Source organism: Lachnoclostridium sp. An14 (assembly GCF_002160755.1).
Lineage (GTDB): Bacteria > Bacillota > Clostridia > Lachnospirales > Lachnospiraceae > Lachnoclostridium_A.
In genome coordinates this window covers 228,804-344,146 of record NZ_NFLE01000001.1, presented here as the reverse complement: position 1 = coordinate 344,146, position 115,343 = coordinate 228,804, and the positions used below count along the sequence as shown (strand labels likewise).

Sequence of the window (115,343 nt, the reverse complement as noted above, 5' to 3'; positions counted from 1 at the left end):
AACCGATCGTTGCCATTGTGGGCCGCCCCAATGTGGGAAAGTCCACCCTGTTCAACGTGCTGGCGGGAGAGACCATTTCCATCGTGAAGGACACGCCGGGCGTTACCAGGGACCGGATCTACGCGGACTGCACCTGGCTGAATATGAATTTTACCCTGGTGGACACCGGCGGAATTGAGCCGGACAGCCGGGATGTGATCCTGTCCCAGATGCGGGAGCAGGCGGAGATCGCCATCGCCACGGCGGATGTGATCGTATTTATCGTGGACGTGCGCCAGGGGCTGGTGGACGCCGACAGCAAGGTGGCGGATATGCTGCGCCGCTCCAGAAAGCCGGTGGTGCTGGCGGTAAACAAGGTGGACAGTTTCGCCAAGTTTGGAAATGACGTATACGAGTTCTACAACCTGGGTATCGGAGAGCCCATCCCCATCTCCGCCGCCTCCAGGCTGGGCTTAGGCGAGCTGCTGGACGCCGTGTCCGCCCATTTTGACTCCAGCCAGCTGGAGGAGGAGGACGACGACCGCCCCAGAATCGCCATCGTGGGAAAGCCCAACGTGGGCAAGTCCTCCATTATCAATAAGCTCACCGGCGAAAACCGGGTGATCGTGTCCGACATCGCCGGAACCACCAGGGACGCCGTGGACACCACCATCGTCCATAACGGCACGGAGTACGTGTTCATCGACACCGCCGGCCTGCGCAGAAAGAGCCGGATCAAGGAGGAGCTGGAGCGCTACAGCATCATCCGCACCGTGGCCGCCGTGGAGCGGGCGGACATCGTGGTGCTGGTAATCGACGCCGTGGAGGGCGTGACGGAGCAGGACGCCAAGATCGCCGGCATCGCCCACGACCGGGGCAAAGGCATGATCATCGCCGTGAACAAGTGGGACGCCGTGGAGAAAAACGACAAGACCATCTACGAGTTCACGAGAAAGATCAAGGACACCTTATCCTATATGCCCTACGCGGAGATGCTGTTCATTTCCGCCAAGACGGGGCAGAGGCTGGGGAAACTCTACGATATGATCGACGCCGTGCGGGAGAACCAGAACCTGCGGGTGGCCACCGGCGTGTTAAACGAGATTATGACGGAGGCCGTGGCCCTTCAGCAGCCCCCCTCCGACAAGGGAAAACGCTTAAAGCTTTACTACATCACCCAGGTGGCCGTAAAGCCCCCCACCTTCGTGATCTTTGTCAACGACAAGGAGCTGATGCACTTCTCTTACACCAGATATATTGAAAATAAGATCAGGGAAGCCTTTGGTTTCCGCGGTACCTCCCTTCGGTTCATCATCCGGGAGCGGGCAGGAAAGGAGAAATAAATATGGAGAGGATTCTCTGCCTTGTGATGGGATACGTGTTCGGCCTGTTTCAGACCGGTTATTTCTACGGAAAGCTGCACTCCATTGACCTGCATCAGCACGGCAGCGGAAACGTAGGCACCACCAACGCCCTGCGGGTCCTGGGCTGGAAAGCCGGCCTGATCGTGTTTGTGGGGGACTTTTTAAAGACGGTGATCCCCTGTATGCTGGTGCGGTTCGCGCTGTTCCAGGATCATCCGGAGATGACTTACGTGCTGATGCTCTACACGGCCCTGGGGGTTATCCTGGGCCATAACTATCCTTTTTACATGGGCTTTCGGGGCGGAAAGGGGATCGCGGCCACGGCCGGCCTCATTTTCTCTCTGGACTGGCGGGTGACCCTGATCTGCCTGGTGGTCTTTGTGGGATCCGTGGCCATCACCCGGTTTGTGTCCCTGGGATCCATTCTGGTGGTGACGGTCCTGGCGGCCTGCTGCGTGTATTTCGGCAGCCACGGGTATTTTGGCCTGGGGGAGGCGTATCGGACGGAGTTTTACGCCCAGGCGGCAGTGATTGCCCTCCTTGCCATCTGGCGCCACCGGGCGAACATCGGAAGGCTGATCCACGGCACGGAGAGCAAGCTGGGAGAAAAGAAAAAATAAAGAAGGGTGAGGTGATCACATGGCAACTATAGGGATGATCGGAGCCGGCAGCTGGGGCATCGCCCTTTCTGTCCTGCTCTGCAACAACGGACATCAGGTGACGGTGTGGTCCGCGCTCCCGGAGGAGATCGCGGAGTTAAAGGAGAAACGGGAGCACCGCACCCTTCCCGGCGTGCTGATGCCGGAAGGGATGGAGTTTACCACGGAGCTTGAGGAGGCCATGAGGGAGAAGGATCTGCTGGTGACGGCAGTGCCTTCTGTCTTTGTACGGCAGACAGCCGCCAAGATGAAACCCTTCCTGCGGCCGGGGCAGATCGTGGTGAACGTGGCCAAGGGAATTGAGGAGAGCACCTTAAAAACCCTGTCGGGAGTGCTGGAGGAGGAGCTGCCCGCCGCGGATGTGGCCGTGCTTTCTGGCCCCAGCCACGCGGAGGAGGTGAGCCGCGGCCTTCCCACCACCTGTGTGGCAGGCGCCCGTACCAGACGGACAGCCGAGTATGTCCAGAGCCTGTTTATGAGCGAGGTGTTCCGGGTGTACACCAGCCCTGACGTGCTGGGAATCGAGCTGGGCGCCGCCTTAAAGAACGTGATCGCCCTGGCGGCGGGTATCGCCGACGGCTTAGGCTACGGGGACAACACGAAGGCAGCCCTGATCACCAGAGGAATCGCGGAGATCGCCCGCCTGGGAATGGCCATGGGAGGGAAGTTTGAGACCTTCTGCGGCCTTTCCGGCATCGGCGATCTGATCGTAACCTGCGCCAGTATGCACAGCCGCAACCGCCGGGCCGGCATCCTCATCGGAAAAGGCTACACCATGGAGGAGGCCATGAAGGAGGTCCAGATGGTGGTGGAGGGCGTGTACTCCGCCAAGGCAGCCCTGGCCCTGGCGAAGAAATACTATATGTCCATGCCCATCATCGAGCAGGTAAACGCCGTCCTCTTTGACGGAAAGCCCGCTTCCGAGGCGGTGCGGGACTTAATGCTCCGGGATCCCCGGGATGAGGACTCCGGTCTTTCATGGTAGTTCGCTAAAGTTTTAAAGACTAAATTGGTACAAAAGTATTGACAATGGAAAACGAAGTCTTTATAATTGGGAAAAATCTTTTTTTGAGGAGGAAACAATTATGAAGAAAGTAGTTAGCGTTGGTTTAGCTGCTGTTATGGCAGTTTCCATGGCTGCCTGCGCAGGCTCTGATACGTCTGACACCACGGCTGCCGCAGACACCACCGCAGCAGCGGAGGAGTCCGGAGAGCAGGCTGCAGACGCAGCCGATACGGAAGGCATGGAGGAGTTCCTTATCGGAAGCACCGGCCCCTTAACGGGAGCGGCTGCATCCTACGGCACCAGCGTAAAGCAGGGCGAGGAGATCGCCATCCAGGAGATCAATGAGGCCGGCGGCGTGCAGGTTGGAGACACCACCTACAAGCTGGTTTTAAACTTCCAGGATGACGAGGCGAAAGAGGACAAGGCCGTTACCGCGTTCAACACCCTGGTAGATGCCGGCATGAACGCCTACGTAGGAGCGGTTACCACCGGTGCCTGCCTGGCTCAGACCGATTTAAGCTACGAGGCAAATATTCTTCAGATCACCCCCTCCGCATCCGCAGAGGCAGTGACCGCGAACCCGAACGTATTCCGTATGTGCTTTACCGACCCGCTGCAGGGCGAGATGATCGCACAGTACGTGGTTGACAATGGATACGAGAGCGTTGCCGTTCTCTGGAACAACTCTGACGAGTACAGTGCAGGAATCCATGACGCCTTCGTTGAGACTCTGGAGGCGGCGGATGCCAGCCTTCTGGTGGCAGACGAGTCCTTCGCTACCGGCGACGTGGATTTCAACACCCAGCTGACCGTGATCAAGAACAGCGGAGCGAAGCTGCTCTTTGTACCGGCTTACTACGGCGATGTAGCTTACATTGTACAGCAGGCAAAGGATGCTGGCATGGAGTGTGACTTCGTAGGAAGTGACGGCTGGGACGGCGTGTTAGGCCAGGTGACCGATCCGGCTATGGTAGAGGGCGCTGTGTTCTTAAGCCCGTTCTTAGCGACGGAGGATGCCGCTGCTGATTTCGTGAGCAAGTATGAGGCTGCTTACGGCGCTACCCCGGACCAGTTCGCGGCAGACGGCTATGACTGCGTATACGCCATCAAGGCAGCTATGGAGCAGGCTGGTTCCATCGAGACCGAGGCCCTGATCCAGGCGATGACGGAGATCACTGTGGACGGCCTGACCGGACAGGTGACCTTTGAGGAGAGCGGCGAGCCCGCCAAGACTGCGAAATACGTTCAGATCGTAAACGGCGAATATACGGCAATGTAATCCGGCAGAGGCTGCCCGGATACTGGAAATAGGACGGACAGACGTGGAGAGAGGGGATTGCCTGCCAGCAGGCCAATCCCCATCTTTTCTATGTGTCATAGGAGACGGCGTTCCCTATGGCATAAAACCCTCCGGGGGACGCGCGCCGGCGCGGAAAAAAGGCTGCCCAGGCAGCCGCGCCGCCGGGCGCAGACTGAGATACTCCTGAAGATGTAAAAGAGGTGGAACAATGTTGACAAGTATAATGGAACAGTTGATTAATGGTTTGAGAACGGGAAGCATATATGCTCTGATCGCTCTGGGATATACCATGGTTTACGGGATTGCAAAGATGATTAACTTTGCTCACGGCGACATCATTATGGTAGGCGCCTACACCCTATACATTGGCATAGCTCTGTTACATCTTCCTGTGCTGCCGGCTATGCTCCTGACCGCAGTGGTATGCTCGGTCCTGGGTATGCTGATTGAAAAAATTGCTTATAAACCCCTGAGAAAAGCCCCGCCCCTGGCAGTGCTCATTACGGCAATCGGTATGAGCTATTTCCTGCAGAGCGTCGCTCTGCTTATTTTTTCGTCTACCCCCATTCCCTTTAAATCGGTGATCGAGGTGGAAGGAATCCAGGTGGGAACGGTGAACATCTCCGGCATCACCATCGTGACCCTGGCGGTGACCACGGTGATCATGGTGGGCCTGACCCTGTTTATTAACCGGACGAAGGCGGGCAGCGCCATGCGTGCCGTTTCCGAGGACCGGGGAGCGGCGGAGCTTATGGGAATCAATGTAAACCGGACCATCTCCATGACCTTTGCCATCGGCTCTGCCCTGGCTGCGGTGGCCGGCATTCTGTACATATGCCAGTACCAGTCCCTCCGTCCCACCCTGGGCGCCCTGCCCGGCATCAAGGCCTTCGTGGCGGCCGTTCTGGGCGGCATCGGCAGCGTGCCGGGAGCCATGCTGGGCGGGATTATGCTGGGGCTGATTGAGAGCTTGTCCAAGGCGTATATTTCCACGGAGCTGGCGGACGCCATCGTGTTCGGCGTGCTGGTGGTGGTGCTCCTGGTGAGGCCCTCCGGTCTGTTAGGCAAAAAGAAATTGGTGAAAGTGTAGGTGGGATCCATGAAAAAGACTTCAAACAGGCAGGTATGGTTCAACATCGCCGTGATCGCTGCGGCTTACGTCCTTGTGACCATCCTGCTGAAAGGCAATTTACTGAACCGGCAGTACACCTCCCTGCTGGTGCCCATCGCCGTGAACATTATGCTGGCGGTGTCCTTAAACCTGGTGACCGGGTTCTTAGGAGAGCTGACCTTAGGCCATGCCGGCTTTATGTCCATCGGAGCGTATACGGGAGCGCTGATCTCCCTAAATCTGGGAAAGACGGAGGTGCTCCCCGCGCCGGCGGCCTTCGCCCTGGCTCTGCTCTGCGGCGGCCTGATGGCGGCGGTGTTCGGCTTTCTCATCGGCGTGCCGGTGCTGCGGCTGCGTGGGGACTATCTGGCCATCGTGACTCTGGCCTTCGGTGAGATCATCAAGTCGGTGATCAACTCCATGGAGATCACCAATGGAGCCAGAGGCTTAAGCAAGATCCCCCTGTATTCCAACTATACCAACTACACCGTAGTATTTTTCCTCATGGTGCTGACGGTGCTCGCCGTCACAAACCTGATGAAATCCAGGGACGGCCGGGCCATCATGGCCATCCGGGACAATGACATCGCGGCGGAGTCCATCGGCATCAAGATCAGCCACTTCAAGGTCAAGGCCTTCGTGATCGCCGCCTTCTTTGCCGGGGTGGCCGGGGTGATCTACGCCCACAACGTGGGACTGTTAAAGCCGGGCACCTTCGATTACAACAAGTCCATTGAGATCCTGGTAATCGTGGTGTTAGGCGGCATGGGCAGCATCCGCGGCTCCATCATCGCGGCCATTATCCTGACGGTGCTTCCGGAGCTCCTTCGCGGCACGGACAATCTGCGAATGCTCTTATACGCCATCGTGCTCATCGCCATGATGATTTTCAATAATTCCAAGATCAAGGAAGGCCTGATGATGAACCGCACCTTCCGGAAACTGGGAAGGAAGGAGGCGTAGGCTATGGCATTGCTGGAAGTAAAAAATCTGGGAATTTCCTTCGGCGGCTTAAAGGCCGTTGACGAGTTTAATATCACCATCGAGGAGGGACAGCTCTACGGCCTCATTGGGCCCAACGGAGCGGGAAAGACCACGGTGTTTAACCTGCTCACCGGCGTGTACCGTCCCACTCTCGGCACCATCACCCTGGACGGCAAAAACCTGGTGGGAAAAGGCCCGGCGGAGATCTGCAAGTGCGGCGTGGCCAGGACGTTCCAGAACATCCGCCTGTTTGGGAAGATGACGGTTCTGGACAACGTAAAGACGGCCCTTCACAACCAGGTGAAGTATTCGGAGGCGGTCTGTTTTTTCCACGGACCGGTGTATAAGAAAAAGGAGCAGGAGATGACGGATATGGCCATGGACGTCTTAAAGGTGTTCGGCCTGGATGGCTACGGGGAGACCCTGGCGTCCAACCTGCCCTACGGCCAGCAGCGGAAACTGGAGATCGCCCGCGCCCTGGCTACCAATCCGAAACTCCTTCTTTTAGACGAGCCGGCAGCCGGCATGAACCCCAACGAGACGGCGGAGCTTATGGATACCATCCGCCTGATCCGGGAGAAGTACCATATCACCATCCTGCTCATTGAGCACGATATGAAACTGGTGGCAGGCATCTGCGAGTATCTGACGGTGTTAAACTTCGGAACGGAGCTGGCCAGCGGCACGCCGGCGGAAGTGCTCAATGACCCGAAGGTCATCACCGCATATTTGGGCGAGTAGGAGGAAATTCATATGTCGATATTGAAAGTGACGGATATGACCGTCAATTACGGAGTGATACAGGCAGTGAAGGGAATTTCCTTTGAGGTGGAGCAGGGCGAGATCGTGGCCCTGATCGGCGCCAACGGGGCGGGAAAGACCACCACCCTTCACACCGTTACGGGAATGATCCCGGCAAAGAGCGGCTCCATCCAGTTTTACGGGACGGACATCACCAAGGTGCCGGCCCACCGGATCGTGTCCATGGGCCTGGCCCATGTGCCGGAGGGACGCCGGGTGTTCGCCCAGCTCACCGTACTGGAAAATTTAAAAATGGGCGCTTACACCAGAAAGGACAAGGACGGCATCGAGAAATCCCTGGAGGAGATCTACAAGCGGTTCCCCCGCCTGGAGGAGAGAAAGAGCCAGCTGGCGGGCACCTTATCCGGCGGCGAGCAGCAGATGCTGGCCATGGGCCGCGCCCTGATGTCCAAGCCGAAGATGATCGTTATGGACGAGCCGTCCATGGGACTGTCTCCCCTGTACGTGAGCGAGATCTTCAAGATCATCCAGGACATCAACGAGTCCGGCACCACCGTTCTTTTGGTGGAGCAGAACGCGAAAAAGGCCCTTTCCATCGCCAATAAGGCCTACGTGCTGGAGACGGGCAACATCGTGCTCTCCGGCGACGCAAAAGAGCTGATGAACGACGACTCCGTGAAGAAGGCGTACTTAAGTGAATAAGCCATGGTGCTAAACCATTTCCCCCTTGAATATACTGGTATCAGCATAGCAAGGGGGTATTTTTATGGACAATTTTAATGTATACAAGGACATCGAGGCCAGGACGGGCGGGGAGATTTACATCGGCGTAGTGGGGCCGGTGCGCACGGGAAAATCCACATTTATCAAGCGCTTTATGGAGACGCTGGTGCTGCCGGAGCTCACCGACGAGCACCAGCGGGCCAGAACCAGGGATGAGCTCCCCCAGAGCGCGGCCGGCCGCACCATTATGACCACGGAGCCAAAGTTCATCCCCAAGGAGGCGGCCTTAGTGCAGCTGGGAGACGGCATCCAGGCCAAGGTGCGGCTCATCGACTGCGTGGGCTTTATGGTGGACGGGGCCAGCGGCCACATTGAAAACGACGAGGAGCGGCTGGTGCGGACCCCCTGGTTTGAGTACGAGATCCCCTTTACCAGGGCGGCGGAGATCGGCACCCGCAAGGTGATCAATGACCACTCCACTATCGGCGTGGTGGTGACGGCGGACGGCTCCTTCGGGGAGCTAAAGCGAAGCAGCTACGTGCCGGCGGAGGAGCAGACGGTAAATGAGTTAAAAAGCCTGGGAAAGCCGTTTATCCTCATCTTAAACTCCATGTATCCCTATTCTGAGGAGGCGGGAAACCTGGCCCGGGAGCTGGAGGCCAAGTATGGGGTCACCGTCCTCCCGGTCAACTGCGAGCAGCTGAAAAAAGAGGACATCAGCCGGATTCTGGAGAAGGTGTTAAAGGAATTTCCCGTGACGGAGATGGACTTTTTCATCCCCAAATGGCTGGAGCTCCTTCCCGCCACCCACTGGCTGAAAAGCCAGGTGATCCAGGCGGCCAGGGATCTGCTGAAAAAGGTGTCCCACATGAAGGATGTGGCCGGGGAAATGCCAGCGGCTGCCTCCGATGCCATCCGGGGCATGAAGATCCGGGGAATGGAGATGTCCGACGGCAGCGTGGCCATGGACGTGGAGGTGGATGACAGCTATTATTACCAGATTTTAAGCGATTATGTGGGCATTCCCATCGAGGGGGAGTACCAGCTGATGCGCACTTTAAGCGATCTGGCGAAAATGCGCACCGAGTATGAAAAGGTGCAGAACGCCATGAGCCAGGTGCGGTTAAAGGGCTACGGCGTGGTCACCCCGGAGCGGTCAGAGATCATGCTTGACGAGCCCCAGGTCATCCGCCACGGAAACAAGTACGGCGTCAAAATGAAGGCGGAGGCCCCTTCCATCAACCTGATCAAGGCTCATATCGAGACGGAGATCGCCCCCATCGTGGGCAGCGAGCAGCAGGCGGAGGATCTGATCGCTTACATAAAGGAAAATGCCAGGGAGAGCGAGGACGGGATCTGGAGCACCAATATTTTCGGAAAGTCCATCGAGCAGATCGTGGAGGACGGCATCCAGGCGAAAATCTCCCAGATGACGGAGGACTGCCAGATGAAACTCCAGGACACCCTGCAAAAGATTATCAACGACAGCAACGGGGGAATGATCTGCATTATCATCTGAATGGGATGGGAGGGGCTGTTTTGCCGGCGGGCAGCTCCTCCCGATATATGTTCCCGGTCTGTCCGCCGGCCGGTGAAAACTTGAAATCCCGTTTCCAATCATCGGGGAATCATGGTATAATGTATGATATAATAAAAGAAAAACGAAACATCATGGCCACGGGCGTTCCCTGTGGCCGAGGAAACCAAAGGATCTCCGCAAGGGGAGACAGACCGATGGAAAACGGACAGGAGGGATTCCATGAAACTTACATTCATAGGCGCGGACCATGAAGTGACAGGGAGCTGCCACTACGTGGAAGCGGGGACGACGAAATTTTTAGTGGACTGCGGCATGGAGCAGGGGGTGAACGTGTATGAGAACGCCGAGCTCCCGGTGCCCTATTCCGACCTGGACTTTGTGCTGCTGACCCACGCCCACATCGACCACGCCGGAATGCTGCCCTACATTTACGCCAGAGGATTCCGGGGAAAGGTGGTCACCACCGTGGCCACGGCAGATTTGTGCAACATCATGCTTCGTGACAGCGCCCACATCCAGGAGATGGAGGCGGAGTGGAAAAACCGCAAGGCCCGCCGGGCCGGAAAAACCGAAGTCGAGCCGCTCTACACCGTAAACGACGCCGACCAGGTACTCCGCTACTTCCTGCCCCTTCCCTACGGGGCCACGGCGGAGTTAAGCGACCACGTCACCGTGAAATTTACGGACGTGGGCCATCTGCTTGGCTCCGCCTCCATCGAGGTATGGCTGACAGAGGGGGACATAAAACGGAAAATCGTATTTTCCGGCGACATTGGAAATAAGAACAAGCCCATTATCCGGGATCCCCACTACTTAGAGAGCGCGGATTACGTGGTGATGGAGTGCACCTACGGCGACCGTCTCCACCGGAACAAGGACCACGACCACGAGGCGGAGCTGGCAAAGATCATCCAGGAGACCTTAGACCGGGGCGGAAACGTGGTGATCCCCGCCTTTGCCGTGGGCCGCACCCAGGAGCTTCTGTACTTCATCCGCCACATCAAGCAGCATAACATGGTTACAGGCCACGGCGATTTCCCCGTGTACGTGGACAGCCCTCTGGCGGTGGAGGCCACCAGCGTGTTTACGAAAAACCTGCTGGACTGCTACGACGAGGAGACGGAGGCCCTGGTCAGGCAGGGCATCAACCCCATTTCCTTTAAGGGGCTGAAACTTTCCATCACCAGCGACGAGTCGAAAAACATCAATTTTGACGAGGTGCCCAAGGTGATCATTTCCGCCGCTGGAATGTGTGACGCCGGCCGGATCCGCCACCACTTAAAGCACAACCTGTGGCGGCCGGAGTGCACCGTGGTCTTTGCCGGCTATCAGGCGGTGGGAACCCTGGGACGGAACTTAATCGACGGGGACCACACCGTCCGGCTTTTTGGCGAGGAGATCGAAGTAAAGGCCCACATTGAACAGATCGAGGGCATCAGCGGCCACGCCGACTTAGACGGATTAATCGAGTGGGTGTGCGCCTTTAAGCGGAAACCTCAGAAGGTATTTCTGGTTCACGGGGACGACAAGGTCTGCGACATCTTCGCGGACAACCTGAGGCAGAATTACCACTTTAACGCCGAGGCCCCCTTCTCCGGCTCCGAGTTTGACCTGGCGGAGGGGACGTGGATCAAGGTGACCGAGGGCGTACTCATCGAGAAGGAGAAGAAACCGACGGCGAAAAAATCAGAGGGCGTTTACGGCAGGCTGCTGGCCGCCGGAGAACGGCTTCTCACCGTCATCCGCCACAACGAGGGCGGGGCCAACAAAGACCTGGCAAAATTTGCCGATCAGATCCAGTCCCTCTGTGATAAATGGGACCGGTAGGAACAGACAGACAGGAGACAGAACCGACTATGACAAACGTACAGATTTACACCGACGGGGCGGCCCGGGGAAATCCCGACGGCCCCGGCGGCTACGGCACCATTCTGCATTTTACGGATTCCAAGGGCGTGCTGCATAAAAAGGAGCTCTCCGGCGGGTTCGTGCGCACCACCAACAACCGCATGGAGCTTTTGGCGGCCATTGTGGGGCTGGAGGCCTTAAACCGCCCCTGCCGGGTGGAGCTCTACTCCGATTCCAAGTATCTGACAGACGCCTTCAACCAGCACTGGATCGACAACTGGGTGAAGAACGGCTGGAAACGTGGAAAGAGCGGCCCGGTGAAAAACATCGACCTGTGGGAGCGGCTTTTAAAGGCCAAGGCCCCCCATCAGGTCACCTTTATCTGGGTAAAGGGCCACGCCGGCCACCCGGAAAACGAGCGCTGCGACCAGTTAGCCACTACGGCGGCGGACGGAGACGATTTGATGACAGACGAAGGGTTAGAAGGGTAGGAGAACAGCTCCTGCCCTTTCTGTGCGTTTATAAGGCCTGTTCCAGCTGATCTCTCCGCAGCCAGTAATAGAGAATCCCCACTGCGTCCGCCAAAAACCAGCCGATGGGCACAGACCACCAGATCCCGTACACTCCAAAGGCGGGAATGGCAGAGAGAAGGTAGGCCAGGGCCACCCGGGTCCCCAGGGAGATTACCGTGAGCACCACGGACATCCCCGGTTTGCGCACCGCCCGGTAGAATCCGTAGAGGAGGAACAGGCAGCCGATGCCGCAGTAAAAGGCCCCCTCCACCCGCAGGTAACCCACGCCGATGGAGATGATTTCCGCCTCCTCCGCCTTCACAAAGATCGTCATGAGAGGCTGGGCGAAGACAAATACCAGGGCGGATACCGCCAGGCTGAACCCGATGGCGGCAGCCCCCGCCGTCCGGATGCCCCGGCGGATCCGATCCTTCTTTCCCGCCCCGTAGTTCTGGGCTATGAAGGTGGAAAAGGCGTTTCCAAAGTCCTGAACCGGCATATAGGCGAAGGAGTCCACCTTTACAGCGGCGGCAAAGGCGGCCATCACGGCGGTGCCGAAACTGTTCACCAGCCCCTGGACCATGAGGATGCCGAAATTCATCACCGACTGCTGGATGCAGGTGAGGACGGAAAACTGGGAGATTTCCCCCAGCACCTCCCTGGAAATCCGGCAGTGGCGCCGCTCCGGCCGCAGGTGGGGAAACCGCGCCAGGGTATAGGCGCAGAGACCTAAGCCGGACACGTACTGGGCGATGACGGTGGCCGCCGCGGCCCCCTTTACGCCCCAGCGGAACACCAGCACAAAGGCCAGGTCCAGGCCGATGTTTAACAGGGCGGATACCGCCAGAAACAGCAGAGGCGCCACGGAATTTCCCAGGGCCCGCAGCAGGGACGCGAAATAGTTATAGAGGAAGGTGGCGCAGATCCCCGTGAAAATCACCCACAGATAGTCCCGCATCAGCCCGTAGACCGTTTCCGGCACCTGCAGAAAGGCCAGGATGGGGTCGATGAGCAGAAATACCGCCCCGTTTAACACCGCCGTCAGCCCGGCAATGAGGACAAAGGAGACGAAAATGCTGGATTTCAGCCGTTCCGTGTCCCCGGCTCCGTAGCGGATGGAAAACACGGCCCCGCTGCCCATGCAGAGGCCGAGAAAGATGGAGGTGAGAAAGGTCATCAGCGTGTAGGCGGAGCCCACCGCCGCCAGGGCGTCCGCTCCCAGAAACCGCCCCACAATGAGGGTGTCGGCCACGTTGTAGAGCTGCTGGAGCAGGTTTCCCAGTATCATGGGAAGGGCGAAGAAAAGCAGGGTCCTCACAATGGGGCCCTTGGTGAGATCTTGGTTCATGATGGCTGCCTCCGTGTTCATAGAATACAAAATAAAATACAAAAAGAAAGTTTTGTATTCCGTTTTGCAATTATCATACGTCGAATACAAACTAATGTCAATGAAATATCTGCGTTTTGTTGACTTCCTCTGGAAAATCAGGTATCATGTGAACACTTGGCGAGGTTTTTCACGAGCCTAGTGAGAACATATGCCTGTGCATTTTAATGAGGTCTTTCACGAATTTAGTGCACAAGGCATCATGAGGGGCAGTACAGAGAGGAAAGAGAGGAACGGAAATGTTTTTAAACGGCTTGGACAGTCTGGATCAGAAAATTGTGGAGCTGCTGATCCAAAATGCCCGGATGTCCTACTCAGACATCGGGGAACAGGTGGGGATTTCCCGGGTGGCGGTGAAAAGCCGCATTCAGGCCCTGGAGGAGAAGGGGGTCATAGAAGGGTACACCACCATTGTGAATCCTCAGAAATTGGGAGGATCATTTTCCTGCTATTTTGACATCGAGACGGAGCCGGCGGCCCTCTCCGCGGTGACATCGGCCCTGGCGGAGTGCCCCATGGTGACTCAGATCTACCGGGTGACGGGAAAGAGCCGCATCCACGTCCACGCAGTAGCCTCCGGCGAGGAGGAGATGGAGGGCTTTATCCGGGATGTGGTGGATCCCTTAGAGGGGGTAGTGTCGGCGGAGTGCAGCATCATCCTTTCCCGGATCAAGGACGTGAAAGGCCTGCGGCTGTGAGGTTTCGCAAGGAAAGCTTACATATCTCTTACGAAATATTACAGCTTTCATTTTGCTATTTCCTTTCTTTCCCGTTTGTGGTATGGTAAGGCTATCATAGAATGAAGGAATGCGAGCATGAGCAGAAATAAAGGCATAGCGGCAGTGATTCTGGGGATCCTGGTCTGCGGCATCCTGATCACCAGCTACACCACCCGCTTGGTGGAGCGGCAGGCGGAGAGCATGGCCCAGAGCCAGGAGCTTACCTACAGCGATGGCAGTCCTGGGCGGCTGCGGTATGGCCGTTCCGGCGCGGAGACGGCCCAGGCGGCGGACGGGGGACAGCCAGAGGATAAAGCCCCGGAGATGGAGGACGTTTTGGCAGCGGCAGAGATCCAGAAAGCGGCCGGGAGCGTGGAGACAGAAGTAGAGATGGAGGCCGCAGAGGCGGCAGACTTCGCGGGAGAGTCCGTGGCCGGAGAGACGGCGGCGGCCCCCGCAGGTGACGCCCCGGCTCTGGCATCAGCCCTGGAGGAGACTACGGCAGGCGTGGCGCCTGGAGGCGTGGCGGTCCATTCCGGCAGGTCCGCGGCGGAGCAGGCTGAGCAGGCGTCCATAGCGGCGGACGAGGGAGCCGGTCCCGGACTGGCCCTGGAGGAGAGCGCCGGAGGGACGGCTGTCCCGGAAAAGAAAAAGACGGCGGAGGATTACCGCACCCGGCTGGAGGAGATCGACAGCCAGATCGCCGACCAGCGTTCCAGAAACGACGGGACGACCACCTACGATATGTGGGCCATGGCGGAGAACGAGAGAAAGCTGTGGGACAGCGAGTTAAACAGCATTTACAGCGTCATCAAATCCCACATCCCGGAAGGGGAGCTGGAGGCTCTGGTCAAGGATGAGAGGGCCTGGATCGTATCCAGGGACGCGAAGGCGTCAGAGGACGCGGGAAAGTACGCGGGAGGCACTTTGGAGAGCGTGGAGTATTCCGCGTCCTTGGCGGCCTCCACCAGGGACCGGGCGTATTACCTTGTGGAGACGTACGGGGAATATCTCTGGTAAAATGGAAGAAAAGAGGATAAAACAGGCGCCGGCGGAGAGGGCAGAGCTTTTCGCCGGTGCCTGTATTTTAGTTTGGGAAAGCGTGGATTCCCATGGCAGGAAAGCCTTTGGCAAGAGTCAGTTTCGCGCATAGAAAATGCGTTTTCCAGTACAAATTTCCCCATCACTCCCGGCAAAGGGCTTGATAAATGGGAGTTCCTATGGTAGGATAAGGAAGATATTGAGGTATTTTGGGGCAAGGAGGACTAACATATGGGTGCGATTGTACAGCAGTTTTTGCAGTCATCAATCTTATTCGTGGGATTTTTAGCGGTTTGCGTGGCCGGCGTTCTCTGCGGCAAGAAGTTTCGGGATAAAAAGGACGCGAAAAAGGCAAAAGAGTGATAGAGTTGGAGGATGATGAGACGTGCAGAAGTATGGTGTGAACGAACTGAGGAGAATGTTCCTGGAGTTTTTTGAGAGCAAGGGCCATCTGGCCTTAAAGAGCTTTTCCCTGGTTCCGCATAATGACAACAGCTTATTGCTGATCAATTCGGGAATGGCTCCGTTAAAGCCATATTTTACAGGACAGGAGATTCCGCCCAGAAAACGCGTGACCACCTGCCAGAAATGTATCCGTACGGGAGACATTGAAAACATCGGAAAGACGGCCCGCCACGGCACCTTTTTTGAGATGCTGGGAAACTTTTCCTTTGGAGATTATTTTAAGGACGAGGCCATCCACTGGTCCTGGGAGTTCCTCACAGAGGTGGTGGGACTGGATCCGGAGCGTTTGTACCCGTCCGTATACCTGGACGACGACGAGGCCTTCGACATCTGGAACAAGGAGATCGGCATTCCCAAGGAGAAGATCTTCCGTTTCGGCAAGGAGGACAACTTCTGGGAGCACGGCGCCGGCCCCTGCGGCCCCTGTTCCGAGATCTATTACGACAGAGGCGAGAAGTACGGTTGCGGAAAGCCCACCTGCACCGTGGGCTGCGACTGTGACCGCTACATTGAGGTGTGGAACAACGTGTTCACTCAGTTTGAGAATGACGGACACGGCAACTACACCGAGCTGAAACAGAAGAATATCGACACCGGCATGGGACTGGAGCGCCTGGCGGTGGTGGTTCAGGATGTGGACTCCCTGTTCACCGTGGACACCAACAAGGCCCTTTTGGACGCCGTCTGCGCCCTGGCCCACACCGAGTACCAGAAGGACGAGAAGAAGGACGTGTCCCTGCGCATCATCGCCGACCACGTGAAATCCTGTACCTTCATGATTTCCGACGGCATCATGCCCTCCAATGAGGGACGGGGCTACGTGCTGCGCCGCCTGCTGCGCCGCGCCGCCCGCCACGGAAGAATCCTGGGCATCGAGGGCCGTTTCATGGCCGGCCTGGCAAAAGAGGTGATCGAGCTCTCCAAGGACGGCTATCCGGAGCTGGAGGAGAAACAGGCCATGATCTTAAAAGTCCTCACCGAGGAGGAGGAGAAGTTTAACAAGACCATCGACCAGGGTCTTGCCATCCTCGCCGGCATGGAGGCGGAGATGAAGGAGAAGGGCGAGACCGTCCTCTCCGGCGAGAACGCCTTTAAGCTCTACGATACCTACGGGTTTCCCATTGATCTGACGAAGGAGATCCTGGAGGAGAAGAATTTCTCCGTGGACGAGGACGGTTTCAAGGCGTCCATGGACGAGCAGAAGAAGAAGGCCAGAGCCGCCAGAAAGACGACGAACTACATGGGAGCTGACGTGACCGTGTACCAGTCCATCGACCCGGCTATCACCACGAAGTTTGTGGGCTATGACCGCCTGAGCCACCAGTCAAAAATCACGGTGTTGACCACGGAGACGGAGCTGGTGGAGGCCCTTACTGACGGTCAGACCGGCACGGTGATCGTGGAGGAGACCCCGTTTTACGCCACCATGGGCGGCCAGCAGGCCGACACCGGCGTGATTGTGACGGACAAGGGAGAGTTCCAGGTGGAGGACACCATCGCCCTTCAGGGCGGCAAGGTGGGCCATGTGGGCCGTGTGGTGAAGGGAATGTTCCAGGTGGGCGAGACGGTCACCTTACAGGTGTGCGCCGCCCGCAGAACGGCTACAGCCATCAACCACTCCGCCACCCATCTGCTCCAGAAGGCGCTGCGCACCGTGTTAGGCGACCACGTGGAGCAGGCCGGTTCCTATGTGGATCAGGACCGTCTGCGCTTTGACTTTACCCATTTCTCCGCCATGACCGCGGAGGAGATCCGTAAGGTGGAGGAGCTGGTAAATCAGGAGATCCAGGCAGCCCTTCCCGTAAAGACGGAGCTGATGACCCTGGATGAGGCCAAAAAGACGGGAGCCATGGCCCTGTTTGGCGAGAAATACGGAGAGACAGTCCGCGTGGTGCGGATGGGAGATTTCTCCACAGAGCTGTGCGGAGGAACTCACGTGGCCAATACCAGCGCCATTTCCTCCTTTAAGATCATCTCCGAGTCCGGCATCGCCGCCGGCGTGAGAAGGATCGAGGCCCTGACGGCTACCGGTCTGATGAAACACTACGAGGAAGTGGAGAAGGAACTCCACCTGGCAGCGGAGGCGGCGAAGACCACTCCAGCGGACTTGAGAAAGAAGATCCAGGCCATGCAGGAGGAGTTAAAGGCCCTTCACTCTGAGAATGAGAAGTTAAAGAGCAAGCTGGCAAACGATTCCTTAGGGGACGTGATGAACCAGGTGAAAGAAGTAAACGGCGTGAAACTGCTGGCTGCCAAGGTGGCGGACGTGGATATGAACGGCCTGCGGGGCTTAGGCGACCAGTTAAAGGACAAGCTGGGCGAGGGCGTGATCGTGCTGGCCAGTGTGACCGACGGCAGGGTGAACCTGATGGCCACAGCCACAGACGGAGCCCAGAAACAGGGCGCCCACGCAGGAAACCTCATCAAGGCCATTGCCGGCCTGGTGGGCGGAGGCGGCGGCGGCCGTCCGGGAATGGCCCAGGCGGGCGGAAAGAACCCGGCGGGAGTGGACGCGGCTTTGGAGAAATGCGCGGAAGTTGTGGCAGAACAGATAAAATAGCCGTTATTTCCAACAAAATTGTAAAATCCTGTTGACGAAACAGGATTTTATGATATAATTACTGCAGTGCTATAAAATACCCAAACAGTTGTTTTTTGCACTCATTACACAACTGGAGGGAGGTCAGGTGTGAGCTATGTCTAACGTAATCGTAAAAGATAACGAGAGTCTGGACAGCGCGCTGCGCAGATTCAAGAGAAACTGTGCAAAGGCAGGTATCCAGCAGGAGATCCGTAAGAGAGAGCATTACGAGAAGCCGAGCGTAAGACGTAAGAAAAAGTCCGAAGCGGCTAGAAAACGTAAATTCAACTAATTGAGATCAGTTGCAGTTAATCCCCGATAGAGTCTATCGGGGATTTTTTCGTCGTGTCATAGGAAACGGCGTCCTCTATGACACAAAAGCCTCCGGCCGGCCGTTTCCCCTCCCCTTCCCAGGTATGGAACGGCCTTCTCCCGCATACAGTGGTAGAAAGGCGCAAAAAGGGGCCCTGCCAATGGGACGTCGGGTGAGGATGGCCGCCGTGGATGCCCTGGGACTGCCCAGGGACGTGGTTCTGGGGGAGACGGTGATTTCCATGGAGGGAGGGCGGACCATGGTGATTGAAAACTACAGGAGCATTCTCTTTTACGGGGACGGCTGCCTGAAACTTCTGACAAAGAACGGGAAGATCTCCGTGGAAGGAAACGGGCTGATGATCGACTATTACGATGAGGAAAGCATGAGGGTAACGGGAGTGATCCGCCGGATCGAGTTTGAGGAAATGTAGGAGGGATGCCATGAGGGCAGGACTGTCCCGCTGGCTGGGCGGGTATCTGTTGGTGCGGCTTACCGGCCGGGCGCCGGAGCGGTTTTTCAACCTCTGCCGGAGCCGGGGGATCGAGCTGTGGGGGCTTAGGGCCACCCCGGAGGGCTGCGAGGGCTATATGACGGTGGCCGGGCTGCGCCAGTCCAGGGAACCCATCCGAAAGGCGCAGGTAAAGCTCCGGATCCGGAGACGGTACGGCCTGCCCTTTTTTTTATACCGGAACCGGAAACGGAAACTGTTCTTCGCCGGGGTGGCGGCCTGTTTTGCCATGCTCTACGGCCTGTCCTTCTTTATCTGGGACATCCAGGTGGAGGGCAACCGGATGTACACGGAGGACACGCTGGTACGGTATTTTGGCGGCTTGGACATCCGCTGCGGGATGCCAAAAAGCCTGGTGGACTGTCAGGATCTGGAGGACAGCCTGCGCACGGATTTTCCGGAGATCACCTGGGTATCGGCGCGGGTATCGGGAACCCGCCTCCTGGTTAAGATAAAGGAGAATGAGGTTCTCTCCTCCGTTCCGGAGCTGGAGACGGGCCCCTGTGACATTGTGGCGGAAAAGGACGGGATCATCACGGAGATGATTGTCCGCAGCGGCACGCCTCAGGTGGCTGTGGGGGATACGGTGGCCGCCGGGGATGTGCTGATCAGCGGCGTGGTGCCCATCACTGACGACGGGGGAACGGTGGTGGCGGAACACTACGTCCGAGCAGACGGGGATGTGACCGCCAGGACGTCGGCCTCCTACCGTCAGGATTACAGCGGCTGGAGAACCGTGGAGACGATGACGGGCTGGGAGCGCCGGGGGGTGTTTCTGACTGTGGGCGGCTGGAGCCTTCGCCTGATGCCGCCGGAGCAGGGGGAAAGCCAGTGGAAAACGGCCACGGAGGAGCACCAGCTGGCTCTGACGGAAAATTTCTGCCTGCCGGTGTGGTGGGGAAGAATCCTGGCTAAGGAGTACAGCTCCTACGAGCGGATGTGCACGCCGGAGGAGAAGGAGGAGGCAAAAGAGCAGGCATTGACGGAATTTTCGGAAAAATTGACAGAAAAAGGGGTGCAGATTGAGGAAAATAATGCTAGAATAGTAGAAACCGGTTCTGGCTTTTCCGTGGAGGGCAGCGCCGTTCTTCGGGAGCCCATAGGAGAAAGCCGGGAGCTTACGTCCAGCAAAATATCAGCAGTAGAGGAGAATGACAGGACAGAATGAGTGTGATTGAAACCATGATCGACATCCCCGCGGAGCACGAGCAGAACGTCTGCGGGCAGTTTGACAGCTACATCAAGAAAATCGAGAGGACCCTGCGGGTGACCATGATCGCCAGGGACGGCATGATCAAGGTCATCGGGCCGGAGGAGATGGTAAAAAAGGCCAAGAGCGTATTTTCCAACCTGATTGAGCTTTCCAAGCGGGGAAACGCCATTACGGAGCAGAACGTGGACTACGCCATTTCCCTCTCCTTCACGGAGAGTGACGGGCAGATCCTGGAAATCGACAAGGACATCATCTGCCGCACCATAAACGGAAAGCCGGTAAAGCCAAAGACGGTAGGGCAGAAGCAGTACGTGGACCTGATCCGCAAGAAGATGATTGTCTTCGGCATCGGCCCCGCGGGAACGGGAAAGACTTATCTGGCCATGGCCATGGCCATCCAGGCCTTTAAAAACGGGGAGGTGAACCGGATCATCCTCACCCGTCCGGCCATCGAGGCAGGGGAAAAGCTGGGCTTTCTGCCGGGAGATTTGCAGAGCAAGATCGACCCCTACCTGCGGCCTCTCTACGACGCCCTCTACCAGATCATGGGGGCGGAGAGCTACCTGCACAACTCGGAGAAGGGGCTGATTGAGGTGGCGCCTCTGGCCTACATGAGAGGGCGGACCTTAGACAGCGCCTTCATTATCCTGGACGAGGCCCAGAACACTACGCCGGCCCAGATGAAGATGTTTCTCACCAGGATCGGCTTTGGCTCCAAGGTGATCGTCACCGGAGACCAGACCCAGAAGGACCTGGCGCCGGGTACGGTGTCCGGACTGGATATGGCTTTAAAGGTCCTGGGAAAGATCGACGACATCGGATTCTGCCGTCTGACCAACCAGGACGTGGTGCGCCATCCCCTGGTGCAGAAGATCGTACAGGCCTATGACGACTACGAGAGCAAGTTAAAGGACAAGGGAGAAAAGCCCAAGGGCATGAGGAGAAGGAAAAATGACCGTAGAGATTGAATACGAGGCGAAACGGCGGCTGGAGCTGCCCTATGAAACCATTATAAACGACGTGATTGAGGAGGCCATGGACTACGAGGACTGCCCCTACGAGGCGGAGGTGAGCGTCACCCTGACGGACAACGAGGCCATTCGGGAGATCAACCGGGAGCACCGGGGCATTGACAGCCCCACGGACGTGCTGTCCTTTCCCATGGTGGACTATGAGCGGCCGGCGGATTTTGACGGGCTGGAGGACCGGGCCGAGGACTATTTTAACCCGGAGACGGGGGAGCTGATGCTGGGGGATATTGTGGTTTCCGTGGATAAGGTGGAGGAGCAGGCGGAAAAGTACGGCCACTCCAGGGAGCGGGAACTGGCCTTTTTAGTGGCCCACAGTATGCTCCATTTATTCGGATACGACCACATGGAGGAGGAGGAGCGCCTTCTCATGGAGAAAAAACAGGAGGAAATCCTGGAGAGGAGAGGGTACCGCAGATGAGAAAGATGGGGGGATTTGCGCTGTGCCTGGGACTGGCTCTGAGCCTGCTTTTGCCCGGGTGCGGAAATAAATACGCGGAGGCGGTGAACGGACTGCCGGAGGAGACGGGGCAGACGCAGGCGGAAAAGCCGGTGGAGGTGACGGCCGCCCAGGAGGAGACAAAGGCGGAAACGGAGTACATTCCCCAGGAGCGGATTGCCGTGGACGGGAAGATCCAGAGCTACCTCACCGGGGAAATGCGGGCGGTGGAGCAGGCCGACCGCCGGCCCCTGGCGGTGATGATCAGCAACGACAAGGAGTCCTGGCCCCACTACGGCATGGGCCGTGCCGGGGTCATCTACGAGGTGCCTGTGGAAGGGGAAATGAACCGGTATATGGCCCTTCTGGAGGACTACGACGGTCTGGAGCGGATTGGTTCTGTGCGCAGCTGCCGCAACTGCTACATTGATTTCGCCAAGGAATTTGACGCCATTTACGCCCACTACGGGCAGAGCACCTTCGCGAAACCTTATCTGGACAGCATTGACAATATCAACGGGATCGAGGGAAAGGGCGCTCAGGCGTTTTTCCGGTCGAAGGACAAAAAGTCCCCTCACAACGCCTACACCAGCTTTCAGGGGATTCAGAAGGTGATCCAGGCTCTGGGCTACAGCCAGGAGTACGGGGACGGCTATGAGGGGCACTACCAGTTTGCCAGGCCGGACGAGCCGGTGACCCTGGACTTTGATACGGCGGTGGAGGCTGGCCGGATTGAGCCGGGCTACACCATGTATCACCCCTATTTTCAGTACGAGGAGGGAGACGGGCTGTACCACCGGTATCAGTCCGGAGCGCCGGAACAGAGCGACGAAGGCCCTCTGGCGGTGAAAAACGTGATTATCCAGTACTGCCAGTCCGGCTACTACGCCAACACGCAGTATCAGAATTTCAACGTGGAGACCTCAGAGTGGGGCTACTACGCCACCAACGGGAAGGCGGTGCCGGTGAGCTGGAAGAAGGAAAAGGGCGTCACCCGCTACTACGGCCCGGATGGGGAGGAAATCCGGCTGAATCCGGGAAAGACCTGGGTGTGCATCCTCTCTACCAAATATGTGGACAGGACGGAGTTTTATGGGAACTAACAGAACAGAGAGGGCAGACGGCAGAACCGGAGGGGCCGTACTGCTTTTAGGACCGGCTCTGGCGGCGGTGTGCGCCGCTCTGGGGCCGGCGCTCCGGTTTCCGGCTCTGAGCCGGATCGGGCAGGAGGGGAGCGTCTGGCAGGCGGCTCCCTATTTTGCCTATCTCACCCTTTGGGGGCTGTCGGCCTTTGCCATTCCCTGGGCGGTGGCGAGGCGGACGGCCTCCCTGGTGCGGAAGGGAAAACGGCGGAGTGCCAGACGGCTGTTTTATCAGGCCTTTGTCCTGGCCGCGGCGGCTGGGGCCCTTCTTGGGGGCGGTCTGTTCCTCGGAGGGGAGAAACTGGCGGCCTTTTTCGGACGGCCCATGGAGAGGTACTCCTGGGAAAGCCTGGCGCTGGCGGCGGCAGTTCTGCCGGCCCTGGGTGCGGCCAGAGGGCGGATGTCCGGCCTCGGCGCGGGGAGAACGGCGATTGGCCTTCTGTTTTTGGAGCAGGCGGCTGGAGGAGCGGCTGCCATAGCTCTGGCCGCCTCCGGCAGTCTGGATGGGAGAAAGTCGGAGCTGGTGTACGGCACAGCCGGATATTCCGGCGCCTTCGGCGCCTCCGGAAGCCTCCTTGGGTTAGGCGTGGGAGCCGGGATCGCCCTGGCAGCCTGTCTGGCGCTTTTGGGCCTGTTTGGAAAGGGTTGGGAGAGGCGGACGCGGAATGAGGGGCGGGAGACGGCCTCCGGCGGGGCCGGTTCTTCCGGATTTTCGGCGCTGCCGGCCTTCGGCGGCCTGTATTCCGGGCTTTTGTGGCTGGCCTTTGGAGGAAGTTTTCTGCTGGATAGCGCGCTGTACCGGCAGCCGGCGGCCGGGGACGGGAGCCTGATCGCCGGGGAAACCGGCTGGGGGCTGTTGTTTCGCTGTCTGCTGCCGGCTCTCTGCCTGGCGGCCTTGTTCGCCGCTCCCGGCCTGGCCCTCGTGTCCGGCATCACCGGGAGGAAAAACGGCAGGAGACAGGCCAGGGAGCGTCTGGGGAAGGCGGTACGGCTGTCCGCTGGCGCCGGGTGTCTGGGTGCGGTGGTATTGGCACTTCTTGGGGCCTTTGGGAGTGGCCTTTTATACCCTGGCATGGAGAGCGGAATGACCCTGGGGCTTTCTGCTTTCTGCGGGGCGGCGATCCCCTTTCTGGCGGTGGAAGCCGTGTGCGGGGCGGCCCTGATCCGGCTGGGGAAGGGGACGGTTGCTGTCCTGGCGGCAGTGGTTTCCCTGGCGGTCCACGGGGCGGCGGCCGCTTTGCTCCTGTCGCCTGGGGGCTTTGGAGTTTACGGGCTGGCGGCGGCTCACGGAGTGTCGGCCGCGCTGTTTTGCCTGGGCTGCCGGGGGCTTTTGCGGCTGCTTCTTGTTTCATAGGAAATGGGCCGCCGCGCTCCGGCGGGAGGCGCACTTCGCGCAGAGGAATATGGCTGCTGGCGCAGCCGAGCTCCGGCGCGGGTGTGCGCCAAGCGCACACTTTTTAGAAAGCCGGCAAAACGGATACGGGAGGAATTTTCATGATTTATACAGTCACCTTTAATCCGTCCCTGGACTATGTGGTGTCCCTGGACGGCTTTGCCCTTGGACGGACGAACCGTACGGTGGAGGAGCGCTTATTTCCTGGAGGCAAGGGGATCAACGTGTCTCTGGTGCTGCGGGAGCTGGGGCTGGAGAGCACGGCCCTGGGCTTTACGGCCGGGTTTGTGGGCCAGGAGATCGAGAGGCGGCTGGAGGAGCTGGGGCTGCACTGTGACTTTATCCCCCTTTCCTCCGGCTGCTCCCGGATTAACGTCAAGCTGAAGGACTTTGACGGGACGGAGATCAACGGCATGGGGCCGGAGATCGGGACAAAGGAGTGGGAGCGGCTGTCAGGGCGGCTGGAGGCCCTGGGCCAGGGGGATGTGCTGGTGCTGGCCGGTTCCATCCCCCGCTCTCTGCCGCCCAACGTTTACGGGGACATTTTAGGCCGGCTTTCCGGCCGCGGAGTTTTGACGGCGGTGGATGCGGACGGCAGCCTTTTGACGGAGGCATTGGCCCATCAGCCGTTTCTGGTAAAGCCCAACCACCACGAGCTGGGCGGGATTTTCGGCGTGGAAATCCGCAGCCGGGAGGAGGCCATCTCCTACGCCAAGCGCCTTCAGACCATGGGGGCGAAGAATGTGCTGGTGTCCATGGCGGGAGAGGGGGCGGTGCTGGCGGACCAGAATGGGGAGAGACATCAGCTCCCGGCCCCGGAAGGCCGCCTGGTAAACGCCGTGGGAGCCGGGGATTCCATGGTGGCCGGGTTTCTGGCCGGCTGGCTGAGAACCGGAGACTTTGGCTGCGCCCTCCGCATGGGACTTTCCGCCGGGAGCGCCACTGCCTTTTCCGAGGGGCTGGCCGCCGGGGACCGCATCCAGGCCGTATACGAATCTTTCGGGAAAATTTTGGGAACTGTATAGAAACCGTAAGGAAATCGAAAAGACGTTCCGCCTCCCTCCATGCTATACTGAGAGCAGGATGAGGGAGGATGGCTGGAAGGAGGCGGAATATGGACGGAAACAGGATCAAAATTTTGGCGGGGCTGCTGCTGGTGACGGCACAGACTGCCATTGGGGGACGGGAATTTCTCACCCTTCCCGGCTACGTCCTGTTTGTGATGGGGATCGCGGGGCTGGAGCGGGAGGAGGGACGGACCTCTCCCTGGGCCCACGGGGCCATGGCGGGCCTGGTGATTTTAGCGGGGCTGCACGGGATACTGGAGGAGCGGATGACCACGGCGGTGGGGGCAGTGCTTTTGCTGCTTGAGATCGTCTGCCTGCGCTACGCCCTGGTGCTTCTGCAAAAACGCCATATGTCCCAGGAATTTGAGACCGCCTACCTTTTAATCATGTGCGCGGCGGCTTTGGGGATGGGCCTTTCCTCCGCCTTTGGCGCGGAAATGTTTTCCCTGTCGGAGACAGCCGCCTGCTTTGCCGGCCGCGGGCTGGCGGTGTGGGCGCTGTGCAGCTGGCGGGAGAGAGGCTAGAGGGCAAAAGAGGCTGGCGGAGCCTGTTTTGGCGGAAAGGACAGGAATTTTTCCGCGGATGCCGGCGGCCTGTCCGCGCCCACTTGACAAACGGACAAAAATGGCGGAAAATAGACGGCAGGCATACCCATGTGGGTATACGAGGAGGCGATCACATGAGACAATGTATGGATTCAGACAATCTGCACAGGCGGTTGAAAAAAATCATAGGCCAGGTACAGGCGATTGACCGCATGATTGACGAGGACGTTCCCTGTGAGGACATCCTCTCCCAGATCAACGCCGCCAAGTCCGCCCTTCACAAAGCGGGACAGGTGGTGCTGGAAGGTCATATCAAGCACTGCGTGCGGGACGGCATTGAGCACGGGGATGCGGATAAAACCATCGCGAATTTCACGAAAGCGGTGGAGCGATTTGCCAATATGCACTGAACCAGAGGCAGGATACAGGGACCAGTCCTTTTGAGGGCTGGTTTTTTTGTGTTATAGTAGGAAACTGCGCCCCCTATGACGCAAACGCCTCCGGCGGGAGACGCATTCCGCGCAGAGGAAACTGGCTGCCGGCACAGCCGCGCTCCGGCGCGAGTGTGTGCTGCTGCGCCCACTTTTTATAAAAAACGGTGTTTCCCATTGAAACGCCTTCAGCGGAGAGGGACTCCCACAGAGGAAGACAGCTGCCGGCGCAGACAGCCCCACAGTTTCCGTTTCCGTGAATGCGCTGCAAACCTTCAGTTTCTCTTGACAACTTATACCCCTATAGGTATAGTATACTTATACCTATATAGGTATAAAGGAAAAGGAGGAACAAAATATGAAATGGTTGGAGCGCATTTTGGAGTGGGGAGGAAGGAAACGGGATGTGGTCTTTCTGGCGGTTTCCGGAGCAGCCCTGGCAGCCAGTATGGCCCATTTCCGTTTTTTTGGCCTGGATCCCGCCTGGGCCGCCATCCTGCTTTGCGGTCTGCCCATCCTGTTGGAGGCGGTGATCGGGCTGGTGACGGCCTTCGACATCAAGGCGGATGTGCTGGTGTCCATCGCACTGGTGGCCTCTGTTTTGATCGGGGAGGACTTTGCCGCCGGGGAGGTAGCCTTTATCATGCAGTTAGGAGCCCTTTTGGAGGATGTGACGGTGGCCAGAGCCAGGGCCGGGATTGAACGGCTGGTACACCTGACTCCCAGGACAGCCAGACGGCTGAAGGGGGAAACGGAAACGGTCATTCCCGCGGAACAGGTGAACGCGGGGGATGTGCTGCGGGTGCTGCCGGGGGAGACGATCCCTGTGGACGGCGTGATCCTTGCGGGGCAGACGTCGGTGGATCAGTCGGTAATGACAGGAGAGTCTCTGCCGGTGGATAAGGGGGCGGGGGACGAGGTCTCCAGCGGAACGGTAAATCAGTTTGGCGCCTTTGACATGAAAGCGGTGAAGGTGGGAGAGGACAGCTCCATCCAGCGGATGATCCGCCTGGTGCAGTCCGCAGACGCCGGAAAGGCGAAAATCGTGGGGATCGCTGACCGTTGGGCCACCTGGATTGTGGTGACGGCGTTGACGGCGGCAGTTCTCACCTGGCTGGTGAGCGGACAGTTCATCCGGGCAGTGACCATTCTGGTGGTGTTTTGCCCCTGCGCCCTGGTGCTGGCAACGCCCACGGCGATCATGGCCGCCATCGGGAACGCCTCCAGGCATGGCTGTCTGGTGCGGGAGGGGGACGCTCTGGAGCGGCTTGCCTCCGTGTCCGTAGTCACCTTTGACAAGACGGGAACCCTGACCCATGGAACCCTGGAGGTAACGGCAGTGGAGAGCCTGGAGGCAGAATGGACGAGGGAGGAGCTGTTTGCCCTCCTGGCTGGGGCGGAGTCCCGCTCGGAACATCCTGTGGGGCGGGCGGTGGTCCGGGGCTGGGAGCGGGAACGCATCGCCGGTGAACGGGAAGGCCAGAATGGGAACGAGGAGAGCCGGGCGTCCGTTTTCCGGCCGGAGGCCTTTCAAATGGTTCCAGGCCGGGGAGTGTCGGCCTGCATCCGGGGTCGTGAAATCCTGGCGGGAAACGCGGCCCTGATGGAGGAACGGCAAATTCTGTTTCCGGAGGAGGGGAAACGGAGGGCAGAGACGTACCGAAAACAGGGCTGCACTGTGATTTATATAGCAGTGGACGGGAAAGGGACCGGTCTGGCCGCTTTATCGGATACCTTGCGGGCGGATGCCCCGGAAACGGTTTATGAGATCCGGGAGGCGGGGGCGGAGCCGGTTCTCCTGACCGGAGACCACGAAAGCGCTGCCAGCCATATCGCCGGAAAGCTGGGACTTACCAAAGTGTATGCCGGCTGTCTGCCGGAGGATAAACTGAACTATATTGAGACCAGCCAGCAGGCGGGAAATCCTGTGTGCATGGTGGGAGACGGGATCAACGATGCCCCCGCCCTGCGGAAGGCGCACGTGGGAATTGCCATGGGCGGGATCGGAAGCGATATTGCCGTGGACGCTGCCGACATCGCCCTCATAAACGACAACATCAGGGAGCTGCCCCACCTCCTTCTGCTGGCCAGACGGATGATGGTCACCATCAAATGCAACATGGCTTTCTCCATGACGCTCAACGGGATTGCCATTGTGCTTGCCGCTACTGGCGTTTTAAATCCGGTGGTGGGCGCCCTGGTACACAACGCCGGTTCCGTGCTGGTGATCCTAAATTCTGCCCGCCTTTTGAGCTGGAGCGGGAAAGAACCGTGGAAAAAGGCAGAAAACAACGGTTGACAGAAAAAGCCAAGTGTGCTAAATTAAGGTCTAGCGCAAATACTGTGACAGGGAGTAGTAGCCATCTACAGCGCATCAGAGAGCCGCCGGCCGGTGAAAGGCGGTTGCGTGAACGTGGTGAACTGGCCCTTGAGTAGCCTTCCCAACGGATCAGGGGATCCCAGTAGGAACGGCCGGCTGCCCGCCGTTACCGGGACGACGAGGAGCACACGGACAGGCGTGTGAAATAGAGTGGTACCGCGTGAGAAGAATGGTCTTGCGTCTCTATACAGAAATGATAGAGGCGCAGGGCTTTTTTATGTCATAGGAAACTGCGTTTCCTATGACATAAAAGCCTCCGGCGGGAGGCGCACTTCGCGCAGAGGAAGATGGCGGGAACGCCGTAGGCGTGGAGCCATCTGGCTTTCATAATTCGTGATGACCGCGTTAGCGGTCATGTCCGTTTTGTGAAATAAAAGCCAGAACATCTGTCCTGCCGCCGTCTGTCAGAGCACCAAGAAACCACCAAAAAGGAGGAACTGTCATGGCACAGTACAATCACACGGCCATTGAGAAAAAATGGCGTGAGAACTGGGCAAAGCACCCGATCAATGTAAACGACGGCAAAAAGGAGAAATATTACTGCCTGGATATGTTTCCCTATCCGTCCGGCAGCGGACTGCACGTAGGACACTGGAGAGGCTACGTGATCTCCGACGCCTGGAGCCGTTATCAGCTTTTAAAAGGAAAATATGTGATCCATCCCATGGGATGGGACGCCTTCGGCCTTCCGGCTGAGAACTACGCCATCAAGATGGGCGTTCACCCGGCTATCTCCACGGCGGAGAACGTAAAGAACATCAAGCGCCAGATCAACCAGATCGCGGCCATCTACGACTGGGATATGGAAGTAAATACCACCGATCCCGGTTTCTACAAATGGACCCAGTGGATTTTCGTCCAGATGTTTAAAAAGGGCCTGGCCTACGAGAAGGAATTCCCCATCAACTGGTGCCCGTCCTGTAAGACCGGCCTTGCCAACGAGGAAGTGGTAAACGGCTGCTGCGAGCGCTGCGGCACCCCGGTGACGAAGAAGAACCTGCGCCAGTGGATGTTAAAGATCACTAACTATGCGGAGCGCCTGTTAAACGACCTGGACAAATTAGACTGGCCGGAAAAGGTAAAGAAGATGCAGAGCGAGTGGATCGGCAAATCCTACGGCGCGGAGGTGGATTTCCCCATCGACGGCAGAGAGGAGAAGATCACGGTCTACACCACCCGCCCCGACACCCTCTACGGGGCTACCTTCATGGTACTGGCCCCGGAGCACGCCCTGGCAAAGAGCCTGGCCACCGACGAGACGAGAGAGGCTGTGGAGAAATACATTTTCGACGCGTCCATGAAGTCCAACGTAGACCGTCTCCAGGACAAGGAAAAAACCGGCGTGTTCACCGGCAGCTACGCCATCAACCCCTTAAACGGCGCGAAGGTGCCGATCTGGCTGTCTGACTACGTGCTGGCGGACTACGGCACCGGCGCCATCATGTGCGTACCGGCCCACGACGACCGTGACTTTGAGTTCGCGAAGAAATTTGACCTTCCCATCATCCAGGTCATCGCCAAGGATGGAAAGGAAATTGAAAATATGACGGAGGCCTACACAGAGGCAAGCGGCACCATGATCAACTCCGGCGAGTGGAACGGCATGGAAAGCTCTGTGCTGAAGAAAGAGGCACCGGCCATGATCGAGGCCAGAGGCCTGGGCAAAAAGACGGTGAACTACAAGCTCCGTGACTGGGTGTTCTCCCGTCAGAGATACTGGGGAGAGCCTATCCCGATCATCCACTGCCCGAAGTGCGGCAACGTGCCGGTTCCGGAGGACCAGCTCCCCTTGACCCTTCCGGAGGTGGAGAAATACCAGCCTACGGGAACGGGAGAATCCCCCCTGGCGGACATCGACTGGTGGGTGAACACCACCTGTCCCTGCTGCGGTTCCCCGGCAAAGCGGGAGACCAACACCATGCCCCAGTGGGCCGGTTCCTCCTGGTACTTCCTCCGCTACGTGGACAGCAAGAACGACAAGGAGCTGGTTTCCAGAGAGAAGGCGGACAAGTACCTGCCGGTGGATATGTACATCGGCGGCGTAGAGCACGCGGTGCTGCACCTGCTGTACTCCCGGTTCTACACCAAGTTCCTCTATGACATCGGCGTCATCGACTTTGACGAGCCCTTCACCAAGCTGTTTAACCAGGGCATGATCACCGGAAAGAACGGCATCAAGATGAGTAAGTCCAAGGGCAACGTGGTTTCCCCGGACGATCTGGTGAGAGACTACGGCTGCGACGCCCTGCGTCTCTACGAGCTCTTTGTGGGACCGCCGGAGCTGGATGCGGAGTGGGACGACAGAGGCATTGAGGGCGTAGCCCGTTTCTTAAAGCGGTTCTACTCCCTGGTGATGGACAACCGGGACAAGGACGTGAAGGAGACGAAGGAAATGGTGAAACTGCGCCACAAGCTGGTGTTTGACATCGAGCAGCGGTTTGACCAGTTCAGCTTAAACACCGTCGTGTCCGGTTTCATGGAGTACAACAATAAGCTGATCGACTTAGCCAAGCAGGAAGGCGGCATCGACAAGGAGACCTTAAAGACCTTCGTCATCCTCTTATCCCCCTTCGCGCCTCACATGGGCGAAGAGCTGTGGGAGGCCTTAGGCGGCACGGACAGCGTATTCCACGCGTCCTGGCCGGAGTGCGACAAGGAGGCCATGAAGGACGACGAGATTGAGATCCCCGTTCAGGTGAACGGAAAGACCCGCGCGGTGGTGAGCCTGCCGGCGGATGTGGCCAAGGAGGACGCCCTGGCAGCCGGAAAGGCAGCGGTGGCGGACAAGATGACGGGAACCATCGTAAAAGAGATCTACGTTCCCGGAAAGATCATCAACCTGGTCTGCAGATAAAAGTTCATTCAGGAAAGGAAAACAGCGTGCGGGAGAAATGGCCTGCCCGCTGTTTTTCTGCGTTTCCTGTGAGACAAGCGCACACTTTTTATGCCGTAGGAAACAGTGTTTCCTATGACACAAAAGCCTCCGGCGGGAGGCGCACTCCGCGCAGAGGAATATGGCTGTTTACGCAGCCGCGCTCCGGCGCGAGTGTGCGCCAAGCGCACACTTTAAAAAACGGGAGAGAAAAACGTGGAAAGAATCAAACAGTTTGTAAAAAAGGAGACGGTGCTGTCCGCGGCCATCCTGCTGGCGGCAGTTTCCTGCTTTTTCGTAGTGCCGGACCGGGAGTATCTGGGCTACATTGACACCCGCACCCTGGAGCTTTTATTCTGCCTGATGGCGGTGATGGCTGGGTTTCAGGAGCTGGGGGTATTCCGCCTTTTGGGGGCGGCCCTCCTGCGGCAGGTACACAGCGAGCGGGGAGTGGCCGCCAGCCTGGTGTTCCTGTGTTTCGTCTGCAGCATGGTGATCACCAACGACGTGGCCCTGGTGACCTTCGTCCCCTTCGCTGTCCTGGTGCTGGGGATGGCGGGCATGGAAAAACGGGTGTGCATTACCGTGGTCCTGATGACCATCGCCGCCAACCTGGGGAGTATGCTGACTCCCATCGGAAACCCTCAGAATCTGTATCTCTACGCTCTGTCCGGCATGGGAATGGGCCCCTTTGTGGCCCTGATGGCCCCCTACGCGGCAGCGTCGGCGGCGATGCTTGCCGGCGGGCTGGCGTTTGCCTTTTCCGGCCGGACGGTGGAGTGTCCCCTGGAGTGTCCGCCGGCGCCGAACGGGAAACGGCTCGGCCTCTATCTGGCCCTCTTTGCCCTGTGCCTGCTCACGGTGTCCGGCCTTCTGAGGGAGGAGCTTTTGCTGGCAGCGGTGGTTTTGGCAGTGCTGGCGGACCAGCGGGGCCTCCTTGCCAGGGTGGACTATGGGCTTTTGCTCACCTTTGCCGCCTTCTTCATATTTATCGGCAATATGGGGCGTCTGCCCGGTTTCTGCCGGTTTCTGGAGCGTGTGCTGGCGGGAAATGAGCGTCTGGCGGCAGTGGCGGCCAGCCAGGTGATCAGCAACGTCCCTGCGGCCCTTCTGCTGTCCGGGTTTACGGACCAGTGGCAGGAGTTAATCATCGGCACAAATCTGGGCGGCCTGGGAACCCTCATCGCCTCCATGGCCAGCCTGATTTCCTACAAGCAGATCGCCGTCCATTTTCCGGAGAAAAAGGGGAGGTATCTGGCGGTCTTTACCGTCTGGAACCTGGGATTTCTGGCGGTGCTTTTAGGCCTGTCCGCGGCGCTGTAAAGGCGGATGGAAACTGGCGGAAAACAGACATGACCGCTAACGCGGTCATCACGAATCATGAAAGCCAGATGGCTCCACGCCTACGGCGTTCCCGCCATCTGCCGGCGGTATTCGAAATCCGGGCTGCGCCCTCCTTTCTCATACCGTCTTGCCCGTCTGATGCCGATATATCTGTGCGTGCTCGCACGCCCATCTATATCGGCGTCATCCGGGGCTTTCATAGTAAATCGTAAGGAATTTGACGGTCTTTTGTTGTTTACCGGGGTGGAAGGCCTGTGCTATGATAAAGGACAGAAACACAAACGGGAGAGAGGACAGGTGAGAAGGATGAAGAAATGGAGACGAATGGCCCTGGCAGCGTGTTTGGCAGCCGGGCTTTTGACCATGGGTATGGCGGCAGAGGCTCTAGCGGAGACGGCAGGCCCCGGCGGCCAGCTGGTGAAGACGGAGGACGGCCGCACCGTGAGACAGGAGACGGAGGGAAACGCCCTTTCCGGCGGCGGACAGGCCCAGGGGGAAGAAAACCTTTCAGGCGGCGGAGCGACGGCCCAGGGGGAGGAATCCCTTCCCGATGGGGATGTGCTTAAAAACGCGGACCTGGTGGCGGACGCGGATCAGGTACTGGTGGTCCGCGGCCAGGGCGGTGCCTCTATCCGTGCGGCCTACTACCGGGCGGAGAGCGGAACCTGGAGCCAGATTTTTGAAACCACCGGCGTGTGGGGCTTAAAGGGCTGCACGGAGGATAAGCGGGAGGGCGACAAAAAAACGCCCTGCGGTGTGTATCAGTTTAACAAGGCCTTCGGCATTCTGGAGGACCCCGGCTGCGTTCTCTCTTACCATCAGGTGACGGAGGCGGATTACTGGGTGGACGATCCGAAAAGCGCTCACTACAACCGGATGGTGACCGCGGGCCAGGTGGAAAAGGACTGGGACTCCGCGGAGCACCTGATCGAGGTCTCGCCTTACTATAACTACGCCCTTTCCCTCACCTACAATGAGGAGGCTGTCCCCGGCCTGGGCTCCGCCATTTTCCTCCACTGCACCACCGATGGCTATCCCGGCTCCAGCGGCTGCATCTGCATCCCGGAGCCGGAGATGAAAACCGTCATGCAGTCGGCCAGCGAGCGGACCAGAATCGTCATCCTGGAGCGCTGACGAGACGGCCTAGGGGCGCCTGGCCGCCATTTTCCGGGAAAACATTTTTAACACGGAAAGCTTTTTCTGCTCCGACGGGGGCATATGGGAGGATAAAATGGTCACTAAAATGTCCGTTTCCTCGTCAGAAAAGCGGATGCCCTTCTGATTGGCCTCCATCTGAAAGGAGAGGAGGGCGGAGAGCATCTGCGGGCCGGGCGTCCGTTTCAGACGCTCGGAAAACTCCGTCAGGACCTCCAGTTTCTTTGGGTCCAGTTTCTTCAGGCGCGGATCTTTTTTCCAGTCAGTCATGATCGTCCCCCTTTAATTTCCCTGCTGCATGGCCTGGACCATGAGCTGCATGGTGTCCATTCTGGACTGCTGTTCCGGTGACAGGAAATTTTTCATCTGCTCCACTGGTGTGGAAATGCCCCGCAGCAGGTTGGAGAGGAGGGAGATCATCTCCTGCTCGTATGTATTGCCGTAGGGCTTGATGGCCTCCAGCATATCCGCGGGAGAGGCGGCGGGACGGGCGGCGGAGGCAATGCCCATGGCAGCCACCTGGTCGTCCTGAAACAGCCTCATGGTGCGCCGCAGCTCCTGCATTTTGATCATCATGGAAAAGAGTCTCTGCTGGGATACGTTCATATAGGGCAGGGCGGCCTTCATCATCTGGAGATGGTGGTCGCCGGTGAGGTAGTCCAGATCCGTGAGCTTTAACGGCTGTTCGTCTTGTTTCATCTTCCGATACCTCCGGAAATTCCTTGGTGCCAGTATATGCGCCGTTCAAGGAATTCATGCCGGCTGCATATAGTAATGGTGTTAGGAGAGTGATGAATGATGGCGACACGCCTGATTATAGATGGAAATGCTGTCTACGAGATCGACGAGGAATGCTTAAAGAAACGGCAGAGAAGGGAGCCGGAGCGCCGCACCATGCGGGGGCAGGAGGCAAAGCCGGGAAAACGGCCGGGAAAGAAACAATGAGTTACAAAGGAAGGGGGCGCGGATTCCGCGCCCCTAATATCATACGGCCTTAGCAGAAGAAACTTCCGCCGCCCCAGCCGCTGCCACAGCAGCAGCATAAGATCAGGATCCACAGCCATTCGGAGCCCCATCCTCCTCCGCAGCCGCCGCCACAGCCGTTATGTTCCCCACCGCAGCAGCAGCACAGGATCAGCAATAAGAAAAGAATATTGCATCCGCTGCCGCAGTTTCCTCCTGTCTCACATCCGCACCCGCATCCGCAGTTGGTTGCTGCCAAATCACTCATGTCTGTTCCTCCAATAAGTTGATTACACTCCATCATATGACGGCCGGCTTGCCACTGTTTCCCCGTTTTTTGAAAAATTTTAGAATTCCCCCGATTGAAGCGGGGAGAGAGTTGTGTATAATAGGGGTAAGAAATACAGCGAGGAGAACCGTTATGGAAAGATTATACGATCAGTCATCATACGAGAAGGAATTTACGGCGTCCGTCACCGGCTGCCGGGAGGGAAAGGGCGGAAGATGGGAGGTTACCTTGGACCGCACCGCTTTTTTCCCGGAGGGCGGCGGACAGCCCTACGATACGGGAATTCTGGGAGAGGCCAGGGTTCTGGAGGTACACGAAAAGGAGGGGGACGTGGTTCACTACACGGACAGGCCCCTGACCGTGGGAGAGAAGGTTACAGGCCGCATCGACTGGGAGCGGCGCTTTGACAATATGCAGGGCCATTCCGGAGAGCACATCATCACCGGCTGCATACATAACCGTTTCGGCTACGACAACGTAGGTTTTCACATGGGAAAGGAGGAGATCACCATTGATTTCAACGGGGTGATTTCCCCGGAGGACTTAGACGAGATCGAGCTGGAGGCCAACCAGGTCATTTACAGGGATCTGCCCATCCAGGTGATAGTGCCGTCCCCGGAGGAGCTTTCCCAGATGGAGTACAGGAGCAAAAAGGAGCTGACAGGGGATGTGCGGATCGCCGTGATTCCCGGGGTGGATGTGTGCGCCTGCTGCGGCACCCACGTGGCCAGTACGGGAGAGGTGGGGCTGATTAAGGTCTTAGGCATGATCCATTATAAAGGTGGGGTGCGCATTTCCCTGCTCTGCGGACGCCGGGCCCTGCTCTATGTGAGAAACCGTCAGAATCAGGTAGCGGAGTTATCCGTCCTCCTAGCGGCGAAACAGGACGAGGTGTGCGCCGCTGTGGTGCGGTTAAAGGAGGAAAAGGAGAGGCTGGAGATGGAGCTTTCCCGTCTGCGCCAGGCGGAGGCGGAGGCAAAGGCCGGGGCGTTCCCGGCTCAGGGCGGAGCTCTGGCCGTGTTTGAGGAAATGGAGCCGGTACAGTTAAGAAAGTACTGCACCATGCTCTACGAGGGCGGAAAAGGGGAGATTGTGCTGGCCTGCGCCAGAAAGGGAGATGGCTATCTCTACGTCCTGGGCAGCGCCTCCCACGACATGAGGGCCCTCTCGAAAAAGCTGAACGCCTGCTTAAACGGCAAGGGCGGCGGCAGCAGCCTTATGGCCCAGGGGACGTTTCTGGCGGACGAAGGAGAGATTAAGCGCGCCTTTGCCCAGTGCGCGGGAGAGGAATTGGAATGAATTTGTCAGATGACACTGTAAAGAAAATCAGAGGCCTGGTCCTCTTTACCATCGTGGCGGCCGTGGCTGCCGTCCATTACAGGGAGTGCCTGGCGGTGCTTGCCAGGCTCCTTCATATGCTCTTTCCCTTTCTTTTGGGAGGAGCCATCGCCTTTGGCTTAAATGTGCCCATGAGGCAGGTGGAACGCCTTCTCATCGGTAAAGGAGAACGGAAAAAATGGCATCGCCCTGTGGGGCTCGTGGTCACGATCGTGCTGGTGGCCGGCGTGCTGTTTCTGGTGGTGTTTGTGGTGGCGCCGGAGCTGGTGCGCACCCTGGTGGGCTTAAGCCGCAGCGTGCCGGTGTTCGTGGAGCGGACCCTGAGCCAGGCGGAGGAGCTGTTTGTCCAGTATCCGGAGATCGTCCAGACCATCGAGTCCATAGAGATTAACTGGGTGGAGCTGTTCCAGCAGATCATCGGCTTTTTGAAGAACGGGGCCGGCTCCGTTTTGGATACCACCTTTTCCGCTGCGGTATCCATCGTCACCGGCTTTACCAATTTCAGCATCGGTTTCATCTTTTCCCTCTACATCCTGCTGCAGAAGGAAACGCTCTGCGCCCAGGGCAAACGGCTGGCCCGCGCCTTTCTGCCGGAGCAGGCCGCCGAACTGCTGATCGCCATCGCCAAACGGACGGAGCGCACCTTTTCCCATTTCCTGGCGGGGCAGTGCGTGGAGGCGGTGATCCTGGGAACCATGTTCTTTGTGACCATGTCCCTTTTGAGAATGCCCTACGCCCTTCTCATCGGCGTGCTCATCGCGTTCACAGCCCTGATCCCGGTGTTCGGAGCGTTCATTGGCTGCGCGGTGGGGGTGTTTCTCATGCTGATGGTAAGCCCCTTTACCACCCTGGAATTCGTGGTGGTGTTCCTGGTGCTCCAGCAGATCGAGGGAAACCTGATCTATCCCCACGTGGTGGGAAATTCTGTGGGCCTTCCCTCCATCTGGGTGCTCATGGCCGTCACCGTGGGCGGCAGCCTGATGGGAGTTGTGGGAATGCTGGTGTTTATCCCCCTGTGCTCCGTGCTCTATTCCCTGCTGCGGGATGAGGTGCGCCGCAGGGAGTGGAAACGGCGGAGCCGGAAAACCGGTTCTGCCTGACTGGTTCAGACCGGAAAACCGGGAGCCGGCTGGCAGCTGCGTGCCGCTGGGCTCCCGGTTTTTTTGAGGTGTCGTGGGAAATGGTGTTTCCTATGGCACAAAAAAAGGCGCCGGCGGCGCCTTCCTTCATCCAGGAGGAAATTACTCTCCCTGGTACATATATTTGATCAGACGGTCAACATCATCCTTCTCATGGGCAACCAGCTCCAGCTCATTGATATAACCGTTGGAGAACATGGTGGCCATGGACAGATACTGGGAGAGCTTTGATTTTAAGTTGATCCGGTCTCCCTCCGGGGAAAGCAGCTCCACCGGGCCCTTACAGCTGTCAATTACTTTGAAAAATCCCTCTACATCCGTGATATTCTGAATCTTCATCTGGAACATCCTCCTATTTTTTTCTGAAAGCATTCATCTCTTAACTTCGTCATTATTATAACAAAGTCCCAGGGAGAGCACAAGAATCAAATTTCCTAAAAATACCAGAGTCCCTGCTGGAAAAATCGTGCAGGACGACTGCGTCCTACCGGCTCCCGCGAATATCCTCCAGCAAAGCCGCCGAAACCCGCAGGTTCCCGCGGCCGCAGCCGATGCGGATGTCCGGCTTGTTTTCCCCGTGGAAATCGGAGCCGCCGGTGGGGAAAAGGCCGTGGCGCAGGGCCAGCTCCTTTAATTTGCCGCTTTCCCACTGGTTGTTGGAGGAGTGGTAGACCTCCAGGCCCTTCATCCCCAGCCCTGCCAGCCATCCCGTCAGCTCGTCCAGCTCCCGGTTGCTGAATTTATACTGGAGCGGATGGGCTAAGGACACGAACCCGCCGGACTCCAGGATCAGACGGACCGCGGTCTCCGGCTGGAGCTGCTCTTTTTTTGGGCAGTAGGGGCCGCCGGGCTGCAGATAGCGGCTGAAGGCCTCCTTCCTGGACGCCACATATCCTTTTTCCGCCATCACCCGCGCGAAGTGGGCTCTGGTGACGACGGTGGCGGGATTTCCCGCCTGCAGTTCCTCCATGGTAATGGGAAAGCCGGCCTGTTCCAGGCGGGAGATGATCTGGGCGTTTCGCTCCTCCCGCCGTTTCCGGAGGGTGGCCAGGGCCTCCGGAAGGACAGGGCTGTCCGGATTCAGAAACAGCCCCAGGATATGGATTTCCTTATCGTGCCAGAGGGCAGAAAGCTCCGCCCCAGGAATCACTTCCAGCGGCCGGCCCTTCGCTGCCTCCAGGGCCTCCCTTACTCCTGCCACGGTGTCGTGGTCTGTGAGGGCCATGGCGGTAAGGCCGGCGTCCAGGGCCAGCTCTACCACCTTCGACGGGGAACAGGTGCCGTCGGAAGCGGTGGAGTGGACGTGCAGATCAATCAGACTCATAGAAAAACCTCCTATCATCCTATAAAAGCCACAGCTGCGAAAGCGGCTGCAAGCACGGAAAAAGCCCTGAGGACAGATTCCCATTTCCGGCGTTTCCAAAAGCTTTTGCCGGTGTCCCTGTTTCGGGCTGCCGCTTTTTGCCGGTGTCCCTGTCTCGGGCTGCCGCTTTTGCCGGTGCCCCCGTTTCGGGCTGCCGCCCTTTGCCGGCATACCGGTCAGAGCCGTAAGGGGCTGTCAAAACCCCTCGTGAAGGCAGGGAATCTGCCGGTTCATGGGAACCGGGCTTTTCAAAGAAACAGTTTAGTAATATTCTCCTAACAGTATGGTAACATGATTTTACAGATAAGTAAAATACCAAAAAAATTATGAGAAAAGAAAGAAAATTGGCATTTCTTTTTCTGGAAAGTGTGTTATACTCTATCCAGTGTACCGCCGCCTGCAAGGGGCGGTTCGCGGAAAAATTTATAGATAGAATGGGTGAATATACAGTATGAATCTTTACGATGACAACAGAAGGAGCAGCGGAAACGCCAGGGGAACTTCCTCACGGGCCACAGCCTCCAGAGGGGGGACCTCCTCCCGGAAGGCTCCGTCCTCCCGCGGCGCGTCGTCCTCCCATGGGACGTCCGCCAGGAGTTCCCAGAGCCGCGGCGGCACCAGGAGCACAGGCTACAGCTCCGGTTCCAGATCCTCCTCCGGCCGCAGGAGCGCCAGAAGGAGAAAGCCCCGCAGAAATTACAAGATGATCGCCATCGGGGGCGTTGCCCTGATCCTCATCATTCTCGCCATCGCTCTGGCGGCCAAAGGCTGCGGGAACGGAACCGGCGAAACGGAGGGAGACGGCGTGACCGTGGAGTCCCTGGGCGCGGAGGTGACCGTGGACGGCGTGTCCATCACCGGAATGTCCCAGGAGCAGGCGAGAGCCGCCATCCTGGCAAACTATTCCTGGGGAATGAAGGTCACCTACGACGGGGATACCTATGAGGTGGAAAACCTGATTGGAGACCGGGTAGATCAGCTTTTAGAGGAAATTTTCCACGGGACAGAGCCCCAGTCAAGCTACAGCCTGGACACCGCCGGCATGGAAGAACTGGTGCAGGCCCAGGTGGAGGCCATGGCCGCCAACTGGGACAAGCCGGCCAGAAACGGAGCGATCTCCGGCTTTGACAAAGAGACCAATACCTTTATCTACTCCGGCGAGGAAAACGGAGTGGTAATCGACCGGGAAAAGCTGGCGGAGGATATGATGGCCGCCATTTCCGGAAAAGATTTTTCAGCGGTGATTGCCGCCAAAGGCCAGGAGGTACGGCCGGAGATCACAGAGGCGGAGGCCAAGGACCTCTACCAGGTGATCGGCCAGTATTCCACCACCACCACTGCCAATAAGGACCGCAACACCAATATCAAGCTGGCCAGCGAGTGCCTGGAGGGAAAGATCATCCAGCCGGGAGAGACCTTCTCCTTCAACGACACCACCGGCCCCCGTTCGGAGTCCAAGGGCTACAAGCCGGCGGGTGCTTATCTGGACGGAAAGCTGGTAGAGGAGCCGGGCGGCGGCGTCTGCCAGGTTTCCTCCACCCTCTACAACGCTGTGGTGTTTGCCGGATTAAAGACCACGGAGCGCCATGCCCACAGCTTTGAGCCGTCCTATGTGACGCCCGGTGAGGACGCGGCGGTGAGCTACGGCGGCCCGGACATGAAATTTGTAAACAATTCCGATACGGCCGTCGCCCTGCGGGCAAAGCTGGAGGGCAGCATTTCCGGCCGCATGAAACTGACCGTGTCCGTGGTGGGAATTCCCATCCTGGAGGACGGCGTCACCTACTCCATGCACTCTGAGAAGGTATCGGAATTAGATCCCCCCGCGCCGGAGTACGTGGAAGACCTGACTCTGCCGCCTCACACGGAAAAGGTGATCAAGCAGGCGGAGAACGGCAGCCGCTGGACCACCAATCTGGTGATCAAGAAAAACGGCGAGGTGATCAGCGACGAGCTGCTCCACAACAGCAGCTATAAAGGTCACGCCGCCGTGATCCACAGAAATGAGACGGACGAGCAGGTGACGGAGGAGGGCGAGAGCACCACCGAGTCCTTAAATCCCGATATGACCGTACCCACCATCGACGGAGAGACTTCGCCGGTGAGCACGGACAGCCCGTCATCCTCCGGCAGCCAGTCCTCCCAGACCAGCGGAACACAGGAGAGCAAACCGGCTCCCACCACCGCGGAGCCGCCGTCCGCCCCCGCGCCGGTGGACAATCAGGCCCCCGGCAGCCAGGACACCCCGGCGGCCGGCAGCCCGGTGATCACTCCCCATCCGGAGCAGACGGAAGCTCCTCAGGAAGGCGGACCGGGAGTATAAAAAAGTATTTCAGAGGGACGCTGTTTCCGAAGGGGAAATGGCGTCCCTTTTTTGTTTAACAGGAAACGAAATTTCCTGTTAAACAAAAATGCTCCGCAAGGAGGCGCATTCCGCGCAAAGGAAAATGGCTGCTGGCGCAGCCGCGCTCCGGCGCGGGCGTGGGCTGTCAGGCATATTTTTCAGACACTGATATTTCAGGCGGCGTCCCGGCTTTGGGAAAGGTGAGGCAGGGGCGGACGCCTTTCACATTCAAAGGAGGAAATCATATGGAATCAAGAGCGGAACAGGCGGTAGAGCTTTACAAAAAGGGCTACAACTGCGCCCAGGCCATCGTCTGCACCTACTGCGACCTGTTTGGGATGGACAAGCTGGAAATGTTCCGGCTGACGGAAGGCCTGGGCCGGGGGATGGCGACCATGGAGGGAACCTGCGGCTCCCTGACTGCCGCCTGTATCCTGGCGGGCTTAAAAGGCAGCACGGGAAACCTGGAAAAGCCCAACAGCAAGGTCCAGACCTACGTGCTGTCCAAGGCCATCCTGGACGGGTTTAGGGAGAAAAACAAGAGCACAATCTGCAAGGAGCTGAAGGGCCTGGAGACCAAAAAGATGCTGTGCGCCTGCCCGGACTGCATCCGCCAGGCAGCCCTTCTGGTGGAACAGGTGCTCCTTGGGCAGTGACGGCGGAAAAACCGTGGGCCTTCTGCCGTATTTTCCTGGAAAACCGCGTTTTTGCGGCTGTCAGCCCCCGTTGAAAATTCCCTCGGAAAAAATATGAGAAATAGACAGTCATACCGGCTCCCGGCGGAGATTGTTCGTAAAATAATACTTATTTTTACGAACAATCTCTTTGCATTTCAAGAAACTTTTGCTATAATACAAAGTAGGTCACTCCCTGACAGATTCCTGATTCCGGGGACTTTTTTGAAAGTTCCAGAGGAGGTGCGGATGCACGTCCAGCCGGATTCCGAAGGGAACTATACAATATTCATTTAGGAGGACAAATCAAATGGCAAGAAACATGAAAACCATGGATGGCAATGAGGCAGCTGCTCATGCGTCGTATGCGTTTACAGAAGTAGCTGCTATGTATCCGATCACTCCCTCCTCTGTTATGCCGGAGCATACGGATGAGTGGGCGACGGATGGAAGACTGAACATCTTTGGACGCCCGGTACAGATTACGGAAATGCAGTCCGAGGCAGGCGCTGCAGGCGCTGTGCACGGATCCCTTGCCGCAGGTGCGCTGACCACCACCTACACGGCATCCCAGGGTCTGCTGCTGATGATCCCGAACCTGTACAAGATCGCTGGTGAGCAGCTTCCCGGCGTGTTCAACGTGTCCGCACGTGCCCTGGCCAGCCACGCGCTGTCCATTTTCGGCGATCACTCTGACGTATACGCTTGCCGTCAGACGGGCTGCGCCATGCTGTGTGAGTCCAGCGTTCAGGAGGTTATGGACTTAACCCCCGTTGCCCATCTGGCAGCGCTGACCGGAAAGGTTCCGTTTATCAACTTCTTCGACGGATTCCGTACTTCTCACGAGATCCAGAAGATCGAGACCTGGGACTATGACGACTTAAAGGAAATGATGGATTGGGACGCTCTGGCTGCATTCCGTAAGCAGGCGTTAAACCCGAACCATCCGTGCCAGAGAGGTTCTGCTCAGAACCCGGATATTTTCTTCCAGGCCAGAGAGGCCTGCAACCCGTACTATGATGCCCTTCCGGCCATCGTACAGGAGTACATGGACAAAGTCAATGCCAAGATTGGCACCGACTACAAGCTGTTCAACTACTACGGCGCTGAGGACGCAGAGCACGTAATCATCGCCATGGGTTCTGTAAACGAGACCATCGAGGAGACCATCGACTACCTGGCAAAACAGGGCAAGAAGGTCGGCCTGGTAAAGGTTCGTCTGTACAGACCGTTCGCAGCTGACGCTTTCGTTGCAGCCATCCCGGCTACCGCAAAGCAGATCACCGTTCTTGACAGAACGAAAGAGCCCGGCGCTCTCGGCGAGCCGCTGTACCTGGATGTAGTGGCAGCTCTTAAGGGAACCCAGTTCAACGACGTTCCGGTATTCACCGGCCGTTACGGCTTAGGTTCCAAGGACACCACCCCGGCTCAGATCGTAGCGACATACGAGAACACCGAGAAGGCGAAATTCACCATCGGTATCGTGGACGATGTGACCAATCTGTCCCTGCCCACCGGCGCTCCTCTGGTTACCACTCCCGAAGGCACCATCAACTGCAAGTTCTGGGGCCTGGGCGCAGACGGAACCGTTGGCGCAAACAAGAACTCCATCAAGATCATCGGCGACAACACCGATATGTATGCACAGGCATACTTTGATTACGATTCCAAGAAGTCCGGCGGTGTGACCATGTCTCACCTGCGTTTCGGACATGAGAAGATCAAATCCACCTACCTGATCAAGCAGGCCAACTTCGTAGCCTGCCACAATCCGGCCTATGTGCGCAAGTACAACATGGTTCAGGAACTGGTAGACGGAGGCACCTTCCTTCTCAACTGCCCGTGGGATATGGAGGGCCTTGAGAAACACTTACCGGGTCAGGTAAAGAAATTCATCGCTGATCACAACATCAATTTCTACGTGATCGATGGCGTGAAGATCGGTATCGAGACCGGCATGGGCTCCACCCGTATCAACACCATCCTTCAGTCCGCATTCTTCAAGCTGGCCAACATCATCCCGGAGGAGAGAGCCATCGAGCTGATGAAGGACGCTGCGAAGAAGACCTACGGCCGTAAGGGTGAGGACGTTGTTAAGAAGAACTGGGCCGCTATCGAGGAAGGCGCTAAGCAGGTTGTGAAGGTAGAGGTTCCGGAGTCCTGGAAGAACTGTGAGGACGAGGGTCTTGATATGGCTCACGTAACCGAGGGAAGACAGGACGTTGTAGACTTCGTAAACAACATCCAGGCAAAGGTAAACGCTCAGGAGGGCTATTCCTTACCGGTATCCGCATTCAAGGATTACGTAGACGGTTCCACGCCGTCCGGCTCCTCCGCATACGAGAAGCGCGGCATCGCCGTAAATGTTCCGGTTTGGAATTCCGACAACTGTATCCAGTGTAACTTCTGTTCTTATGTCTGCCCGCACGCAGTTATCCGTCCGGTAGTTATGAACGAGGAGGAGGCTGCTGCAGCTCCGGCTGACATGAAGAAACTGCCGATGACCGGTATGCCGGGATACTACTTCTCCATGACTGTTTCCGCTCTCGACTGTACGGGATGCGGTTCCTGTGCAAACGTATGTCCTGGCAAGAAGGGCGAGAAGGCTCTTACGATGGAAGGACTGGAGAAGAACCTTGGCGAGCAGCCGATCTTCGAGTTTGGCCAGAAACTGTCCGAGAAACCGGAAGTTCTTGCGAAGTTTAAAGAGACCACCGTTAAGGGCAGCCAGTTCAAGCAGCCGCTGTTAGAGTACTCCGGCGCCTGCGCAGGCTGTGGCGAGACTCCTTACGCGAAGCTGATCACCCAGCTGTTCGGCGACAGAATGTACATCGCCAACGCAACGGGATGTTCCTCCATCTGGGGCAACTCCTCACCGTCCACCCCTTACACCGTGAACAGACGCGGTCAGGGCCCGGCTTGGGACAACTCCCTGTTCGAGGACAACGCAGAGTTCGGCTATGGTATGCTCCTTGCCAACAATGCTCTGAGAGATTGGTTAAAAGATAAAGTAACTGCTGTTTATGAGTCCGAGAAATCCTCTGACGATGTGAAGGCAGCCTGCAAAGAGTGGTTAGACACCTTCTCCTGCGGCGCTACCAACGGAACCGCTACGGACAAGCTGGTTGCAGCCCTTGAGGGATGTGACTGCCCGCTCTGCAAGGAGATCGTGGAGAACAAAGATTTCCTGGCTAAGAAGTCCCAGTGGATCTTCGGTGGTGACGGTTGGGCTTACGACATCGGTTTCGGCGGCGTTGATCACGTACTGGCCAGCGGCAAGGACATCAACGTAATGGTATTCGATACCGAGGTTTACTCCAACACCGGCGGACAGTCTGCAAAATCCACCCCCATCGGTGCGGTTGCGCAGTTCGCTGCAGGCGGTAAGGAGATCAAGAAGAAAGACCTTGCCGGCATCGCTATGAGCTACGGCTACGTATACGTTGCTATGATCGCCATGGGCGCTGACTACAATCAGACCGTAAAGGCAATCGCAGAGGCAGAGGCTTATCCGGGTCCGTCCCTGATCATCGCTTACGCTCCGTGTATCAACCACGGTATCCGCGCAGGCATGGGCAAGGCTCAGACCGAGGAGAAGAAGGCTGTTGAGAGCGGCTACTGGCATATGTTCCGCTACAATCCGGCTCTGAAGGCCGAGGGCAAGAACCCCTTCATCCTGGATTCCAAGGCTCCCACCGGAGACTACAAGGAGTTCTTAAAGGGTGAGGTTCGTTACACCTCCCTGGCTCTGAAGAACCCGGCTAGAGCAGATATGCTGTTCGAGAAGGCTGCGGAGAACGCTAAGGAGAGATACAGACACCTGACCAGACTGTCTGCTCTGTACGCTCCTGACGAGGAATAATATCAAATAAAAAATGTCAGCTGTATGGTTGACTTAGTGCTCAAACGGTAATTGGCCGCCGGAAGGGGATTCCCTTCCGGCGGTTTTTACTTAACAGGAAACAGCGTTTCCGGTTAAGTAAAAATGCTCTGGATTGAGTAATTGCTGATATAGGCGGGGATTTGCGCCGGCAGAAGGCATTTTATGATTGCGACAAATTGCGTCTGGCAGTATAATTTGAATAAATAAATTTATTGCAAAGGAGCTGTCTCTGCCCAAAAAGGCCGCCGGCCGGGGGGACGCCGCCGCCCATCATCCTGAAAATACAATGGGAACAGGCGGGAAAGGTAGGAGCGAGCATGGAAAGTTTGTGGATTCACTGCGCTATAGGGCGGAGTGGAGCAAGGTTTTTTATTCCGAGGAGGATTTGAACGCCGAACAGCAGAAAAAGCTGAACCGGGCCATGAAGAAATGGGCCAAAAAGGAGGAGGATGAAATCATCCTGGCGTGGGCGTGGGACTTCAACTGGAGGGGGGTATACAACGGATCCAGCGGCTTTGTCGTGACCGACCGGGCAATCTACGGATATGTGAACGGCGAACGCTATCACCTCCCGTACAAGGGGCTTTTTCAGGTGGTGGAGGAAAAGGGGAACATCTTTCTGCACTATATGGACGGCTCGAAAATAAATGCCTATCGGGTGCCAACCCTCTACTGCAAGGAGCTCATGGAATTCCTGAAGGCTGCCGCCAGTGAAAACTTCGACTACTCCATGGAACAGAGCCGGGAGCGGATGAAAAAATACCGCACCTGCGGCGACCATGATTTTTGCGAGCACATTTACCGCTTTCAGGATTCAGAATTTGTCGTGCTGGGCGTGCATCACAGCGAGGACAACTGGAACGACCTCACCTATCTTATCAGGGAGATTCACGAGGGACGGTTGGGGTGGTTCTACTTAAACGGCGTCCTGAGCAGCAGCCATTCGTTCTCTTACGCGCCCCACAGCATCTCCTTTTGTTCCGCCTCCCATTTCCCGTGGATGGAGCTGCGTTCCAGTGACGCCTGGTCCAAGACCTATGGATATAGGGAAGAACGGAGCACGGATTTCCTCTTTGAGCTGGTGGGAGATGTGGTGTGCGCGGCGTATCCGGGGGGAAAGGAATGTGTGTTTGAGGGGAAACGCTATCCCTTCGCCGATGAGAAGGGCACGAAAGTCCAGCTGGGGAAACTGGTTCCCGGCGACAATGTGTATGTTTACATCGACGGGCAGGGGACGGCGTACATCGTTTACTCGGTCCACACCACCGTTCCGATCCGCAACCGGAATTACCCCATCAACCATTCCAGCTACGGCAGTGTGGACGCATTTTATGACAAGGCGTTTAAGGGATACGACATTAACAAATACAAGTTGCTGGGCGACAAAGAGGACGACCACAGATCGTATCTCATCTGATGCTGTTGCAGCAACGAACACGCTTTGATTGGGAGAACGGACGGAATGCTCTGCCCCCTGACAAATTCTTACCGGAGAGGCCGGAGTAGATCAACAGGGGCAGGAGCCGGGCAAAAGGGGAGCTGGTTCAGCAAGTTTTTTCGAGGTTAGGGAGGGATACATATGTTTGAAGGAAAGACGGAGATGATCGTGGAATCCACATATACCGACAAGCAGGGATTTGAAATAAGAGAAGGACTTGATCCGGATCGGAACCGTGTTTTGCTGAAAGTTTGCGGCAATGGATCGTTTTTTTCGATCCCTGACGGGATCTGCGCCTTGGCGAAGGATGCTTTTTCTGAAGTTACAGAGAGCCTGCGCTATGTTTTTATTCCGAAAAGCGTAAAGATCATTCCGGCATATACGTTTGCATATTTTCGCGGGGAATTCAAATATACAGAAAACGGAAAAGAGCCAAACGAACTTCATATTTTATGTGAAGCCGACAGCCGGCCGGAAGGGTTTTATGTGGAAGTGACAGAGGATACGTTTCAAGAGGATTATGAATTTTATACGGAATACCATTACAGAACCTGGTGCGGATATAGTATCTATACCGGGAGAAACAGGGATGGTTTCGGCTCAGGCGACATCGTCTGTTACGGATTGGACTTGCCGCACGTTCATTGGGGCGTATCCGCACAGGAGAGTTTGAAGTATTGTGAGAATTGACGTTTCCCCAATCATTCCAAAAGCAGAGTTTGACCTGTTTCCGGGAACGAAAAGGACAGGGAGGATGATGCTTATCTCGTCTGCGTGTAAATTTTAGTCAGAGCGGTTGCTTGATGAAGATGGTGAGGAAAGAAAATGTGGATGTGTAATAAGCGTGGACAAGCCAGGCCCCCGGCTAAGCCGGGGGCCTTGACTGTGAAATCCGGTTTTCTCCGTAAAACTGGCGCACACACGAAACAGGAAACTCCCACTTGACAATAAATGTAAAGTATACTATACTTAAAATGTAAAGCAAACATTACATAAAGAGAAAGGGGCGGACCAGTGGAAAACCGTATTCAGGAGCTGAGAAAGGAACGGCGGATCCGGCAGGAGGATCTGGCGGAGGCGGTGGGAGTCACCAGGCAGACGATCATTTCCCTGGAAAACGGGAGGTACAACGCATCGCTCTTGCTGGCCCATCGGATCGCGGCTTATTTTGGACTGACCATTGAGGAAGTATTTTTATTTGACGAGGAGGAACAGAGATGAAACAAAACGGTTTGTTTTCGGAGCAGGAGAGGGAATTTGAGAAACGGTGCCGGAGGCGGATTCTGGCGCAGAAACTGCTGTTTTTGCTGGGAGCTTTGGCGGTGTTTGCGTCCCTGATGTATGAAAAGTGGATGCCGGTCCTTTTCTTAGAGCCGGGGGGACGGGAGTATGTGACGGAATTTTACCTGGTGCTGGGCGCGGCCCTCATGGCTGCCAGCCTGGTGCAGATCTACCGCACCCGCCGGTGTCTGAGGGATCCGGAATTAAAAAAGGCGAAACAGCTGGCGGAGAGCGATGAGAGAAACCGTCTGATCGGCTTAAAGTGCTGGGCGGTGAGCGGCTATGCCATGTTCCTCCTGCTGTACCTGGGCGTGCTGGTGAGCGGGTTTGTGAACATGACGGTTTCCAGGGTGCTGCTGGCAACGGTGGCTGTGTTCGCCGTGCTGTTAGGCGTTTCCAGGCTGGTGATCGGAAGACGGATGTAAACCGGCGGGATCCGCCGGGAATGAAGGGCTTCGGAGAGAACTCCGGGGCCTTTTCTGTTTTCAGAAATGGGATCTCCTGGGCCGCGGCGGTTTATGGAGGCGAGCTGCGCAGGGAGGAAGATGGCTGTTTCCGGAGCCGTGTTTCGGGGCGGGAGGAGGCGATTGGGCGTGCGCCTTTGGACATATTAAGGATACCGTAAGGAAAATCGTAAGAAAATGTTCCTTGTTTTTCCAGCCGGTCTAGTGTATAACTGTATTAGTTAGATTAATACAGTAAAGGAGGCGGCGGAATGATATTCCTGGACTACAAAGACCGGCGTCCCATCTATGAGCAGGTGATGGAGCGGTTTCAGGAGTGGATGCTCATGGGCGTGCTGCGGCAGGACGAGAAACTGCCGTCGGTGCGTGCCCTGGCCACGGAGCTGTCCATCAATCCCAACACCATTCAGCGGGCCTATATGGAGCTGGAGCGTCAGGGCTACATTTACTCCGTGAAGGGGAAAGGGAGCTTTGTGGCGGATGTGGGACAGATCCGGGACAGGGAACGGGAGCTGCTGAAGGCGGACATGGAGGCCCTGGCCGGCCGGGCGGCCGGGCTGGGGGTCAGGGCGGAGGAATTTACCGCGCTGGCGGAACATTCATACGGAAAGGCAGGGAAGTGCAGTGATCGAAACAGTGAATCTGACAAAACGGTTTGACGATATTGTGGCGGTGGATCATATCTGTGCCCAGATTAAGGACGGGAGCGTATTTGGGCTGGTGGGGACCAACGGTGCCGGCAAGAGCACCTTTCTCCGCCTGCTCAGCGGAGTGATGCGGCCGGACGAGGGGACGGTGACCATCGACGGAAAAAGTGTATATGAGAGGGAGGATGTAAAATCCCGGTTTTTCTATATTTCCGATGACCAGCATTTCCTGGGAAACGGGACGCCGGCGGATATGCTCAAATTCTACGGGCGGATCTATCCCCGGTTTGACGGGGAGCGGTACCGGAAACTGCTGTCCAGCTTCGGGCTGGCGGAGCGGCGGAAAATCGCCACCTTCTCCAAGGGCATGAAAAAGCAGCTGGCGGTGATCTGCGGCATCTGCGCCGGGACGGATTACCTGTTCTGCGACGAGACCTTTGACGGTCTGGATCCGGTGATGCGGCAGACGGTAAAAAGCCTGTTTGCCAACGACATGGAGGAGCGGGGAATGACCCCCATCATCGCCTCCCACAACCTGCGGGAGCTGGAGGACATCTGCGACCACGTGGGCCTGCTTCACCGGGGCGGCATCCTGCTTTCCAAGGACCTGGATGAAATGAAAACCTCCATCCACAAGGTCCAGTGCGTGCTGGCGGAGGGGGCTGAGGTTCCCGCCGGGCTGGAGGTGATCCGCCAGGAGAGCCGGGGACGGCTTTTGACCCTGACGGTGAGAGGGGAACGGGAGACGGTGGAAAGGGCCATGGAGTCGGCCGGGGCCGTATTCTATGAGCTCATCCCCCTGTCCCTGGAGGAAATCTTTATCAGTGAAACGGAGGTGGCCGGGTATGACATCAAAAAACTGGTTTTTTAGCGGAATGATCGAGGAGCTCAAGCGCCGCCTGTGGGCGGTGGCCCTGTGCTTTGTCATATTTTTCTTTTCCCTGCCGGTGGTGATGGTGTACTGCACCACCAGGAACGAGGAGCTTTTGACTCAGCCGGAGAGAGAGGCGCTGGTGGGAGACGTTCTCAGCCTTTTATCCTACCGCAATGGCTGGATCATTTTCCTGATGACAGTGCTGGCGGTGGTGCTGGGAGTGTCCGGCTTTGCCTATTTAAACTCCAGGAGGAAGGTGGATTTCTACCACAGCCTTCCCATCCGGAGGGAGAAATGGTTTGTGATCCACTACGTCAGCGGTCTGCTGATCGTGGCGGTGCCCTACGGGCTCTTTGCGGCCCTGAGCGCCCAGATCGGGGCCATGGCGGGAGCACCCTTTGGGGAGGCCATGGGGACGGCCCTCACTGGCTGGGCCTACCATATGCTCAGTTTCCTGATTCTCTATACCACGGCGGTGATTGCCGTGCTGATGACGGGAAATACCATTGTGGGGCTGCTGGGATTCTGGGTGTTTAACACCTATTTCCCCATTTTCCTGCTGCTGTGGCAGGCGCTGGCGGAGCTGTGCCTGGACACATTCTGCGGGTTTGATTCCCTGATCGGCTGGGTGCGGAAAACGTCGCCCTTTGCATATTATATATCCGGGTTTGACGGGGACATCACTCCGGGAAAGATTGGTTCCCGGATCGTGGTGGGCGCGGTCCTCATCCTGATCGCTGCGGTCCTTCATAAAAAACGTCCATCTGAAGCCGCAGGAAAGGCCATGACGTTTTCCCTCAGCCAGCCGGTGATACGGATCCTCATTGTGGTGGAGGCGGCGGTAGCCGGCCTGCTGTTCTTCTGGTCCCTGGGGGGAAACATGGGCTGGGCTATTTTCGGACTGCTCACGGGAGGCGTGATTTCCCACTGCGTGATCGAGATCATCTATCACTTTGACTTTAAGAAACTGTTTTCCCATAAAGGACAGATGGTGTTTTCCCTGGCGGCGGCTTTCGGAGTGTTTGCCGGTTTCCACTGGGATCTGACCGGGTATGACAGCTGGATTCCGAAGGAGGAAAATGTGGCGTCAGTGAGCGTATTTCCGTCCTACGAGATTGACGGTTGGATGGATTACGGCTGGATCGAGGAGAAGGACGGCTGGTTCCGGTGGCACGCTCAGGGATCGCTTGACCGGGTTTTGGAGGATGTTTCCCTGGCAGATAAAACCTTGGCCCTGGATCTGGCAAAAACCTGGGTTGGCCAGCAGGGGCAGGAACAGGAGGTCCGGACGGACGCCGTCATGGAAAATGGGGCATCGTCCTGGATCGTGGGAACGTCCTGGAGAACGCAGATGTATGAGGCCCCCGTCTATGTGGAATACCGGCTGGAAAGCGGAAAGATAGCGCGGAGAAAATACCAGTTCCCGGAAGGGCAGTTAAGCGGGCTGCTTGCGGCCGTCTACGAGGATCCCGGCTACAAGGAGGGGCGGTATCCTCTCCTGGGCATGGATCCCGCCGCGGTGAAGGATGTCCAGGTTTCCGTCTGCGGGGAGGAGACCCGTCTGGCCGGGGAGAAGGGGATTTCCAGGCAGGAGCTTTCCGGCCTTCTGAAGGCCTATCAGGCGGATTTGGCGGATATGACCCTGGCGGATTCCCAGGCCTCCGCGGAGGCGGAAATCCGGTTTCTGGATGAGGCGCGGCTTAAAATGGTGGATGGAGAGGGAGAATATTATACCTGGAGCTACGGGGACAGCGAGTTCTATCCCGTTTATCCCACCTTTACCAGAACCCTCACGGCCCTTCAGGAGCTGGGGGTGGATCTGGAGCCGGAGATGGATCTGGCCGCGGTCTATTCCATTCTGGTGGATGCGGAGTTTCCGAGGGAGCAGGAGGTTTCCCAGGAGGGAGAGATCGCAACGGAGTTTTACGGTCAGAGGTCCCTCTCTTATGAGGAAACGGACCGGGAGATGATGGAGCGGATCTTTGGTGAAATGCTCTATGGCCCCTACCGGAGGTACCGGAACCTGTGGACCGATGAGAACCAGGTGAATACGCGGGTGAACATCCTGGCGGGAGCCGTGGGAGATGAGTTTTCGGAGGAATATGGCGACTATGAGCAGGCAGAAGATGGGGTGACCTATTATCCGGTGAATTATTACGTGGAGGACGGAGCGCTGGCAGAGGAGCTGCGGGCAAGGATCCTGGAGCGCTGGAACTCGTAGCGGAGAAACGGCCGGGAGAGGAAATCGTATGCTCCTTGCCAGGCGGACCGGTTAAATTTGAAAGGAAAGAGATGGGATGCTGCAGTTTCATCCGCTTGGATGAGGGGGCGGCATCCCATTTTGCTGGCGGGGAAAGGGTTATGTGCCAGACCTGGAGACCTTTGGCTTCGGCCATTTATGCCGGTGGGGCGGCGGCGGAAGGGAGTTTGGACAATCAACACAGATGCCAAAGGGTGTTAAAAACTTTGTTAAAAAAATGCTAAAAAAATAAAATCTGTCTATTTTGCATATTGACTGAAATTTAAAATGTGATATATTAAAGTTATAAAGTTTACATTGTTACCGCAGTCAGCGGGTACTTCCGCAGTCATGGAGAGAGGAGGAATGTTTATGGTTGAGAGGAAGTATCGTGTATTTAATGGAGAGGCGACACAGCCGATTCCCATTTCGGCACTGATTCAGGCGGCGAACCGGTTCCACTGCGATATTTATATGGAGGTGGGGGCGAAACAGTTCAACATGAAGGATTATGACGAATGCCAGAGCGGAGTGCAGAACGTAAATAAGATTTGCGTGGTTTACTTCAACGGAGCAGACGAACAGGAGGCAGAAGGCAGGTTTCAGACATTATTCGGAGGGTATGCGAGAGCGGTATGAGTGAAGGCGAGCAGAAGACGAGATAGCAGCCTTGGACGGTTGAAAAAAAGTCCAAGGCTGCTTTTTTGTGCATAGGAAATGGTGTTCCTTATGATACAAAAGCCTCCGGCGGAGGCGCCTCTCCCTCCGTCTGTCCATCTGACTATATAAATAGAAAAACTGCCCCGAAACGGCACATTCGCCGGATCAGGGCAGTTTTCTTGTCCTCTGTAAAAATGACCGCTTTCCCGCGGTGCGCGGCGGAATCCGGTGTTTTTCCGGATCAGTGTTCCCCCATAACGTAAGTGAACACCCCGCCCGCTACCGCCAGCACGGCGCCGAGGATGACAGTGCCGGCGCTTAAGGAGGAGAGCTGTCCGAACAGTCCTGTATTGTAGAAGATGGCAAAGGGGGAGGCCAGGATCAGGCCGAAAATGGCGCAGTAGGTCTGTACCCCAAAGCGTTCAAACAGGAAGGTGATCAGCTTGGCGATGAGGAAAATGCCAAGGAGCACCCCGACGCCGAAGGGCACCAGCACCAGGCAGAGCTCCAGCATGGCGGGGATGTCAAAGGCCTTCAGGGCGTCAAAAAAGCTTTTTAAGGAGTTGATGATGCCGTAGTAATAGCCCAGGATCATCAGCACCAGGGAGCCGGACACGCCGGGAACCACCATGGTGGCCGCCGCGATGATTCCAATGAGGAACAGCAGCACCATGGTGCCGGGGGTGGCAGTGATGGTGGACATGGTTTCCTCACTGGAGTTGAGCAGGGGCATTCCCACGGCGATGGCAAACAGGATCAGAAAGGCCAGCCAGCCGGATAAGGGGATTTTGCCGTCCCCCTGACTCCGCTTTTCCTGAAGGGAGCGGTAGAGGACGGGGACGCCTCCCAGGATCAGTCCCACAAAGGTCATACAAGTGACAAAGGTGTGACGGCTCAGCAGAAACTCAATGGCGTAGGTAAATCCCACGATGCCCAGGGCACAGCCGGCCAGGATGGGGAGCAGGTTGAAAACGCTGCGCTTAAAGTCGCCAAACAGGTTGGAGACGGAGCCGATGATCTTGTCGTAAACGCCCATGGAGAGGGCCATGGTCCCCCCGGATACGCCGGGGATGACGTTGGCAATTCCGATGAGCATTCCCTTGATGATGTCCAGTATCAGTGTCATGTTCAGGTACCTCGTTTCCTTAGATTGTGATCAATTCGTAGTCAGTGGTGCCAATTCCCAATTTTTCCGCGTGTTCCAGACAGCTTTTCCAGTTGGTGGTGGGGTGGACGTCGGTGAAATGGTCGTGGTGGCAGTGCTCCACCTCGTCCAGCACGCTGCCCTTTAAGGGAGTCTGGGCGTTCACCGCGTCGGCGCAGGCCATGTCCAGGGCCACCGGATCGAAGGAGGCGAACATTCCCACATCCGGCACGATGGGCACGTCGTTTTCCGCGTGGCAGTCGCAGTAGGGGGACACGTCCACCACCAGGCTCACGTGGAAATGGGGGCGTCCGTGGAGGACGGCCCAGCTGTACTCCGCCATTTTGCGGTTTAAGATGTCGTTGGACTCATCGCCGGGGGCGGAGACGGCATCCATGGGGCAGGCGCCGATGCAGCGGCCGCAGCCCACGCATTTATTGTGGTCGATGGAGGCCTTGCGGCTGGTGATGGTGATGGCGCCGTGGGCGCAGTTTTTCTGGCAGAATCCGCAGCCTACGCAGAGAGCCTGGTCCACAAAGGGCTTTCCGGCGCTGTGCATCTCCATTTTTCCGGCGCGGGAGCCGCAGCCCATGCCGATGTTCTTTAAGGCGCCGCCGAACCCGGTGGCCTCGTGGCCCTTAAAGTGGTTTAAGGAGATGATGATGTCCGCGTCCATGATGGCGTGGCCGATCTTGGCCTCCTTGACGTATTCGCCGTTCTCCACGGGCACCAGGGTCTCGTCAGTGCCTTTTAAGCCGTCCGCGATGATGACGTGGCAGCCGGTGGAGAAGGGAGAGTAGCCGTTGGTGTAGGCGGCGTCCAGGTGATCCAGGGCGTTTTTGCGCCCGCCTACGTAAAGGGTGTTGCAGTCGGTGAGGAAGGCGCGTCCGCCCTGCTCCCGGATTAAGTCCACCAGGACCTTGGAGTAATTGGGGCGGAGAAAGGCCATGTTGCCCGGCTCGCCGAAGTGGATTTTGATGGCCGCGTAGCGGTCCTTAAACTGAATGTGCTCCAGCATCCCCGCTGCCTTTACCAGCCTGGCAAGCTTCTGAAGCTGGTTTTCCTGCAGGGTAGTGCGGAAATTAGTGAAATACACCTTAGATTTTGACATAAGATTTCCCTCCTGAGTATCTGCCGCCTTCCGGATCCCGGCGGGCAGGATTCATAAGATACCAGGGACAAAAAGCCGGACGTCCGGCGCGGGCTTGCCGGCCGGGGCGGTTTCGGTTTTCTGGCCCGCCAAAACAAGAACAGGCAGCCGGTTTCAAAAAGGGCGGACGGTTTCCGTTTTGGGACTGCAGGGGCGCGCGGCGCGAAACAATCTGGTATCCAGGGGTCAAAATGCCATTTGACCTCCACATCATACTATAACCGATCTTTCCCGTTCCATCAATGGGAAGTTCAAAGATTCAGTTGCCTGGGCCGTTAAAAACGTGTATAATTTCGGATAATTACGGAGGAATGACTATGACAAAAAAGCTGAAAGGATTGCTGCGCATCGTATTTGGACGGACGACCTTCATGGTGCTGTCCATTCTGGCCCAGGTGGCGGTGCTGGCGGGCTGTTTTCTGTTTCTGACGGAACACATTGTGTACGTGTTCTGGGTTTATATGCTGGTGGGGGCGGCGGTGGTTCTCTATATTTTAAACAAGAGGGAGACACCGGAGTTTAAGCTCTCCTGGATCATCCCGGTACTGGTATTTCCCGTATTCGGCTCCCTGCTCTACCTGTTTGTGGAGGCGCAGATTCCCACCAGGTGGCTGGCAAGGCAGGTGAAACGGGCGGCGGAGGAGGCCAGGCCCTACTTGAAACAGGACGGGGAAACGCTGGAACGTCTGGAGCGGGAGAGCGCGGCCACGGCCTCCCTCTGCCGCTATATGGACCGCTGGGGCGGCTATCCCGTCTATGAAAACACCTCTGTCACCTATTTCCCCCTGGGAGAGGACAAGTTCGCGGAGCTGAAACGGCAGCTGGAGGGGGCGAGACGGTATATTTTCCTGGAGTATTTCATCATTGACCGGGGAAAGATGTGGGATTCCATTCTGGAGATCCTGGAGAGGAAGGCGAAGGAGGGGGTGGAGGTGCGGCTGATGTACGACGGCATGGGCTGTCTCACCCTGCTGCCTCACCATTACCCGGAGGAGCTTACGGCCCGGGGCATCCGCTGCCGGGTGTTTTCTCCGGTCCGCCCGGTGCTCTCCACCTACCAGAACAACCGGGATCACCGGAAGATCGTGGTGATCGACGGCCACACCGCCTTCACCGGAGGCATCAACCTGGCGGACGAGTACATCAACGAACGGAAACGGTTCGGCCACTGGAAGGACACGGCGGTGATGTTAAAAGGAGACGGGGTGAAAAGCTTTGCCGCCATGTTCCTGCAAAACTGGAATATGACGGAGCGGAGGCGGGAGGACTATGGACCGTACATGGAGGCCTCCCTGGACTTCTGCCTCGTTTCCGCGCCGAAAACGGGCTATGTCATGCCTTACGGGGACAGCCCTCTGGACGAGGAGAACGTGGGAAAGCAGGTGTACATGGATATTTTGTACCAGGCAAAGCGCTACGTTCACATGATGACCCCCTATCTCATCCTGGATCAGGATATGATCAGCGCCCTCACCTACGCCGCCAAGCGGGGAGTGGAAACTGTGATTATCATGCCCCACATTCCGGACAAGATTTACGCCTATCTGCTGGCCCGGTCCTACTATGAGGAGCTTTTGCTGGCGGGGGTAAAAATTTACGAGTACGTGCCGGGGTTTGTCCATGCCAAGGAGTATGTCAGCGACGACGAGCGGGCGGTGGTGGGCACCATCAACATGGATTACCGCAGCCTGTTCCTCCATTTTGAGTGCGCCGCCTACTTTTACCGGAACCCGGCGGTGGCCGATGTGGAGCGGGATTTTGCGGAGACGTTAAAACAGTGTGAAGAAATCACCCTGGAGGACTGCCGGACCTATCCGGGAATCAGGAAACTGGCGGGCAGTCTGCTGCGGCTGATCGCTCCTTTGATGTAGCGCGGCTCCCGGGGAAGACACAGAAAAAACACAATTCTCTGGTAGTCTTAAGATTTAGAAATGGCAACCGTTCAGCCCTGAAAAAATGTATGGAAAAACGGTTGCACAGGATGAGAAACCATTGGAGGGAGTAAATGAATAAACGTGTATTGGCGCTTTCCCTGGCGGTCTCGTCGGCTCTGACGGTGCTGGCGGTGCCTGCGGAGGCGGAGGCGTCCACCAATTTTGAACTGAGAAAGAAAGTGATCGGGATCTCCGGCATCATGGGAATCACCGATGTGTACAGCAGCGTCACCAGGGCGCAGTTTGCCCAGATGCTGGTGAACGCGTCAGAGTACCGCAACACCACGTCCAACCACAGCGCCGTGTCGGTGTTCGCGGATGTGCCGAAGGAAAATCAGTACGCCTCCTATATCCGCGTCGCCGCGGACAAGGGCTGGATGACCGGGTATCTGGGCGGCGTGTTCCGGCCGGATCAGCACATCACCCTGCAGGAGGCGGCCAGAGGAGTGCTGGCTCTGTTGGGCTATACCAATGAAGATTTTACCGGCGACCAGATCGGCGGCCGTATGAGTATGTTTGAATATCTGGATTTAAACGACGACATCGGGAAACGGGCCTCGGACACCCTGACGAAGGAGGACTGCATCAATCTGTTTTACAACCTGCTGAAAACCTCTCCCAAGGGGGAAAATGGCATCTACGGCCAGGTGCTGGGCTGCGAGCTCACCTCCGACGGGGAGATCAATCCCCTGGCCATGGCGGACAACAGTCTGAAGGGGCCGAAGGTGGTCACGGACTGGGGCCGTTTCGTGGAGGATATGCCCTTTGGGGTGAACGAGGGAAATTACTTTGTAAACGGCTCGGCGGTGGAAAAGGAGACCTTTAAATCCTACTTAAACACCGGCTACCTGGTGATTTACTACAATCCCGGCTCCAAGACGGTCTGGGCCTACAGCGAGGCGGCGGACGGGGAGTCGGACCGGAACGTGATCAACGGCCACGTGACCCACATTTACTACAATTCCTCCGACGTGATGACGCCCACGGAGGTGGAGCTGGAGGACGGGGAGCGCTACAAGCTCTCCAGCTCGGAAATGCAGTTCGCCTTCTCCATGTACGGCTCCATCGAGGTGGGGGACCGGATCACCCTGATTTACACCATATCCAGGGATGGGGATGACAACGAGACTTACACCGTAGTGGACTACGTGGACGAAGATTAGGACCGGGGGAGCAGACATGAAAAAGAAAAACTTACGGGTTCGGTTGAAGAAACCCACGAAAAAGCAGGTGGTCATCGCCGTCGCGGTGCTGGCGGTGGCCGTGGGAGCCCTGCGTTTCTTCGGCGGAGGAAAGGAGACGGCGGACCAGACGGCAAAGCCTCAGCAGACTGCCCAGGTCAAGCGGCAGGACATCATTTCCACCTTATCCGCCTCCGGCAGCCTGGAGGCCAAGGATTCCTACAGCGTCACCTCCCTGGTGGAAGGCGAGGTGCTGACGGCGGATTTTGAGGAGGGGGATCAGGTGACGGAGGGCCAGGTGCTCTACCAGATCGACCGTTCCTCCATGGAATCCCAGCTAACCTCCGCCAGCAATGGGCTGGAGCGGGCAAAAGACAGCTACGCGGACGCCCTGGCGGACTACCAGGAGGCCCAGTCCCTCTTTTCCGGAAACACCTACAAGTCCACCAGGACGGGCTACATCAAAAATCTTTACATCCAGGCGGGAGACCGGGTGGGAGGACAGACCACCGTGGCGGACATCTATGACGACCGGGTGATGAAACTGAAGGTGCCCTTTTTAGCGGGGGACGCCGCTGCCATCGCCCCCGGCACGCCCTGTGCCATCACCCTGACGGACACCGGGGAAATGCTTACTGGCACCGTCACCTCCGTCTCCAACATGGATGAGACCATCACCGGCGGCCGCATTGTGCGCTACGTCCACGTGGAGGCGGCAAATCCCGGTGGACTCACCACCGCCCACACGGCCGTGGTGACCGTGGGGGATCTGACCTGCAGCGAGGAAGGGAGCTTTGAGCCGTCGGTGGAGACCACCATGTCGGCGGAGGATCTGGACGGCTCCGTGGAGATCGAGGCCCTTCTGGTGGCGGAGGGAGATTATGTGACGGCGGGGACGCCTCTGTTTCAGATGACGGCAAAGTCCGCGGATAAGCTGATGAGAAACTACGAAAACAGCTTGAACTCCGCGGAGCAGCAGCTGGAGAACGCGGAGAACAGCATCGAGAGCACCCAGGACAAATACGACAACTATACCATCACCGCCCCCATTTCCGGCCAGGTGATCACGAAAAACGTGAACGCGGGGGAGACCATCAGCCGGGACGGCAATTCCGAGGCCACCCTGGCGGTGATCTACGACCTGTCCGCCCTGACCTTTGAGATGTCCATCGACGAGATGGACATTAAGAGCGTGGAGGTGGGACAGAAGGTGGAAGTGGCGGCGGACGCCTTTGAGGGGGAAACCTTCACCGGCACCGTGACCAACGTGAGCATCAACGGCTCCTACTCCAACGGCGTCACCAACTATCCCGTAACCGTGACCTTAGACGACGCGGGGGAGCTGATCCCCGGCATGAACGTGACAGGCACCATTCTCCTGGATGAGGCCAGAGGTGTGCTGGCCGTGCCGGCGGATTCCCTGATGCGGGGCGACCGGGTGTACATAAAGGACGCCGCCGCGGCGGAGGAGCCGGGAGTTCCCGCCGGATTCCGGGCGGTGGAGGTGGAGACCGGTCTGATCAGCGATGAATTTGTGGAGATCGTAAGCGGCCTTTCTGAGGGTGACGAGGTCTATGTGGACGAGGCGTCTAAAAAGAACGCGGCACCGGTTCTCATGGGCCCGCCCACACCGCCGGGCGGCGGCCCGGGAGGCGGGCCCGGCGGCGGACCGAGGCGCTAGGAGGTACTGCCATGGGAGAACCGCTGATTGAATTAAAGGATATTTACAAGATTTACCAGATGGGAGACGAGGAGGTGCGGGCCAACGACGGCATCACTCTCTCCATCTCCAAAGGGGAGTTTGTGGCCATAGTGGGAAAGTCCGGCAGCGGGAAGTCCACCCTGATGAATATCATCGGGGCCCTGGACGTCCCCACGGACGGCTCCTACTACCTGGGCGGGGAGGACGTAAGCGATATGTCCGACGACCAGCTGGCCGCCATCCGCAACCGGATGATCGGGTTCATTTTCCAGCAGTACAACCTGCTGCCGAAACTGAACCTTCTGGAAAACGTGGAGCTGCCCCTTCTCTACGCCGGTGTGGGCCATGAGGAGCGGCGGGAGCGGGCCATGAAATCCCTGGAGCGGGTGGGCCTTAAGGAAAAATGGAGGAATATGCCAAACCAGCTCTCCGGCGGCCAGCAGCAGCGGGTGTCCATCGCCCGCGCTCTGGCGGGGGACCCGTCCCTGATTTTAGCCGACGAGCCCACCGGAGCCCTGGATTCCAGGACCAGCAGGGAGGTGCTGGATTTCCTAAAACAGCTCAACCGGGAGGGCAACACCATCGTGATGATCACCCATGACAATTCCATCGCCGTGGAGGCGAAGCGGGTGGTGCGGATCCACGACGGAAAGATCAATTTTGACGGAGATGTGGAGGACTATGCTGCAATCATTTAAAATGGCAATCAAAAGCATCATGGGAAATAAAATGCGATCCTTTCTCACCATGCTTGGCATCATCATCGGCGTGGCGTCGGTGATCATCCTGGTGAGCATTGTAAACGGCTATATGTCCTCCGTGGTGGACAGTTTCGCCAGCATGGGCGTGAACCAGATCTCCGTGAATGTGGTCAACCTGCCCTCCCGTTCCCTGGACGTGGACGATACCTATGCGTTTTTTGAGGAGCACCGGGAGCTTTATGAGCGGATGACGCCGGTGGTAAACGTCACCGCCGTGGTCAAGGAAGGAAACGACTCCCTGGACGCCACTAACGTGGGCGGCTACAGCGAGGATTATCTGGGCATCAAGGACTATGAGCTGGAGGCGGGAAGAAACCTCCAGTATTCCGACATCCTCTCCCGGCAGAAGGTGTGCGTGGCCGGCTACTACGTGGCAAACGAGCTGTTCGGAGGCCCGGAAAAGGCTCTGGACCAGACCGTCAAGATCAGCGGAAACGCCTACAAGATCGTGGGGGTGGTGGAGAGGCAGAGCGAGGATGAGCTGAAGGAAGGCGGCACCGACGACTTTCTGTGGATCCCCTATTCCACGGCGGTAAAGATGACGAGGAACGGGGCCATCGGCAACTACATTTTCACCTCCCGCTCCGTGGAGGAGACAGAGGCCTGCAAACGGGAGCTGGAATCCTTTTTAAACGAGATCTACCAGAACGACGACCTCTATCACGTAAACGCCAACAGCGAGCTTTTGGACACCTTAAACGAGCAGATCGCCATGATGTCGGGAATGCTGGGAGGCATCGCCGGGATTTCCCTGCTGGTAGCCGGAGTGGGCGTGATGAATATCATGCTGGTGTCGGTGACGGAGCGCACCAGGGAGATCGGCATCCGCAAGGCCCTGGGGGCCAAGCGGGGGGCGATTATGCAGCAGTTTGTGATCGAGGCGGCGGTGACCAGCTCCATCGGAGGCATCATCGGCATTCTCTTAGGCTCCGGGGCCACGGTGATGATCGGAAACGCCATGGGAATCGACACGCCCCCTACCTTTGGGGCCATTCTGATTTCCTTCAGCGTTTCCGTGGGGATCGGGCTGATCTTCGGGTATATGCCCGCCAGCCGGGCGGCGGGGCTAAACCCCATCGACGCCCTGCGAAGTGAATAGGCGGCAGAGGAGCGCGGCCGCGATCAGCGGAATACAATGAAAGAGAAAACGGCAGCCGGGCCGGGAGGAACAGATATGAAGGTTGTGGATATGCACTGCGACACCATTGGGGAAATCTTTGGGGCAAAGAGACGGGGAGAGGAGGTCTCCCTTCTGGAGAACCGCCTGCAGGTGGACCTGAAAAAGATGAAGGCGGGGGACTATCTCCTGCAGAATTTCGCCCTGTTTGTGGATTTAAAAGAGACGGATTGCCCTTTTGAGACGTGTACGCGTATGGCGGACACTTTTTACAGGGAGATGGAGAAATACGGGGACTGGATTTCCCCGGTGACCTCCTTTGCCCAGATGGAGGAAAATGAAAAACAGGGGCGGATGTCGGCCCTTCTCACCCTGGAGGAGGGGGAGGTGTGCCAGGGAGATCCGGCCCTTTTGCGGACCCTGTACCGGCTGGGAGCCAGGATGATGACCCTCACCTGGAACTACGAAAACAGCCTGGCGTTCCCGGGAAAGGGCGGCGGCGTTCCGGAGACGGAGCGCGGCTTAAAGGAGCGTGGCTTTGAGATGGTGGAGGAGATGGAGGCCCTGGGGATGATCGTGGACGTGGCCCACCTCTCCGACGCCGGCATCTGGGATGTGGTGCGGACGGCGAAAAAGCCCTTTGTGGCCTCCCACTCCAACGCCAGGAGCCTGGCGGACCACTCCCGGAACCTGACGGACGGCATGATCCGGGCCATTGCGGAAAAGGGCGGAGTGATCGGCATGAATTACTGCTGCCATTTCCTGGAGAAGATCCCGGAGGGCGGCCGGCAGTTCAGCCGCACCAGAAGGATCGTGGAGCACATGAAACACATGAAGAATGTGGGCGGAACCGGCTGCATCGGCCTGGGATCGGATTTTGACGGCATTCCGGGGGAGGTGGAGCTTGGCACCGCCGCCGGGCTGCCTTTGCTGGCGGAGGCCATGGAGGACGCGGGCTTTACGGAGCCGGAGGTCGCGGCGGTATTTCATGGAAATGTGCTGCGGCTGTACAAGGAGATTTTATAAAGGGTGCGCGCTGGCAGATTTGCTTTTTTGTGTCACAGGAAACCGCGTTTCCTGTGACACTAACGCCTCCGGCGAAAGGCACACTCCGCGCAAAGGGAACGGGCTGCCGGTGCAGCCGCGCTTCGGCGCGAACGTGTGCTACTGCGCACCCTTTTTTGTTTAACAGGAAACTTCGTTTCCTGTTAAACAAGAATGCTCCGCAAGGAGGCACACTCCGCGCAAAGGAAAATGGCTGCCGGCGCAGCCGCGCTCCGGCGCGAGTGTGCGCTTAGCGCACACTTTTTCGGTAGTCCGTGCTGGACGGACATTTTCCCCGCCCCGGTTTTCCGGGGCCGTTTGCGTTTAAGGCCTGGCCGCCCGGAAATCCCTGGCACCAAATGCTTTTAAAAGTAATTTACTTGAAATATCAGATGTGTTATGATTAGGGTACGGGGAGGCGTGAGCCTGGCCGGATCTTTTAGGAGTTCAGGAGGTTTTTCATATGGCAGTAAACGGCAGAGTGGTGATTACCATCGACCGCCAGTACGGCAGCGGTGGAAGGATTACCAGCAAGAGGCTGGCAGAGGAATTGGGGATCCCCTTTTATGATGAGGAGATCCTGAAAATGACATCGGAGGAGAGCGCCATTGGAGAGCAGTATTTCCGTCTGGCGGACGAGAAAGCGGGCAATAACCTGCTCTACCGCATCGTCGGCGGCGTGCGGGACAGCCTGGGGGCACCCACGTCGAAAAAGCTCACGTCCAAGGAAAATCTGTTCCGTTTCCAGTCGGAGGTCATCCGTAAGCTGGCCAGGGAACAGTCCTGCATCATCATGGGCCGCTGCGCCGACTACGTATTGGAGGCCGAGCCGGAGGTGGATGTGGTCCGTCTGTTTGTGTACGCGGATATGCCCACCAGGATCCGCCGGGTGATGGAGGTGGACGGCGTCCTGGAGGAGGACGAAGCCATCAAAAAGATCAAGCGGATTGACCGGGAGCGCCGGGAGTATTACAAGTATTTCACCGGCAGGGAGTGGGGCGACATGACCCTCTATGACCTGCCGATCAACGCGACGAACCTGACTCTGGATCAGCTTTCCGAGCTGGTGAAATTCTATATGCACCTCAGAGGTTTTCAGGTTTAAGGACAGTTTGGAGTGAAGACAAGATGTCAGATACGAATCAGCAGAAAGATTACAAATCGGCCCTCAAGCGGGCCAGAAGAAGGCGAAACAGAAACCAGTATCAGAAATACGTGATGATCGGCGGCGGCATCCTCGTTGTGGTGCTGCTGGTGATCGCCGTGGTTCTGGCGGCCACCCGCTCCGCCTCCAACGATACGCCGGACGGGCAGAATGTGGAGGACAGCCCGGGAGACGGGGAGAGCCTTTCTCCGGAGGAGCAGGCGGCCGCCGAGCTGGCCCAGGCGGTGGAGGAGGCGGTGAACGCCTATTCCAATCTGGGCATTGCCCAGGTATCTGGATATTTGAATATCCGGGAGACCCCTGACACCGGCGGCACCATCATCGGAAAGCTGATGGAGGGCAGCGGCTGCGAGATCCTGGACACCACCGAGGACGGCGGCTGGCACCACATTTCCTCCGGCGGCTTTGAGGGCTACGTGAGCAGCCAGTACATTCTCACCGGGGAGGAAGCGAAGGCGGCGGCCAGGGAGAATGTGAAGAAACGGGCCATCGTCACGGCGGACAAGCTAAACATCCGCACAGAGCCGGTGATCGACCCCTCCAACGTGAAGGGAGCGGCGGCTCAGAACGAGCGCTACGAGGTAATCGGCGAGGCCGACGGCTGGGTGCAGATCAGCGAGGGCTACGTTTCCGCCGACTACGTGGAAGTGAAATACTGCTTAAACGAGGCCAGGAAACTGGATATGCGCACCATGGCGGTGAACCAGTACGACAATATCCTGGTCTCCAAGGTGGACAGCTATCTGAATGTGCGTTCCTCACCCACCCAGAGCGAGGGGATGGGAAACGTCATCGGAAAGCTGCCCAGCCGGGCGGCCGGCAACATCATTGAGACGTCCGAGGACGGGCAGTGGTACAAGATTAAATCAGGAAACATTGTGGGCTATGTGAGCGCGGATTCCCAGTACATCGCCACCGGCCAGGAGGCCAGGGATCTGGCCATGCAGGAAGCGACCCTGATGGCTGTGGTCAAGGTGGATGGTCTGAGAGTCCGCACCGAGCCGTCCACGGAGAGTAAGATATGGACCCAGCTTTCTTCAGAGGAGAAATATCCGGTGCTCCAGCAGCTGGACGGCTGGGTGCAGATTGAGCTGGATACGGCGGAGGACGCGGACAATGCCTACCTTTCCACCCGTGACAACAACGTGGAGGTGCGCTACGCCCTTCCGGAGGCGATCAAGTTCTCCCCTCTGGAGGAAAAGGCCAACAAGGAGCTGTCCAGGCGGACTCAGATCGTCAATTATGCCCTGCAGTTTGTGGGAAATCCTTACGTCTGGGGCGGCACCAGCCTGACGAAGGGGGCGGACTGCTCCGGATTTACCATGAAGGTGCTGGAGCACTTCGGGATTTATCTGCCCCATTATTCCGGTTCCCAGGCCAAGATGGGCCGGTCTGTCTCCTCCAGTGAGATGCGGCCGGGAGACTTAATCTTTTATGCCAACAGCGGCGGCACCATCAACCACGTGGCCATGTACATCGGAAACGGCCAGATCGTCCACGCCGCCAGCAGAAGAAGCGGCATCAAGATTTCCACGTGGAATTACCGTCAGCCCAAGGCGATCCGCAATGTGATCGACTAAAGGCAGGCGGCGCATAAAACAGAAAAATTCGCGCATCCTAAGAGCAGCATGGCGGGCTGCGGGGGAAAAGTCCCCTGCGGCCCGCCCTTTCAGTTTCCTGGGAAGTTTCATTCCCTGTGAAACAGGCATTTCCGGCAAAGGAGCGCCGCAGAGAGAGGATGGCTGTCTGCGCAGCCGCGGCGCCCGTTTTCCGGCGTAACTGCAATATAATAAGAAGGAGCTGTATTGGGATATGAGCGATAAAAAGAAGGAACGGGAAAAGGAAAAGAACGGCGGCCGGGATCTGGACCGGGAGAAGATGAAAAAGGAGGTGGAGGAAAAGGAGGATGCCAGGCTGGAGGAGTACGGCCAGATGACCTTAAACGCCAATCCTGGGAAGAAAACCATCTACCTGCTCTCCATCATCGGGGAGATCGAGGGCCACGAAAACCTCCCCGGCAGCAGCAAGGCCACGAAATACGACCACGTGCTGCCAAAGCTGGCCCAGCTGGAGGACGACGCCGGGATCGACGGGCTGCTGGTGCTTTTAAACACCTCCGGCGGGGATGTGGACGCGGGGCTGGCCATCGCGGAGATGATCGCCTCCATGTCCATGCCCACCGTTTCCCTGGTGCTCGGCGGGAGCCATTCCATCGGGGTGCCTCTGGCGGTGGCCGCGGACTACTCCTTTATCGTGCCCACAGGCACCATGATGGTCCATCCTGTGCGGATGACGGGCATGGTCATCGGGACGGAGCGGACCTACGAATATTTTGAGATGATCCAGGAGCGGATCCTGACCTTTGTCTCTGATCACGCGAGGATCGCCCACGATCAGCTGAAGAAACTGATGCACAGCACGGAAATGCTCACCAGGGATCTGGGAACGGTGCTGGTGGGGGAGGAGGCGGTGAAGGCCGGCCTGATCGACGAGGTGGGCGGCATCCGGGAGGCCTTAAAGAAACTGTACTCCATGGCGGAACGCAAAAAAAAGTGAGACGGTTGCAATTTCCCTCAAATTTTTGTATACTAAATGAAACGGGCAGAGGAAGCTCCGGCAGGCTATGGCCGCCGGGCTTCACTGATGTTAGGAGGCAAGTTTTAGTGGCGCAGGCGAAAAAGACAACAAAGACATCCACCGCGAAGGCAAAGACGAAACGGGGGCCGGGAAGGCCGTCGAAGAAAAAAGAGCCGGAAAGACCAGAGTTTTTAGGGTCTGAGATGGTGATTATCGGATCCTTTGCCCTGGCGGTGCTGTTATTTTTAAGCAACTTCCACCTCTGCGGAGTCGTGGGGGATTTTCTGCGGAGCGTACAGCTGGGGCTGTTCGGGATGATCGGATTTATCGCTCCGCTGGTGATGTTTGTGGGAGCCTGCTTTTACCTTTCCAATGTGGGGAATCCCATCGCGTCCTTAAAATTGGGGGCGTCCATCGCGGCGGTGCTGGTGCTCTGCGGCCTGGGGGAGGCCCTGTTTGGAGAACCCTTTCAGGCGGGCGTAAAGCTGACGGAATTTTATAAGGCCTCCGCGGCCACCGGCCTGGGCGGAGGACTGGTAGGAGGGATCATCAGCCACGGGCTTTACAGCCTGGTGGGCAAGGTGGGTACATATCTGCTCCTTTTTGTGCTTTTGGCCGTCTCCCTGGTGGTGATCACGGAGAAATCTCTGGTGTCTCTGGTGAAACGCAGCGGGGTGAAGGCAGCTCAGTACGCGAAGGAGGACATGGACCGGCGCAAGGAGGCCTGGGCGGAGCACCAGGAGGAAAAACGCCGCCTGAGAGAGGAGCGGGTGGTCCGGGGCGTGGACCTAGACGCGACCAAGCTGGAGGATTCCCAGTGGGATGACGGGGAAGAACTGTCAGGCCTGGTGGAGTCCCTGGAGCAGGAGACGGACCGCGGCCGGAAACGGGGACGGAAGATCTCCAAAGAGGAGTGGGAAAGGGCGTCTGCGGAACCGGTGGCAGCGGCCGCCGCGGACGGCCGGGAGGCCTGGAACGGGGACGGGGATGCCTGGAGCGGGGAAACTGCGGCCAGCGGCCAGCCCGCCGCCGGGGGACGGGACAGCCGGGACGACGTGTTTACCGGCACCATCGCCTATCCCCATCCCGTTCCGGAGGACGAGCCTTCCTTTGGCGAGGACGATCTGGCCGCCGTGGAGCGTGCCGTTGGAGCTACGGACGGGGAAGATGGCGGCGATACCATTTATCTGAGAAAGGACACCAGGACGTTGGAGGAGATGAACCTGGTGGAGGAGGATTTCCACCGCAGCCCGGAGCCTGCAGAGGAGGATTCCATTCCCTGGGAGCCTCTGGCTCCGGAGGGAGAGGCGAAGCGGGAGGACTCCGTATTCGAGCCGGGATTTTCCCCTGTTTTCCGGGAGGACGAACCGTCCTTTGACGACGATGAGCCGGAGTTTGGCAGGGAGCGCTTTGACGGAGTCGGAGAATATGGCCGGGACGGCGTTCCGGCACCCTGGAATATGGCCGGGACAGCCTTTGGCCCGGGAACAGCCGCGGAAGGGGAAACCGGTGAATCCGGCGGAACCGGGGAGGCGTTTTTCCAGGACGGAGAGACACAGCCCGGGCGGGTGGCGGAGGGCGATCCCTTTGCCGCCGCCATGACCGATGGGGCCTTTACGTCCCCGGAGGGAGAGCGCCGGGTGGTGACCGCCTCCGGAAAGGTGATCGAGACGGACACGGAGCTCTTAAAAAAACGGGTGGAGAAAAAGCGGGCGGAGGCCGTGGAGGCGGGAGACAGCCCCTTAAGCGTCAGCGAGGAGATCGCCAAAAAAGAGGAGACGGTAAAGAAGGAATACGTATTCCCGCCCTTAAACCTGTTAAAACGGGGGGCGAGAAACTCCGCCTTTTCCGAAAACGAGTACAAGGAGACGGCGGTCAAGCTCCAGCAGACCCTGCGCAACTTCGGGGTAGGCGTTACCGTCACCAATATCAGCTGCGGCCCCTCTGTGACCCGCTATGAGCTCCATCCGGAGCAGGGGGTGAAGGTGAGCAAAATCGTGGGCCTGACCGACGACATCAAGCTGAGCCTGGCGGCGGCGGACATCCGCATCGAGGCCCCCATCCCGGGAAAATCGGCGGTGGGCATCGAGGTGCCGAATAAGGAAAACAACGTGGTCTACCTGCGGGAAATCCTGGAGGCGGACGGTTTCCAGAATCATAAATCCAATCTGGCCTTCGCCGTGGGCAAGGACATCGGCGGCCAGGTGGTGGTGACGGACATCGCCAAAATGCCTCACCTGCTCATCGCCGGAGCCACCGGCTCCGGAAAATCGGTGTGCATCAACACCCTGATTATGAGCATCATTTACAAATCCAAACCGGAGGATGTAAAGCTCATCATGGTGGACCCCAAGGTGGTGGAATTAAGCGTCTACAACGGCATCCCCCATCTGCTCATCCCCGTGGTCACCGACCCGAAAAAGGCGTCGGGGGCCTTAAACTGGGCGGTGGCGGAGATGATGGACCGCTATGAGAAATTCGCGAAATACAACGTCCGGGATTTAAAGGGCTACAATGACAAGGTGGCCAGGACCGAGGACATCCAGGACGAGAACAAACCGAAAAAGCTGCCTCAGATCGTCATCATCATCGACGAGCTTGCGGATCTGATGATGGTGGCTCCCGGAGAGGTGGAGGACGCCATCTGCCGTCTGGCCCAGCTGGCCAGGGCGGCGGGCATCCATCTGGTGATCGCCACTCAGAGGCCGTCGGTGAACGTCATCACCGGCCTGATCAAAGCCAACGTGCCGTCCCGGATTGCCTTCGCCGTTTCCTCCGGCGTGGACTCCCGGACGATCATTGATATGAACGGGGCGGAAAAGCTTTTGGGAAAGGGCGATATGCTCTTTTACCCCTCCGGCTTTCCAAAGCCCCAGCGGGTGCAGGGCGCCTTTGTGTCCGACGAGGAGGTACAGAAGGTGGTGGACTTCCTCACGGAGCAGGGAATGTCCGCGGACTACAGCCCGGAGGTGGTGAGCCGCATCACGGCGGCCCCGTCCGCCCAGGCGGCCGGCGGGGATTCCGGCCGGGACGAGTATTTTGTCCAGGCGGGCCGCTTTATCCTGGAGAAGGAGAAAGCGTCCATCGGAATGCTCCAGCGGATGTTTAAGATCGGCTTTAACCGGGCGGCCAGGATCATGGACCAGCTGGCGGACGCCGGCGTGGTAGGTGAGGAGGAAGGCACCAAACCGAGAAAGGTACTGATGACCATGGACGAATTTGAAGAAAAATTCGGAAACGGTCAATAGTCATAAATTCACAAGGAGGTAGAAGTAGGGATGAAAACGGATATTCAAATCGCCCAGGAGGCAACCATGCTGCCCATCAAAGAGGTGGCGGCGGCGTACGGCATCGGAGAGGACGAGCTGGAGCTGTACGGCAAGTACAAGGCAAAGCTCACGGACGAGCTGTGGGAGCAGGTGAAGGACAGAAAGGACGGAAAACTGGTGCTGGTGACGGCCATCAACCCCACTCCGGCGGGAGAGGGAAAGACCACCACCAGCGTGGGACTGGGAGACGCCCTCTCCAGGCTGGGAAAGAAAACGCTCATCGCGCTCAGAGAGCCGTCTTTGGGGCCGTGTTTCGGCATTAAAGGCGGGGCGGCCGGCGGCGGCTATGCCCAGGTGGTTCCCATGGAGGATTTAAACCTTCATTTTACCGGCGATTTCCATGCCATTACTTCTGCCAACAACCTGTTAGCCGCCCTTTTGGACAACCACATCCAGCAGGGCAACTCCCTGGGGATCGACACCAGGCAGGTGCTCTGGAAACGGTGCCTGGACATGAACGACCGTTCCCTGCGCAACATCGTAGTGGGCCTTGGGGCCAAGGCCGACGGCGTGGTGAGGGAGGACCATTTCGTGATCACCGTGGCGTCGGAGATCATGGCCATCCTCTGCTTGGCGGAGAACATGGAAGACTTAAAGAGACGTCTGGGAAAAATCATCGTGGCATATAATTACGCAGGAGAGCCGGTGACGGCGGCGGACCTCCACGCGGTGGGAGCCATGGCGGCCCTGTTAAAGGACGCCTTAAAGCCTAACCTGATCCAGACCCTGGAGCACACGGGAGCCGTGGTGCACGGCGGCCCCTTCGCCAACATCGCCCACGGCTGCAACAGCGTGAGAGCCACCAGGACGGCCTTAAAGCTGGCGGACATCGTGGTGACGGAGGCCGGGTTCGGCGCCGATCTGGGAGCGGAAAAGTTCCTGGACATCAAGTGCCGCATGGCAGGCTTAAAGCCGGACGCGGTGGTGCTGGTGGCCACGGTGCGGGCCTTAAAGTACAATGGCGGCGTGCCGAAGACGGAGCTGCAGGCGGAGAACCTGGAGGCCCTGGAAAAAGGCATTGTAAACCTGGAAAAGCACATCGAGAACCTGCAGAAATACGGCGTCCCCGTGGTGGTGACCTTAAATTCCTTTATCACCGACACGGAGAGAGAGTACGAGTTCATCCGCCGGTTCTGCGAGGAGCGGGGCTGTGAATTTGCCCTTTCTGAAGTGTGGGCAAAGGGCGGCGAGGGCGGCCAGGCCCTGGCAGAGAAGGTGATCTCCACCCTGGAGACGAAGGAGAGCCATTTTGCCCCCATCTACCCCGACGATATGAGCTTAAAGGACAAGATCGCCACCATCGCCAAAGAGATCTACGGGGCGGACGGCGTCACCTATGCCCCGGCGGCGGAGCGGGCCTTAAAGCGGATCACGGAGATGGGCTTTGGCTCCGTGCCGGTCTGCATGGCAAAGACCCAGTATTCCCTGTCTGACGACCAGACGAAGTTAGGGCGGCCCACCGGCTTTACCATCAACGTGCGGGACGCCTACGTGTCCGCGGGAGCCGGATTCGTGGTGGCCCTCACCGGCGCCATCATGACCATGCCGGGCCTTCCCAAGGTTCCGGCGGCAGAGGGGATCGACGTGAATGAGGACGGCGTGATCACCGGCCTGTTCTGATTCGGCTCTGGCTCAGATTTTAATCCCTGTTTCAATGTCTGAAATCCAGGCGCGGGAGGCGGAAACCCTTTCCCCTCCCGGCGTCTGGAAACCGGGGAAATGAAAAGGTGCAAGCTGCGGCGCACACCCGCGCCGGAGGCTTTTGGGTCATAGGGGATGCAGGTTTCTATGACACAGTATGACACAGGAAAACGGGATGTGTGCCCGTTCCCGAATGGTTCGCGAAGGAAGAACGGCGGGGAACGCTCGGGAATGGGGACACGGGTTCCGGCGGGACGGTCCGCCGGGAGCCGTATAATTGGAACATACGAGAATAGAAGAACGGAGGGACAACATGAAACTGAGAGATTGGTTGAAGGATTTGGATTACGAGCTGCTGCAGGGAGATTTGGATACAGAGGCGGAGGACGTGGTGTACGACTCCAGAAAGGCGCAACCGGGCACCATTTTTGTGTGCCTGAAGGGAACCAGGATTGATTCCCACGGCTTTATCGGCGACGTGGCCGCCCAGGGCGTAACCGCCTTTGTGGTGGAGCGGGACGTGGAGCTGCCGGAGGGGGCCACAGTGGTGCGGGTGGAGAGTTCCCGCCACGCCCTGGCCATGTTATCCGGCGTGCGGTTTGGCAATCCCATCCGCCGGATGATCTCCGTGGGAGTGACCGGCACCAAGGGAAAGACCACCACCACCCATATGATCAAGGCCATTTTGGAGGCGGCGGGAAAGAAGGTGGGAATGATCGGCACCACGGGAGCGGTGATCGGGGATCAGGTGACCCCCACGGTGAACACCACCCCCGAGTCCTACACCCTGCAGGAATACCTGTATAAAATGGCGGAGGCCGGCTGTGAGTACGTCCTCATGGAGGTGTCCTCCCAGGGCATCAAGATGCACCGCACCGACGGCCTGTTTTTCGACTACGGAGTGTTCACCAACATTACCCCCGACCACATCGGGCCGGATGAACACGCCGATTTTGACGAGTACCTTTATTATAAATCCAGACTGTTTACCATGTGCCGGGTGGGCATCGCAAACCGGGACGACGAACATTTCCAGGGGATCATTAAGGACCGCACCTGCGAGACCCTGTGTACTTACGGGACGGAGCCGGACAGAGAGGGATTTCCGGGATTTTTAGGGGGCCAGGTGCGCTGCGTGGCGGAGCCGGGCTTTGTGGGCACGGAGTTTGACGTCACCGACGAGAGAGACGGGCGGCGGCTGGAGCTGCGCCTGGGTCTGCCGGGAGCCTTCAACGTGAGTAACGCCCTGGCGGCGGCCAGCGTCTGCCGGGCCATGGGAATCTCTGAGGAGGCGGTGAGCCACGGCCTGGAGCACGTGCGGGTCAACGGCCGCATGGAGCTGGCCTACAGCTCGGAAAAATGCACGGTGATCATCGACTACGCCCACAACGCTGTCAGCATGGAAAGCCTGTTAAAGACCCTGCGGGAGTACCATCCCAGGCGGCTGGTCTGCGTGTTCGGCAGCGGCGGAAACCGCTCCAAGGACCGGCGGTATTCCATGGGAGAGATCGGTGGAAAGATGGCGGATCTGTGTATTCTCACCGCGGACAATTCCCGGTATGAGAAGACGGAGGACATCATCGCCGACATCCGCAGCCGCTTAGAGCCCACCGGCGGGGCCTTTGTGGAGATCCCGGACCGGCGGGAGGCCATTTACTACAGCCTGTCCCACGCCCAGCCGGGGGATATGATCGCCATTATCGGAAAAGGCCACGAGGACTATCAGGAGATCAATGGCGTCCGTACCCATTTCCTGGACCGGGAAGTGGTGGAGGAGGCCGTGAGAGATCTGGGCCTGTAGACGGAAAGAGGAGAGATATGACAGTTACAGTAAATGAGATTGTACAGGCGTCGGAAGGACGGCTGTTAGCCGGAGACGGCAGCAGGACGGTGACGGGGATTTCCCTGGATTCCAGAAAGGTGGGAGAGGGGGATCTGTTCGTACCCATCGTGGGGGAACGGGTGGACGCTCACCGCTTTTTAGAGCAGGTGGTTGCCATGGGGGCGGCCGCGGTGTTTACCAGCGAGCATGAGGCGGAGGATATTCCGGCGGAGAAGGCCGGGGAGGCGGCCTGGATCCGGGTGGACGACACCAGAGCGGCCTTGCAGCGGTTTGGCAGCTGGTGCCGGGGACGGCTCTCCATCCCGGTGGTGGGAATCACCGGCAGCGTGGGAAAAACCACCACCAGAGAGATGATCGCGGCGGCCCTGGGGGCCGGACTGCGGGTGTACAAGACGCCGGGCAACAGCAACAGCCAGGTGGGGGTTCCCATCACCATGTCCCAGATCGCCCCGGAGGATGAGATCGCCGTGATCGAGCTGGGGATGAGCGAGCCGGGAGAGCTGACCAGGATCGCCCAGGTGGCCCGGCCCACCATGGCGGTGATCACCAACATCGGCATCGCCCACATCGAGCAGCTGGGCTCCCAGGAGAATATCCTGAGGGAAAAGCTGACCATTCAGGACGGATTGCAGCCCGGCGGACTGCTGCTGTTAAACGGGGACGATCCCCTCTTAAAGGGCGCAAAGGCCAGGGAAGGATTCCGCACCCTCTATTACGGCACCGGGGAGAACTGCCATTACCGGGCGGAGGAGGTGCGGATGGAAAACGGCCGCCCCGCCTTCACCGCCGTCTGCGGGGAGAAACGGGTTCCCGTCCGCTTAAATGTGCTGGGCCTTCACAACGTGTCAAACGCCATGGCGGCCCTGGCGGCGGCGGAGGAGTCTGGAATTCCCATGGAGAACGCCGCGGCGGCCCTGGAGGAGTTCCGGGGGTTCCAGCACCGGCAGCAGATCTTTGAGAAAGACGGGATCACCGTCCTGGACGACACCTACAACGCCAGCCCCGTGTCCATGAAGGCGGCCATCGAAGTGCTGGCCGGCCTGGATCGGAAGGGGCGGCACATCGCTGTGCTGGCGGATATGAAGGAGCTGGGGGAGGAGACGGAGCGGTTCCACTATGAGGTGGGAGCGTTTTTAAAGGATTTTCCGGTGGACGTGCTGGTGACCTGCGGGGAGCTGGCAGCACGGATCGGGGACGGAGCGGAGGAATGCGGCGGCGCCGGTTCGGTGCGGCGGTTCCTGGACCGGGAGGAGATGGCGGACTTTTTAAAGGGCTGTCTTCAGCCGGGGGACTGTGTGCTCTTTAAAGGCTCCAATTCCATGGGGCTTTCGAAGGTGGCGGAGCTGTTTTACAAAGAGTGACGGGCGGAATCTGTCTGCCAGAAATGTTTGCCCTAAAGGAAGGACGGACCGGACTCTGCGGGGCGTCTGTCTCCCAGGGGGCAGAAGATTTTTTGATACCATATACGGGGGCCTGCAAATGTCTGGCAGGCTCCTGCTTTACTGTGAAAGCCCCGGATGGCGCCGGTATAGATGGGCGTGGAGCCATCTGGCTTTCATAATTTGTGATGACCGCGCTCGCGGTCATATCCGTTTTCATGTCCGCTCATGACGGACAAAACAGGAGGAAGAATGGCGGAAGAATTTGCCAATGTGATCGTTGATATATCCCATGAGCGGGTGGACCGGCCCTTTCAGTACCGGGTGCCGGAGCGGCTGCGGGGGCAGGTGGGAGCCGGATCTCCGGTGCTCGTCCCCTTTGGTGCCGGAAACCGGCTGCGGAAGGGCTATGTGGTGGAGCTGACGGACCGGGCGGAGTATGACCCTGCCCGGATCAAGGAGCTGGATTCCTTGGACGAGACCGGCTACAACGCCGCGTCCCAGCTCATCCGCCTGGCCTGGTGGATGAAGGAGCAGTACGGCTCCACCATGAACCAGGCGTTGAAAACGGTGCTGCCGGTGAAGGAAAAGATCCGCCCGGTGGAAAAAAAGACCATCCGCACGGAGCTTTCTAAGGAACAGCTAAAGGAGCTGCTCTCAGAGGCGGAGCGAAAGCATTACCGGGCCAGGGCCCGGCTGTTTTCCGCCCTCTTAGATATGGGGGAGGTGCCCTGGGAGCTGGCGGCGCGCCAGCTGCGGCTGACGGCGGCGGCCCTGAAACCCATGGAGGAAAAAGGGTGGATTTTCCTGGACCGGGAGGCGGTGTACCGCAATCCCATCCGCCGGGAGTTGGAAAACGGCGCGGCCGTGGAGCTGAACGAGGAGCAGCAGGCGGCAGCCAGGGCCTTTATCCAGGACTACCGGGCGGGCCATCCCGGCACCTATCTGCTCTACGGGATCACCGGAAGCGGAAAGACGGAAGTGTATATGGAGATGATGGAGGCGGTGCTGCGGGACGGCAGGCAGGTGATCGTGCTGATCCCGGAGATCGCCCTCACCTACCAGACGGTGATGCGGTTTTACCGGAGGTTCGGGCAGAGGGTGTCCGTCATCAATTCCAGGCTGTCCAAGGGGGAGCGCTACGACCAGTTTGAGCGGGCCAGAAAGGGAGAGATCCAGGTGATGATCGGGCCCCGTTCCGCCCTGTTTACCCCTTTTGAGAACCTGGGGCTGATTGTGATCGACGAGGAGCAGGAGGGAGCCTACAAAAGCGAGCTGGCGCCCAGGTATCACGCCAGGGAGGTGGCGGCCAGGCGGGCGGCCATGGCGGGAGCCGGCCTGGTGTTAGGTTCGGCTACCCCCTCCCTGGAAGCATTTTCCAGGGCGGAGCGGGGGGAGTACCGCCTGCTCACCCTGACGGGGCGGGCGAAGAAGGAGAGCCGCCTGGCCCAGGTGGAGGTGGTGGACCTGCGGGAGGAGCTGCGGGCGGGGAACCGTTCCATTTTCAGCCGCAGGCTGCAGGAGCTGATGGAGGACCGTCTGGGGAAAGGAGAACAGATCATGCTGTTTCTCAACCGCAGAGGGTATTCCAGCTTTGTGTCCTGCCGCTCCTGCGGGGAGGCCTTATCCTGCCCCCACTGCGACGTAAGCCTGACCCTTCACTGGAACGGCCGCCTCAAATGCCATTACTGCGGCTATGAGATCCTCATGCCGGAGCGCTGCCCGTCCTGCGGCTCCCCCTATATTGCCGGGTTCGGCACCGGCACCCAGCGGATCGAGGAGATGACGAGAAAGATGTTTCCGGGGGCCAGAGTGCTGCGGATGGACATGGACACCACCTCGAAAAAAGGGGGTCACGAGGAGATCCTCTCCGCTTTTGGGGACGGGGAGGCAGACATTCTCATCGGCACCCAGATGATCGTAAAAGGCCACGACTTCCCAAAAGTCACCTTGGTGGGAGTGCTGGCGGCGGATCTCTCCCTTCACGCCCCCGACTACGCCTGCGGGGAGCGGACGTTCCAGATTCTCACCCAGGCGGCGGGACGTGCCGGGAGAGGGGCGGACGCGGGAAACGTGGTGATCCAGACGTATATGCCGGAGCATTACAGCATCCGGACGGCGGCCAGACAGGACTATGAGGGCTTTTACCGGGAGGAAATGGCCTACCGGCGGATGCTCCATTACCCGCCGGCCTTAGGCCTTCTCACCATCCAGGCGGCCTCCCAGAAGGAGGAGACGCTTTCCCAGGCGGCGGAGAAAATGCGCCGGGCGGCGGAGCAGGCGGGGGATAAAGAGACGGGCCTTTTTGCCCAGGGGTTAGAGATCACCGGCCCGGTGGAGGCGCCGGTATACAAAGTTAATGATATTTACAGAAAAATTTTATATATTAAGCATGAGAATTATGGTATACTATTAAGAATCCGGAAAGAAATCGAGGCCCTGGAGCTCCCGGTGATGCTGAGCTTTGACCTGCAGTAGGCGGCTTTGCGGAATCAAGGGGGCCTGGAGGCCTGGCTGGAATAGAGGCGAATCACAGAGAAGTGGTTCCCGATCGCGGACATAAAAGAGAATCAAAGAACAGAATCGGAGGAAAAAGAGAGCGTTATGGCAATCAGACAGGTAAGAGTAATGGGAGATGAGATCCTGGGAAAGAGCTGCAAGCCGGTGAAGGAGATGACACCGAGGACGGCGGAGCTGATCCAGGATATGATGGACACTATGTACAAGGAGAACGGCGTGGGCCTGGCGGCCCCCCAGGTGGGCATCCTGCGCCAGATCGTCGTCATCGACGTGGACGACGGCAACCAGTACGTGTTGATCAACCCGGAGATTGTGGAAACCTCCGGGGAGCAGACTGGCTATGAGGGGTGCCTTAGCGTTCCGGGAAAGACCGGCGTGGTCACCCGCCCCAACTACGTGAAGGTACGGGCTTTGAACGAGGACATGAAACCCTATGAGCTGGAGGGCGAAGGGCTTTTGGCAAGGGCCATCTGCCACGAGTGCGACCATTTGAAAGGCCAGCTCTACGTTTCCCTGGTGCAGGGAGAGCTGGAGGATGTGGATGCCTTAGACGGCGAGGATGAGGAAAGCGAGGAATAAAAATGCGCATTGTATTTATGGGAACGCCGGACTTTTCCGTTCCGGCCCTGGAGGCCCTGGCGGGGGCCGGCCATCAGGTAGTGGCCGCCGTCACCCAGCCGGATAAGCCGAAGGGCCGGGGAAAGGCGGTGCAGATGACGCCGGTGAAGGAGAAGGCCTTAGAGCTTGGAATCCCGGTCTATCAGCCGGTGAAGGTGAGGGAGCCGCAGTTTGTGGAGAAACTGCGGTCCATGGAGCCGGACGCCATCGTAGTGGTGGCCTTCGGGCAGATTCTTCCCAAGTCCATTCTGGAGCTGCCAAAGTACGGCTGCATCAATATACACGCCTCCCTTCTGCCGAAATACCGGGGGGCGGCCCCCATCCAGTGGGCCGTCATCGACGGGGAGAAGGAAAGCGGCATCACCACCATGTACATGGACGAGGGCCTGGACACAGGCGATATGCTGGAGAAGGTGGTGATTCCCCTGGAGGAAAAGGAGACAGGGGGCAGCCTCCATGACAAATTGTCCGCGGCAGGCGGACAGCTGATCCTCTCCACCTTAAAAGGCCTGGAGGAGGGAACCTTAAAGGGGACGCCTCAGGGGGACAGCGATACCTGCTACGCGAAGATGTTAAAAAAATCCCTGGGAGACATTGACTGGACCATGGAGGCGGCGGCCATTGAGAGGCTGATCCGCGGCTTAAATCCCTGGCCCAGCGCCTACACCTGCCTCCATGGAAAGACCTTAAAGATCTGGGAGGCGGACGTGGTGGACAAGGAGTACGGCGTGGCCCCCGGCACCGTGGCGGCAGCCGGAAAGGACGGCCTCACCGTCCAGACGGGAAAAGGCGCCCTGGCCCTTAGGTCCGTGCAGCTGGAGGGCAAGAAGCGGATGGATATTCCGTCCTTCCTGCGGGGATACTCTGTGGAGGAAGGTACGGTTCTGGAAAGGAGAGCGGCAGAATGACATTTTTTACGGCGATGGGATACTACGGGTACGGATACGGTTACCCCGGTTTCGGCTTTTACTGGGATCCGACGCTGATCTTCGTGATCGTCGGGGCGGTGATCTCCATGTGGGCCTCCGGCCGGGTGCAGTCCACCTTTGCGAAATACTCCCGCATGGGCAGTATGTCCAGGATGACCGGAGCGGAGACGGCCAGGAGAATCCTGGATTCCCAGGGGCTTTACCACGTGCAGGTGCGCTCCGTGAGCGGAAACCTCACAGACCACTATGACCCGCGGACAAAGACGGTGAACCTGTCCCAGTCGGTGTACGGCTCCACCTCTGTGGCCTCCATCGGCGTGGCGGCTCACGAGTGCGGCCATGCCGTTCAGGACGCCCAGGCTTACGCCCCCTTAAATATCCGCAGCGCCCTGGTGCCGGTGGCCAACATCGGCTGCAAGCTGTCCTGGCCCATCATCCTCATCGGCCTGCTTTTGGGAATGACCCCCTTTCTTCATCTGGGCATCATTCTCTTTTCCCTGAGCGTGCTGTTTCAGCTCATCACCCTGCCGGTGGAATATAACGCCTCCAGCCGGGCGGTGTCCCTGTTAGGCCAGCTGGGGATCCTGCAGGGAAATGAGGTGGGCGCCGCCAGGAAGGTGCTAAACGCTGCGGCCCTCACCTATGTGGCAGCCGCTGCGGCCACGATTTTACAGCTTTTGCGGCTGATCATCCTGTTTGGAGGAAGAAACCGTGACGATCGCTAAGAACGGAGGGCGGGAGATCGCGCTGGACGTGCTCACGGAGGTGCTGGAAAACGGCGCCTTCGTCCACGTGGCGCTCTCCCGCGCCCTTTTTAAATACCAGTATCTGGAGAAACAGGAGCGGGCCTTTATCACCCGCCTGGTGGACGGCACCGTGGAGCGGCTTTTGCCGGTGGACGAGGCCCTGTCCCGCTGTTCCTCCACCCCTGTGAAAAAGATGAAACCCCTGATCCGCACCCTGCTGCGCATGAGCGCCTACCAGATCCTGTTTATGGACCGGGTGCCGGACTCCGCCGTCTGCAACGAGGCGGTGAAACTGGCGGCAAAGCGGAAGTTTGCCGGCCTGAAGGGCTTTGTAAACGGCGTCCTCCGCAGCCTTTCCAGAAGAAAGGCGGAGTTTGCCTTTGAGGAGCCGTATCTGAAATACTCCATGCCCCAGTGGCTGATCTCCCGGTGGGAGAAGGAGTACGGCAGCGAGCGGACAACGGCCATGTTAGAGGCCTTTCTCACGGAGCGGGGGACCACCGTCCGCTGCAGGCTGGAGCGGGCCTCCATGGAGGAGATCCTGGAGTCTTTAAAGGCCCAGGGGGCGGAGGCGGAGCCTTCTCCTTACGGGGAGGATCTGCTGATTTTAAAAAATTACGACTATCTGGAGGGGCTGGACGCCTTCGCCGCCGGCTGGCTCCAGGTGCAGGACGCCAGCTCCTACCTGGTGGGCCGGGTGGCGGATCCTAAAGCCGGCAGCCACGTGATCGACGTGTGCAGCGCCCCCGGGGGCAAGAGCCTTCATCTGGCGGATCTGATGAAGGGCACCGGCCTGGTGGAGGCCAGGGATCTCACCTGGCAGAAGGTGGCCCTGATCGAGGAAAATGTGGAGCGTTCCGGCTATGAAAACGTGCGGCCCCAGGTCTGGGACGCCCTGGAGCTCCATGAGAAATCGGTGGAGCAGGCGGACCTGGTGGTGGCGGACCTTCCCTGCTCCGGTCTTGGGATTATCGGAAAGAAACCGGACATCAAATACCGCGTCCAGGAGCAGGATCTCTCCGACCTGGCGGCTTTGCAGAGGGAGATTCTGTCTGTGGTCTGGAGATATGTGAAACCAGGCGGGCATCTCATTTACTCCACCTGCACCGTGGATCCCCTGGAAAATCAGGAGAACGCCGCCTGGTTTGCCGCCCATTTCCCCTTTGACCCGGTGGATCTTTCCGGAAGGCTGGGGGAGGCGGTGAAGGAGCCGTCCATGGCGGAGGGCTGGATCCAGCTTTTGCCGGGGAAGGACCCCTGCGACGGATTTTTTATCTCCCTGTTTCGGAGAAGGGACGGGGAACGGGATGAACAGAAGGAGCGTTGAACCGGTATGGAAAAAAAGGACATAAAATCCATGACCCTGGAGGAGCTGACCGGGGAGCTTTCGGCCCTGGGGGAAAAGGCCTTCCGGGCAAAGCAGCTCTACCAGTGGATGCACCAGAAACTGGCGGCGGAGCTCTCGGAGATGACGAACCTCTCCAAGGGCCTGCGGGAGCGGCTGGAGAAGGAATACATATGGACGGCCTTAGAGCCGGTGGATGTGAAGGTTTCCCCGTCGGACGGCACCAGGAAATACCTGTTCCGCCTGGGAGACGGCAATGTGATCGAGAGCGTGCTCATGCGCTATAAGCACGGAAATTCCGTGTGCGTATCCTCCCAGGTGGGCTGCCGCATGGGATGCCGGTTCTGCGCCTCCACCTTAGACGGGCTGGAGCGGAACCTGCGCCCGTCAGAGATTCTGGAGCAGGTGTACCGGATCCAGAGGGATACGGGGGAGCGGGTGGCAAACGTGGTGGTGATGGGCTCGGGAGAGCCGTTGGACAACTACGAGAACGTGGTCCGTTTCATCCGTCTCTTAAGCGCCCCGGAGGGGTTAAACATCAGCCAGAGAAACATCACCCTTTCCACCTGCGGCCTGGTCCCGGAGATTAGGCGGCTGGCGGAGGAAGGGCTTTCCGTGACCCTGGCCCTCTCCCTTCACGCCCCCAATGACCAGGTTCGGAAAACCCTCATGCCCATCGCCAACCGCTACGGTCTGGCGGAGGTGCTGGACGCCTGCCGCTACTACTTTGAGCAGACGGGACGCCGCCTCACCTTCGAGTACAGCCTGGTAAAGGGCGTCAATGACAATCTGGAGGAGGCGGAGGCCCTGGCCCGCTTAATCGGCGGCCACCACGGCCACGTAAACCTGATCCCCGTCAACCCCATCAAGGAGCGGGATTACGTCCAGTCCAACCGGGAGGCGGTGGAGGCGTTTAAGCGCCATCTGGAAAAACGGGGCATCAATGTGACGGTCCGCCGGGAGATGGGCCGTGACATCGGCGGTGCCTGCGGACAGCTTCGGAAAAGCTATATGGACAGGAAGGAGGCGTGAGAGCCATGCAGTCGTTTGCGGTGACGGATATTGGGATGGTGCGGAGCATGAATCAGGACTTCGTGTTCGCGTCCCCGGAGCGGATTGGCCCGCTGGAGGATTTATTCCTGGTGGCCGACGGAATGGGCGGCCACAGGGCAGGGGATTACGCCTCCCGGTTCCTCATTGAATACATTGTAAAATCGGTGAAAACCTCCGACGGGAAGGCGCCGGTGGCGGTGCTGGAGCGGGCCATCCGTTTAGGAAACCGGGAATTGTACCGGGACGCGGTGGAGAAGGAGGAATTGAGCGGCATGGGCACGACCCTGGTGGCCGCTTCCACGGAAGGAACCACCCTTTACGTGGCCAACATCGGCGACAGCCGCCTCTACCTGGTGCGCCGGGGAAAGGCCTACCAGGTGACGAAGGACCACTCCTATGTGGAGGAGATGGTGGCCGCTGGGAAGATGGTGCGGGGCAGCAGGGAGTATCTGAGCCAGAAAAATATCATCACCCGGGCGGCGGGAATGACCGAGCGGGTGGAGGCCGATTTTTTTGAGGTGGAGCTGGAGGAGGGGGACACGATTCTCCTCTGTTCCGACGGCCTCACCAACATGGTGGACAACGACGCCATCGCAAAAATCGTGTCCGGCGGCGGTTCCTTAGAGGAAAAGGGGAGACGGCTGGTGGACGCGGCCAATGAGAATGGAGGCCGGGACAACATTACGGTGATCCTGGCGGAATTAGATGAAAAGGAGGTGGGATGAGATGCTGCGGGCAGGAACAGTTTTGCAGGACCGCTATGAGATCCTGGAGAAAATCGGCTCCGGCGGAATGTCCGACGTATACCGGGCAAAATGCCATAAGCTGGACCGCATGGTAGCCATCAAGGTGCTGAAGGAAGAATTCTGCTCCGACGCCTCCTTTGTGGAGAAATTCAAAATGGAGGCCCAGGCTGCGGCCAGGCTCTCCCATCCCAGCATTGTAAACGTGTACGATGTGGTGGATGAGGGGGATTTTCACTACATTGTGATGGAGCTGGTGGAGGGAATTACCTTAAAAAGCTACATTCTGAAAAAGGGCGTCCTGGGGGTGAAGGAGGCCATCGGCATCGCCCTTCAGGTGGCCCAGGGCATTGAGGCCGCCCATGAAAACGGCATTGTGCACCGGGATATTAAGCCCCAGAACATCATTATTTCCATGGACGGGACGGTGAAGGTGGCGGATTTCGGCATTGCCAGAGCCGCATCCTCCCACACCATGAGCGCCACGGCCGTAGGCTCCGTCCACTACATTTCCCCGGAGCAGGCCAGAGGAGGCTACTGTGACGCCAGAAGTGATATTTACTCCTTCGGCGTGACCATGTATGAGATGGTGACGGGAAAGGTTCCCTTTGAGGGGGACAACACGGTGACGGTGGCCCTCGCCCATCTGGAGACCCCCATAGAGCCGCCTTCCGCGGTGAATCCGGCGGTGCCTGTGAGCCTGGAAAAGATCATTTTAAAGTGCACGGAGAAGAAACCGGAGTACCGCTACGCCTCCATGGGAGAAGTGATCTCCGACCTGCGTCGGGCCCTGATCGAGCCGGACGAGGATTTCGTGGAGGAGATTTCCAAAGAGGACAATACCGCCAAGACGAGGAAGATCAGCGAGGAGGAATTGAGCCAGATCCGCCAGGGCAGAACCAGAAAGGAGGCCCAGACGGCCGGAACGGAATCCTCCGAACAGCAGGAGGCCCTTTCCTCTGGGGATAGCCAGAAGGAGGAACCGGAGATCGGCCGTCAGGTGGTGCCGCCAAAAGAGGCGGAGGAGCCGGAGGAAAAGCAGCCGGGCCGGCCGAAGAAAAAAAACGGCGGTCCCCAGGTTCCAGAGGATGTCAATCCCCAGCTGGAAAAGCTGCTCACCGGCCTGGGCATCCTGGTGGCCGGCCTGTTTGTGGTGGGGGTGCTGGTGGTGTTGATCCGCATCAGCGGCATCTTTAACCTGGGAACAAGGGAGAATCCCACCCAGGCAGCGGAAACCTCCAGCGCGGCAGCGGTGGAGGACGACACCACCACCATCATGCCCAGAGTGGTGGGATACACCATGGACGAGGCGGAGGAGATTTTAAAGGAGCACGACCTGACGCCCACCTGGGAGGAGGTCTATGACGACACCGCGGAAAAGGGCGTGGTCATCAGCCAGGAGAAGGCGGAAGGGGAGAACGTGGAGCGCTATTCCAAGGTGAAACTCACCGCCAGCTTGGGCTCCGATCAGTTTGACCTGGCGGCCTACGGCATTTTTGAGATGACGGAGGAGGAGGCCAAGGACTTCTTTGCCAAAAACCACATCACCGCCAGTTTCCAGCGCCAGTATGACGAGACGGTGGAGGCGGGAAGGATCATCAGCTGCACCCCCCAGACGGTGAAGGCGGGGGATACGGTGACGGTGGTGGTCAGCGACGGCCAGGAGCAGGCCATGACCGTGGTGCCGAACCTTCTGGACCAGACGGAGGAAAATGCCCTTCAGCTTCTGGCCGATGCCGGCCTGGAGCCGGGCAAGGTCACCTTTGACAACAGCTCCGACATCGAAAAGGGCAGCGTGATGGGCCAGGAGGTGCCCAGCGGGACGGCCATCCTCCGGGGCAGCCTGGTGGGCTACACTGTCAGCGCGGGACCCTCCAGGGAATCCTCCCGCCGCTATGTGGGCGCCATCAACGACACCTTTGACCCCAGATACTTAATCGGCCCCGGCTCCGGAAGCGTGGAGCTGCGCATCCTCATCCGCTTAAAACAGGTGGTGGACGGGACGCCTCAGTACACGCCCCTCATGCCGGCGACGGTGATCAGCGGCTCCACCCTGGTGCCTGTGAGCTTTTCCAACATCGAGGGCGCGGAGGGCGTGAGCACCGGTGAAGTAGAGATTGTGAACGCGGACACCCAGGAGGTATTAAAATCCTACACGGTGCAGTTCTTTCCCCTGGGGTGACGGCTTATGAGAGGAAAAATTATAAAAGGAATCGCCGGTTTCTACTACGTCCATGACGGGAAGGAGCTGGTGGTGCAGTGCAGGGCGAAGGGCGTGTTCCGCAGCCGGGGGCTAAAGCCCCTGGTGGGGGACGACGTGGAGTTCGACCTGACGGATGAGAAAGATTTAGAAGGAAATATTACAGAGATTCTGCCCCGGAAAAATGCCCTGGTGCGCCCGGCGGCGGCCAACGTGGATCAGGCCTTGGTGGTGTTTTCCATCACCCACCCGGAGCCCAATTTAAATCTGCTGGACCGCTTTTTAGTGATGATGGAGGCGCAAGAGGTGCCGGTGGTGATCTGCTTTAATAAGACGGATCTCACCGGCGGGGCGGGGGAGGAGACGTACCGGGCCGCCTACGAGGCCGCGGGCTATGAGGTGCTCTTTATCAGCGCCAGAAAGGGCCTGGGGCTGGAGGAGGTCCGGAGCCGGATGGAGGGAAAAACCACGGTGCTTGCCGGGCCCTCCGGTGTGGGAAAATCCTCCCTCACCAACGCCCTCTTTCCCCAGGCGGCCATGGAGACCGGCAGCATCAGCAAAAAGATCCAGAGAGGAAAGCATACCACCCGCCACACGGAGCTGTTTTCCCTGGGAGAAAACACCTACATGATGGACACGCCGGGCTTTTCCTCCATGTACATCGAGGATATGGAGGCGGGAGAGTTAAAGGACTATTTCCCGGAGTTTTCCAGGTGGGAGGACGGCTGTAAATTTTTAGGCTGCGTCCACGTGGGAGAGAAGGTCTGCGGCGTGAAGGACGCGGTGGAGCGGGGCGACATCGGCCGGAGCCGCTATGAAAATTACAGGCTGATGTATCAGGAACTGAAAGACAAACGGAGATATTAGACAAGGAGAACAGACTATGCTGATATTGGCGCCATCCCTGCTGGCGGCGGATTTTAAGGATCTGGCCGGCCAGATCGGGGCAGTAGAGCGGGCGGGGGCCGGCTACCTCCACCTGGATGTGATGGACGGGGCCTTTGTGCCCAGCATTTCCTTTGGAATGCCGGTGCTATCCAGCATCCGGAGCTGCACAAACCTGGTGTTTGACGTGCATATGATGGTGGAGGAGCCGGGCCGGTATATTGACGATATAAAAAAGGCCGGGGCGGATCTGATCTGCGTCCATCAGGAGGCCTGCCTCCATCTGGACCGGACCGTAAACCAGATCCAGGAGGCGGGGTTAAAAGCGGCGGTGGCCTTAAATCCCGCCACCCCCATCTCCACCCTGGAGCACATCCTGCCCCAACTGGACATGGTGCTCATCATGTCGGTGAACCCCGGCTTTGGGGGGCAAAAATTCATCCCCTACACCCTGGACAAGGTGCGGGCCCTGCGGGCGGAGGCTAACCGCCGCGGGCTGAACCTGGACATCCAGATGGACGGGGGCATCACCCCGGAGAACGTGGGAGAGCTGATCGAGGCCGGGGCCAACGTGTTCGTGGCCGGTTCCGCCGTGTTCAAGGGGGATGCCGCCGCCAATACCAGGAGGTTTCTGGAGGTGTTTGAGCGGTACGAGGCGGCGGGGACCGCAGGCGCTCAGGCGGGAGGCCGCCCATGAGGCGGGCCCTTCTGATCTCCGGCGGCAGCCTGGACCGGGAGTTTGCGAAACGGTATCTGGAGAGCCAGAAGTTTGACATGGTCATCGCCGTGGACTCCGGGCTGAAGGGAGCCCTGGAGCTGGGGCTTTCCGTGGACGCCGCCGTGGGGGATTTTGACTCCGCCGACCAGGAGGCCCTGGCGGAGGCTCACGGGAAACAGGGGATCGTCTGGGACGTGCACAAGCCGGAGAAGGACGAGACGGACACGGAGCTGGCGGTGACCACCGCCTTAAAAGCGGGCTGTGAGGAGCTGGTGATTTTAGGGGCCCTGGGCGGCCGCTTTGACCACGCGTTGGGAAACGTCCACCTGCTCTACTACGCCGCCTGCCAGGGCGTTTCCGCCTCTATCGTGGACAGTCAGAACCGGATCACCGTGCTCACGGAGGGCCGCGCCTTCCGCCGGGGAGAGACCTGGGGCACCTACGTCTCCTTCCTCCCCCTGACCATGGAGGTGAAGGGCATCACCCTGCGGGGCTTTAAATACCCTCTGACGAAAAAGGACATTTCCATCGGCCCCTGCCTCTGCGTCAGCAACGAGCTGGCGGAGGAGGAGGCCACCATTCAGTTTGACCAGGGTGTGCTGATCTGCGTGGAGTCCCGGGACGGGAAACTGGACTGATCAAAAATAGATAAACTGGATATTTAAAACGAGCCACTTCTGTCATGAGATAAGGCAAGACAAAATCAGACAGACGGGAGTGGAACGTATGAGAAAACAGGAACATGAGAAACTTTACAAGGTGGTGCTGACCGGCCTGATGGCGGCACTGTGCTATGTGTGCTTTACCTTTCTGAAGATCCCGATCCCCACCATCGGCGGGGACTTTGTGGCCCTTCACGTGGGGAACGCCTTCTGTGTGCTGGCGGCCCTGCTCTTAGGCGGCGGCTACGGCGGGCTGGCGGGAGCCCTGGGGATGACGGTGGCGGATCTGATGGATCCGGTCTACATCACCAGCGCCCCGAAGACCTTTATTTTAAAGCTCTGCATCGGCCTCATCGCCGGGTTTATCGCCCATAAGGTTGCCCACATCACAGAGTCCCACGACGGGAAATACTGTTTCAAGTGGAGCCTGATCGCGGCGGCTGTGTCTCTGGGATTTAACGTGATCGCCGACCCGGTGGTGGGCTATCTCTACAAAAACCTGATTTTAGGGATCCCGGAGCCGGCGGCAAAGATCATGACCACCTGGGCGGCGGGAGTGACCTTTATCAATGCCGTGGCCGGAACAGTGGTGGTCGTGGCGGTATACGCGGCCCTGCGGCCGGTCCTGCAAAAAACGGGCATCTTTTTTCACATAAAATAGAAAAGGGCTTTAATTTGTCCCGGTTTTGTAGTATAATCAAGCGCAGATTCCCGTCGGGATCTGCGCTTTTGTGTTATGGAAATCTGCGCTTTTTGTAAAAAAGAGGGGGCGCAGCAGCTATTTCCGTCCGCAAGGAGCGCGCATCCGGCTGGCGGCCGTTTTGCGCAGAGGAAAGGGGCCGTCTGGCGGAAGGTCCGGACGGGCGGGACGTGTGCTCCGGCCACGATCGACAAGTACAGGAGGAGAATGGAAACCATGCTAGATTTAAAGTTTGTCCGCGAAAATCCGGACATCGTAAAGCAGAACATCAAAAACAAATTCCAGGACGCCAAGCTGCCGCTGGTAGACGAGGTGATCGACCTGGATGCCAAGAGCCGTGCCACTAAGGCGGAAGCGGACAATCTCCGCGCCAGCCGCAACAAGCTGTCCAAGCAGATCGGCGCCCTTATGGGACAGGGCAAGAAGGACGAGGCGGAGGCCGTAAAGGCCCAGGTGGCGGAGAGCGCCAAGCGCCTGGCGGAGCTGGAGGTTCTGGAGAAGGAGTACGAGGAGCGGATCTTAAAGATCATGATGACCATTCCCAACATCATCGACCCCTCTGTCCCCATCGGAAAGGACGACAGCGAGAACGTGGAGGTACAGAAGTACGGCGAGCCGGTGGTTCCGGATTTTGAGATCCCCTACCACACGGAGATCATGGAGAAGTTCAACGGCATTGATTTAGACAGCGCCAGGAGAGTGGCCGGAAACGGCTTTTACTACCTCATGGGCGACATTGCCAGACTCCACTCCGCAGTGATCTCCTACGCCAGAGATTTCATGATCAACCGGGGATTTACCTACTGCGTGCCGCCGTTTATGATCCGCAGCAACGTGGTGACCGGCGTGATGAGTTTCGCGGAGATGGATGCTATGATGTACAAGATCGAGGGAGAGGACCTCTACCTCATCGGCACCAGCGAGCACTCCATGATCGGAAAGTTTATTGACCAGATTCTTCCGGAGGAGTCCCTGCCCCAGACCCTCACCAGCTATTCTCCCTGTTTCCGCAAGGAGAAGGGCGCTCACGGCATCGAGGAGAGAGGGGTGTACCGCATCCACCAGTTTGAGAAACAGGAGATGATCGTGGTCTGCAAGCCGGAGGATTCCAAGATGTGGTTTGACAAGCTGTGGCAGAACACTGTGGATCTGTTCCGCTCCCTGGATATTCCGGTGCGCACCCTGGAGTGCTGTTCCGGCGACCTGGCGGATCTGAAGGTGAAATCCGTGGACGTGGAAGCCTGGTCCCCCAGACAGAAGAAGTATTTTGAGGTGGGCAGCTGCTCCAACCTGGGAGATGCCCAGGCCCGCCGCTTAAAGATCCGTGTCAACGGGGCGGACGGCAGCAAGTACTTTGCCCACACCCTGAACAACACCGTAGTGGCCCCGCCGAGAATGCTGATCGCCTTCCTGGAGAACAACCTGCAGGCGGACGGCAGCGTGAGGATTCCGGAAGTCCTTCGTCCCTACATGGGCGGGATGACGGAGATCCGCTAAGCGGCCGGGACATTGACGGGAAAAGGAAACAGTGAAAATGGAAAAACAGGAGAGACGTTTTCTCTGGATGGAATACCTCCTCGCGCTGGGGGTATTCCTCCTGTTTGCCTTTTGGGTAAACCACGGGCTTAAGACTACCGGATACTACGGGGATGACTTATACCTGTGGTATTGTTTTGATACGGAACCGGCGAAGGATTTCATCCTTCCCATGGGCGGCACAAAGTTCCGCCTGATCCACAATATTCTCTGCTACTTACAGCTCCTTCTCATGGGGCCGGACATCTGGCTGATGGTTCCCTTCAACATCGTGGTAAACGCCCTCATTGCCCTGACGGTGTTCCACTTTGTGCGGAAACTGGCGGACTGTCCCTATCTGGCGGGGGCCTGCGGGCTGGCGTATCTGCTGTCCCATCTGTCCTATTACCAGATCACCCAGGGATACGGGCTGATGGAGTCCGCCGCCCTCTGGCTGGCTCTGGTGATCCTCTATGAGATGTACCGGTATTTAAACGGAGACGGAAAGGGGAGCCGCAGGGCTTACCTGGCAGGCGCGTGGCTGTATCTGGCGGTGTGCCTGATCCATGAGCGCTACATGGTGCTATTGGCGGTGCTGGTGCTGGCGGTGGTCCTTAAGCAGGTGATGACGGGAAAGAAGGAATACCGGCTTTTAGGCTGGGCGTTTCTGTCCTTTGCCATTATGATGGGGATCCGGTTCTGGGCCATGGGCACCATCATTCCCGCGGGCACCGGAGGTACGGAGGTGACGGACACCTTCTCCATCAAGGAGGCCTTCGGCTACGCCATCGACAACGTGCTCTACGTGTTCGGCATCAACGCCGGCCCCATTCACCTAGACGGGGTGGAGTGGCAGGAAGTGCCAAGGATTCTGCGGCTGACGGTATACCTTACCGACGCCGTGCTGGCGGTCTTTGTGGCCCTGGCGGCGGCCGTAGGCTGGAGGCAGAAGGAGAGGCGGAAAGAGTATCTCTGCAACGTGGTGCTGATGCTGGTTTTCATGGCCATGTGCATCGGCGCGGCCAGCGTCACCATCCGCCTGGAGATGCGCTGGGTGTATGTCACCTACAGCGCGGCCCTGCTTTTGATGGCCTATCTCTATTCCATCATCCGGGCCGGCGGCGGGAAACTGCCCCTGCGGGCGGCCTTCGCGGCCATGGCCTGCTATTTTGTGCTGATTCTGCCGGTGGAGCTGTTCTACCGGGATCACTATGACCACCTGTACTTCTGGAACGGACAGGCCCAGGCCAATTCCCTGGCGGACGTGACCTGGGGCGTGTACGGAGAGGAGATCTTCGGCTCGGAGATCTATGTGATCGGGGACGAGTGGAAGGACTGCGAGTACCAGGTGGACGCCTTCTGGCGGCCCTACCGCACAGACGAGAGCCAGGTGCTGCCGGAGGTGACCTTTATCGACAGCTTGGGAGAGGCCTGGCCCATCACGGACCGGGACAAAAAGATCGTGCTGAAGGCGGATCTGGAGCACAACCGGTATGTGGACGTGACCTCCATGCTGAAGGTGAAGAAGTTCCAGAATGTGTACGGCTACTACGAACACGACGGCTGGATGGACCAGAAGGCAAAGATCCGGGTATTTACCGGCACCTCCGGCCAGCTGCGGATGAGCTTTTACGCCCCTCTGGAGCTTAAGGGGAATGAGACCATCACCGTGTCCTCCGGCGGAAGGCTGATCCAGGAGTTCCATCTGACGGACCACTGGGCGGATCTGCTGATCCCGGTGATGAAGAACCAGTATGTGGAGCTGGATGTGGAGTGCAATTTCTATTCCGTGGATCCGGAGCAGGAGCTGCGGGGGGAGACGCCCATGGCGGTGAATGTGGTGCTGTCGGCGGAGTAGAAATCCTTTGAAAAAGGAAAACAAAAAACGGCCGGAACCGGGGAATCAGGCTCAGGCAGGATACGGCCGGGGACGGAGAGTTCCCGGCCGTATCCTGCCTGGTTTTATGGGCCCGGTCCGGCCGGGAGAAAACAGGATGGCAAAAGAAGATCAATGTGAGGAGGAAAGATAGATGGTAGCGTTCAACCATTTTAATTTTAATGTGCTGGATCTGGAAAAGAGCCTGGCCTTTTACAAGGAGGCCCTGGGGCTGGCTCCCGTGCGGGAGAAGGAGGCGGAGGACGGCTCTTTTAAGCTGGTGTATCTGGGGGACGGACAGAGCGAGTTCACCCTGGAGCTCACCTGGCTGAGGGACCGGACGGAGCCCTACAACCTGGGAGAGTGTGAGTTCCACCTGGCGTTCCGGGCGGAGAACTACGAGGAAATGTTCCGGAAACATCAGGAGATGGGCTGCGTGGTGTTTGTAAACGAGGCCATGGGCATTTACTTTATCACCGATCCGGACGGATACTGGATCGAGATCATTCCGTAATTTAGGCGGAGACGGGGAACGGGAGAGAGGGGCATGAGAGATGAGAGCACCGTTGGAACGGTATATTTCCTTCTGAAATGCGCCCTGTATGGAGTGGCAGGGGTGGTCTGGTACCGGAATCTTCTGTTTCGTGCCCTGCCGGGCCTTTCTTACGGGCAGTCGTGGATTGTGCTGTGGGGGCTGGTGGCCTGGTCTGTGATCACCGGGACGTTTTTTTGTTATCGCCGTCGGAAAACGGAGTGGACGGCGGACGTGTCCGTGCTGCTGCCCTTTGGCCTGTATACGGTGGTCGCCTACGCCCGGCTGGCCTGGAAACTGGCCGCGGCAGCCCTGGGCGTAGCGGCGGTGCTCTCCGCCGTCACCGTGGCTGCCACCATGACGGGAAAGGTAGGGGAGGGGAACCGGAAGACGGTGCTGCGGCGCCGGGCCTACCGGTGTTTCTGCCGGTGCCAGTCCTATCTGGCGGTGAGTCTGACGGTGGTTATGGTGCTGCTGGGGGTTCGGGGGATTTTCCGGAAACCGCTGGCGGAGCCGGCCTCTGTTTCCCCGGAGGCGGGAAGACAGGGCCCGGAACAGACCATAAGCGGCAACATGGAGACCCTGCTGTCCCTCCAGGAGGAGCGCTGGGCGGAGCTGTCCGTGAGGGAGCGGCTGGACGTGCTGCAGACGGTGGCCAACATCGAGGCCTACTATCTGGGCATTCCCTACGAGCTGAAGGTGGGGGCCTCCCCGAAAGAGGAGTCCCTTCTGGGGGATTACCTCCATGCCGACCACACCATCTACATCAATCTGGACCATCTGGAACGGGATCCGGCACAGCAGGTGTTAAAGACCTGCTGCCACGAGGCGTACCACAGCTACCAGTACTGCCTGGTGGAGGCGTACCAGCAAATCGGAGCGGAGTATCGGGAGCTGCTGTTTTATCACGAGGTGCAGACGTATGAGCAGGAGTTTCTGGACTACAAGGGCGGGGAGGATGGATTTCTGGACTACTACCATCAGCAGTGCGAGAGCGACGCGCGGGAGTACGCGGGAAACGCGGTGGCGGACTACTATGACCGGATCGAGAAGTATGTGAAGGAGACGGGGGTGTAGGAGGCAAGCGGAAACGGGCCGTTGTCCCTGGGAGGATGTGGGATCCTCCGGGGCAGCGGCCCGTTTCCTGTTAAATTAGAATGCTCCGCAAGGAGGCACACTCCGCGCAGAGGAAAATGGCTGCTGGCGCAGCCGCGCTCCGGCGGGCGCGTGGGATGCCGGAAATCTTTTTCTGGCGTCCCGGCATCAGGGCTTTGCCCGGTCAGCGCACCTCCGGGAGGTCGCAGGCCGGAGAGGCCATAAGGGAATAGTTGGTGTGATAGATCACAAAGCCGGGGGCGCCGCCTGCGGCTTTTTTCACGTGCTTGCGCTGGATGTAGTCGATTTCCACCTTGTCCCCGTCCCGCCCCTTGGAGTAGTAGGCGGCCAGGGCTCCAGCCTCCTCAAATACCCGGTCAGGCAGGTCTTTTCCCTCTGTCTTTACCACTACGTGGGAGCCGGGAACGCCTTTGGCGTGGAACCACCAGTCGTTTCCGTTTGCCAGCTTGAAGGTGACTTCCTCGTTCTGGTAGTTGTTTTTGCCCACGTAGATGTGGAACCCGTCGCTGGAGAGGTAGTGGAGGGGACGGCTGGTGATCTTCGGCTTTTTGCCGCCGGCGGGCCGTTTTTTAATGTAGCCGTACTCCATCATTTCTTCCTTAATCTCCACCAGGTCCTCCTCTTTTAAGGCGATGTCCAGGGCGGTGCTGATGGACTCTAAGTGGTCGATCTCCCGTTTCGTCTCCTGAATCTGGCCGGTGAGGGCTTCGTAGGTGCGTTTCAGCTTGTTGTAGCGGTCGAAATGCTTCTGGGCGTTCTCTCTGGCGGAGAGCTGATCGTCTAAGGGGATGGTGATTTCCTCGCCGGTGTAGTAGTTGAGGCAGCGGAAGGATTTCTCCCCGCCGGACAGCTCGTAGCCGTAGGTGTTTAACAGCTCGCCGTAGACCTTGTATTTCTCCCGTTTTTCCGTGTCCTTTAACTGTTTTTCCTGAAGGTCATACTTTTTATAGTTCCGCTCTAAAAGGGTCTGGACAATCTTTCTTAAGTCCACGGATTTCTGCTTGATGCGGTTGACGGCGTTTCTGGCGGAGTAGTAGTGCTCCAACAGGGCGCTGATGCTGTCCCAGGTTTCCGCGCGGAAATCGCCGCCCTCATAGCAGGTGAGAGGCAGGGAGGCAAACTCCACCGGCTCCTCCTCCTGGTAGACGATGTTTGGCTGGAACCGGCCTTCCTTCACATCCTCCATCATCCGGGAGAAGGTGTGGTAGAGGTGGGTCATCTCCAGGTCACTTAACTCCGCCGCCGGCAGGTCGCCGTCGATGGAGGCTAAGTGGCACAGCTCCATGCCCATAATGGGGCTGAATCCGGTGAGTTTCTGGTAGATGGCCTTCTGCATTGGGGCGGGGGAGGCGGCAAGGAGCTCCCGGAAGGTCTCCTCGGAGACGGTGAGGGGATCGGCCTTTTCCACGGTCATGGGGATGAAATAGGGGCGGCCGGGGAGCACCTCCCGCACGGAGCTGAGTTGGGCGGACACGTGCTTGATGCTGTCTAAAATGGTGCCGTCCTCCTTGCAGAAGATGATGTTGCTGTGCTTTCCCATGAGCTCCACCATGAGCTTTTTCCGGCATAAGTCCCCCAGCTCGTCCAGATGCTCGAATTCAAACTGAACCACCCGCTCCAGGCCCGGCTGGGACACCTGCACCAGTCTGGCGTTTCCGATGTGCTTGCGCAGGAGCATACAGAAATTGGGGGCGGTGAGGGGACTGGGCTTGTTGGCCTCCGTAAAGTAGAGGAGGGGCAGGCTGGCGCTGGCGCTCATGAGCAGCCGGTAGGTGGTTTTCTGGCTTTTTATGGTAAACAGCAGCTCATCCTTCTCCGGCTGGGCGATTTTGGCCACCTTTCCCCCTTCCAGGGCGTGTTTGAGATCATATACAAGATTGGAAATGACAATTCCGTCAAATGCCATGTTATCGTTCCTCCTGAATCCAAAATAAAGGGGCGGGATCACTGCCCGCGGAAACCAGTATAGCACAGATTGGGGGCCGGGGGAAGGGTTTTGGCGGTTTTGGGAGGGGAGCGGTGGATTTGCGGGGGGAATGGTGGTAGAATGAGAGCAGATGGAAGGAAAAGGAGAAGGAGGGAAAGCTATGGAGAAATTACAAGGGAAAATGGGGATGGCCCTGGAAGTGCTGGTGGAAAGTGCCGGCCTGGCTATGATACAGTATCTGCTGCTTTCGGCCTGCCTGTCCTTTGCCCGCCGCGGCGTGTTTGTGCTGTTTTTTGCCGTATTCGTATCCCTGGGAGCCAGGTATCTGGAGCGGATGAAACAGATCGGGCTGGGATGGGCGGCCAGGTATGGGCTGTTTGGGCTCTGTCTGGCGGCGGAGTGCCTGGCGGCCTGGGTGTTTGGCTACGCCCGGATGGAGTTTGTTCTTCTGAGGTGAACCGGGGAATGGGAGACGGAGAGCGGCTTTACGGACTGCCGGGAGAACATGAGGAGGAATGGAAATGGAGATTTGGAATCTGAAGGAGCGGGAGGAATGGATCCGGCGGGCGGCGGAGTGGTTTCACGAAAAATGGGACGTTCCCGCTGGGGAATATGAGGCCAGTATGAGGGAGAGCAGCCGGGGGACGGATGGCGTTCCCCAGTGGTATATCGCGGTGGAACAGGGGGAGATCGTCGGGGGCGTGGGAGTGATTGAGAACGATTTTCACAACCGGAAGGATTTGGCCCTCAACGTGTGCGTCCTCTATGTGGAGGAGAATTTTCACAGCCGGGGCATCGCCGCTGGGGCGCTGTTGGAGCAGGTCTGCGGGGATATGAGGTCTGCGGGACTGAAACGGCTGTGCCTGATTACGAATCATCCTTCGGTTGCTGAGCGGTATGGATGGAAGTTTCTCGGTATGGTGCAGGGGATCCGGATGTATGAGAAAGAGCTTTAGAAACTTTCAGGAAAAGGGAATGGGAAAAACGGACATGACCGCTAACGCGGTCATGTCCGTTTGTGATGCGGTTTCGGGAAGGTTAGTCCAGGTTCCAGATGTCCCGGTTGTACTCGGCGATGGTGCGGTCGGAGGAGAAGTAGCCGGCCTGGCTGATGTTTACCAGCATTTTTCTGGCCCAGGCGGCGCGGTCCTCGTAGTCCTTAAAGGCCTGCTCCTTGGCAGCCACGTAGGCCTGGAAATCCGGGAAGGTCATAAACCAGTCTTTGTTTAACAGCTCCGCGGACAGGCGGGACAGGTTTTCGGCGCAGCCCACCGCCATCATTTCCGGGCCGGTGATAAAGTCCACTGCCCGGCGGATGGCCGGATCCCGGTCGTAGTACTCTCTGGGGCGGTAGGAGCCGTCCCGGTAGCGGTCAATGACCGTCTGGCTGGGATCGCCGAAGATGTAGATGTTGCCGTCCCCCACTAGCTGGTGGATTTCCACGTTTGCCCCGTCCTCCGTGCCCAGGGTGACGGCCCCGTTTAACATGAATTTCATGTTGCCGGTGCCGCTGGCCTCCTTGGACGCCAGGGAGATCTGCTCGGAGAGGTCGCAGGCGGGAGTGAGCTTTTCCGCCAGGGTGACGTTGTAGTTTTCCGTCATCACCACCCGCAGCCACGGCCGTACCTCCGGATCATGTTCCGTGAGCTGCTTTAAGCAGAGGATCATGTGGATGATGTCCTTGGCGATCACGTAGGCAGGAGCCGCCTTGGCTCCGAAAATGGCGGTGATGGGGGTGGACGGACGGTTTCCGGCCTTGATTTCCAGGTATTTGTGGATCAGGTAGAGGGCGTTCATCTGCTGGCGCTTGTACTCGTGGAGCCTTTTTACCTGGATGTCAAAGATGGAGTTCGGGTCGATGTCCAGGCCCTGGGTCTCTTTTAAATAGGCGGCCAGCTGCTCTTTTTTGGTCTGCTTTACGGCCAGCAGGCTCTTTAGCAGGGCGGAATCCTCCAGGAATTTCGGGTCGTTTAACCGTTTCAGCTCACCGGCGTCCGTCTGGAACCCGTCTCCGATGCGGTCCTCGATCCAGGCGGCCAGCTCCGGGTTGCTGTGAAGGAGCCAGCGGCGGAAGGTGATGCCGTTCGTCTTGTTGTTGAATTTTTCTGGGTAGACGGAGTAGAAATTGTGGAGCTCCGTCTCCTTTAAAATGCCGGTGTGAAGGGCAGCCACGCCGTTGACGCTGAACCCGTAGTGGATGTCAATGTGGGCCATGTGCACCCGCTCCTCCCGGTCGATGATGTAGAGGGACGGGTCGTCAAACCGGCGGCGCACCTTGTCGTCCAGCACCTCGATGATGGGGATGAGCTGGGGAACGGCCTCTTTTAAGTAGTCCATGGGCCATTTTTCCAGGGCCTCCGCCAGGATGGTGTGGTTGGTGTAGGCGCAGCAGTTTGTCACCACGGAGATGGCCTCATCCATTTCCATCCCGTGTTCCGCGGTGAGCAGGCGGATGAGCTCCGGGATCACCATGGTGGGGTGGGTGTCGTTGATCTGGATGACGGCGTAGTCCGCCAGGTCGTGAAGGTTGGAGCCCTTTGCCTGGGCCTCGTCTAAAATGAGCCTGGCGGCGCTGCTCACCATGAAATACTGCTGGTAGACCCGCAGGATCTGCCCCGCCCGGTCGCTGTCGTCGGGGTAGAGGAACAGGGTGAGGTTTTTCTCAATGTCCCCCTTGTCGAAGGAGATGCCGTCTCCCAGCAGGCCCTCGTCCACCGTCTCCAGGTCAAAGAGATGGAGGGTGTTGGTGCGGCTGTGGTAGCCGGTGACCTGGATGTCGTACATCCGGGAAGTGAGGGTAAAATTGCGGTAGGGGATCCGGTAGGTCACGTCGGTTTTCTTCAGCCAGGAGGGTGTCTGGATCCAGGGGTTTGGCTCCTCCTTCTGCTTATTGTCCTGAAATACCTGGCGGAACAGGCCCATGTGGTAGTTTAAGCCGATGCCGTCCCCGTTTAAGCCCAGGGTGGCGATGGAGTCTAAAAAGCAGGCGGCCAGGCGGCCCAGGCCTCCGTTTCCCAGGGAGGGCTCCGGCTCGTATTCCTCCACCGCCGCCAGGGATTTTCCGTGGCGGGCCAGGATGGCTTTCACGTCGCCGTAGATGCCTAAGTTGATCAGGTTGTTGGACAGCAGCTTTCCGATGAGGAACTCCGCGGAGATATAATAGAGCTTTTTCTTCCCTTTCTCCTCCCGGCGGCTTTCCGCCATGGACTGGGTGAGGGAGAGAAGGCCGCCATAGAGCTCCGGCACGGTGCAGCCGTCCAGGTCTTTGCCGCAGGCATTCTGTAAAAGCAGTTCTAACGAATTCTGATTCTGTTTCATAGGGGTTCATTCCTTTCTTCAGATCGTGTGGTTCAAAAGGTTCTGTATGTATCATATGCTCTTTTTCCCGGAAAAACTTGCAGGATTCTGGGGGATTATAGTACAATCCTATCAAAACCATTAAAATAGAGAAGAAAAAGGAGGCGGACAGGGCTTATGAGGATCCCGGAGTCGGAGTATCGGAGGCGGTTTCACGAGAGCAAAGAACACGGGGGACGGGAGTTTCCCTTCAATATTTATCCCTGCACCATCCCCTTAGATTTCCCGGGGGTGCAGGTGCACTGGCACGACGAGATGGAGATTATTTCCGTGAAACGGGGTCGGGGCGTGGTAACGGTGGACAAGGAGGCCATCCCGGTGGCGGCCGGGGAGGCGGTGGTGGTGTTTCCCGGGCAGCTCCACGGCATCGGGCTGGGAGAGAAGGAGGGCCTGGAGGAAGGGGCCGGGGACGGGAAACGACATTCCCTGGGAGAGGGGGAAGTGGCCGGATGGATGGAGTACGAAAATATTATTTTCCAGCCCCAGATGCTCATGGCCTCCGCCCCGGACTTATGCAGCATGGAATTTCTCCTTCCCATGGCGGAGAACGCCGCCGGGCCGGTGCATATGAGGCCGGGAGTGGCGGGCTGGGAGGAATTTCTGGGGGCGGTGGAGCAGCTGGACCGGCTGTGCGGGGAACGGCCCTACGGCTGGCAGATGGGCGTAAAAGGGGCTTTGTTTCTGCTTTTGGAGGCAGTGGTGCAGGTGTGGAAACCGGGGAAGGCCAGGCGGCCGGAGAAGTCCAGGGAGCGGATGAAGGAGCTTTTGGACTATGTGGGGGAGCATTTCGGGGAGCGGATCACCGTGGAGGATGCCGCCGGGCTCTGCTGCTACAGCAGTTCCCATTTTATGAAATATTTCAAACAGTATATGGGGATGCCCTTTGTGGAGTATTTAAACGGATACCGGCTGTTTCAGGCGGGGGGAATGCTGCTGGCCACCGGGGAGCCGGTGACGGAGGTGGCGGAACGGTGCGGGTTTGAGAACCTGTCTTATTTTAACCGGCTGTTTAAGCGGCGGTACGGGTGTACGCCGGGGGAGTACCGGAGGCGGAAGGCGGAAGATGGCGGCGGGGAGGCGGGAATTGAGAAGAAGTTTGGGGAAAGAACTGGGGTGATGTCTGGAGAAGGAAGCGAAAAGATAGCTGGAGAAAAGAAGGAATAGACAAAGGGCGTATTTGAGAATGGAGCTGGGAGATGGCCGGAGAGAACCGGGGCAACGCCTGGAGAGAGAATCAGGCCGATGCCTGGAAGGCGATCCGAAAAGATGCCTGGAGAAAAGAGGGAATAAAAAAGGGGTGTATTTGAGAATGAAGCCGGAAAATAGCCGGCCAAATCCTCAGACACCGCAAAAGGAGGGAGCCGGAAAACCAGCTCCCTCCCCCGCATTTTCAGTGCAGCTCATGCAAAATCTCCAAAAACCCCCGCATATACCTGGTCAGATACAGGTCCTTCCGGTAGCAGGCGTAAAAGTGGCGGTTGTTCTCCACCCCCAAAAGGGGATAGACCAGGTAGCCGCAGTCTCCCCGCAAATCCCGCTCCGTGTAGACGTTGGGGCAGATCATCACCGCTTTGGCGGAGGCCACCACCCGTTTTCCCACTTCGATGCTGCCGGTCTCCAGGCCGATGCGGGGGGAGAGTTCCCTGGAGATAAAAAGGGAATCCTGGAGGGTGCGGACGGAGTGACCTTTTTTGATGCAGATAAAGAGCTCCTGGGCAGCCTCCATCACGTCCACGGGGGTGCCCGCCGGGATCCGTCTGGCCAGGTCTGTGTCCCGGTTTACCAGGAGGACCAGCTCCTCGTGGCGGATCAGGTCGTAGACCAGGTCGGCGTGGCGAGGCATGGTGGTGAGGCAGGCGATGTCGATGGTGCCCCCCAGGAGGTTTCGCTCCACGTCGCCGGAGCCGTACTCTAAAAGGTCTAGGGTTACATGGGGAAACCGCTTGGAAAAGCGGATGTAAAGCTCCGGCAGGATCTCCAGGGAGCGCTGCACCGGCATTCCCAGGCGGATGGTGCCGAATTCCTCCTGTTTCAGCTCCTCGATCTGTTTCTCCAGGTTGGCGTTGATGGTGAGGACCTGGCGGGCGGCGTCCACGTAGAGGCGGCCCGCTGCCGTGAGGGTGATGGGATCGGTGGTGCGGTTGAAAATGGGGGCTCCCAGGTTGGCCTCCGCGGCCTTGATCATCTGGCTCAGGGAGGGCTGGGAGACGTAGAGCTTTTTGGCCGCGTTGGTGATGCTCCCTTCCTTTAAGACGGTTAAGATGGACTGGATGTGTTTATCGTTCATGGAAAATCCTTTCTGTGGCAAATCAAAGGGAACTGTCCGCCTGCGAAAGACACTTGCAGACGGAGGCTGTTTGTGGTTTATTTTACCATAGGATGCGGTTCTTTTCTATATTTTTGTTTTGGGATAAGACGGGTTCCCGCCCGTCCCGTTCGCAGCTGTTTGGCCATGCTATTCACCATTTTTCACAAAAAATCCCCATTTTCCCCCACATAAGGACAGCCTTATACCCAACATAAACAGAGAAGTATTGGAAATTTTCCCCGTCCGGTGATACCATAAAGACAGACAAAAACGGAGCAAGACGCAAGAAATAAAGGAGGGTTATCATGGATATTAAGAAGGCGGCGATGGCCGGCACGCTGGAGTCCAGCGATGCGCAGGTGACGGTAGAGCCGGGAACGGACGGGATCGAGCTTTCCATTGAGAGCAGCGTGATCAACCAGTACGGAAAGCAGATCAAAAAGGTAGTCCTGGAGACTCTGGACCGTCTGGATGTGACCAGCGGAAAGGTGACAGTGGTGGACAAGGGAGCCCTGGACTGCACCTTAAAGGCGAGAGTGGAGTGCGCCGTATACCGCTCCAATGACATTACGGAAAATCTTCCCTGGGGAGGTGTGATCAAATGATTCATCCAAATAAAAAGCGGCTGAGAAGGTCCATGATGTTCTTAAACTGCCAGAAACCTGGCCTGATCAAGGACCCCTACATTTACAAACCGGATTCCATCATGCTGGATTTAGAGGACGCGGTGGCGGAGAACCAGAAGGACGCTGCCAGATATTCCTTATACCACGCCCTGCAGGAGATTGATTACCGCGGCGTGGAGCGGGTGGTCCGCATCAACGGGCTGGACACCCCCCACTGGAAAGAGGACGTCCGGGTGTGCGTGGCCGGCGGAGCGGACACCATCCGTATCGCCAAGACGGAGAGTGCGAAGGACGTACATACCGTAGAGGAGGCCGTGATTGCGGCGGAGAAGGAGTTTGGACGGCCGGAGGGCAGCACCCTTTTGATGGCAGCCCTGGAGTCCTGCCGCGGCGTGCTCAATGCTCTGGAGGTCTGCGAGTCCTCTGAGCGTCTGATCGGTATCGCCCTGTCCGGCGGCGACTACACCAAGGATCTGCAGACGAAGATCACCGGCACCGGCGTGGAGCTTATGGGAGCCAGACAGCACATGATCATGGCGGCCCGGGCCGCCGGCGTACAGTGCTGGGACACGGTGTTTACCAACTTGGACGACATGGAAGGATTCCGCAAGGAGACGGAGATGATCAAGCTCATGGGCTTTGACGGAAAATCCCTGGTAAACCCCAGACAGATCAGCGTGGTTCATGAAATCTTTACCCCCACGGAGAAGGAGATCATCTTCGCGGAGAAGGTGGTTCGTGAGATTGATGACAAGAAGGCGAAGGGCATCGGCGTGTTCACTGTGGACGGCAAGATGATCGACATCGCGTTCTATGACGGAGCAAAGAGGACAATAGCCCTGGCAAAGGCTTCAGGCGTGTATGAGGGGGATCTGTAAAATGATAAATGCTGTAGGTAGAGAGATTCCGGAGCAGGTCTTAGAGGCCACCGGAAAAGAGGTTTTTAAAGGCGCTTACGCCTATGACAATTATGAGTACAAGAAGGCGGCCCCCACAGTGCGGGCCATGGTGGATCCCACCCGCTCCAAGATGGTTTCCTCCATCCGTGAGGCCCTGGAGAAATGCGGCATCAAGGACGGCATGGTGTTATCCTTCCACCATCATTTCCGCGAGGGAGACTATGTGGTAAACATGGTAATGGAAGAAGTCCACAACATGGGCATCAAGGACATCACCATCTGCGCCAGCTCCCTGGGAAAGGCCAACAATGCCATTGTCCCCTACATTGAGGACGGCACCATCGTGGGCATCCAGTCCTCCGGCGTGCGGGGCAAGATCGGAGAGGCCATCTCCACCGGAAAGCTGCGGGATCTGGCGATTATGCGTTCCCATGGCGGCCGCGTGAGGGCCATTGAGACAGGAGAGGTGCACATTGACATCGCGTTTATCGGCGCCCCCACCTGTGACGAGTACGGCAACTGCCGCCCCAACGGCGGAAAGAGCGACTGCGGAGTTTTGTCCTATGCCATGGCAGACGCAAAATACGCAGATAAAGTAGTAGCTGTCACCGATTGCCTGGTTCCCTTCCCCAACGTACCGGCCAGCATATCCATGTCTGACGTGGACTATGTGTGCGTCGTGGACGAGATCGGCAATCCGGCTAAGATCGCCACCGGTGCGGCAAAGCCCACCACCGACGTGAGAAAGCTGATGATGGCGGACTACTGCACCCAGTTTGTGATCAACACCCCCTATTTTAAGGACGGTTTCTCCTACCAGACAGGGGTAGGCGGCGCCTCCATCGCCTCCACCATCTCCCTTGGGAAGATCATGGAGGAGAGGGGAATCCAGATGGGCTTTGGCGTGGGCGGAATCACCACCCCCATGTGCGACCTTCTGGAGAAAGGGCTGATCCGTACCATCGTGGATACTCAGGATTTTGATCTGGGGGCCATTGAGTCCATCAAGAAGAACCCCAATCACGTTGAAATTTCTGCCTCTGAGTATGCCAATCCGATGAACAAGGGCGCCTATGTCAACAGACTGGATTTCGTGATCCTGGCAGCGCTTGAGGTTGACGTGAATTTCAACTGCAACGTGGTGGTCGGCTCCGACGGCATGATCACCGGCGCTCAGGGCGGCCATCCGGATACGGCGGCAGGAGCAAAATGTACCATCGTGATCGCCCCTCTGCTGCAGGGCAGAATTCCGGCTATCTGCACCAACGTGACCACGGTTACCACGCCGGGCGAGACGGTGGATGTGGTCATCACCGACTACGGCATCGCCATCAACCCGAAACGTCAGGATCTGATCGAGTGCATGAAGGGCGTCAACCTTCCCTTCCGCACCATCGAGGAGCTGCGGGACATCGCTTACTCCATCGTAGGCGAGCCGGCTCCCGTGGAGTTTGACGACCGTGTGGTAGGCATCATCGAGAGCCGCGACGGCACCGTGCTGGATGTGGTGAGAAAGATCAAAGAAGTAGAGTTATAAAAGAGTTATAAAAATGTGAGAGATGGGCGGCGGCTTGAGAGAGCGGGCCGCCCTCTTTTTTCCTATAGGGAAATGGCTGCTGGAGCAGCCGCGTTCCGGCGCGGATGTACGCCGGCAGCGGACACGATTCCTATGGGAAGGGGAAAAGGGAGGAGAGAACATGGAAAAAAACTGGAGCCTGTTGGAGGAGCTGGCAAAATACACGGTGCCGGAGCTCTGCGACGGCATGGAGACGTACCGGATCATGGACTGGCAGATCAAGCCCTGGGTGGGGCGGCCAAGGATCGCCGGTTACGCCCTGACGGTGGAGGTGCCCGCCGGGGAGAGCGGGATCGTGCCGGATGCCATCTGCGCGGCTAAGAAAGGGGACGTGATCGTCATTGCCGGAAAGGGGGACTGCCGCCTTTCCTACTGGGGGGACCACCGCAGCCTCTGCGCCGGAAAGCAGGGGGCCGTGGGAGTGATTGTGGACGGGGCCTTCCGGGATCTGGAGGGCTGTGAGGAGGAGGGCTTTCCCGTATTTGCCAGGGCCCTCACCTGCCGCTCCGCGGGAAAGGCCAAAACAGGGGCCATCGGCGTCCCGGTGGAGTGCGGCGGCGTGACCGTCTGCCCCGGCGATTTGATCGTGGCGGATGTGAACGGCATCTGCGTGTTAAAGGAGGAGGAAGTCCCGGCGATCTTAATCCGCACCAGAAATAAGATTCGTTCCCAGGCGTACACCAGACAGGAGATGGAGCGCACTGGAAAGGTGATCCCCAGGATTCTGCCCGTCCCGGAGCCGGAGAAACAGCCGTAGGAGCGGCCGGAGCAAAGGGCAGAGCGGGGCTGACGGGAAACGGTTCCCCGGAGCCGGAAACGAAAACGGGAAAGACGCCGCTTTTTTGAGAGAGCGGCTTTTCCCTTTCACACGTGACATGAGCAAAAGGTTATGCGATTCATTCTAAATCAAAATTTTACGAATGAGCAATTCCCCTTTATAATGATGGTAGCGATCATTGTAGAGGGGTTTTGCTTTTTATTAGGCGTCTGGAGAAAGGGCGGCCGCAAAATCAGCAAAACCAGGAAATCCAAAGAAGACGAAAACCAACAAAATCAAATCAGAAAAGGAGAAACGACATGACAGAGGAAATCAGAGTAGCCCAGGAGAAATTTGCGGAGCTGATCCGTTCCGAGTATGAGCGGATTGAACGGATGAAGGCCGACCAGGAGATCACGGATTTTGCCGCTCTGGACACCATCGTGGTGGGCGTGCTGCCGGGAGACGGCATCGGCCCCATTATTATGGAGCAGGCCCTGCGGGTGTTAAAAAACCTGATGGCCCCGGAGCTGGAGAGCGGAAAGCTGGAGATCCGGGTGATCGAGGGCATGACCATTGAAAACCGGGCGGCAAAGCTGCAGAGCCTGCCGGACGAGGTATTTGAGGAAGTGAAAAAGTGCAACGTGATCATCAAAGGGCCCATGGTGACCCCCAGAGCCTCCGATCCCTGGCCCAACCTCCTCTCCGCCAACAGCCTGCTGCGCCGCGGCCTGGAGCTGTTTGCCGCCGTGCGCCCCATCCGCATTCCGGACAAGGGCATTGACTGGACCTTCTTTCGGGAGAACATCGAGGGCGAGTACATCTGGGGCAACAAGGGCATCCAGGTAAACGAGGATCTGGCCGTGGACTTTAAGGTGCAGACGAAACAGGGCAGCGAGCGCATTGCCAGAGCCGCCTTTGAGTTTGCCAGAAAGAACGGCAAGAAAAACGTGACCATCGTCACCAAGGCCAACATCGTCAAGCTGGCGGACGGCAACTTCATCAAGGCCGTGCGCAAGGTGGGCGAGGAGTATCCGGACATCGAGATCCAGGAGCGGCTGGTGGACGCCATGTGCGCCAAAATGCTGGATCCGGAGTTCAATAAAGGCATCGAGGTCATCGTCCTTCCCAACCTCTACGGCGACATCGTGACGGACGTGGCGGCGGAGCACCAGGGCGGCTTAGGCACGGCCTCCTCCTCCAACCTGGGAAATAAATACGCCATGTTCGAGGCCATCCACGGCACGGCGCCCTACCTGATGGAGCACGGCCGCGGGGAGTACGCCGATCCCTGTTCCCTGATCCGCGCCGTGGGCATGATGATGGCTCACATCGGCTACGGCGACCGGAAGGAGATCCTGGAGAAGGCCCTGGACATCTGCACCGTCACGGAGCGGAAGAAAGTGGTGACCACCTTCCCGGAGGACGCCAGCGCCAAAGAGTTTACGGATTACCTGTTAGAGACCATTGACCGGATCCGGTAAAAACAGTCCGGAAGGAGAAAAGAATGCCGGAAAACAACAGCCGGAACAATGCCCGCATAGGGAAATGGCATCCGGCAGAGCGAAAAATTTTCGGCCGGCCTCCGGCGAAAGGGAAACGGCCGCTTTGGGAAAGGTCCCCGGGGCGGCCGGGAGAGGAGAGCAGAATGAGAACATTTAAGACTGTATTCATGAGAGGCGGCACCAGCAAAGGCTGTATGTTTCACAGAGAGGATCTTCCGGCGGACCGGGGGGAGTGGGACAGCATTTTCCTCCAGGCCATGGGAGACCCGGACCCCAAGCAGATCGACGGCATGGGCGGCACCGTCTCCTCCAACAATAAAATCGTCATCGTCTGGAAAAGCGAGGAGCCGGGCATTGACGTGGAGTACCTGGTGGGCCAGGTGATCGTGGGAAAGAGCCAGGTGGACTATAAGTCCAACTGCGGCAACATGACCGCCGCCGTGGGCCCCTACGCCGTGGAGGAGGGCATGGTGCCCATCACGGAGCCCATCACCACCGTCCATATGCTGAACCGGAACACAGACAAATACATTGACGTCACTGTCCCCATCGACCCGGAGACGAAGACCTTCGCCCAGGAGGGGGACTGCGCCATCGCCGGCGTGGACGGGACGGCCGCGGAGCTGAAGGTGAAATTTTTAAACCCGGCGGGTGCAAAGACGGGAAAGCTCCTTCCCACGGGAAAATGCCTGGACGTGCTGGACATCCCCGGCTTTGGGCCGTTAAAGGCCACAATCCTGGACGTTTCCAACCCCATGGTGCTGGTAAAGGCGGAGGACATCGGCATGACCGGCACGGAGCTTCCGGAGGAGATCAACGGCAACCAGGAGCTCTGTGACCTTTTGGAAAAGATTCGTGGAATGGCCTGCTGCCGCATGGGTTTCGCGAAGGATTTAAAAGACGCCACGGAGAACAGCCCGGCGGTGCCGAAGGTAGGCTACGTCACTTCCCCCAAATCCTACAGGGACATTGCGGGAAATCAGGTGGAGGCAGAGGATATGGACATCTGCGCCAGGGTGATTTCCGTGTTTAAGTGCCACAAGGCCTGTCCCCTCACCTCCGCCAGCGCCATCAGCGTGGCGGCGGCCATGAAGGGCTCCGTGGTGGAGCAGATGATGGGAAAGAAGGGGCAGGCGGGCCAGGTGCGCATCGGCCATCCCAGCGGGATCATGACCATGGTCCCGGAGCTGGTGGAGACGGAAACTGGCCTGGAGCTTCCCAGCGTAGGCGTCCAGCGCACCGCCAGACGGATTATGGACGGAACCCTTTATATCAGAAAGTAGGAACGGCCGGGCCAGGCAGCCGCACGCGGTCACAGAAACCGCAGCTATGCCAGGCAGCCACACGCGGTCACGGAAACCACAGCCAGCGCCAAACCGCCGCACGCGGTCACAGAAACCGCAGCTGTGCTAGGCAGCCGCACGCGCCCACAGAAACCGCGCCTGCGCCAAACCGCCAATTTCACATAAAAAAATCAGATTCAGCCGCCGGCCATGGCGGCTGAATGTTTAGGAGGAACCATATGGTAACATTGACGAAACAGGGAGTCATCCTGAAGGAAAACTGGGAATTTGCCCCCGTAAGCCCGGACACGGCAGAACAGAAAGCCGCCATAGAGGCGGGAAAGACAGGCACCATGGCCTATGAGATTTTAAAAGCCCACAACCGTAGCGGGAACATGGAGGAGTTAAGCCTCACCTTTGACGCCCTGGTATCCCCGGACAACAACTATGTCAACATCCTTCAGACGGCAAAGGCCAGCGGGATCGAGAAATTCCCCGTGCCCTACGTCCTTTCCAACTGCCACCACACCCTCTGCGCCGTGGGCGGCACCATCAACGAGGACGACCACGTGTACGGCTTAGGGAACGCCAAAAAGTACGGCGGTATTTTCGTGCCCCCCTACCGGGCGGTGCTTCACCAGTATATGCGGGAGATGATGGCCGGCTGCGGGAAGATGATCCTAGGCTCTGACAGCCACAGCCGCTACGGCGCCCTGGGAACCATGGGCATCGGGGAAGGCGGCGGCGAGGTGGTAAAACAGCTCTTAGGGAAGACCTACGACGTGGCCTGTCCGCCGGTGCTGGCGGTGAAACTGACGGGACGCCCCAGGCCCGGCGTCGGCCCCCAGGACGTGGCCCTGGCCCTGGTAGCCGCCACCTTCTCCAACCACTTTAACAAAAACAAGATCCTGGAGTTTGTAGGCCCGGGAATTGAGGGACTCTCCATGGAGTACCGCATGGGCATCGACGTGATGACCACGGAGAGCGCCGCCCTTTCCAGCATCTGGTGCACCGATGAGGCGACCAGGGACTACCTGAGAGAGCACGGCAGGGAAGGAGACTACCGGCCGTTGCGGCCTCAGGTAGGGGCATATTACGACGGCCTGATCGAGATCGACCTCTCGGAAGTGGAGTGTATGATCGCCCTTCCCTTCCACCCCAGCAACGCCATGCCCATCCGGCACTTCCAGGAGCATATGGAGGACATTCTGCGGGAGGTGGAGCAGGAGGGAAGACGGATCAAGGGAGAAACGGGCGCGCCCTTCTCCATTATGTCCCACATCCGAAACGGCGGCTTTTACGTGGATCAGGCCCTGGTGAGCGGGTGCAGCGGCGGCCTGTTTGAGAACATTGTGGCCATGGCGGACATTTTAAAGGGCTGTGGGATTCCGGGGGACGGACTGGCCCTGGGAATCAACCCGGCCAGCCTTCCCATCATGGCGGATCTGATGGCCCAGGGAATCGGAAATGAGCTGGCGGTGGTGGGAGCCACCCTGCGGCCCTGCATCTGCGGCCCCTGCTTTGGAGTGACGGACGTCCCGGCGGACAACGAGATCAGCATCCGCCACATGACGAGAAACTACCCCAACCGGGAGGGCTCCAAGCCGGGCCAGGGCCAGATGGCGGCGGCCTGCCTCATGGATGCCAGATCCATCGCTGCCACGGTGAGAAACGGCGGCCGGCTGACGGCGGCCACGGAGCTGGATGTGGAATACCGCAGCCTGCGCCACCACTTCGACGAAGCGATCTACAAAAACCAGGTGTTCCAGGGCTTTGGAAAGGGAGACCCGGACACCAGCCTGGTCATGGGCCCCAACATCGCCGACTGGCCGGAAATGTACGCTCCACAAAGACATCTTCTGTTCCAGACCGCCGGCTCCTATGAGGGCTCTGTCACCACGGACGAGCTGATTCCCTCGGGAGAGGCCTCCTCTTTCCGCTCTAATCCGGAGAAAATTTCGGAGTACACCATGATCAGCCGGGATCCGGCTTATGTGGGACGGGCTAAGGCTGTCCGCGCTATGGAGACAGAACGCCGGAATCAGGCAAAAGAAGGGGGAGAAGTGATCCGTTCCGGAAATGAGACCTTTGACCGCCTGCTTACCGCCTTAAGAGAGCGCCTGGGCTGCGGGGCGAAGGACATCACCCTGGGGAGCCTGATGGTCAGCGATCAGATCGGAGACGGCTCCTCCAGGGAGCAGGCGGCCAGCTGTCAGAAGGTGCTTGGCGGCCTGGCCAACCTGGCCAACGAGTACGCCACCAAACGCTACCGCTCCAACCTGATCAACTGGGGCATGTTCCCCCTGCGGACCGAGGAAACGCTGGAGATTCCCGTGGGGACCTGGTTCCTTCTGCGGGATGTGAGGCAGTGCCTTGAGGGCGGCCCCGTTTGCCTGGAGGAGCTGGAGCCGTCCACCGGGGAGACGGTGCGGACCATTTCCTGCACCCTGGACGCCCTGACGGAGGAGGAGAAACGGATTCTTCTGGCCGGCTGCCTGATCAATCACTACCGAGGTCAGCGAGAGACTCCCTGCTAAACACATCCTTGGCCAACTGAATAAAATCCCGTTCCGGCTGCCCCAGATAGGAATCCTTGCGGTACATCACCAGCACGTTCCACGTCTGGGGCGGATCTCCCAGGGAGAATAAATCCACCGGCTGGTCGCAGAGGGCCAGGCGGGTGGTGAGATAGGGGATGATGGCCAGCCCGGTGCCGGTGGAGGCCATGCGATAGCAGGTGATGTTGCTGGCCAGCTCCATTTTGATCTCCGGGCGGATCCGCTGTTTCCGGAAAAAGAGGTCGCAGAAGGAGCGGGCCACGTGATCCTGGGAGAGAAGGAAGAAGGGCTGACCGTTCAGCATCTTGGGGGAAATGGCCGAAGGCCGGCCGGGAAGGCAGGCATCCTGGGAAAAGTAGCCCCTGGCGGCGGCTAACAGCAGCTCCTCCGCGTAGATCATCTGGCTTTCAATCCCCTGGAGGTTGTCCTTTTCGCTGTTTGGGAGGAGCACCAGGTCCAGCTTGCCGTTTCGCAGGCCCTCCATGAGCTTTTGGCCGCTGCCGGTGGTGAGATCCAGGGTGATGCCGGGGTAGAGCTCCTTAAAGGGAGGGATCAGCCGGGGCAGCATATAGGAGGCCCGGTCCCTGGAGGTGCCCACCTTCAGGACGCCGGTCATGTGGTGGGTGATGTCCCGGAATTCCTTCATGAGCCGGTCGTTTTCCAAGAGGATCCGCCTGGCGGACTCCATGTATTTCTCACCGGCGTAGGTGAGGGAAATGGGATTGGTGGTCCGGTCAAAGAGCTGGATGCCGAATTCCTCCTCCGCCTTCTTGATGTAATGGCTCATGGCGGGCTGGGAGATAAAGAGGGCGTCCGCCGCCTTCGTGATGCTCTGGTATTCCGCTACCGCGGTCAGATATTTTAACTGACGAAAATCCATGGTTCCTCCTTTGTGGCTGACGCCGTTTCACGATGAAAACGGGCAGGTTCTGAATCGTTCCAGGGTGGCCCTTTTCTCCAGTATAGAAAAGAAATCGTTCCTTTACAACCGGAATCGACAAATTGTTTCTGGAATGACATGAGAAAAAACTCATGATCCTGATATAAATAATGACATTTTACATATCTATCTAATATTGTTAAAATAGTATCACAACAGCAGATTGCACAAAAAGCAATGAAAAAAGAAAAGGAGTATGAGAGATGTTGATGAACCTGACGCAGAAAATTCTGCACTCCCATCTGGCAAAACCGTCTGATATGGTGCCGGGAGAGGAAATCTTCTTAAAAGTGGATCAGACCCTGACCCACGACATCAACGCGGTAATGACCTACCTGGCCTTTGAGGCCATCGGCTTGGACCGCACCCAGGTGGAGACCAGCGTAAGCTACCTGGATCACAACCTGCTTTACTTAGACAACAAGACGCCGGATGACCACATCTACCTTCAGACTGTGGCGGAGCGCTACGGCGTGTACGTGTCCCGGCCCGGCAACGGCATCTGCCATGCGGTGCAGGTGGCCCGGTTCGGCGTTCCCGGAAAGCTGTGCATGGGCGGCGACAGCCATACGCCCCACGGCGGTTCCATCGGAATGCTCTGCATCGGCGTAGGCGGCATGGATGTGGCTACGGCCATGACGGGAGTGCCCATGCGGTTAAAAATGCCGAAGATCGTGAAGGTAAACCTCACCGGCCATTTAAAGCCTGGCTGCAACGCCAAGGAAGTGATCCTGGAAATGCTGCGCCGCGTAGGCATCAAGGGCGGTCTGGGAAAGGTATTTGAGTACGTGGGACCGGGAGCCGCCACCCTGACGGTGAACGAGAGAGCCACCATCACCAACATGGGAGCGGAGATGGGAGCCACCACCTCCATTTTCCCGGCGGACGGGCAGGTAAAAACCTTCTTAAAGGCCCAGCACCGGGAGGAGGACTATGTGGAGCTGCTGCCGGACGAGGGCTGTTCCTACGACGAGGAGATGGAGCTGGATTTGAGCAGCCTGGAGCCCTTATGCGCCTGTCCGCACCAGCCGGACAACGTGATCCCCTTAAAGGACGTGGAGAAGAAGAAGGTCCAGCAGGTATTTATCGGAAGCTGCACCAACGCCAGCTACTCCGACATCGCCAAGGCCGCCCTCGTGTTCCAGGGACGCCACGTAAATGAAAACGTAAGCTGCACCTGCGGCATTTCATCCAGACAGATCTACGTCCAGCTCATGCGGGACGGCTATCTGGAAATGCTGATAAACGCCGGTGTCCGCCTGCTGGAACTGGCCTGCGGCCCCTGCTGCGCCATCGGCCAGTCACCCGCCACCAACGGCGTGGCCGTGCGCACCTCCAACCGCAATTTTAAAGGCCGCGCCGGCAACCCCACCGCGGAGATCTACCTGGTAAACCCGGAGAACGCGGCGGCCACCGCCATCGTAGGCACCTTTGCCACGGCGGAGGAGGTCATGGGAGCGGATCTGGAGCGCCTGGCCCAGGTGAAGGAGCCGGAGGAGTATCCCATCGAGGACTCCATGATCATCCGCCCGCTGTCCGAGGAGGAGGCGAAGAAGGTGGAAGTGGTCCGCGGACCGAACATCAAGCCCCTTCCCGTTCCGGAGGCGCCCACCCAGCATCTGAAGGCTCCGATCAGCTTAAAGACGGTGGACAACATCACCACAGACGACATTACGCCGGCCAGCGCAGAATTTTCCAGTATGCGCTCCAATATCCCGCTGATGAGCCAGTACTGCTATCACCGGTATGATCCCACGTTCGCGGCCAGAGCCAAGGAGATGGGGCAGAGCATCATTATCGGCGGAGAGAACTACGGACAGGGTTCCTCCAGAGAGCACGCGGCCATCAATCCCATGTATCTGGGAGTCAAAGCGGTGATCGCCAAAAGCATTGCCAGAATCCACAAGGGCAACCTGTTAAACCACGGCATCATCCCCATGGTATTTGCCGACCCGGCGGACTATGACCGCCTGGATATGGAGGATGTGCTGGAGATCGACGGCCTCCTGGACCAGATGCAGGCCAGAGAGGTAGAGATCGCCGACGTGACGAAGGGATTTACCTTCAAGGCCCGCCTGGAGCTGTCTGACAGCGAGCTGGAGGTCATCTCCTGCGGCGGACAGCTGCGGTATCTGAAAAAGCAGCTGGAGGAGAGCCGGAAATAACCGGGAAAACCGGAAAACAAAAGAAATAGGGGGATATTTATCATGGAAGAAAAGAAAGAACTGACATTGGGAGGGCTTCCCTGGCAGCACGCCATCGTGGCAGTCATTCTCTGCGCCATTCCCATGTACTGGGGAATCCAGTCCAGCAGCCTGTCGGGAACCTTATGTTCCTGCTTTGCCCTGGCGGTGGTGCTCTATGAGTTTGGAGAGCGCCTTCCCATCTGGAACAACTACATTGGCGGCGGCCTGCTCATGGCCTTCTTCGGTGTGGCCCTGTTTAAGTATTTTGGCCTGATTCCCACGGAGGCCATTGACAACATCAACCGGATCATCTCTGGGGATGACGTAAACCTCCTGGAGTTTTACATCATCTTCCTCATTGTGGGCTCAGTGCTGGCCCTGGAAAAGGACATTCTGCTCCGCTCCTTCGCCGGCTACATCCCCGCCATTTTAGGCGGCCTGGTGGTCTCCGCCATCCTGGGCGTGGCCGCCGGCCTGGTGTTCGGGGTGTCTCCCACAGAGACCATTATGAAGTACGTGCTCCCCATTATGGGAGGCGGAAACGGCGCCGGCGCCGTGCCCTTAAGCAACATCTATGAGCAGGTGACGGGAGACGCGGCGGCAAACTTCTACGGCTTTGCCATCATCATCCTGACAGTGGGAAATATTTTCGCCATCGTAGGCTCCGCCATGCTGAACGTGGTGGGCCAGAAGTTCCCCAAGATGACGGGAGATAAGAGAACTCTGGTGCGCGGCGGTGAAAACCTTGCCAGGGACGACAAAAAGGTAAAATATACCATCAACGATATGCTGGGCGCCATGGTCATCGCCTTCGCCTGCTACAGCGTAGGCCGGATCATGGGCAAGAAGATCCTTCCCACCATCGCGGGAGCGTCCATTCATCCCTACGCCTACATGATCATCTTTGTGGTGATCCTGGCGGCCCTGGGCGTGATCCCCGCCAACATCCGCGCCGGCGCCAAGCGCCTTCAGTCCTTCATGACCAGCGTGCTGGGCATGGTGATCATGGTAGGCATGGGAGCGGACTTTGACATCGCGGAGCTGTTTACGGTAATGACTCCCGGCAACGTGATTATGGCATTCTTCATCGTAGTGGGCGCCATCATCGGTGCCGGCGGCGTGGGCTATCTGGTGGGCTTTTACCCGGTGGATTCCGCTCTGACGGCCGGCCTGTGCATGGCAAACCGCGGCGGCTCCGGAGACCTGGCCTGCCTGGGCGCTGCGGACCGTATGGATCTGATGGCCTACGCGCAGCTTTCCTCCCGTCTCGGAGGCGGCATTGTGCTGATCATCGCGTCCTTCCTGTTCTCATTCTGGCTGTAATAAGGATAAAGGAGTAAAAGAGGCTTATGGTTGCATATTTCCGGTTTCAGAATAATCTGCTGATGGCTTTGGGAGCGGTTTTGGGACTGGGGGCTGCGGTGTGCTGCCGCGGTTTCCTGCCCCAGGACCTGCCGGGCTATATCCTGGCGTTTCTGGCGGCCCTGGCGGCATTTGCCGGGGTGGTGGCGGGAAGGATTGTCTCCTTCTTTGCCGCCGGCAGAAGGCGGAAGGCGCTTTTGGACATCCTCTATACAGAGGGGGACGCGAAACGGTTTCTGGAGAAATTTTCCCCGGTAGTAAAGGGGATCCCCTCCGGAACCGTGGAGTATGTGGACGGCGTCCACCATCTGGCCTATGCCTATGAGGCCATGGGAGAGTATGACAAAAGCCTGGAGCTTTTGAACAGCCTGAAACCGGAAAGCCTCCGGCTCCACAGCCTGGTGGGCCAGTCCCTGGTGACGAACCAGAAACTGCGCCTCTGCCTGTTAAAAGGGGAGACGGAGGCGGCGAAGGCCCTGTTAGAGGAGCTGGAGGCTTTAAAGGAGACCGCCAGGACGAGGGCT

The 115,343-nt window shown here is 58.2% G+C and carries 97 protein-coding genes and 1 other annotated feature (2 of these 98 cut by a window edge); of the genes, 85 read left to right on the top strand and 12 right to left on the bottom strand.

Features of this window, described 5'->3' with window-relative positions; genetic code table 11:
• The 11 genes from der to rnhA all read left to right on the top strand — a co-directional run.
• Positions 1-1,322: the 3' portion of a ribosome biogenesis GTPase Der gene (gene der, locus B5E84_RS01565; protein ID WP_087218153.1), read on the top strand. Its footprint begins 7 nt before the window's first position; the window shows 1,322 of its 1,329 coding nt (coding positions 8-1,329); its start codon lies off the left edge, out of view; the stop codon is at positions 1,320-1,322.
• Between the two features lie 2 nt (positions 1,323-1,324).
• Complete coding sequence (gene plsY, locus B5E84_RS01560) at positions 1,325-1,963, top strand: glycerol-3-phosphate 1-O-acyltransferase PlsY (protein ID WP_087218150.1); 639 nt, start codon at positions 1,325-1,327, stop codon at positions 1,961-1,963.
• A 19-nt stretch (positions 1,964-1,982) separates the two neighbouring features.
• Positions 1,983-2,987, top strand: coding sequence for an NAD(P)H-dependent glycerol-3-phosphate dehydrogenase (locus B5E84_RS01555; RefSeq protein ID WP_087218147.1), 1,005 nt, complete (start codon positions 1,983-1,985; stop codon positions 2,985-2,987).
• Between the two features lie 100 nt (positions 2,988-3,087).
• Positions 3,088-4,287: an ABC transporter substrate-binding protein gene (locus B5E84_RS01550; RefSeq protein ID WP_087218145.1), complete on the top strand. Its 1,200-nt coding sequence runs from the start codon at positions 3,088-3,090 to the stop codon at positions 4,285-4,287.
• A 229-nt stretch (positions 4,288-4,516) separates the two neighbouring features.
• Entirely contained in the window at positions 4,517-5,398 is an 882-nt protein-coding gene (locus B5E84_RS01545) for a branched-chain amino acid ABC transporter permease (protein WP_087218142.1), read from the top strand.
• A gap of 9 nt (positions 5,399-5,407) precedes the next feature.
• Positions 5,408-6,382, top strand: a complete 975-nt coding sequence (locus B5E84_RS01540; RefSeq protein ID WP_087218139.1) for a branched-chain amino acid ABC transporter permease — start codon at positions 5,408-5,410, stop codon at positions 6,380-6,382.
• A gap of 3 nt (positions 6,383-6,385) precedes the next feature.
• On the top strand, positions 6,386-7,144 hold the full coding sequence (locus B5E84_RS01535; protein WP_087218136.1) for an ABC transporter ATP-binding protein: 759 nt from the start codon (positions 6,386-6,388) through the stop codon (positions 7,142-7,144).
• A gap of 12 nt (positions 7,145-7,156) precedes the next feature.
• Entirely contained in the window at positions 7,157-7,867 is a 711-nt protein-coding gene (locus B5E84_RS01530; protein WP_087218133.1) for an ABC transporter ATP-binding protein, read from the top strand.
• 64 nt (positions 7,868-7,931) lie between these two features.
• Positions 7,932-9,407 (top strand): stage IV sporulation protein A, encoded by a 1,476-nt coding sequence (spoIVA, locus tag B5E84_RS01525; RefSeq protein ID WP_087218130.1) that lies wholly within the window; start codon positions 7,932-7,934, stop codon positions 9,405-9,407.
• A gap of 240 nt (positions 9,408-9,647) precedes the next feature.
• On the top strand, positions 9,648-11,255 hold the full coding sequence (locus B5E84_RS01520; RefSeq protein ID WP_087218127.1) for an MBL fold metallo-hydrolase RNA specificity domain-containing protein: 1,608 nt from the start codon (positions 9,648-9,650) through the stop codon (positions 11,253-11,255).
• A 29-nt stretch (positions 11,256-11,284) separates the two neighbouring features.
• On the top strand, positions 11,285-11,767 hold the full coding sequence (gene rnhA / locus B5E84_RS01515; RefSeq protein WP_087218125.1) for a ribonuclease HI: 483 nt from the start codon (positions 11,285-11,287) through the stop codon (positions 11,765-11,767).
• Positions 11,768-11,795: 28 nt separating this feature from the next.
• On the opposite strand, the gene B5E84_RS01510 is transcribed toward rnhA, so the two are convergent.
• The gene (locus B5E84_RS01510) at positions 11,796-13,136 is read right to left on the bottom strand and encodes an MATE family efflux transporter (RefSeq protein ID WP_087218122.1); all 1,341 of its coding nucleotides are present in this window, start codon (positions 13,134-13,136) and stop codon (positions 11,796-11,798) included.
• A gap of 278 nt (positions 13,137-13,414) precedes the next feature.
• On the opposite strand from B5E84_RS01510, the gene B5E84_RS01500 reads away from it, so the two are divergent.
• The 18 genes from B5E84_RS01500 (at position 13,415) to B5E84_RS01415 (ending at position 33,793) form a co-directional block, all read left to right on the top strand.
• The gene (locus tag B5E84_RS01500; protein ID WP_087218114.1) at positions 13,415-13,873 is read left to right on the top strand and encodes an Lrp/AsnC family transcriptional regulator; all 459 of its coding nucleotides are present in this window, start codon (positions 13,415-13,417) and stop codon (positions 13,871-13,873) included.
• Positions 13,874-13,990: 117 nt separating this feature from the next.
• Positions 13,991-14,914, top strand: a complete 924-nt coding sequence (locus B5E84_RS01495) for a lysozyme inhibitor LprI family protein (RefSeq protein ID WP_087218111.1) — start codon at positions 13,991-13,993, stop codon at positions 14,912-14,914.
• A gap of 252 nt (positions 14,915-15,166) precedes the next feature.
• Entirely contained in the window at positions 15,167-15,298 is a 132-nt protein-coding gene (locus tag B5E84_RS21200; RefSeq protein ID WP_275533072.1) for a hypothetical protein, read from the top strand.
• A 55-nt stretch (positions 15,299-15,353) separates the two neighbouring features.
• Positions 15,354-17,960 carry an alanine--tRNA ligase gene (alaS, locus tag B5E84_RS01490; RefSeq protein ID WP_242963216.1) on the top strand — a complete coding sequence of 869 codons (2,607 nt, stop codon included), beginning with the start codon at positions 15,354-15,356 and terminating at the stop codon, positions 17,958-17,960.
• A gap of 136 nt (positions 17,961-18,096) precedes the next feature.
• Positions 18,097-18,273, top strand: coding sequence for a 30S ribosomal protein S21 (rpsU, locus tag B5E84_RS01485; protein WP_087218105.1), 177 nt, complete (start codon positions 18,097-18,099; stop codon positions 18,271-18,273).
• Between the two features lie 181 nt (positions 18,274-18,454).
• Positions 18,455-18,727, top strand: a complete 273-nt coding sequence (locus B5E84_RS01480) for a YabP/YqfC family sporulation protein (protein ID WP_087218102.1) — start codon at positions 18,455-18,457, stop codon at positions 18,725-18,727.
• Between the two features lie 10 nt (positions 18,728-18,737).
• A complete protein-coding gene (locus B5E84_RS01475; RefSeq protein ID WP_087218099.1) occupies positions 18,738-19,973 on the top strand; it encodes a sporulation protein YqfD in 1,236 nt (411 codons plus the stop codon).
• The gene (locus B5E84_RS01470) at positions 19,970-20,986 is read left to right on the top strand and encodes a PhoH family protein (RefSeq protein ID WP_087218096.1); all 1,017 of its coding nucleotides are present in this window, start codon (positions 19,970-19,972) and stop codon (positions 20,984-20,986) included. Before B5E84_RS01475 ends, B5E84_RS01470 begins: the two co-directional genes overlap by 4 nt.
• Complete coding sequence (gene ybeY, locus B5E84_RS01465; protein WP_087218094.1) at positions 20,970-21,467, top strand: rRNA maturation RNase YbeY; 498 nt, start codon at positions 20,970-20,972, stop codon at positions 21,465-21,467. The genes B5E84_RS01470 and ybeY overlap by 17 nt, the downstream gene beginning before the upstream one ends.
• On the top strand, positions 21,464-22,588 hold the full coding sequence (locus B5E84_RS01460; RefSeq protein WP_087218091.1) for a DUF3048 domain-containing protein: 1,125 nt from the start codon (positions 21,464-21,466) through the stop codon (positions 22,586-22,588). Before ybeY ends, B5E84_RS01460 begins: the two co-directional genes overlap by 4 nt.
• Positions 22,578-23,981, top strand: coding sequence for a hypothetical protein (locus tag B5E84_RS01455; protein WP_087218088.1), 1,404 nt, complete (start codon positions 22,578-22,580; stop codon positions 23,979-23,981). Before B5E84_RS01460 ends, B5E84_RS01455 begins: the two co-directional genes overlap by 11 nt.
• A gap of 140 nt (positions 23,982-24,121) precedes the next feature.
• Complete coding sequence (gene pfkB, locus B5E84_RS01450) at positions 24,122-25,045, top strand: 1-phosphofructokinase (protein WP_087218085.1); 924 nt, start codon at positions 24,122-24,124, stop codon at positions 25,043-25,045.
• 89 nt (positions 25,046-25,134) lie between these two features.
• Positions 25,135-25,611 (top strand): hypothetical protein, encoded by a 477-nt coding sequence (locus B5E84_RS01445; protein ID WP_087218082.1) that lies wholly within the window; start codon positions 25,135-25,137, stop codon positions 25,609-25,611.
• Between the two features lie 155 nt (positions 25,612-25,766).
• The gene (locus B5E84_RS01440) at positions 25,767-26,042 is read left to right on the top strand and encodes a metal-sensing transcriptional repressor (RefSeq protein WP_087218079.1); all 276 of its coding nucleotides are present in this window, start codon (positions 25,767-25,769) and stop codon (positions 26,040-26,042) included.
• A 379-nt stretch (positions 26,043-26,421) separates the two neighbouring features.
• Entirely contained in the window at positions 26,422-28,362 is a 1,941-nt protein-coding gene (locus B5E84_RS01430; RefSeq protein ID WP_087218073.1) for a heavy metal translocating P-type ATPase, read from the top strand.
• 35 nt (positions 28,363-28,397) lie between these two features.
• Positions 28,398-28,631, top strand: a binding site (T-box leader).
• A 254-nt stretch (positions 28,632-28,885) separates the two neighbouring features.
• Entirely contained in the window at positions 28,886-31,297 is a 2,412-nt protein-coding gene (leuS, locus tag B5E84_RS01425; RefSeq protein ID WP_087218070.1) for a leucine--tRNA ligase, read from the top strand.
• A gap of 234 nt (positions 31,298-31,531) precedes the next feature.
• A complete protein-coding gene (locus B5E84_RS01420) occupies positions 31,532-32,638 on the top strand; it encodes an SLC13 family permease (RefSeq protein WP_087218067.1) in 1,107 nt (368 codons plus the stop codon).
• Between the two features lie 327 nt (positions 32,639-32,965).
• Entirely contained in the window at positions 32,966-33,793 is an 828-nt protein-coding gene (locus tag B5E84_RS01415; protein WP_162612786.1) for a L,D-transpeptidase family protein, read from the top strand.
• 9 nt (positions 33,794-33,802) lie between these two features.
• Here the strand turns inward: B5E84_RS01415 and B5E84_RS01410 are convergent, their stop codons facing one another.
• Together B5E84_RS01410 and B5E84_RS01405 are read right to left on the bottom strand one after the other, a co-directional pair.
• Positions 33,803-34,084: a hypothetical protein gene (locus B5E84_RS01410; protein WP_242963211.1), complete on the bottom strand. Its 282-nt coding sequence runs from the start codon at positions 34,082-34,084 to the stop codon at positions 33,803-33,805.
• Positions 34,085-34,096: 12 nt separating this feature from the next.
• Complete coding sequence (locus B5E84_RS01405) at positions 34,097-34,513, bottom strand: hypothetical protein (RefSeq protein ID WP_087218059.1); 417 nt, start codon at positions 34,511-34,513, stop codon at positions 34,097-34,099.
• A gap of 96 nt (positions 34,514-34,609) precedes the next feature.
• On the opposite strand from B5E84_RS01405, the gene B5E84_RS20530 reads away from it, so the two are divergent.
• On the top strand, positions 34,610-34,759 hold the full coding sequence (locus tag B5E84_RS20530; RefSeq protein WP_162612776.1) for a hypothetical protein: 150 nt from the start codon (positions 34,610-34,612) through the stop codon (positions 34,757-34,759).
• A 49-nt stretch (positions 34,760-34,808) separates the two neighbouring features.
• On the opposite strand, the gene B5E84_RS01400 is transcribed toward B5E84_RS20530, so the two are convergent.
• Positions 34,809-35,045 (bottom strand): chorion class high-cysteine HCB protein 13, encoded by a 237-nt coding sequence (locus B5E84_RS01400; RefSeq protein WP_087218056.1) that lies wholly within the window; start codon positions 35,043-35,045, stop codon positions 34,809-34,811.
• A gap of 153 nt (positions 35,046-35,198) precedes the next feature.
• Here B5E84_RS01400 and B5E84_RS01395 point away from each other — a divergent pair, with 153 nt between their 5' ends.
• Both B5E84_RS01395 and B5E84_RS01390 read left to right on the top strand, forming a co-directional pair.
• A complete protein-coding gene (locus B5E84_RS01395) occupies positions 35,199-36,365 on the top strand; it encodes an alanyl-tRNA editing protein (RefSeq protein ID WP_087218054.1) in 1,167 nt (388 codons plus the stop codon).
• Positions 36,362-37,504 (top strand): AI-2E family transporter, encoded by a 1,143-nt coding sequence (locus B5E84_RS01390; protein WP_087218051.1) that lies wholly within the window; start codon positions 36,362-36,364, stop codon positions 37,502-37,504. The genes B5E84_RS01395 and B5E84_RS01390 overlap by 4 nt, the downstream gene beginning before the upstream one ends.
• 141 nt (positions 37,505-37,645) lie before the next feature.
• Here B5E84_RS01390 and B5E84_RS01385 read toward each other — a convergent pair whose 3' ends face one another.
• A complete protein-coding gene (locus B5E84_RS01385) occupies positions 37,646-37,882 on the bottom strand; it encodes a polya polymerase (RefSeq protein WP_087218048.1) in 237 nt (78 codons plus the stop codon).
• 145 nt (positions 37,883-38,027) lie between these two features.
• A complete protein-coding gene (locus tag B5E84_RS01380) occupies positions 38,028-38,867 on the bottom strand; it encodes a PHP domain-containing protein (protein ID WP_087218045.1) in 840 nt (279 codons plus the stop codon).
• Between the two features lie 490 nt (positions 38,868-39,357).
• On the opposite strand from B5E84_RS01380, the gene B5E84_RS01375 reads away from it, so the two are divergent.
• The 11 genes from B5E84_RS01375 (at position 39,358) to B5E84_RS01315 (ending at position 53,389) form a co-directional block, all read left to right on the top strand.
• The gene (locus B5E84_RS01375) at positions 39,358-41,229 is read left to right on the top strand and encodes a VanW family protein (RefSeq protein ID WP_242963209.1); all 1,872 of its coding nucleotides are present in this window, start codon (positions 39,358-39,360) and stop codon (positions 41,227-41,229) included.
• A 266-nt stretch (positions 41,230-41,495) separates the two neighbouring features.
• On the top strand, positions 41,496-41,906 hold the full coding sequence (locus tag B5E84_RS01370; RefSeq protein ID WP_087218039.1) for a C-GCAxxG-C-C family protein: 411 nt from the start codon (positions 41,496-41,498) through the stop codon (positions 41,904-41,906).
• A 328-nt stretch (positions 41,907-42,234) separates the two neighbouring features.
• Positions 42,235-45,786 (top strand): pyruvate:ferredoxin (flavodoxin) oxidoreductase, encoded by a 3,552-nt coding sequence (gene nifJ / locus B5E84_RS01360; protein ID WP_087218033.1) that lies wholly within the window; start codon positions 42,235-42,237, stop codon positions 45,784-45,786.
• Positions 45,787-46,192: 406 nt separating this feature from the next.
• Complete coding sequence (locus tag B5E84_RS01355) at positions 46,193-47,224, top strand: hypothetical protein (protein WP_143469152.1); 1,032 nt, start codon at positions 46,193-46,195, stop codon at positions 47,222-47,224.
• A 162-nt stretch (positions 47,225-47,386) separates the two neighbouring features.
• Positions 47,387-47,935: a hypothetical protein gene (locus B5E84_RS01350; protein ID WP_087218027.1), complete on the top strand. Its 549-nt coding sequence runs from the start codon at positions 47,387-47,389 to the stop codon at positions 47,933-47,935.
• Between the two features lie 324 nt (positions 47,936-48,259).
• Entirely contained in the window at positions 48,260-48,466 is a 207-nt protein-coding gene (locus B5E84_RS01345; protein WP_087218024.1) for a helix-turn-helix transcriptional regulator, read from the top strand.
• Positions 48,463-48,951, top strand: coding sequence for a hypothetical protein (locus B5E84_RS01340; protein ID WP_087218021.1), 489 nt, complete (start codon positions 48,463-48,465; stop codon positions 48,949-48,951). The genes B5E84_RS01345 and B5E84_RS01340 overlap by 4 nt, the downstream gene beginning before the upstream one ends.
• A gap of 290 nt (positions 48,952-49,241) precedes the next feature.
• Entirely contained in the window at positions 49,242-49,649 is a 408-nt protein-coding gene (locus B5E84_RS01330; protein ID WP_087218015.1) for a GntR family transcriptional regulator, read from the top strand.
• Complete coding sequence (locus tag B5E84_RS01325) at positions 49,615-50,508, top strand: ABC transporter ATP-binding protein (RefSeq protein ID WP_087218012.1); 894 nt, start codon at positions 49,615-49,617, stop codon at positions 50,506-50,508. The genes B5E84_RS01330 and B5E84_RS01325 overlap by 35 nt, the downstream gene beginning before the upstream one ends.
• Complete coding sequence (locus B5E84_RS01320; protein ID WP_087218009.1) at positions 50,483-52,732, top strand: DUF6449 domain-containing protein; 2,250 nt, start codon at positions 50,483-50,485, stop codon at positions 52,730-52,732. The genes B5E84_RS01325 and B5E84_RS01320 overlap by 26 nt, the downstream gene beginning before the upstream one ends.
• 390 nt (positions 52,733-53,122) lie before the next feature.
• Entirely contained in the window at positions 53,123-53,389 is a 267-nt protein-coding gene (locus B5E84_RS01315; protein ID WP_087218006.1) for an HPr family phosphocarrier protein, read from the top strand.
• Positions 53,390-53,651: 262 nt separating this feature from the next.
• On the opposite strand, the gene B5E84_RS01310 is transcribed toward B5E84_RS01315, so the two are convergent.
• Together B5E84_RS01310 and B5E84_RS01305 are read right to left on the bottom strand one after the other, a co-directional pair.
• Entirely contained in the window at positions 53,652-54,536 is an 885-nt protein-coding gene (locus tag B5E84_RS01310; protein WP_087218003.1) for a DUF368 domain-containing protein, read from the bottom strand.
• Positions 54,537-54,555: 19 nt separating this feature from the next.
• Positions 54,556-55,665 carry a DUF362 domain-containing protein gene (locus B5E84_RS01305; protein WP_087218000.1) on the bottom strand — a complete coding sequence of 370 codons (1,110 nt, stop codon included), beginning with the start codon at positions 55,663-55,665 and terminating at the stop codon, positions 54,556-54,558.
• 356 nt (positions 55,666-56,021) lie between these two features.
• On the opposite strand from B5E84_RS01305, the gene cls reads away from it, so the two are divergent.
• The 29 genes from cls to B5E84_RS01160 all read left to right on the top strand — a co-directional run bounded on the left by cls (position 56,022) and on the right by B5E84_RS01160 (position 93,496).
• Positions 56,022-57,575, top strand: coding sequence for a cardiolipin synthase (cls, locus tag B5E84_RS01300; protein WP_087217997.1), 1,554 nt, complete (start codon positions 56,022-56,024; stop codon positions 57,573-57,575).
• Positions 57,576-57,709: 134 nt separating this feature from the next.
• The gene (locus B5E84_RS01295; RefSeq protein WP_087217994.1) at positions 57,710-58,801 is read left to right on the top strand and encodes an S-layer homology domain-containing protein; all 1,092 of its coding nucleotides are present in this window, start codon (positions 57,710-57,712) and stop codon (positions 58,799-58,801) included.
• A 16-nt stretch (positions 58,802-58,817) separates the two neighbouring features.
• A complete protein-coding gene (locus B5E84_RS01290) occupies positions 58,818-60,500 on the top strand; it encodes an RND family efflux transporter (RefSeq protein WP_087217991.1) in 1,683 nt (560 codons plus the stop codon).
• A gap of 11 nt (positions 60,501-60,511) precedes the next feature.
• On the top strand, positions 60,512-61,219 hold the full coding sequence (locus B5E84_RS01285; protein WP_087217988.1) for an ABC transporter ATP-binding protein: 708 nt from the start codon (positions 60,512-60,514) through the stop codon (positions 61,217-61,219).
• Positions 61,203-62,381, top strand: coding sequence for an ABC transporter permease (locus tag B5E84_RS01280; protein ID WP_087217985.1), 1,179 nt, complete (start codon positions 61,203-61,205; stop codon positions 62,379-62,381). The genes B5E84_RS01285 and B5E84_RS01280 overlap by 17 nt, the downstream gene beginning before the upstream one ends.
• A 75-nt stretch (positions 62,382-62,456) precedes the next feature.
• Positions 62,457-63,425, top strand: coding sequence for a dipeptidase (locus B5E84_RS01275; RefSeq protein WP_087218242.1), 969 nt, complete (start codon positions 62,457-62,459; stop codon positions 63,423-63,425).
• Between the two features lie 481 nt (positions 63,426-63,906).
• Entirely contained in the window at positions 63,907-64,548 is a 642-nt protein-coding gene (locus B5E84_RS01270) for a cytidylate kinase-like family protein (RefSeq protein WP_087217982.1), read from the top strand.
• A gap of 23 nt (positions 64,549-64,571) precedes the next feature.
• A complete protein-coding gene (locus B5E84_RS01265) occupies positions 64,572-66,188 on the top strand; it encodes a C40 family peptidase (RefSeq protein WP_087217979.1) in 1,617 nt (538 codons plus the stop codon).
• Positions 66,189-66,420: 232 nt separating this feature from the next.
• Entirely contained in the window at positions 66,421-67,164 is a 744-nt protein-coding gene (locus tag B5E84_RS01260) for a ClpP family protease (protein WP_087217976.1), read from the top strand.
• A 224-nt stretch (positions 67,165-67,388) separates the two neighbouring features.
• A complete protein-coding gene (locus tag B5E84_RS01255; protein ID WP_087218239.1) occupies positions 67,389-70,433 on the top strand; it encodes an FtsK/SpoIIIE family DNA translocase in 3,045 nt (1,014 codons plus the stop codon).
• A gap of 30 nt (positions 70,434-70,463) precedes the next feature.
• Complete coding sequence (locus tag B5E84_RS01250; RefSeq protein ID WP_087217972.1) at positions 70,464-72,134, top strand: formate--tetrahydrofolate ligase; 1,671 nt, start codon at positions 70,464-70,466, stop codon at positions 72,132-72,134.
• Between the two features lie 334 nt (positions 72,135-72,468).
• Entirely contained in the window at positions 72,469-73,956 is a 1,488-nt protein-coding gene (locus tag B5E84_RS01245) for a UDP-N-acetylmuramoyl-L-alanyl-D-glutamate--2,6-diaminopimelate ligase (RefSeq protein WP_087217969.1), read from the top strand.
• A gap of 17 nt (positions 73,957-73,973) precedes the next feature.
• Positions 73,974-75,359, top strand: coding sequence for a UDP-N-acetylmuramoyl-tripeptide--D-alanyl-D-alanine ligase (locus tag B5E84_RS01240; RefSeq protein ID WP_087217966.1), 1,386 nt, complete (start codon positions 73,974-73,976; stop codon positions 75,357-75,359).
• A 270-nt stretch (positions 75,360-75,629) separates the two neighbouring features.
• The gene (gene priA, locus B5E84_RS01235; protein WP_087217963.1) at positions 75,630-77,855 is read left to right on the top strand and encodes a replication restart helicase PriA; all 2,226 of its coding nucleotides are present in this window, start codon (positions 75,630-75,632) and stop codon (positions 77,853-77,855) included.
• A gap of 126 nt (positions 77,856-77,981) precedes the next feature.
• Positions 77,982-78,476, top strand: a complete 495-nt coding sequence (def, locus tag B5E84_RS01230) for a peptide deformylase (protein WP_087217960.1) — start codon at positions 77,982-77,984, stop codon at positions 78,474-78,476.
• A 2-nt stretch (positions 78,477-78,478) separates the two neighbouring features.
• Positions 78,479-79,423: a methionyl-tRNA formyltransferase gene (gene fmt / locus B5E84_RS01225; RefSeq protein ID WP_087217958.1), complete on the top strand. Its 945-nt coding sequence runs from the start codon at positions 78,479-78,481 to the stop codon at positions 79,421-79,423.
• Positions 79,420-80,169 carry a zinc metallopeptidase gene (locus B5E84_RS01220; protein ID WP_242963207.1) on the top strand — a complete coding sequence of 250 codons (750 nt, stop codon included), beginning with the start codon at positions 79,420-79,422 and terminating at the stop codon, positions 80,167-80,169. Before fmt ends, B5E84_RS01220 begins: the two co-directional genes overlap by 4 nt.
• Positions 80,156-81,517, top strand: coding sequence for a 16S rRNA (cytosine(967)-C(5))-methyltransferase RsmB (gene rsmB / locus B5E84_RS01215; protein WP_087217956.1), 1,362 nt, complete (start codon positions 80,156-80,158; stop codon positions 81,515-81,517). Before B5E84_RS01220 ends, rsmB begins: the two co-directional genes overlap by 14 nt.
• A gap of 6 nt (positions 81,518-81,523) precedes the next feature.
• Complete coding sequence (gene rlmN / locus B5E84_RS01210; RefSeq protein ID WP_087217953.1) at positions 81,524-82,567, top strand: dual-specificity RNA methyltransferase RlmN; 1,044 nt, start codon at positions 81,524-81,526, stop codon at positions 82,565-82,567.
• 5 nt (positions 82,568-82,572) lie between these two features.
• Positions 82,573-83,313 (top strand): Stp1/IreP family PP2C-type Ser/Thr phosphatase, encoded by a 741-nt coding sequence (locus B5E84_RS01205; protein WP_087217950.1) that lies wholly within the window; start codon positions 82,573-82,575, stop codon positions 83,311-83,313.
• A 1-nt stretch (position 83,314) separates the two neighbouring features.
• The gene (pknB, locus tag B5E84_RS01200; RefSeq protein ID WP_087217946.1) at positions 83,315-85,513 is read left to right on the top strand and encodes a Stk1 family PASTA domain-containing Ser/Thr kinase; all 2,199 of its coding nucleotides are present in this window, start codon (positions 83,315-83,317) and stop codon (positions 85,511-85,513) included.
• Positions 85,514-85,519: 6 nt separating this feature from the next.
• The gene (gene rsgA / locus B5E84_RS01195) at positions 85,520-86,398 is read left to right on the top strand and encodes a ribosome small subunit-dependent GTPase A (protein ID WP_087217943.1); all 879 of its coding nucleotides are present in this window, start codon (positions 85,520-85,522) and stop codon (positions 86,396-86,398) included.
• Between the two features lie 16 nt (positions 86,399-86,414).
• The gene (gene rpe, locus B5E84_RS01190; RefSeq protein ID WP_087217940.1) at positions 86,415-87,113 is read left to right on the top strand and encodes a ribulose-phosphate 3-epimerase; all 699 of its coding nucleotides are present in this window, start codon (positions 86,415-86,417) and stop codon (positions 87,111-87,113) included.
• A complete protein-coding gene (locus B5E84_RS01185) occupies positions 87,110-87,772 on the top strand; it encodes a thiamine diphosphokinase (protein ID WP_087217937.1) in 663 nt (220 codons plus the stop codon). Before rpe ends, B5E84_RS01185 begins: the two co-directional genes overlap by 4 nt.
• 88 nt (positions 87,773-87,860) lie before the next feature.
• Positions 87,861-88,457 (top strand): ECF transporter S component, encoded by a 597-nt coding sequence (locus tag B5E84_RS01180; RefSeq protein ID WP_087217934.1) that lies wholly within the window; start codon positions 87,861-87,863, stop codon positions 88,455-88,457.
• A 255-nt stretch (positions 88,458-88,712) separates the two neighbouring features.
• On the top strand, positions 88,713-89,993 hold the full coding sequence (serS, locus tag B5E84_RS01175; protein WP_087218233.1) for a serine--tRNA ligase: 1,281 nt from the start codon (positions 88,713-88,715) through the stop codon (positions 89,991-89,993).
• A 37-nt stretch (positions 89,994-90,030) separates the two neighbouring features.
• Positions 90,031-91,869, top strand: coding sequence for a hypothetical protein (locus B5E84_RS01170; RefSeq protein ID WP_087217931.1), 1,839 nt, complete (start codon positions 90,031-90,033; stop codon positions 91,867-91,869).
• A 172-nt stretch (positions 91,870-92,041) separates the two neighbouring features.
• Positions 92,042-92,401 (top strand): VOC family protein, encoded by a 360-nt coding sequence (locus tag B5E84_RS01165; protein ID WP_087217928.1) that lies wholly within the window; start codon positions 92,042-92,044, stop codon positions 92,399-92,401.
• A gap of 33 nt (positions 92,402-92,434) precedes the next feature.
• On the top strand, positions 92,435-93,496 hold the full coding sequence (locus B5E84_RS01160) for a hypothetical protein (RefSeq protein WP_087217925.1): 1,062 nt from the start codon (positions 92,435-92,437) through the stop codon (positions 93,494-93,496).
• Between the two features lie 202 nt (positions 93,497-93,698).
• Here B5E84_RS01160 and B5E84_RS01155 read toward each other — a convergent pair whose 3' ends face one another.
• Positions 93,699-95,441: an Rqc2 family fibronectin-binding protein gene (locus B5E84_RS01155; RefSeq protein WP_087217922.1), complete on the bottom strand. Its 1,743-nt coding sequence runs from the start codon at positions 95,439-95,441 to the stop codon at positions 93,699-93,701.
• Between the two features lie 181 nt (positions 95,442-95,622).
• Between B5E84_RS01155 and B5E84_RS01150 the strand changes: the two genes are divergently transcribed.
• Together B5E84_RS01150 and B5E84_RS01145 are read left to right on the top strand one after the other, a co-directional pair.
• Positions 95,623-95,919 carry a hypothetical protein gene (locus B5E84_RS01150; protein WP_087217919.1) on the top strand — a complete coding sequence of 99 codons (297 nt, stop codon included), beginning with the start codon at positions 95,623-95,625 and terminating at the stop codon, positions 95,917-95,919.
• A gap of 64 nt (positions 95,920-95,983) precedes the next feature.
• Positions 95,984-96,418 carry a GNAT family N-acetyltransferase gene (locus tag B5E84_RS01145; protein WP_087217917.1) on the top strand — a complete coding sequence of 145 codons (435 nt, stop codon included), beginning with the start codon at positions 95,984-95,986 and terminating at the stop codon, positions 96,416-96,418.
• 82 nt (positions 96,419-96,500) lie between these two features.
• Here B5E84_RS01145 and B5E84_RS01140 read toward each other — a convergent pair whose 3' ends face one another.
• On the bottom strand, positions 96,501-98,780 hold the full coding sequence (locus B5E84_RS01140) for a glycogen/starch/alpha-glucan phosphorylase (protein WP_087217914.1): 2,280 nt from the start codon (positions 98,778-98,780) through the stop codon (positions 96,501-96,503).
• Between the two features lie 156 nt (positions 98,781-98,936).
• On the opposite strand from B5E84_RS01140, the gene B5E84_RS01135 reads away from it, so the two are divergent.
• The gene (locus tag B5E84_RS01135) at positions 98,937-99,983 is read left to right on the top strand and encodes a helix-turn-helix domain-containing protein (protein ID WP_087217911.1); all 1,047 of its coding nucleotides are present in this window, start codon (positions 98,937-98,939) and stop codon (positions 99,981-99,983) included.
• A gap of 226 nt (positions 99,984-100,209) precedes the next feature.
• On the opposite strand, the gene B5E84_RS01130 is transcribed toward B5E84_RS01135, so the two are convergent.
• A complete protein-coding gene (locus tag B5E84_RS01130) occupies positions 100,210-101,106 on the bottom strand; it encodes a LysR family transcriptional regulator (RefSeq protein ID WP_087217908.1) in 897 nt (298 codons plus the stop codon).
• A 326-nt stretch (positions 101,107-101,432) separates the two neighbouring features.
• On the opposite strand from B5E84_RS01130, the gene citD reads away from it, so the two are divergent.
• The 7 genes from citD to B5E84_RS01090 all read left to right on the top strand — a co-directional run bounded on the left by citD (position 101,433) and on the right by B5E84_RS01090 (position 110,310).
• Positions 101,433-101,732: a citrate lyase acyl carrier protein gene (citD, locus tag B5E84_RS01125; protein WP_087217905.1), complete on the top strand. Its 300-nt coding sequence runs from the start codon at positions 101,433-101,435 to the stop codon at positions 101,730-101,732.
• Positions 101,729-102,631: an aldolase/citrate lyase family protein gene (locus tag B5E84_RS01120; RefSeq protein ID WP_087217902.1), complete on the top strand. Its 903-nt coding sequence runs from the start codon at positions 101,729-101,731 to the stop codon at positions 102,629-102,631. The genes citD and B5E84_RS01120 overlap by 4 nt, the downstream gene beginning before the upstream one ends.
• A gap of 1 nt (position 102,632) precedes the next feature.
• Entirely contained in the window at positions 102,633-104,189 is a 1,557-nt protein-coding gene (gene citF, locus B5E84_RS01115) for a citrate lyase subunit alpha (RefSeq protein ID WP_087217899.1), read from the top strand.
• 160 nt (positions 104,190-104,349) lie between these two features.
• Positions 104,350-104,985 (top strand): RraA family protein, encoded by a 636-nt coding sequence (locus B5E84_RS01110; RefSeq protein WP_087218230.1) that lies wholly within the window; start codon positions 104,350-104,352, stop codon positions 104,983-104,985.
• Between the two features lie 320 nt (positions 104,986-105,305).
• On the top strand, positions 105,306-106,469 hold the full coding sequence (locus tag B5E84_RS01100) for an isocitrate/isopropylmalate family dehydrogenase (RefSeq protein WP_087217894.1): 1,164 nt from the start codon (positions 105,306-105,308) through the stop codon (positions 106,467-106,469).
• A 164-nt stretch (positions 106,470-106,633) separates the two neighbouring features.
• A complete protein-coding gene (locus B5E84_RS01095) occupies positions 106,634-107,773 on the top strand; it encodes a 2-methylaconitate cis-trans isomerase PrpF family protein (protein WP_087218227.1) in 1,140 nt (379 codons plus the stop codon).
• A gap of 239 nt (positions 107,774-108,012) precedes the next feature.
• Positions 108,013-110,310, top strand: coding sequence for a hydratase (locus tag B5E84_RS01090; RefSeq protein ID WP_087217892.1), 2,298 nt, complete (start codon positions 108,013-108,015; stop codon positions 110,308-110,310).
• On the opposite strand, the gene B5E84_RS01085 is transcribed toward B5E84_RS01090, so the two are convergent.
• Positions 110,273-111,211: a LysR family transcriptional regulator gene (locus B5E84_RS01085; protein ID WP_087217890.1), complete on the bottom strand. Its 939-nt coding sequence runs from the start codon at positions 111,209-111,211 to the stop codon at positions 110,273-110,275. The two genes, B5E84_RS01090 and B5E84_RS01085, sit on opposite strands and share 38 nt — an antisense overlap.
• Before the next feature lie 263 nt (positions 111,212-111,474).
• Here B5E84_RS01085 and B5E84_RS01080 point away from each other — a divergent pair, with 263 nt between their 5' ends.
• The 3 genes in view from B5E84_RS01080 to B5E84_RS01070 are tightly spaced (at most 42 nt apart) and all read left to right on the top strand, a layout consistent with a single transcriptional unit that may run on beyond the window.
• On the top strand, positions 111,475-113,436 hold the full coding sequence (locus tag B5E84_RS01080; RefSeq protein WP_087217889.1) for an aconitate hydratase: 1,962 nt from the start codon (positions 111,475-111,477) through the stop codon (positions 113,434-113,436).
• Between the two features lie 42 nt (positions 113,437-113,478).
• A complete protein-coding gene (locus tag B5E84_RS01075; RefSeq protein WP_087217887.1) occupies positions 113,479-114,780 on the top strand; it encodes a 2-hydroxycarboxylate transporter family protein in 1,302 nt (433 codons plus the stop codon).
• Positions 114,781-114,806: 26 nt separating this feature from the next.
• Positions 114,807-115,343 carry the 5' portion of a hypothetical protein gene (locus tag B5E84_RS01070; RefSeq protein WP_087217885.1) on the top strand. Its footprint extends 192 nt past the window's final position, so the window shows 537 of its 729 coding nt (coding positions 1-537); it begins with the start codon at positions 114,807-114,809; the stop codon falls past the right edge of the window.

Bases quoted from the DNA above. Each gene is read 5' to 3' on its own strand.
- plsY (WP_087218150.1), top strand. From the start codon at position 1,325: ATGGAGAGGATTCTCTGCCTTGTGATGGGATACGTGTTCGGCCTGTTT.
- B5E84_RS01555 (WP_087218147.1), top strand. From the start codon at position 1,983: ATGGCAACTATAGGGATGATCGGAGCCGGCAGCTGGGGCATCGCCCTT.
- B5E84_RS01550 (WP_087218145.1), top strand. From the start codon at position 3,088: ATGAAGAAAGTAGTTAGCGTTGGTTTAGCTGCTGTTATGGCAGTTTCC.
- B5E84_RS01545 (WP_087218142.1), top strand. From the start codon at position 4,517: ATGTTGACAAGTATAATGGAACAGTTGATTAATGGTTTGAGAACGGGA.
- B5E84_RS01540 (WP_087218139.1), top strand. From the start codon at position 5,408: ATGAAAAAGACTTCAAACAGGCAGGTATGGTTCAACATCGCCGTGATC.
- B5E84_RS01535 (WP_087218136.1), top strand. From the start codon at position 6,386: ATGGCATTGCTGGAAGTAAAAAATCTGGGAATTTCCTTCGGCGGCTTA.
- B5E84_RS01530 (WP_087218133.1), top strand. From the start codon at position 7,157: ATGTCGATATTGAAAGTGACGGATATGACCGTCAATTACGGAGTGATA.
- spoIVA (WP_087218130.1), top strand. From the start codon at position 7,932: ATGGACAATTTTAATGTATACAAGGACATCGAGGCCAGGACGGGCGGG.
- B5E84_RS01520 (WP_087218127.1), top strand. From the start codon at position 9,648: ATGAAACTTACATTCATAGGCGCGGACCATGAAGTGACAGGGAGCTGC.
- rnhA (WP_087218125.1), top strand. From the start codon at position 11,285: ATGACAAACGTACAGATTTACACCGACGGGGCGGCCCGGGGAAATCCC.
- B5E84_RS01510 (WP_087218122.1), bottom strand. From the start codon at position 13,136: ATGAACCAAGATCTCACCAAGGGCCCCATTGTGAGGACCCTGCTTTTC.
- B5E84_RS01500 (WP_087218114.1), top strand. From the start codon at position 13,415: ATGTTTTTAAACGGCTTGGACAGTCTGGATCAGAAAATTGTGGAGCTG.
- B5E84_RS01495 (WP_087218111.1), top strand. From the start codon at position 13,991: ATGAGCAGAAATAAAGGCATAGCGGCAGTGATTCTGGGGATCCTGGTC.
- B5E84_RS21200 (WP_275533072.1), top strand. From the start codon at position 15,167: ATGGGTGCGATTGTACAGCAGTTTTTGCAGTCATCAATCTTATTCGTG.
- alaS (WP_242963216.1), top strand. From the start codon at position 15,354: ATGTTCCTGGAGTTTTTTGAGAGCAAGGGCCATCTGGCCTTAAAGAGC.
- rpsU (WP_087218105.1), top strand. From the start codon at position 18,097: ATGTCTAACGTAATCGTAAAAGATAACGAGAGTCTGGACAGCGCGCTG.
- B5E84_RS01480 (WP_087218102.1), top strand. From the start codon at position 18,455: ATGGGACGTCGGGTGAGGATGGCCGCCGTGGATGCCCTGGGACTGCCC.
- B5E84_RS01475 (WP_087218099.1), top strand. From the start codon at position 18,738: ATGAGGGCAGGACTGTCCCGCTGGCTGGGCGGGTATCTGTTGGTGCGG.
- B5E84_RS01470 (WP_087218096.1), top strand. From the start codon at position 19,970: ATGAGTGTGATTGAAACCATGATCGACATCCCCGCGGAGCACGAGCAG.
- ybeY (WP_087218094.1), top strand. From the start codon at position 20,970: ATGACCGTAGAGATTGAATACGAGGCGAAACGGCGGCTGGAGCTGCCC.
- B5E84_RS01460 (WP_087218091.1), top strand. From the start codon at position 21,464: ATGAGAAAGATGGGGGGATTTGCGCTGTGCCTGGGACTGGCTCTGAGC.
- B5E84_RS01455 (WP_087218088.1), top strand. From the start codon at position 22,578: ATGGGAACTAACAGAACAGAGAGGGCAGACGGCAGAACCGGAGGGGCC.
- pfkB (WP_087218085.1), top strand. From the start codon at position 24,122: ATGATTTATACAGTCACCTTTAATCCGTCCCTGGACTATGTGGTGTCC.
- B5E84_RS01445 (WP_087218082.1), top strand. From the start codon at position 25,135: ATGGACGGAAACAGGATCAAAATTTTGGCGGGGCTGCTGCTGGTGACG.
- B5E84_RS01440 (WP_087218079.1), top strand. From the start codon at position 25,767: ATGAGACAATGTATGGATTCAGACAATCTGCACAGGCGGTTGAAAAAA.
- B5E84_RS01430 (WP_087218073.1), top strand. From the start codon at position 26,422: ATGAAATGGTTGGAGCGCATTTTGGAGTGGGGAGGAAGGAAACGGGAT.
- leuS (WP_087218070.1), top strand. From the start codon at position 28,886: ATGGCACAGTACAATCACACGGCCATTGAGAAAAAATGGCGTGAGAAC.
- B5E84_RS01415 (WP_162612786.1), top strand. From the start codon at position 32,966: ATGAAGAAATGGAGACGAATGGCCCTGGCAGCGTGTTTGGCAGCCGGG.
- B5E84_RS01410 (WP_242963211.1), bottom strand. From the start codon at position 34,084: ATGACTGACTGGAAAAAAGATCCGCGCCTGAAGAAACTGGACCCAAAG.
- B5E84_RS01405 (WP_087218059.1), bottom strand. From the start codon at position 34,513: ATGAAACAAGACGAACAGCCGTTAAAGCTCACGGATCTGGACTACCTC.
- B5E84_RS20530 (WP_162612776.1), top strand. From the start codon at position 34,610: ATGATGGCGACACGCCTGATTATAGATGGAAATGCTGTCTACGAGATC.
- B5E84_RS01400 (WP_087218056.1), bottom strand. From the start codon at position 35,045: ATGAGTGATTTGGCAGCAACCAACTGCGGATGCGGGTGCGGATGTGAG.
- B5E84_RS01395 (WP_087218054.1), top strand. From the start codon at position 35,199: ATGGAAAGATTATACGATCAGTCATCATACGAGAAGGAATTTACGGCG.
- B5E84_RS01390 (WP_087218051.1), top strand. From the start codon at position 36,362: ATGAATTTGTCAGATGACACTGTAAAGAAAATCAGAGGCCTGGTCCTC.
- B5E84_RS01385 (WP_087218048.1), bottom strand. From the start codon at position 37,882: ATGAAGATTCAGAATATCACGGATGTAGAGGGATTTTTCAAAGTAATT.
- B5E84_RS01380 (WP_087218045.1), bottom strand. From the start codon at position 38,867: ATGAGTCTGATTGATCTGCACGTCCACTCCACCGCTTCCGACGGCACC.
- B5E84_RS01375 (WP_242963209.1), top strand. From the start codon at position 39,358: ATGAATCTTTACGATGACAACAGAAGGAGCAGCGGAAACGCCAGGGGA.
- B5E84_RS01370 (WP_087218039.1), top strand. From the start codon at position 41,496: ATGGAATCAAGAGCGGAACAGGCGGTAGAGCTTTACAAAAAGGGCTAC.
- nifJ (WP_087218033.1), top strand. From the start codon at position 42,235: ATGGCAAGAAACATGAAAACCATGGATGGCAATGAGGCAGCTGCTCAT.
- B5E84_RS01350 (WP_087218027.1), top strand. From the start codon at position 47,387: ATGTTTGAAGGAAAGACGGAGATGATCGTGGAATCCACATATACCGAC.
- B5E84_RS01340 (WP_087218021.1), top strand. From the start codon at position 48,463: ATGAAACAAAACGGTTTGTTTTCGGAGCAGGAGAGGGAATTTGAGAAA.
- B5E84_RS01330 (WP_087218015.1), top strand. From the start codon at position 49,242: ATGATATTCCTGGACTACAAAGACCGGCGTCCCATCTATGAGCAGGTG.
- B5E84_RS01320 (WP_087218009.1), top strand. From the start codon at position 50,483: ATGACATCAAAAAACTGGTTTTTTAGCGGAATGATCGAGGAGCTCAAG.
- B5E84_RS01315 (WP_087218006.1), top strand. From the start codon at position 53,123: ATGGTTGAGAGGAAGTATCGTGTATTTAATGGAGAGGCGACACAGCCG.
- B5E84_RS01310 (WP_087218003.1), bottom strand. From the start codon at position 54,536: ATGACACTGATACTGGACATCATCAAGGGAATGCTCATCGGAATTGCC.
- B5E84_RS01305 (WP_087218000.1), bottom strand. From the start codon at position 55,665: ATGTCAAAATCTAAGGTGTATTTCACTAATTTCCGCACTACCCTGCAG.
- cls (WP_087217997.1), top strand. From the start codon at position 56,022: ATGACAAAAAAGCTGAAAGGATTGCTGCGCATCGTATTTGGACGGACG.
- B5E84_RS01295 (WP_087217994.1), top strand. From the start codon at position 57,710: ATGAATAAACGTGTATTGGCGCTTTCCCTGGCGGTCTCGTCGGCTCTG.
- B5E84_RS01290 (WP_087217991.1), top strand. From the start codon at position 58,818: ATGAAAAAGAAAAACTTACGGGTTCGGTTGAAGAAACCCACGAAAAAG.
- B5E84_RS01285 (WP_087217988.1), top strand. From the start codon at position 60,512: ATGGGAGAACCGCTGATTGAATTAAAGGATATTTACAAGATTTACCAG.
- B5E84_RS01280 (WP_087217985.1), top strand. From the start codon at position 61,203: ATGCTGCAATCATTTAAAATGGCAATCAAAAGCATCATGGGAAATAAA.
- B5E84_RS01275 (WP_087218242.1), top strand. From the start codon at position 62,457: ATGAAGGTTGTGGATATGCACTGCGACACCATTGGGGAAATCTTTGGG.
- B5E84_RS01270 (WP_087217982.1), top strand. From the start codon at position 63,907: ATGGCAGTAAACGGCAGAGTGGTGATTACCATCGACCGCCAGTACGGC.
- B5E84_RS01265 (WP_087217979.1), top strand. From the start codon at position 64,572: ATGTCAGATACGAATCAGCAGAAAGATTACAAATCGGCCCTCAAGCGG.
- B5E84_RS01260 (WP_087217976.1), top strand. From the start codon at position 66,421: ATGAGCGATAAAAAGAAGGAACGGGAAAAGGAAAAGAACGGCGGCCGG.
- B5E84_RS01255 (WP_087218239.1), top strand. From the start codon at position 67,389: ATGGTGATTATCGGATCCTTTGCCCTGGCGGTGCTGTTATTTTTAAGC.
- B5E84_RS01250 (WP_087217972.1), top strand. From the start codon at position 70,464: ATGAAAACGGATATTCAAATCGCCCAGGAGGCAACCATGCTGCCCATC.
- B5E84_RS01245 (WP_087217969.1), top strand. From the start codon at position 72,469: ATGAAACTGAGAGATTGGTTGAAGGATTTGGATTACGAGCTGCTGCAG.
- B5E84_RS01240 (WP_087217966.1), top strand. From the start codon at position 73,974: ATGACAGTTACAGTAAATGAGATTGTACAGGCGTCGGAAGGACGGCTG.
- priA (WP_087217963.1), top strand. From the start codon at position 75,630: ATGGCGGAAGAATTTGCCAATGTGATCGTTGATATATCCCATGAGCGG.
- def (WP_087217960.1), top strand. From the start codon at position 77,982: ATGGCAATCAGACAGGTAAGAGTAATGGGAGATGAGATCCTGGGAAAG.
- fmt (WP_087217958.1), top strand. From the start codon at position 78,479: ATGCGCATTGTATTTATGGGAACGCCGGACTTTTCCGTTCCGGCCCTG.
- B5E84_RS01220 (WP_242963207.1), top strand. From the start codon at position 79,420: ATGACATTTTTTACGGCGATGGGATACTACGGGTACGGATACGGTTAC.
- rlmN (WP_087217953.1), top strand. From the start codon at position 81,524: ATGGAAAAAAAGGACATAAAATCCATGACCCTGGAGGAGCTGACCGGG.
- B5E84_RS01205 (WP_087217950.1), top strand. From the start codon at position 82,573: ATGCAGTCGTTTGCGGTGACGGATATTGGGATGGTGCGGAGCATGAAT.
- pknB (WP_087217946.1), top strand. From the start codon at position 83,315: ATGCTGCGGGCAGGAACAGTTTTGCAGGACCGCTATGAGATCCTGGAG.
- rsgA (WP_087217943.1), top strand. From the start codon at position 85,520: ATGAGAGGAAAAATTATAAAAGGAATCGCCGGTTTCTACTACGTCCAT.
- rpe (WP_087217940.1), top strand. From the start codon at position 86,415: ATGCTGATATTGGCGCCATCCCTGCTGGCGGCGGATTTTAAGGATCTG.
- B5E84_RS01185 (WP_087217937.1), top strand. From the start codon at position 87,110: ATGAGGCGGGCCCTTCTGATCTCCGGCGGCAGCCTGGACCGGGAGTTT.
- B5E84_RS01180 (WP_087217934.1), top strand. From the start codon at position 87,861: ATGAGAAAACAGGAACATGAGAAACTTTACAAGGTGGTGCTGACCGGC.
- serS (WP_087218233.1), top strand. From the start codon at position 88,713: ATGCTAGATTTAAAGTTTGTCCGCGAAAATCCGGACATCGTAAAGCAG.
- B5E84_RS01170 (WP_087217931.1), top strand. From the start codon at position 90,031: ATGGAAAAACAGGAGAGACGTTTTCTCTGGATGGAATACCTCCTCGCG.
- B5E84_RS01165 (WP_087217928.1), top strand. From the start codon at position 92,042: ATGGTAGCGTTCAACCATTTTAATTTTAATGTGCTGGATCTGGAAAAG.
- B5E84_RS01160 (WP_087217925.1), top strand. From the start codon at position 92,435: ATGAGAGATGAGAGCACCGTTGGAACGGTATATTTCCTTCTGAAATGC.
- B5E84_RS01155 (WP_087217922.1), bottom strand. From the start codon at position 95,441: ATGGCATTTGACGGAATTGTCATTTCCAATCTTGTATATGATCTCAAA.
- B5E84_RS01150 (WP_087217919.1), top strand. From the start codon at position 95,623: ATGGAGAAATTACAAGGGAAAATGGGGATGGCCCTGGAAGTGCTGGTG.
- B5E84_RS01145 (WP_087217917.1), top strand. From the start codon at position 95,984: ATGGAGATTTGGAATCTGAAGGAGCGGGAGGAATGGATCCGGCGGGCG.
- B5E84_RS01140 (WP_087217914.1), bottom strand. From the start codon at position 98,780: ATGAAACAGAATCAGAATTCGTTAGAACTGCTTTTACAGAATGCCTGC.
- B5E84_RS01135 (WP_087217911.1), top strand. From the start codon at position 98,937: ATGAGGATCCCGGAGTCGGAGTATCGGAGGCGGTTTCACGAGAGCAAA.
- B5E84_RS01130 (WP_087217908.1), bottom strand. From the start codon at position 101,106: ATGAACGATAAACACATCCAGTCCATCTTAACCGTCTTAAAGGAAGGG.
- citD (WP_087217905.1), top strand. From the start codon at position 101,433: ATGGATATTAAGAAGGCGGCGATGGCCGGCACGCTGGAGTCCAGCGAT.
- B5E84_RS01120 (WP_087217902.1), top strand. From the start codon at position 101,729: ATGATTCATCCAAATAAAAAGCGGCTGAGAAGGTCCATGATGTTCTTA.
- citF (WP_087217899.1), top strand. From the start codon at position 102,633: ATGATAAATGCTGTAGGTAGAGAGATTCCGGAGCAGGTCTTAGAGGCC.
- B5E84_RS01110 (WP_087218230.1), top strand. From the start codon at position 104,350: ATGGAAAAAAACTGGAGCCTGTTGGAGGAGCTGGCAAAATACACGGTG.
- B5E84_RS01100 (WP_087217894.1), top strand. From the start codon at position 105,306: ATGACAGAGGAAATCAGAGTAGCCCAGGAGAAATTTGCGGAGCTGATC.
- B5E84_RS01095 (WP_087218227.1), top strand. From the start codon at position 106,634: ATGAGAACATTTAAGACTGTATTCATGAGAGGCGGCACCAGCAAAGGC.
- B5E84_RS01090 (WP_087217892.1), top strand. From the start codon at position 108,013: ATGGTAACATTGACGAAACAGGGAGTCATCCTGAAGGAAAACTGGGAA.
- B5E84_RS01085 (WP_087217890.1), bottom strand. From the start codon at position 111,211: ATGGATTTTCGTCAGTTAAAATATCTGACCGCGGTAGCGGAATACCAG.
- B5E84_RS01080 (WP_087217889.1), top strand. From the start codon at position 111,475: ATGTTGATGAACCTGACGCAGAAAATTCTGCACTCCCATCTGGCAAAA.
- B5E84_RS01075 (WP_087217887.1), top strand. From the start codon at position 113,479: ATGGAAGAAAAGAAAGAACTGACATTGGGAGGGCTTCCCTGGCAGCAC.